Raw genomic sequence first — 115,343 nt, 5'->3', positions numbered from 1 at the left:
CTTGCCGTTTCTTTCGATATAATTGGAGCGCGTAGAACACCAGAACATAGCAAATGATCGCGACGATCGAACCGTTAGCGGCGCTGCCGACAAAAAATGCAATTCCTTTTTCTTTTATAAATTGCCAAAGCATCATAAAACCCATATGGCTCATTTGTTCGCTTACGTCCTGCCCAAATTTGTTTCCGACCAACAGATTGCCTACGCTCATATTAAGCACGAAAAACAGCGGCAAAATGAATTTACCCATCACGAACCCGATAAGCGAAGCAGCGAAATTGCCGCGAATTAACAAGTTAAGCGGATAAAGGAGCAAGAATGCTGAGCCAAGTGTTGGCAGCGTGATAAACTCGATGAAAATACCGAGCGAAAAGCTGCGGGCCACAATCGAAGGCGCTCCTTTGGAGCGAAGCAATTTTAAATATTGATATCTCATTTTCCGGTAAAGTTTTTTTAGCATAGAGATTCTCCGTTTCTTATGCAAAATGCTTAGCCGATCATTAGGGTATTATGTATTATTATAGCGAAAAAACACATGGAATGTTAGTATTTCTTTGATTTTTATAGTATCATTTATAATGTAAGAAGGCGTATATGTTGATAAATAAAGGAGGCGTGAGACATTGTCAATTTTTACTCCATTCACACAAAAAAATGTAACATTGCGTAATCGTATTGTTATGTCACCAATGTGCATGTATACGGCAGGTGATGACGGTAAAGCGACCGATTGGCATTATGTACATTACGGTACGCGTGCGGTCGGTGGGGTTGGCCTGGTGATGCTGGAGGCAACGGCGGTAGAGAGCAGAGGCCGCATTAGCCATCAGGATCTTGGAATTTGGAGTGATGAGCATATCAAACCGTTGCGCCGAATTGTACACTTCGTGAAGGCGCAGGGAGCAGCGGCTGCGATTCAATTGGCGCACGCCGGACGCAAAGCGCAGGTGAAAGATGCGATTGTGGCGCCGAGCGCAGTTCCGTTTGACGAGAATTCGCCTGTGCCGCAAGAACTGAGCGAAGAAGAAATTGAAAAAGTGTTAGACGCCTGGCGGCAGGCGGCCCGGCGCGCGCGTGAGGCGGGATTTGACATTGTGGAAATTCACGGCGCGCACGGTTATTTAATTAATGAATTTTTGTCACCGCTTGCCAACAAACGGACTGATCGTTATGGTGGAAGTTTGGAGGGACGTTTTCTTTTCTTGAAGCGGGTGATCGAAGCGGTAAAGCAGGAGTGGCCGGAGGAAAATCCGCTTTATTTGCGTATTTCGGCGGTTGATCACGTGGAGGGCGGATTAACGATTGAAGACAGTATCAAAATCGCCGGAATGGCTAAAGAAGCAGGTGTTGATCTGATCGATTGCTCGTCTGGCGCCATCCTACCTGTTGTACCAAAGAAAATTTTTCCGGGTTATCAAGTATCATACGCGGAAGCAATCCGTAAACAAGCCGGCATCGCGACAGGGTGCGTTGGATTGATCGATGATCCTTCGCTGGCTAATGAAATTATTGGCAACGAAAGGGCGGATCTTGTTTTTTTGGGACGTGTGCTCTTACGTAATCCGTATTGGGTATTGCAAGCCGCGAAACAACGGAACCGTGAATATGAAGGGCCGCGTCAGTACGAGCGAGGGTTTAAATAAATGAGCTGGGAAAAAACATTCCGGATAAAAGTCGGAATGTTTTTTTTGTAGGGTGGCACCTGCTTTTTTCTTCATGAAACTGCCGCGTTCCATTGTCCGTATAGAAGGGTAAGATAATGTATAGCAGCGAATCCAGAAAAGGAGTCGAGAGACGAATGAAGATAAACGAACAAATCCTTAATGCTGTAGTAGTGCCACGGCTTAATCAACTCCTGTCAAACATGTATATAAACTCGTTTCATTCGTATGAAGGATACGCAGTTGTAAATGCTCAGGTACGGACAAGAGGGGAGTGGCTTCCTGTCCTGTATACGCTTAAACTCGATGCGTTCCGTTTTGATCTATCCGGCCGGTATGTGTCATTTATTTATACAGAAGATGTACAAAGAGAAAAAGTATCACTTACGCAAAAGCTGTCGCACGAAACGGAAATGTTTCTGGCCAAGAACGTAACGGGTAAAACATTATTAATGAACGCGTTGGGAAACAAACGGGAGGTTCACGTTTCGGATAATCGGGTTACTATCCAACTGGCCCCATTGGTAAACATGTATCCGGTATTGCAGGATATTAAGGTGGACAAACTGATTTTTGAAGAAGGGGTGCTTCATCTGGAAATCACAGTACCGCCGGAACTTGCACCTGAGGCTTTGGAATTCGACTGGATGAAATCGATGGAAGAAGTGGAGCCATCTTCTGAGAGCGGAGAAACGGAAGTTCATACAGGTGGTGAATTGATCGTACTGAATCGTGAGCATGAACGATATTACGATCAGTTACGCGGAAGAATTGAAAAATATATGCGTGAAAAAATCGGGGATACCCGGGCGGAAAAAATCGCACCGTACTTGCTGCTTGCTCCAGATTTATTCGTTTTGCTTGCCCGGCTGGCCAAAGATAGACGCGTGCCGCTGCGCTCGAAATCGATCGCGTTGGCCGCGCTTGTGTACTTTATGTCACCGCTTGATATTATTCCGGAATTTATCGCTGGCCCCGGTGGTTTTATTGACGATATTATTTTCGCTGTTCTGGCGCTGAACAAAATGTTGGTAGATGTGGACGAAGAGATTATTCACGAACACTGGAACGGAGATAAAAACGTTGTCGGTATTATTCGTGATGTACTAAGCAAAGCCGATTCGCTCGTCGGCAAAAGCCGATTTGAAATGATAAAAAACGTGTTGAAAAAGCGAAAATAGAAGAAAGATATCATGGGACAGGAAACGGAGGATGGAAAGTGAGAATAAGGGAAGAAAAGGGGCTTACCTCCTTCCCTTATTGTTTTTATGCCAGAGCTTGTTTTGGGAACATCATTTCATGCTTCGCTCTCATTTTACCCCGACCGGTGTGGGAGCAAGTTCTCTTATCATCGCAATCTCATCGCAGCTTGGAAATTTTGAGCAATTAATGCAGTCTTTCCATACTTTGTGTGGCAGTGTTTCTTTTTTTACGACGTAAAACTTACACTTCTCAAAGAACTCCTGCTGATATGTCAATGACATGACACGACGGAGACCAAGTTCTCTCGCTTCATCTATGAGATGGTTCACCAATTTCTTTCCAAGACCTTTTCCTTTTGCTTTTTCTGAAATGGCGAGCGAGCGTACTTCAGCTAAATCTTCCCACAGAATGTGAAGACCGCCCACACCCACAACTTCACCTGGTTCGCCAACTTCCCCTATATCGTCAATGACAACGGAAAAGCAATGCAACGTTTCACAGAGTGATAGCTTTGAACGGGGCAGCATTAGCCCTTGCTGTGCGTACTCGTTAATTAAAGCCATCATCCCGTCAAGGTCTTGTATTTTTGCCTTTCGGATTAACATAGCTATCCCTCCATGAGAATATTGTGTATATGTAATTAAGAATATGTATAATTATCGAATTTATAATAATAAATATACACTCTTGTCTTTGATATGTCTAGGATGTAAATTGGATAAAATGTATTTTTATAAGAATGGACAAGGTGGTTTTGATATGGTGGCGCTTAACAGTGAAGAATCGTGGGAAAGAAATATTCTGGTCTTATAGAAACAAAACCGTAGGAAAAATGGGCAAAAGACTAAAATTACCGCCCATGCAGAGGTGGAACATGGTATGATAATACACGATAAGACATGTGCAAAGGGGTCTTAAAATGAGTGAGTTAGTATATACAGCAAGCAGCATGTTAAAAAAGGTATTCCGTAATGGAGAGCGCTCGCTTTCTAGGCAGGAATTAGAAAGTCGCCTGCAGAATACATACGGCATAAGCTTACAACGCACAGGCCAATCGCCGGGCGAAGTGATTGAGGAAGCGCTTGCTGAAGAAGCTTCGCCTTTTCATGTGGGAAGTTCTCACGCGGTGGTCGAGATGGATGCGCCGTTCCGCGATCATATCGCCGAAGAGCTGGTGCGTTATTTCCTTGAAAACAAAGGGCCTTTGACGGCAGAACAATGTTTAAAAAAGCTGCGCTGGCATAACATAATTTCCTACAGCTACGCTGAAAACAAGCTTCCTCTGTACAAAGACCCTCGGTTTGTCCGTTTTATCGGATCAGACTTGTGGTATTTGGCCCGCTGGGAGATAGCCAATGACCACATTTACCGTTTCCTTGTGGACAAACAGGTTAAACAACTGCCTTTGGCGCAACTGCTGCTAATGATGGAGCATGAATTGAATCTGTCGCGCCGCGAATACGTATTTGTACCGGAGGGAGACCCACGTTTTCACATAGTTGAAGGTTTGGTTATCGTCAGTTATGAAAGAGAAAGCGAGCCACAGCCTGAAGCGGAAGAAGTACAGGTGAATGTGCTGCAGGAGCAAGAACAAGAAGATGTCATTGTGAATGAGAATATTCAAAGGGAAGAGGAGGTTGCTGTAACAATGGCAAATGAATTGAAAACAGCAAGCGTATTTGAAGATGTATTGGTAAATGCCCAGGATTCGACTGAGAAGTTAGAACTCCGTATTAAAGAAATGGAGGAAGAAGTGCTTGAGCATTTCAAGAGCAACAACATGTCCGCCATTTCTCAACTTGTGGCGGAAAAAGAAAAATGTGAAGCGATTGTTGCTGCGCTTGAAAAAGTTATTGAAATCGTAAACAAATAATGAGAAATAAGGATGACCGTATCAATGGAAGCGATTGAAGAGCTTGACGGCCTGCATCGTCGCTTTGAGCGCTTACGCTTGGTGGTGGAGAGCAAGCGGATGCAGGTGAAGTGGATAGAAGAAGAAGTTCGGCTCTGCTTTCAGGAAAGTGACATGCAAGGAATTGCCGAACTGGCCCGCGAGCGGGAGCGGTTGCTCAAGTGGATTGAGATGATGGAGAAATTTATCATCAAGTGGGAGCGATACTGGCACGTTTATGAATCTGCGTCGGGCTGGTTGTCTCCGGGCCTGCATGCGCAAGAATAGGTAGGGCGCTGCTTTCGCCCTGCCGTTTTTTCTAAAACATTTTTTCTGTTTTTCCAAAAAATAATCTTGCGCATTAGAAGCCTTATATGATATTATAAATTCTGTCGCTGCTATATAAGAAGACACGAAATCATGTCCCAGTAGCTCAGCTGGATAGAGCAACGGCCTTCTAAGCCGTCGGTCGGGAGTTCGAATCTCTCCTGGGACGCCAGCAAGGAGCCATTAGCTCAGTTGGTAGAGCACCTGACTTTTAATCAGGGTGTCACTGGTTCGAGTCCAGTATGGCTCACCATTTTTATGCGGATGTGGCGGAATCGGCAGACGCGCTAGATTCAGGTTCTAGTGGTGGCAACACCGTGGGGGTTCAAGTCCCTTCATCCGCACCATTTTTTTTATAACATGTAACGAATGAATTGGTTTTTAATATATTGTTGATAAATGTATAACATAAGAAGTGCGGACAGTCGCTGTTCATGCTTTTGCATGGATAGAGGAAAGTCCAGGCTCGCCCGGGCTGAGAGGCTCGGAGTGTTTGTGCCTGCCGCAAGGCAGGGCAGTCGCGCAAGCGGCTGACGGCGGTGAAATCGGCTACGTTCCTTTTGGAATATGCCGAGAATAGCCTGAAAGTGCCACAGTGACGTAGCTCTACTGGAAACAGTAGGGGTGGAACGAGGTAAACCCCGCAAGCGAGCAACCCAAATTTTGGTAGGGGCACTATCCGAAGGGAAATGAACCGGAGGATAGACGGGACAGGAGTCTCGTAGATAGATGACTGTCGCTTCCATGTACCAGGCTGGCTGCCGTGATGAGTACGGGAAGTACAAAACCTGGCTTACAGCACTTCTTATAGCCGATATATGATCTTATAAGGAAACCGTTCCGTTATTTAGGAACGGTTTTTTCTACATTTGTTGTCAATTTGAAACCCAGGAGGCGGAAGAATGAATTTTACGATTACACCGGAAGCGGTACAGGCCTACAAAAAATATGCGGGATTTCGGGAAGGGGATTGCTACCGGTTGTATGTACGTACTGGTGGTCCTGGTGCGGGTGGACTGTTTTATGCTATCGAAAAAAGCTCGCAGAATGAAATGAAGGCAGGAGATGCTGTGTTTGAGGTGGGAGGTATTCGATTCTTTATCCGGGCAAGCGATGCTTGGTATTTCGAGGGAGGAACGTTATCGCATAATAAATATTTAGGAGAGTATGGATTTGAGTTTCACAATCCTTTGCTGGAATAGAGAAGAGGGGTGTGTATGAACCGGATATTGCAGTTTGATGAATGGACGGAAGCGGTCGGGGGGCTGTTTCATGAAATCGAACAAGCTCCACAACGCTTTGAAGCGCGTGCTGCTGAATTGTATGCCCAGCTGTCTCGGTGGAAAGAGCAAATGGATGAGGAGCAGCTTCGTCCGTGGGAAGCGATGTTGTACACATGCCTTGGGATTTTACAGTGGAATAGCCAGCCAGAAGGAAAAGGAGCGGAAAGCTGGTTGCGTCGGGCGGTTGATTTGGCACCAGAATTGGAAAAGGCATGGAAATACATGAAGCTTGTGCTGCTTGCCGAACTTGCTTCTCTGTTTGACGATATTTCCTTTTTTCCGCTGCGCCAGGTAGATCCGTCCGAGCGTCGTAAACAGAAAACACTTGAAGTTCTTCAGGGTATTGAGCGTCTTACCGGGGAAAAAATCAAGCTGGCCGAGCGGTGGATTGCAGAAGGGAAAGCAACGGAGAAACATCTTGCTGCAAAAGATATTGTATGGGAGGAAGCATCCGCCTGGCTGGCTGGACTGTCGGAATTGGTGCGCGAAGTGGAAGCGTGCGCTATGGCCTACCATCAGTCCATTAGTGGCTTGTATGCGCCCGAAGAGATGTTGCGGGAGTTTAACGAAGCGCTTGAGAGACTAAACGCTTATTTCGAAGACTGGAACACGGCGATGGTCGGCTATCGAAGGGAAGCGAAACAGTCGCCTTCCGCATTGGAACGTCTGGATGCGCTTGTCGGTATGAAAGATATCAAAAAGCGGATTCATGATTTGTATTATTTTTTGCTTTATTTAACAAAGCGCCGAGAGCTTGGATTCAAGATGCAGGACGAGATTGGACTGCACGCGATTCTCATGGGAAATCCAGGCACGGGCAAGACGACGATAGCCCGTCTTTTGGCAGAAATTTACCATGAACTTGGGCTTCTGGAACGCTCTTCCGTTATTGAGGTGGATCGTTCCCAGTTGGTGGGTTCTTATGTAGGGCATACGGAGCAGAAAGTAATGGAAGCGGTGCAGCGCGCGGTTGGCGGGGTGTTGTTTATTGATGAGGCGTATAGTTTAAAACGCGCAGGAAGCGCGGAAAACGATTTCGGACAGGTGGCGATCGATACCCTTGTCGCGGCGATGACCGGGGGGGAATATGCCGGTAAATTCGCTGTTATACTGGCCGGATATCCGGAAGAGATGAGAAATTTTCTGCTGGCTAATCCTGGTTTACGCAGCCGTTTTCCAGAAATTGGTCATTTTTACCTGCCCGACTTTACGATGGATGAACTGGTGGCTATTGGACAGATGGTGGCCCGCAATAATCAGTTTGTGCTAACGGAAAGTGCGGTTGCTGCTTTGAAAGAGCGGATTGAAGTGGAGCGTGTGGACGCTACGTTTGGCAACGCGCGTACAGTCAAAAATATCGTGCTTGACGCGATTACGGCAAAAGGACGTAAGCTGAAAGGCAAAGAAGAGCTGCCAGCTGATGAATTTACCATTTTATATGCGGAAGATTTTGCACGTCCGCTTCCGCAAGCGAAGCCGGCAACTGAACGCTTGCATGCTTTGGTCGGGTTGAAGGAAATTAAAGAAGAGATCAAGACATTGTTTGCGCTTTTATCCATTCAGCGGAAACGGAAAGAGCAAGGCTTACCCGTTACGCCGCTGCAGTTTCATGCCTTTTTTTCCGGCAATCCGGGTACCGGTAAAACGACGGTAGCAGAAATTTATGCTTCGATCTTGAAAGAAGCGGGCATATTGAAGCGAGGACATTTGGTTACGGTCGGAAGGGCAGATTTAGTAGCTGAATATGTAGGACAGACAGCCGTTAAAACGAGGCGAAAAATCACCGAAGCGCTGGGTGGCGTGCTATTCATTGACGAAGCTCACGCCTTGATCCCATCCGGCTCGAATGATTACAGTGCAGAAGCGATCGATACGCTGGTTGAAGAAATGACAAAACATAAAGAAAATCTTGTTGTTGTGCTGGCTGGATATCCCGGCTTTATCGAGCAGTTATTGGATACGAATCCAGGCCTGCGTTCCCGGTTCAAAAAGTATTTTCATTTTCCGGATTATTCATTACAAGAATTACTCGAAGTGGCAAGAACTTATGCCGCTGAACAGGGCTATCAGCTTTCGTTGGAAGCCATCAACCGTTTGCGTCGGTATTTCGAACAGCGAAGCGGAGAGCGAAGCGGCAATGCTCGGCTTGCGCGCGATGTTATTGAGGAGGCCATGCAGCGCCAGGCAAGGCGTTTGATGGATACGGGGCACACAGCATTTACGCGGGAAGAATTAATGCGATTGGAAGAAAGTGATATCCGCCCCTTCCCGTTTTTGTCATAAATATCTATGATAAGTATAGAAGAGCTACGGCAGAATAGGAGGAAACGGCATGATAATCCGGCGAAACGGATGGGTGCACCGTTTGTTGGTTGAGCTGGCCGGAAAAGCGCAAAAGGTAAAAGAAGAAAAAGACATGTTGCAGACGATTATTGATCATGCCTACGAAGGTGTGTTAATTGTCGACCCGAACGGATATATCTTAATGGCCAACGAAATTTACGCGAATTTTCTGGGCTGGAAGCTTAGCGATATGATTGGTAAGCATGTGACTGAAGTCATTGAAAATACGCGGATGCACATCGTGGGTCAGACTGGAAAGCCGGAAATTGCCCAAATTCAAAAAATTAATGGGCGCGAGATGATTGCCAGCCGCATCCCGGTGTTTAACCAGGGAAAAGTGGCAGCCGTTGTTGGAACGGTGATGTTCCAGGAAGTTGATGATTTATTTGCGCTTACCACTAAAGTAGAAAATCTGCGCAAAGAGTTGAATTATTACAAAGACGAGCTGGACAAGCGGTTGCAGGCGAAATACTCGTTTGATACGATTCTTGGCACAAGTGAAGAACTGGAAAAAGTAAAAATACTAGGGCGCCGTGTAGCCAAAAGTGATACAACTATTTTGCTTAAAGGGGAGAGCGGTACAGGCAAGGAATTGTTCGCCCATGCTATTCACCGGGAAAGCTACCGCAGCGCGGGGCCGCTTATTAAAGTGAACTGCGCCGCCATTCCGGATACGTTGCTTGAGTCGGAACTGTTCGGTTACAAAGGAGGTTCCTTTACAGGGGCGAAAAAATCCGGAAAGAAAGGGAAATTCGCCCTCGCGAAAGGCGGTACGATTTTTCTTGATGAAATTAGCGAAATGCCTTTAATGATGCAGGCGAAATTGTTGCGGGTACTTCAGGAAAAAGAAATTGAACCGATCGGCGCGGATAAGCCAGAATCAGTTGATGTGCGTATTATTGCTGCTACCAACAAAGATTTACTCACTCTTGTGGAGCAGGGAAAATTCCGCCATGATTTGTATTATCGCTTGAATGTTGTAATGCTTGAAATTCCGCCGTTGCGTGAACGAAGCGAGGATATTCCGCTGTTAATTGAATCGTTTTTGCAGCAGTTGGAGAAAGAGACAGGTATCCGTGCCAAAGGTGTAGAAGATGAGGCGATGCGTGCCTTGCTTGCTTACTCGTGGCCAGGTAACATTCGTGAACTTCGCAATGTGCTGGAGCGTGCTTTATACGTAAAAAACGGGGAAATGATTGCGTTGCAGGATTTGCCGCCGCTGCTGGCAACCAGCCCCCAGACAGAAAAGAAAATGGTAACATTAAAGCAAGCGGTGGAGAAAGCGGAAGCGGAGGTCATTCGCGAAACGATTCGTCGAACAAAAGGAGATAAGATTGCTGCAGCGCGGCAGCTTGGTATTAGCAAGTCCGGTTTATATGTCAAGCTGGCCCGGTACGGTTTAAACGAAGAAAGGTATCAATAATTGTTTGATACCTTTTTCTATTTTCTTGGAATTTTCGTCTATAATTTTGGAAAAGATGAAAGGGTTTTTATTTACAAATGATTTTGTTTTTTACATAAATAAGAAAAAATGAAGACTTTTCAAGCTCTATTTGTTATGCATAACGACCATCAAAAGTAACCAGAGTGTTTGGCACGATATTTGCTCCCTAAATCAGTAAGATTATTAAGAAAAAAAGAGAGGAGCGGGTATGGTACGTAGGTAGAAAGTAGAGCAAGAAAAGAATTGAAAGCGGTTCAATACATGGTATAGACAAAGGGAGGAAGCTGGATGGAAATTGTAGTTATTTTATTGGCGCTGTTTTTCCTGATGTTTGTCGCTTATCGTGGCTTTAGCGTCATTTTGTTTGCGCCCATTGCCGCACTGTTTGCGGTGCTTCTGACTGATCCAGGGTATGTGCTCCCATTTTTTTCAGGTGTATTCATGGACAAAATGGTCAGCTTCATTAAAAACTATTTTCCTGTATTCTTGTTGGGAGCGATCTTTGGTAAAGTCATTGAAATGTCCGGCTTCGCGAAATCGATTACGGGCGCGGTTATCAAAATGATCGGTCCGAGTCGGGCGATGCTGGCTATTGTATTGGTTGGCGCGATTCTTACGTATGGGGGCGTTTCCTTATTCGTTGTGGCGTTTGCTGTATATCCATTTGCAGCGGAATTGTTTCGAGCAGCTGATATTCCGAAACGCCTGATTCCAGGAACTATTGCACTTGGGGCGTTTACGTTCACAATGGATGCTTTTCCGGGAACGCCACAAATTCAGAATATTATTCCGACGACATTTTTCAAAACAGATACGTGGGCTGCTCCTTGGCTTGGTTTTATAGGTGGACTTTTTGTTTTCATTCTTGGTATGATTTACTTAGAATATAGGAGAAGAAAGGCAAAGGCAGCAGGAGAAGGGTATGGTACAGGTCACAAAAATGAGCCTGAGCTGGTTGCGGATGAGAAACTGCCGCATCCACTTATTGCTATCTTGCCGCTTGTTGTTGTCGGCGTATTTAACAAAATTTTCACAAATATGATTCCACAGTTCTACGGAAAGACGTTTGACTTTGCTGCCATCAATATTCCGAAAGTGGATCCGGTTGATATTTCTAAGGAGACAGCCATTTGGGCTGTTGAGGGCGCGCTTGTGCTCGGCATCTTGACGGTATTGGTTTTTTCATTCAACCGGATCAAAGAAAATTTCAACGCGGGAATTAACGCATCGATCGGTGGCGCGATGCTGGCGACGCTTAACACGGCTTCCGAGTACGGATTTGGCGGCATTATTTCGCTGCTTCCCGGATTTAAGGCTGTGAATGAGGCAATGGCGAATACGTTTACAAATCCGCTGGTCAACGAAGCTGTAACAACAACGACGCTCGCTGGTATCACCGGCTCCGCATCGGGCGGGATGAGCATCGCGCTGGCAGCTATGGGGGAGACCTATTTGGAACAGGCGCAGAAGATGGGCATCGACCCGGAAGTGTTGCATCGCGTAGCTTCCATGGCGTCTGGCGGCATGGATACGTTGCCGCATAACGGTGCTGTAATTACGCTGCTTGCGGTTACCGGGCTGACACATAAGCAATCCTATATTGATATTTTCGTGATGACTGTTATCAAGACAGTCGCTGTATTCTTTATTATCGCACTTTATTATATGTTTGGTATTGTTTAAAATTTCGCTTCATTGCAAGCGATTTCAATTCTATTCTCAGAGCAATGATTACTAATTTCGATGAGGAGTGAGTCGAGTGAGTGTCTACACATCCATTGAGGAAGCCTTAAGCGGAATTCAAGACGGCGCGACGATTATGGTGGGTGGCTTCGGCCTGGTAGGAATTCCAGAGAAGTTGATTCTCGGATTGCGCGACCTTGGCGTAAAGGATCTAACAATTATTTCGAACAACTGCGGCGTAGACGATTGGGGTCTGGGCGTGCTGTTACACAATAAACAAATCAAAAAAATGATTTCTTCTTATGTGGGAGAGAACAAAGAGTTTGAACGTCAGTTCCTTTCCGGTGAACTAGAAGTGGAATTGGTGCCCCAAGGGACATTGGCAGAACGCATTCGTGCGGGTGGCGCAGGTATCCCGGCATTCTATACGCCTGCCGGCGTAGGTACGCCGCTGGCGGAAGGACGTGAAGTGCGCGTATTTAACGGCAAAGAATATTTGCTGGAAACGGCGTTGACAGCTGATTTTGCCCTCGTGAAAGCGCAGAAGGGGGATACGATGGGCAACTTGATTTATAACAAAACTGCGCGCAATTTTAACCCGATGATGGCGGCGGCTGGTAAGATTACAATTGCTGAAGTAGAAGAACTTGTAGAGCCGGGCGAACTCGATCCGGATCACATTCATACGCCGAGCGTGTATGTACAGCGCATCATTCAATGTACAAATTATGAGAAACGAATCGAGCGCAGAACAGTGCGGGCATAATGGCTAGGGACAGTCATGCGGATCATAATGAGGAGGGGAATACAATGGCATTAACCAGAGAGCAAATTGCGATGCGAGCGGCGCAGGAGATTGAGGACGGTTTTTACGTGAATTTGGGAATAGGCATTCCGACGCTGGTGGCTAACTACATTCCGAAAGAAAAACGCGTAGTGTTACAATCGGAGAACGGTCTTCTCGGCATTGGGCCATATCCAACGGAGGACGAAGTAGATCCGGAAGTAATTAACGCCGGTAAAGAAACGATTACAATGATTCCAGGCGCGAGCATTTTTAGCAGTGCAGAATCGTTCGGAATGATTCGCGGCGGTCATATTGATTTAGCGATTCTTGGCGGCATGGAAGTATCGAAAAATGGCGATCTTGCCAATTGGATGATTCCAGGCAAAATGGTCAAAGGCATGGGCGGCGCGATGGATCTTGTGCACGGCGCGAAGCGCATTATCGTCATTATGGAACACGTTAACAAATACGGACAGCCGAAAATCCTGAATGAGTGCACGCTGCCGCTGACCGGAAAAGGCGTGGTAAACCGTATCATTACGGATCGGGCAGTCATCGATGTAACTGAAAAAGGGCTGGAATTGGTAGAAGTTGTTCCGGGATATACGGTACAGGATATTCAGGATTGTACGGAACCGGAATTAATAATTTCTCCAAAATTAGCAAGTCAGGCATAGTTGAATGATAGTAAGGAGATTTTGCTTTTATGACAAAATTGGTGAGGGATAAAGCGGTATTTATTACGGGAGCCGCAAGTGGCATCGGTCTGGAAATTGCGAAAGAGTTTGCCAAAGAAGGGGCAAAAGTAGCGATTAGCGATATAAATGCTGAAGCGGCTATAGCTGCTGCTTCCGAACTGGAAGCGCAAGGGTATACGGCCATCGGTATGGGATGCAACGTGGTGGAAGAGGAACAATTGAAAGCTGCGCTTGACGAAACGGTAGTGAAATTTGGATGTCTCGATGTATTAATTAATAACGCAGGATTGCAATATGTTTCCCCGATTGAGGAATTTCCAACCGAAAAATTCGAATGGCTGGTAAAAGTCATGCTGGTAGCGCCATTTATGGCGATTAAACACGCATTTCCAATTATGAAAAAGCAAAGATACGGTCGGATTATTAATATGGCTTCCGTTAACGGTCTCGTTGGCTTTGCTGGTAAAGCGGCGTATAACAGCGCAAAGCACGGTGTTATCGGGTTGACAAAAGTGGCGGCGCTGGAAGGCGCGGCGTATGGTATTACTGTTAACGCGATTTGCCCTGGGTACGTGGATACGCCACTTGTGCGCGATCAGTTGATCGACTTGGCAAGAACGCGCAATGTACCGCTAGAAAAAGTATTGGAAGAAGTGATTTACCCACTTGTGCCTCAGCGCAAGCTATTGTCTGTTAAGGAAATTGCGGACTATGCGCTGTTTATCGCAAGCGACAAAGCCGCCAGTGTCACCGGCCAGGCTATTGTTATTGACGGTGGTTATACAGCACAATAATTGGAAAAATTCCGGATGCTTATGCTCCGGAATTTTTTCTTATCCGATCGGACAGAAAAGGCTTGTGACTTACGCTTCTTCTCCCGATTCTTTACCGAAGAACAGCACGACGAGTACAGCGAGCATTGTCATGGTAAAGAACATGGTGAAAATGTACGGGAATCCGATGCCTATACTGATTAGCAATCCGACGAGATACGGAGCGATAATGCCGGCGATACGTCCGAAACCGGCTGCCCAGCCAGTACCGGTGGCACGGAAGGAAGTCGGGTACTGCTCAGCAGTATATGCGTAGGTTGCTCCCCAGGCACCGAGGTTGAAGAAGGACAGGCAAACGCCGGAAATAAGCAGTGTCCATACGTTAGGAGAGAGACCAAACGTAAGGGATGAGAGAGCGGCCAACACCATAAATGTTACGAGCGTAGCTTTTTTGCTCCACTTGTCAACAAAGTAGGCGGCGGTAAAGTAACCCGGAATTTGCACCAATGTCATGAGCAGTACATATTCAAAGCTTTTAATAAGAGTAAACCCTTTCATAACCATGATAGAAGGCATCCAGAGCAGCATGCCGTAGTAGGAAAACACGGAAGCGAACCAGAGAAGCCAGAGCACGAATGTTGTGCGGCGGTAGGAAGCGGACCAAAGCAGCTTAATTTTTTGCCCAATTGTTTGTTGATTCGTCTGTCTTGTAAAAGCGGGGGTTTCCGGAAGCGCCCGGCGTAAATAGAGTGCATATAGCGCGGGTAGAGCGCCTATGAACAGGGCGATACGCCAACCGTATTCCGGAATGACAAAGTAAGAGATAACAGCAGCTAAAAGCGCTCCACCTGCCCAGAAGCTTTGTAGCCAGACAACCCATTTTGCGCGATTTCGTTGTGGGGCAGATTCTAGCACGTACGTTGTAACAACGGGTAATTCCCCTCCTAGGCCAAAGCCAACGATAAAGCGAAATACCATAAAGATGATAAGGGAAGTGGCGAGCGCGTTGAGTCCGGTTGCGATGCTGTAAATTAATAGTGTAATAATAAAGAGCTGCTTGCGTCCATAACGGTCGGCCCACAAACCGGCCAGGGCTGCTCCTAACGCCATACCAATAAAGTTAATGGTACCAATAAATCCCATTTCAGTTGGTGCTAGGCCCCATTCTGCCTGTAGCGCAGCAAGAACAAAAGCTAGAATGCCGACGTCCATGGAGTCAAACAGCAGACCGACGCCGGAGACACTAAGCATTTTTAGCGCCCGGCGTTTTTTCTTTTTTTTGTGCATATCATTCACCCTTTCTTGTTATTTTAATGATACATTGGATCTTGGATGCTATATTGTATTCAAGCGCAGATGAATTGCTTATGTGAAAGAAACCGGTAAGAAAACTTTATTTTTGAAATAAAAAACAGGCGGATGGGTATCGCGCCTGTTTTGTGGTGATATGCTGTTATGCGATTTCAATCAGAGTATCTAGCTTGCAAATTTGGAGAATTCTTTTTACCGGAAGCGAACTATTAATCATTTTTACTTCATAATGAGAAAGCAGCGGATGAATCCAACTGATTAAGAAGCCGATTCCCGTACTGTCGATACATCGTACTTGGCGTAAATCGATAATAAGCTGATTCGGGTATTCTGGAAGCTCTACTTCTTTTACTTTTTCTTCCATTTGTCGTACAGTTTCAAAATGGATATCCTCTTGAAAAATAAATACCACTTGATTTTCCTGTACCTTATAATCAATCATTATTTTGTCCCCTTTATCTTTCTTTTTCATTATTTACTTTCTTTCAAAAATGAGGCCAGATGTTTTCTAAATTTTGTAAAATTTGAATTGTTTACTTAATTTTTATTTTTTGTTATGAGGTAATTTTTTAGATAAGGGTGACGGTACTCATTCCGTGTTCCACCTATGTTCCTTCGTAATGTCCTATTCCTGAATGTTGAATTTGCCATTTAACTGATTGCTAAGCAAGCTCAATTCTTCCGCCATCTTCGCCACCTGTTCAGAAGCGGTGGCAACTTCGCTAAATGTTTGCTGAAAATCGAGAATATATTGGCTTACATTCTGGATTTTTTCGCTGTTTGCGCGCACTTGAACGGAAGAATTATTCATAATCTCCATAATAGCGTTGTTCATCTCACGGAAACGGCTTGTTTGTTTTGTAATTTGTTCAAACGAGTCTTCAAAAGAATTTACATTGTTTTGCACCATAGAAATTTGTTCATGAATATGCTCAAGCGCTGCTTGCGTCTGCATGGCCAGATTCCGCACTTCTTTGGCAACAACAGTAAAGCCGCGCCCGTGTTCGCCAGCGCGCGCTGCTTCGATGCTCGCGTTAAGAGAAAGTACATTCGTTTTATTAGAGATCGCGTGAATAACTTGTACGATTTCGCCAATTTTATTGGCGCTTTCGATTAACTCTTTTGATTTCTCGCGCGTTTCGTCCATGATTGTTGCGATGCGGTCGATTTCTTTCAGCGCCGACGAAATTTCTGCTTTTCCTTCTTCTACATCTTTCACCATTTTTTGTGATCTTTCTTGAATGTCGCGCGTGCCTTCGAGCATTTGGGTGACATGCGCCTCTTTTTCGCAAATGGAAGCGCTGGTTTGTTCTGCGGTGGCGACAAGCATCTCCGATGATTCATTGAGGCGGTGTTGAATGTGCTCGATTTCGTTTAAGCGCATCATGGAAGCAGTATACGAATCGATATAGGTGGCAATAGCGATTTGCATATCAAGCGAACAAAGGCGCTGAAAGGAAACAAACGCTTCATACGCTTCTTCTACAGAGGGCATTTCTCTAAGAAGCACAGCAAGCACTTCGTTCTGTATAAGCGTGTAAGCACCAATATACCATTCTGGAAAGAGGTTAATGCGGTTGTGCACATTGCCAATAATTTTGCGGCGTATGATATACTCTTGGCCAATTTCGCCGGATACCATATCCATCAGGTAACGTTCCAACGTCTGGCGCAACTTATCTATGGAACTGTGATGATTAATAATCGTCATGAGGTCTGGAACTTGTGACAATTTCTCGTAAAAAGCATGTACAATGTCTTTTACATTTTTACTGAAAATAGGACGAATTGAAACAAGACGCTGCAAATCTTCCACAGTAAGCCCTACAAATTTGACTTTGGAAGCTTCTGTACTATTCATCAGTTCCTTGTAGTAGCGTGAGACGTCAACGGAAGGCGACGCTTTAGACGAAGGCGATTTTGTCCCTTTTAAAAATCCTAAAGCTTTTTTTTCGTTACCGGATAAATATTCAAACGGACGTCCTTTCATTTTTCTTCTCCTTTACACGTGATATATAAAATTCTAAATAAGTCAGCGGAAGAATAGTTAAAATCAATGAAGATTATACCATGACAGTAGGTTGTAAACTCATACTTTTATACTGAAAAAGTATAATAAATTTGTATATTTCTTAAAAACTGTTTTTTTTAATATCCATTATATGTAGGTCAAAAGGGTTGTTTTGTATGTAAATTGTTGAGGGGGAAGCAATTGCTACGACGCCAGCGTCATAGTAGGCACCAGCGTCGGTGGATTGGTGAGTTGTTCTTACTTTAATACAAGGTAGAACCCTAACATTGTCATAAAAGGAATAGTAGTAATGGAAGCCAATGTGGAGAATACGGTCATGGCTGCTCCGTATTCTTCATCGCGCGAATAACGTGCAAACAAAATAGATGCCAATGTAATCGAAGGCATTGTAGATTGCACGATAATAATCTGCGCCACTTCCTTCGGCAAAGAAAGAACATAGAGCAAAAGCGCGGTGATTACAGGAAAAATGCAGAGCTTCATCACAAGCGGCATGCTGATATGATGAAGGGTAACCGAGCTTTTTTTTCTAAGCATAGAAGGAATAAGCATCCCAATATATATCATGGCGAGCGGAGAAGCGAGACTAGCAAGCGTCTCCGTTAGTTTCATGACCCCGGAAGGCGGTGTAAATTGGAAGAATGCTACAAGCATGCCTGTAAAAATAGCCAACATCGGAATATTGATGAGCGCTTTTAATGCTTGGAAATTCAACTTTTTCTCCCTTTGCAGCATGATGACACCAAGCGTCCAGATTGTGAAATCGAGTCCGGCATCAAAGATAGCGGCCAAAAGCGCGCCTTTTGGTCCGAATAGCGCCGCACAGAGAGGGATGCCAATGAATCCAGTATTTCCGAGTCCGGATAAAAGCGCCATTTCTTTCGCCTTGTCGGGTGGGACACGCATGGCCTGTGCTGCCATCCAACCGAGGAACACACCTAGGCAGTTAATGATAATGGAACCGAGAAAAGTTAGCAAGACAAGTGAAAGGAAAAAACTGTCTATCTTTGTTTGAAAAACACCGTTTAAAATGATACATGGCATTGCCACATTAATAATGATAGCAATCAATAGTTGACGGCGTTCAGTGGTAAAGGGAATGCGGTTTGCCAATAAAGCTCCGATAAGGATCATAGCCGCCATAATTAGGATAGAAGATAAAACGGCTGAAATCTCCACCTTTCTCTCCCTCTTTCTTTCTATGTTTAAATATTTTGCCGAGAATATCATAATAAAAAGCGGCCTGTTCCGGCAATAGGAAGAGGCCACTTCCTGTTGGGTTATACGCTTTTCATACGTTCATAGAGTCCATCGTAGAAGCGCGCTTCAGAGCGGGTGATGTAAGCGCCAGCGCGGTACATCAATTCTAAATCCTGTGGTGAGGTATAACGGTTGAGTACGTTCTTGCATAATTGATAATGACGCGGTTCGTGGTGATCGGCGTGTACCGTCCAGAATGTTGTGTTCAGCTTATGTTCTTTGTTGTAATTCGGGTGTTCCAGGCCTTTGCCGATAAGTTTCATCACTTTGCCGGCGAACAGTTCGGAACCGAACCCAATGGCCGCCATCGCTTCCAGCGGAGTTGCATTGCGCAGAAAGTAGATGAATGTATCCACCGCTTCTTTCGCCGCCGGAGCAACCGGGTAGTCAGGCACGTATTTTTCATTGGTCGGCACATCAGGAGCTGCAGTAATAAGAAAAGAGTGATAGAGGCGGGAATGATAGGCTTTTGGATTGCCGCGTCCTCCTTCATCCCACAAGTTGTCGACAAGCGGTACCCACCAGTCGTCTTCAGGTTTCACCGCTGCTATCGCTGCGCCAAGAATGCGCGGGAAATTGCGGCTGTAATAGCTATATTGCAATGCGAATTCGCGCACTTGCGCCTGTGTCCATTGACCGGCCAGTAGCGTTTGCATGAATGTTCCCTGAATGATTTCTGCTTCAACGATGTCCCAAATTTTTTGTTCAATTTGCTCATAATTCTTAATCGCCATCAGACAAAACACTCCCTATATAATAATCCTTTGTTTTCAGCATTGTTCAGCAGTATATAAGTGTAACTACAGCCTTATGTATTTTACATCCTATGATTTTGTGAACATAAAAACTTACTTATTATACTCATAACTATTGCCAGAAAGTCAAGGTTGTTTTGTTTTGATTTGTCGTCTGAACGCGTGGTTGGCGAGTTTCGCTTTTATTGATAGTATTAAGAAGAAAACGAGTATAGTAAGCGTAGATTTTTAGCGTGAAATATAGTATGTCATATGTGGTGTATGAACAATGTTGTTTTTTATGGAACTCTTTTGACCAATGATGTTAAGGTGGTTGGCCTAGAAAAACCGGCGAAGATAAATTTTTCAGCTTTATCTGGCGTAGGAAAAAGAAAGGATGATGATGATGCAAAAAATAGCGGTTTTAACTAGTGGTGGAGATGCACCCGGCATGAACGCGGCCATCCGCGCCGTTGTGCGGCGCGGCATTTCATACGGGATGGAAGTGTACGGTATTTATCATGGCTACGCCGGACTGATGGAGGGACAGATCGAGCCGATGAACGTAGGTAGCGTCGGCGATATCATCCAGCGCGGCGGTACGATTCTTCACAGCAGCCGTAGCGAAAAATTTAAAACGGAGGAGGGACAGCAGGAAGCGATTGCGCAGCTTAAAGCGAAGGAAATCGAAGGGCTGGTTGTCATCGGTGGCGACGGTTCATTTCGTGGCGCACAAAATTTGGCTGATAAAGGGTTTCCAACGATTGGGATTCCTGGGACAATCGACAATGATATTCCCGGGACAGAGGTAACGCTCGGCTTCGATACTGCTGTGAACACTGTCATTGAAGCGATTGATAAAATTCGTGATACAGCCACTTCGCATGAGCGTATTTTTGTCGTCGAAGTTATGGGCCGGCACTGCGGCGATATCGCGCTTTGGGCAGGCTTAAGCGGCGGTGCGGAATCGATTTTAATACCAGAAGTTGATTTTGATATGAAAGAAGTGACTTATCGCTTGCTGGAAGGAAATAAGCGGGGGAAAAAGCATAGTATTATTATTGTAGCGGAAGGCGTGTGCCCGGCTGCGGAAATCGCTCAAATGATTAAGGAGGAAGCGGGGCTGGAAACGAGGGTTACGGTGCTTGGTCATGTGCAGCGCGGCGGTTCACCGACCGCTTTCGACCGTATGCTCGGCAGTCGTCTGGGAGCCAAAGCTGTTGATTTGCTGCGCGAGGGCCAGACCGGAAAAATGGTCGGAATTCAACGCAACCGGATTGCCGTGGTCGATTTTGCCGACGTATTTAGCGGGAAGCATAGCATTGACCTAGATATGTACGAACTCGGGAAATCACTTTCCATTTAATCTATTTTTATTGCTCTAGGAGATGCTCTCCGTGTAAAATAATGGTGTTTTGTTTAAGGAAGGAGAGCTTGAATGAAAAAGCGAGTTACATTCGATTATATACAAGCGGAGCAGTTTTTCACGGAGCGCGAATTGGAACAGATGGCTCCGCAGGTACGGAAGGCGCATGAGATGTTACATACGGGCGCTGGTCCCGGTGGCGAGTATACAGGATGGGTAGAGTGGCCACACGTGTATGACCGCGGTGAATACGGGAGATTGAAGCAGGTAAGCGCGAAGATTCGTGAAAAAGCGGATGCTTTTGTGGTAATCGGGGTCGGCGGCTCTTATCTTGGGGCACGCGCTGCGCTGGAAATGCTGAAGCCCGCGTTCTATAATCAGCTGCCTAGAGCGCAGCGCGGCGGCCCGGAGATTTATTTTGCGGGCCATCAGTTAAGCGCTTCATATACAGCACAATTGTTGCGACTTTTGCAGGATAAAGAAGTATATGTAAATGTTATTTCAAAATCGGGCACTACGTTGGAGCCGGCGCTCGCATTTCGCTTGTTTCGCGCTTTTTTGGAGAAGCGATACGGAAAGAAGGAGGCGCGAAACCGGATCATTGCAACGACGGACAAGGCAAGAGGAGCGCTGAAACAATTGGCTGATGAGGAAGGGTATGAAACGTTTGTTGTGCCCGACAGTATCGGTGGACGTTATTCCGTGCTGACGCCGGTGGGTCTTTTGCCGATGGCGGTGGCAGGACTTGATACTGACCAGATAATGGAAGGTGCCGCAGATGCAGTATCTTTGTGCAGCAAGTCTGATATTTACGCCAACCCGTCTTATCTGTACGCCGCGCTCCGTAACTTGCTTTATAATAAGGGGAAAACGATTGAACTTTTTGTCGGGTACGAGCCGTCTCTTCTTTATATGGCTGAGTGGTGGAAGCAGTTGTTCGGGGAAAGTGAAGGAAAGGGCGGCAAAGGACTGTTTCCGGCCAGCTTGAATTTTTCCACTGACCTTCATTCTCTCGGCCAGTATGTGCAAGATGGTCGGCGCGATTTATTCGCTACGACGCTTTGGATCGAAGGCACGCGCGAGCGGGTGGCCGTTCCGGAGATGGAAAATGATCTGGACGGATTGAATTATTTGGCTGGTGTCACATTGGACGAGATTAACGCGAAAGCATGCGCAGGCGCGATGTTAGCTCACACGGAAGGCGGGGTTCCGAATCTGAAGGTAGCTGTTCCAGAAGCAACACCTTATTATTTCGGACAATTGGTATATTTCTTTGAAAAAGCGTGCGGCATAAGCGGACATTTGCTTGGGGTTAATCCGTTTGATCAACCCGGTGTGGAAGCGTACAAGCGCAATATGTTTCGCCTGCTGGGAAAGCCGTCCGTAACATAGTAAATACTATACCGCCGCTCCGTTTCGGGGCGGCGGTATGGTTTGTGATGATAGAAGCTGTTTGCGCATAAATGTGTATCGTTTTACTAGAATAGAAAAAAAGAAAGGTTAACGTATGACGAAGCGAGAAAGATAGCGGCATGGATGGAATAAGCTTATCTTACGCAATGAAAGGAAATAAGTGGAGTATAATGGGAGAAACGGGAGCAACCCGCAATTTACCGAATGAGGAGAGGAAAAAATGAATTGGGAGCAAAAGGTTACCAAGTGGAGAACATATCCTGCGCTGGATGAAGAAATAAAACAAGAGCTGAACAAAATGCAAAACGACCGGAAGCAATTAGAGGACTGCTTTTATCGCACTCTTGAATTCGGAACAGGGGGCTTGCGCGGTGAAATCGGACCGGGTACGAATCGAATGAATATTTATACCGTACGCAAGGCGTCAGAAGGGCTTGCGCGCTATATGGAAGAGAAGGGAGAAGAAGCGAAGCGGCGCGGTGTGGTGATCGCGTATGATGTGCGCCGCAAATCGCGGGAATTCGCGTTCGAAGCGGCGCTGACATTGACCAGGCACGGCATTCAAACATACGTGTTCGATGATATCTGTCCTACGCCGGTATTGTCATTCGCGGTGCGCCATCTTGGAGCGTATGCCGGAATTGTCATTACAGCCAGTCACAATCCTCCGGAATATAATGGGTATAAAGTGTACGGCCCGGACGGTGGACAGTTGCCGCCTGTGACAGCGGATGCTGTGATTGCCAAAGTAAATGAAGTTGAAGACGAACTGGCAGTTGAGACAGCTGATGAGCAGGCGGCGAGAGCGGCGGGCTTGTTGCGTATCATAGGCGCGGAAATTGATGACGCATACATACGGAACGTTTGCGCGCTCAGCGTAAATCCTGAACTTATTAAACGGATGAAAGACAGGCTTAGCATTGTATTTACTCCGTTGCATGGCACTTCCAATAAGCTCGTGCGCCGCGGTCTTCGAGAACTTGGCTTTACGAATGTCACCGTCGTCAAAGAACAGGAAGCGCCGGATTCGGAGTTTTCCACAGTGGCTTCCCCGAATCCGGAGGAACATGCCGCGTTTGAAATCGCCATTCGCTACGGAAAACAGATAGACGCCGATATTTTGCTCGGAACAGATCCGGACGCGGATCGTGTTGGCGTTGCGGTGAAAAATACCCAAGGGGAATATGTCGTGCTCACTGGCAACCAGACGGGAGCGCTTCTCTTGCATTATCTGCTCAAACAAAAGTGTGACAGCGGCTCTCTGCCGAAAAATGGAGTCGTACTGAAAACGATCGTAACGTCGGAAATCGGGCGCGCCATTGCCGATTCGTTTGGCCTTCAGACCGTTGATACGCTGACAGGGTTCAAATTTATCGGAGAAAAAATCAAAGAGTTTGAAGAATCGGGCGACCATACATTTGTGTTTGGCTATGAAGAAAGTTACGGATATTTAGTAGGCGACTTCGTCCGTGACAAAGATGCGATACAAGCGTGCCTTCTAGCGGCGGAAGTGGCCGCATACTATAAATCGCGCGGGATGACCATGTATGAAGGTTTGCTTGAGCTGTTTGCAACGTATGGGTATTATCTCGAAGACCTAGCATCTATTACGCTGAAAGGAAAGGAAGGACTTGCAAAAATCAGGGCGATTCTGCAAGCGTTCAGGCAACAGCCTCCTGTAGAGCTGGCAGGGCAACAGGTTACTGTCATTGAAGATTATAGGGCGGGTTTGCGGACATTTGCCCGTGAAAAGCAGAGCGAGCGGCTGACGCTTCCTTCATCTGACGTTTTGAAATATATATTAGAAGACGGGTCATGGTTTTGCCTCCGCCCGTCCGGAACCGAACCGAAAATCAAGTTTTATTTTGGCGTAAAAAGAAACTCTATGCAAGAAAGCCGTCAATGGCTGGAACAACTAAAGGCGGAAGTGATGAAGAAAGTAAATAAAATTCTTGCATAAACAGGAGCTGAAGAAGTTCCGCATTCTGAGAGAGGGGAAGCCTCTCTTTTTTTCTTATCCCCTTACTTATCCTCTTCCTCTTCTTGCTTCATGAATTTCCAAAAACGTTGTAATTCTTCGCGTTTTTCTTTCGGTGCGCTCAAATAGTCCTTAAAAAATGTATTAATTTCAGGGTCATTGATGATAGCGGAAAAATGTTCGGCTTTATATGATAAAGGATTATTGGTACGCCCGAGTAAATAGTCTGTCGTCGTATCAAAGTAATCGGCCAATTTGCTAAGCGTTTCGTAATCAGGCTGCCTTCTGCCCGTTTCGTATGCCGTGTACGCAGGTCTGGTAATTCCCAGAAATTTAGCCATTTCCTCTTGGGTCTTCTTTTTTCTTTTTCGCATATGAAGTAAACGTTCCGCTAACATCATGATTCTCCCTTATCTTTATTTACTTATTCCTATTTTACTGTAACAATATGTTACGAATAAATATCAGTAACAAATCGCTCCATTACACGACCGAACCCCCTTGACTTGTAGCGTTTCGACACATATAATAAATGTCATGATGTGTCGAATTGTTACTTAGAAAGGAGGGGAACGGGTGAGAATATGGCTCCGGGAAAAACGGATCAGCAAAAAGATGACGCAGGAAGAAGTAGCGAAAGCAGCTAATATTCAACGCGCTTACTACACGATGATCGAGAATGGCACGAGGAACCCCAGCGTTGTTGTAGCCAAAAGAATCGGAGCGGTTTTGGGCGTTGATTGGACCTATTTTTTTAAACATAAAAGTAACGAAACGACACATTATAAAAAAACAGCATAAATAAGGAGGTGCTATATGTTTCCCACGGAAAAAATCCAATCGAGTAGTATGGAAACCATACTGTTCTACTGCGCCGTCTTGGGAATATTGCTGTTTATCGGCGTAGTGTTAAGAGTGAAAGTGAAGTTTTTTAAGAAGTTTTTTATTTCGGCTTCTCTTATTGCGGGAACATTAGGGTTGTTGTTAGGGCAGTATGGTCTGGGTGTTTTACCCGCCGAAATGACGGAAAGCTGGGGTGCTTTGCCCGGCGCACTAATTACAGTCGTTTTTGCTCCGATGTTAATGGGCGTATCCATTCCAAATCCAAAGAAAATGGGGAGACTTATCGTTCCACATCTTTTATTCGGTTATATGGGTGAATGCATACAGATAGCCTTACCCTTTATTATAACCGGTCTTGTACTGATTCCGGTATGGAATGTTAATGAAATGTTTGGGTCTATTGTAGAAATCGGCTGGTCGGGTGGACATGGAACGGCTGGAGGTATGGTTGACGTATATAATCGCCTGGACTGGTCTGATGGAGGACCATTAGGTTTAACATCGGCAACCGTAGGGCTATTGGTCGGGATTATCGTCGGTATGGTGATCATTAATTATGGTGTCCGTAAAGGGTACACGTCAGTGATTAAAAATGTTCAAGAGCTTAACGTAAACCAAAGCGAAGATATTTTACCGCGGGCAAAGCAACCGTCCGGCTCGGCGGTGACAATGAATAAAGACGTGGTGGAATCGTTAGCCTTCCACGGGTCGCTAATTTCAATCGCGATTTTGATCGGCTGGGTTTTACAGAAGTTGCTCGGCGGGCTCGTTCCGGGGCTGCCATTATTTCCGATGGCGATGGTCGGTGGTTTAGTGGTGCAATTGGTCATTTCTAAAACGAAATTTGCGGAAGCAATAGACACCGGATGTTTGCATCGAATTCAAGGGCTGGCTCTGGAGTTTCTGATTATGGCGGCGATTGCTTCGATTAAGATCCCTGTTGTTATTGAATATGCGTTTCCTCTGTCCATTCTCATGGTAGTGATGACACTCGTCATGGTCTGGTATTTCTTTTGGGCCGGACCACGATTGTTCGGTAAAGATTGGTTTGAACACGCGATTGTTAATTATGGATCGCTTACTGGTGTGACAGCGGTTGCTTTGATGTTGTTGCGCACGGTTGATCCTGAGATGAAAACCGAAGCGGGCACAGGTTATGCCCTAAGAGCGCCATTTATCAGCCCGATTATTGGGGGTGGTTTGCTTACCTCAATTCTGCCTGTGATGGCCCATAATTACGGGTCGCTAAACGTTGGTGTCGTTTTTTTGATACTATTGTTCGTGTTATACATTCTTGCCAGAAGGCTTGGTTTTTGGACAAGGACGACGTGAATGAAGGTTCGTTGCTGAGAGAGTGTGGTCTGTAATAAATCGAAGCAAAGGTAATATATACTAAAATTATAAAATACTAGGGAGAGGTGAACAACCTGTTGCTTATAGCAAGATAAATAAACTGAAAATTTCTTGTATTTTAAGTAGCAGGAATCTTTATGTCGAAATATGAGTTTCTTTATTTGTCTCAGAGTGATGTGGTTGCGTGCGGAGCTTTGGTTATGGATGATGTAATTAAAGATTTGGAGTATGTGTTTACACTTCATCATGCAAACGATTATATCTTACCTTCTAAAGTGGTGTTGCGCTGGGGAGATGCAGAAAGTGAAGGAACGCGGGGAAGGATTAATGCGATGCCTGGCTATGTTGGAGGAGGTGTGGATATTGCCGGGATCAAGTGGATTGGAAGCGCGCCGAAGAACCCTCATGAATACCGTTTGCCGCGAGCATCGGCTTTGATTGTATTAAATGACCCGGAAACGATGCTTCCTCTTGCCGTTATGGATGGTACGGTCATTAGCGCGATGCGTACGGGAGGCGTAACCGGAACGGCCGCCAAATATCTTGCCCGGCGCGATTCGAAGGTGGCGGGAATGATTGGGGCCGGCACCCAAAATAGAACACAATTAATGGCGCTTAAAGCTGCGTTACCCCAATTGTCCAAGGTGAAGGTATATGATTTGTCACTTGAGCGTGCGGAATCGTTTGCGGCAGAAGTGAGCGAAACGCTAAATGTGGAGGTTATCCCTGTTTCCAGCGGAGAAAGAGCGGTTGTTGGCGCTGATGTTGTCGTTACGGCAACGACGGCAAAAGAGCCTGTTATTAAGGCGGAATGGATCAGCGAAGGCTGCTTTTACTCTCATGTTGGAGGATATGAGGCGGAGTTTTCTGTCATTGAGAAAGCGGATAAAATCGTTGTAGATGATTGGGAAGAAATTAAACATAGAGGGGTACAAACGCTGGCGCTGATGCATGCAGAGAAACAATTCCATACCGAAAACATTTATGCTGAGCTAGGTGAAATTGTTGTAGGGCATAAGAAAGGCAGGGAAAATGCACAAGAGTTTATTTATTTTAACTCCGTCGGCATGGCGATTGACGATTTAGTTGTGGCGAAGCGAATTTATGAAAATGCGAAACAAAAAGGAGTAGGAACACCTTTAACATTGTGGGATAAACCAGTATTTGTATAATGTAAGATGAAGCAAATAAGAACATCTTCTATGATGCTTTCAGGTTGTTGACAAGGTATTAAGTCAACAGCCTTTTTTAATTTTTTTCTATTATGTATATAATGAAAAAGAATTTGAACGGAGCGGACGAGGGAGGTACAGGGGATGTCATCAAAAACATTGTGGCGGGTTTTTGTCGTTTTTGCGCTTTTTTCTACTCTGTTTTTAACCGTTGGATTTTATTTAGGGGTCAAGGATATTCTGTATCCGTCCGCGGTTTCGTGGAGTACGGATAAGGGCGCGGAAGAGAAGGCAGAGACGCAGTATGAAAGAAATGTGAAAATTGTTGCGCTGGGAGATTCGCTTACACGCGGCACTGGAGATCAAGCGGGGCTTGGCTATGTAGGAAATTTGCGTGTGAAGCTGTCAGAGGCGAACGGTAGAAATGTGTATGTACTAAATCATGGGGTGAACGGATACCGAACGGACGATCTGCTTAGTGACTTGCGGAATAAAGAAGACATACGGCGTACCATTAGGCAGGCGGACATTATTACGTTGTCTATCGGTGGCAACGATTTGTTCAACGTGCAGTCTGAAGAAGTGAACCCGGAAGCAAGCAGTGCCCGTATTCCAGGGGCTGTAGTGCGGTATGAAAAAATTGTGGAGATAATTACTTCACTAAATCCGAAAGCGAAAGTGCTATATATGGGTCTGTATAATGCGTTTGGCGATTTGCCAAACGCGAAGAAAAGCTATGACGTTGTACGGCGTTGGAACGAGGAAACGGCCCGCGTGTTATATCGATACCCGAATACGATTTTTGTTCCTACGGATGATTTGTTCCGTGTAGGCGGTACGAAATATTTATCAAGCGACCATTTCCATCCGAACCAAGCTGGATATCGTCGCATAGGTGAACGGATGGCGGAAGTTTTGAAATAGGAGGAAAGACGATGGAACGGGAAATTACGCTGGAACTTGAACACGTGGAAAAAGTAATTCGTGGTAAACGTATTATTAAGGGGATTTCATTTTGTGTTCATGCAGGTGAAGTGTTTGGCTTTCTTGGACCTAACGGCTCCGGAAAGACAACGACAATTCGGATGATGGTCGGACTTATTCGGCCAACCGCTGGCCGGATTAAGGTATGTGGTTACGATATTCAAAAGCAGCCTACAAAGGCATTGGCTAATGTCGGTTCCATCGTTGAAAATCCGGAGCTGTATCCGTACTTAACTGGAATGGAGAACTTAGAGCATTTCGCTCGCATGATTCCGGGTGTTACCAAGGAGAAGATTGACGATGTTGTACTGCGCGTCAATTTGAATGAACGCATCCATGACAAAGTAAAAGATTACTCACTTGGTATGCGGCAGCGTCTTGGCATTGCACAGGCTTTGCTTGGCGATCCGAAGCTGTTGATTTTGGATGAGCCTACCAATGGCCTTGATCCACAAGGAATAAAAGAGCTTAGGGACTTTATTCGTCAGCTGGCAAACGAAGGTTTGAGCGTTTTTGTCTCAAGTCATTTGTTAAGTGAAATCCAGCTGATGTGTGATCGGGTAGCGATTATCAATGAAGGCGAAATGATTCGGGTTGGGGAAGTAAATGAGTTACTTAAGCAGGATATGCGCCATATGGTGTGGTATGTCGAGCCGGAAGAGAAAGCGCGCCGTATACTCACTGCATTTTCACATGTCCGATTGCTTGACCGAGCGGATGAAGGAATGATAACGGAAATCGCTCCTGAGCATATTCCGCGCGTGATTGCCAGGCTTGTTGCCGGTGGAGTAGATATTTATGGCGTGGAATGGAAGAAGCTGAGTCTGGAAGACTTATTCCTCACTATGACAGGGGAAAAGTAGCATGTACAGTCTTGTGATGAATGAATCGATTAAAATGTTACGAAAAAAGAGACTTTGGGTTGTAGTGCTGATTCTGCTTGTGCTAGTGCCGATTTTTACATATGCGCAGCTTAGGGCTACGCTGAACAATCAAAAGCAACTTGGTACAACGGATTGGAAAGTGCAGGTGCGTCAGAGCATTAACGATACGACCAACCGGTTAAACAGCACGCGAATCCCAGAAGAATGGAAAAAATGGATGCGGATTCGCGTACAGCAGCTTCAATATTATCTCGACCATGATATTAACCCGACATCGCCCAACGGGGTCACGTTTACGCGCGACTTTATGAGCAATGCCGTTGCATTGTTTATTCCGCTTTTAATTGTTATCGTCTCTTCCGATATTGTTTCGGGGGAATATACGGGCGGAACAATTAAAGTATTGCTTACTAGGCCGGTGAAAAGGTGGAAAATTCTTACCAGCAAGCTAATTACCATTGTGTTGTTTGTTTCAGTCATTGTGGTGCTTACCGGGATTGTTGCTTACGCGATTTCAGGATGGGTATTCGGTTATAAAGGCTGGACATACCCTGTATTGACAGGGTTTCAAACCAAAGGGGAAGAGATTGAGACATCGGGTGTGCATGTGTTGCCGCAATGGCTTTACATGATTATGGAATATGGTTTGGCTTGGTATGCATGTCTTGCGGTGGCTTGTATTTCATTCATGGTGTCGGTGCTTGTGCGCAGTACGGCGGTCGGCATGGGGATTATGGTGTCGGCGCTCATTGCGGGCACGCTTCTTACCAATATGGCGTCGGCGTGGGAGTCAGCCAAATATTTTTTTATGGTCAATTTGCGGCTGACCGATTATCTTGCTGGCACGATTCCACCGATTCCTGGCCTGAGCCTGTCTTTTTCCGTTGTCAATCTTGCCGTGTGGAGCATTGGCTCTCTTATTATTGCGTACGTTGTCTTTATTCAGCGCGATGTTTTGTAAGAAAAACGAGGCCCGGATTGTTGCTCCGGTTTGCCTCGTTTTTGCCTGCAACAGTCATTCCGCTTTTTTGCCCGGTTCCGGTGACGGTGACGGGAGCGGAGCTATTTGATATCCTTTATTTTTCAGTAACTCAATAATTTTCGGCAGTAGTTTAACCGTTTGTTCTTTCTCATGCATGAGAATAATAGATCCTGGCTTCACTTCGCTTGCGATGTTGTTCATAATTAAATCCGGTCGTTTTCCGTATTTCCAATCCAGACTATCCACATTCCAATAGGTTAAAATTTGATTTGTTTCTTTTGATGCCAGCATCGTGTTTTGATCGACCGCGCCATACGGCGGGCGGAAATAAAAAATCGGGGCGCCTATTTTTTGAGAAATGTACTGTGTCGATTCGCGAATCATTTGTACTTGCTCATCTTTTGGCTTTTTACGCAGCGGTTGGTGATGCATCGTATGTGTACCGATAATATGACCATTAGCTATCATTTGCTTAGCTAACGCTATATGTTCGTCGGATTTCAAGTTCTCACCAATCCAGAAAAATGCGCCTTTCAGCTGATGTTCGTCTAAAATGTTGACAATGTCTTTCGTATATTTTCCTGGGCCATCATCGAATGTTAAATATACGGTGGGCCGCTTTTGCGAAATTTTGGCGATCATTTTTCCGACAGCTGGCATTGCTGGGGAAGTCGCCGCGTTAGCTGGGGATTTTTCTGGCTTAGCTGGATGCTGTTGTTTGGGTATCCTTGTTTCTTGAGGGGCTGACGGATTTGAGGATGTGTCTTTTTCCTTGTCCGGTTGTTGCCCTGTCTTCTCCTGTTCTTGTGCTGCTGGCGCTTTGCTGGACATCGAGTTTAAAAACGCGGTTGCCGATTTAACAGGTGAGCTGTCATTGAAAATCAAGTTGAGTTGTATAATGACACCGAATGACAATAAGGCAAGCCAAATTCTGTTTCTTCGTTTTCTCCTCCGGTCGTTCTCCACAACAATTCCCTTCTTTCTCTCTATAAAGCATAAACTTGGGCATAATGCCTATTTTACTATATAGACGGAAACAATGTATAGAAAGTTTCAGGAAAAATGAAGCTTTTCCAAGTCCGTGAGCTTGCTTTCGATCTTCACTATAAAATTATACATTAATAAACTTTTTTGGAAATAGGAAAAATCACTCAACCTGGCAACCTAGGCATAGCGGAATGCGCTGCGGAACTTTTCTCCTGAGAAAGAAATCGCTATAATGAAAGAAAATTATTTTTCGTTGCTGGCAATATATTAAGAGTGATGAAGAATATAAGAAATGACAACGGAGGGATTTATGTTATGATGTCGTATGACGAATATATGCGTTCGGTTATTCAGCCGATGCGCACAGAATTAACATCCGCAGGTTTTGAAGAATTACTGACACCGGAAGAGGTACAGGAGAAGTTCGAAGATATGAAAGGCACTGCTCTGGTGGTAGTGAATTCTGTGTGTGGATGCGCCGCAGGACTTGCGCGCCCGGCTGCCATTTATTCTGTACAGCACAGCGAGAAAAAGCCGGATTACCTTTACACGGTTTTCGCCGGCCAAGACAAAGAGGCAACTGCGAAAGCCAGAGAATATTTCACCGGTTATCCGCCTTCCTCTCCTTCTTTTGCCCTTATGAAAGACGGAAAGCTTGTTTATATGATGGAGCGCCATCAAATCGAAAACCGTCCTCTTGAAGTGATCGCAGCTGACTTAATGGGCGCGTTTGAAAAACATTGCGGGTAATTGGAATTTCTGAATCAGGAGCGTTGACTGACTTTTGTATTCGCTTTTTGCGAAGAAACTGTATTTGTGCGCCGCTTTGATCAAAGCGGCGCATGTAAAACATCAAAGGATGGAAACAGACTAAGGCCACTTTTTCGCTTTTGCTCATCATGCTGGTGGGAGAAAAGCCTAAGAGCGCAGACGAAGAATAGATGCAAAGCGGTCGTGTGATAAGCCTTTAAAAAACTATTGCATTCATAAAAAACTGATGATAAAATAAAGCTTGTCGCTGTTGATGAATATGGACAGGTGTCCGAGTTGGTCGAAGGAGCACGATTGGAAATCGTGTAGGCGGGGATAACTCGTCTCGTGGGTTCGAATCCCACCCTGTCCGCCATGCAATATGGAGAAGTACCCAAGAGGCTGTAAGGGGCTCCCCTGCTAAGGGAGTAGACGGGTCACACCGTGCGCGGGTTCGAATCCCGCCTTCTCCGCCATTTCACATTATTGCTATTGGGGCGGCGTAGCTCAGCTGGCTAGAGCGTACGGTTCATACCCGTGAGGTCGGGGGTTCGATCCCCTCCGCCGCTACCATATTACTTACTCTTGGTGAGTGCATTTGATGGTTTGAAATGTATGTTCCGGGAAGTGGCTCAGCTTGGTAGAGCGCCTCGTTCGGGACGAGGAGGTCGCAGGTTCAAATCCTGTCTTCCCGACCATTTTTCGTTTGGTGTCTGCATACATCGTGAATAGACAAGCCCTGATTCTTTTCTAAGGATTAGGGCTTTTTTTGTCGTATAAGTTGTATGAGAAGGTATGCATCGCTTTATTACTATAAAGCGATGCATACCTTCTCTTTATAAGTAAACGAGAAAACACTCGCGAGGCGCGTGCTACGCAGGGAGAGACAGACCGGCAACGTTTATTGATTCTCCTTAATATGTAAAAAATGCTTGTAGATGTAAAGTGTAAAGAGGATTTATATTGTCTTTCGATACATAACAATAAAGGGGGGGACAAACGTTTTTCTCCTTTTTTTAAATTGTAACTTGTTTCGATGAAGAAAATGGTGGATACTGGTATTGTAGGGTTTTTTGCCTAATTATTTTAGGAATGACTATATGAATGAGGGTGTTGCAATGCTTACCATCGTTGAATAGTAAAGGCTAAATGTAATTGCGAGAACCTTGAAAATACCGGGCTTTTCATGAAGTGCAATCAGTGGAGTTTTGCAACACCCTATTTGGAACAAATAGGAAAAAAGGAGAATATAGTATGGAAAAGAAATACTCCCCACGTGTAAAAAGAACAAGAGAGAAAATCTTGCAGTCCGCAGTGGAAGTCTTTTCACAAAAAGGGTTCCAAGCTTCAACGATTCGCGAAATTGCCCGTTTGGCTGGCGTAAATGATTTAACAGTATACCGTCACTTTGAAAGCAAAGAAAAATTGTTTAATGAAATGTTTCGACGCCACAGTTTGTTTACCGAAATTAGTGAGTATATCGTTCAGGGGATAAGTGATGACTTTGAGCGCGATATTCGTTTGATTATCAGGACATTTATTACGGTATTTAAAAAAGAATTGCCGTTGATTAAACTGTTGCTGAGCGAAGCGGAAAAAATGAAAGAATGCAGGAACTATACGTTTTTATTTACAAAAAATATTATCGAAGCGCTAACTTCCTTTTTCGAATATTATAAACTCGCTGGACAAATTCGTCGGGATGTTAACAGTCACGCGGTTGCTTCGGGGTTATACAGTATTTTGTTTGCCCGTGTATACGCTTTAATTTTATACGGGGAAGGGAAGCAGAACTCTGCCACGATTACAGAAGAAGAGCTTATGGAAGGTTGGGTCGATTTATTTGTTGCGGGAACGGTAAATTCCGAATATTCGTATGCTAAATAACGAACGAAAATATATGTTTTAAAAAAAACATTCGTTTTTTGTTGATTCTTTGCAGGCCAGGAGTTATAATCATGGAGGTCTCAATTAAACAATGTACATACCTCAAGGAGGCTTTCGATCATGAAATATGATGTAGTAATTGTAGGAGCGGGGCCTGCTGGTATTTTTACCGCGTACGAACTAACGAGAAAGAATCCTCATCTGGATGTTTTATTAATAGATAAAGGGCATGATATTTTTAAACGGCGCTGTCCGATTCTGGAGAAAAAAATTAAAAAATGTCCGCCACCAGCTGGAAAAAAAGAATTTAGCGGCTGTTTGCCGGCCTGTTCCATTACAAATGGGTTTGGTGGCGCCGGTGCATATTCTGACGGTAAATTTAATATTACGACTGAGTTCGGAGGCTGGATGACAGATTATTTGCCGCCTTCTCAAGTGCTTGAGCTTATCCGCTATGTGGACGAGATTAATCTAGAGCATGGCGCAACGCGCAACATTACGGATCCGACAACGCCGGCCGTGCGCGAAATTGAGCGCAAAGCAGCGGGTGTAGGATTGAAATTGCTTCGTGCCAATGTGCGTCATCTAGGAACTGAGCAGAATCTTGAAATTCTGGAAAGTATCTACCGCGAACTGGAAAAGAAAGTTCAGATGAAGTTTAAGACGGAAGTAGCCGATATTATTGTAGAAAAAACGGCCGTTGGAATGGAAATTCGCGGTGTAGAATGCCGTAATGGCGAAACATACTTGGCTGATAAAGTGGTTATTGTTCCGGGACGGGACGGTTCGGAATGGTTTGGCAATATGTTGAAACGCCAAGGGTTGCGTCTCTTAAATAACCAGGTCGACATTGGGGTACGCGTAGAAACAACGAATGTTGTCATGGAAGAAATCAACCATCATTTGTATGAAGGAAAATTTCTGTACAGATCTTCTACAGATCAGGTTATTCGCAGCTTTTGTTCTAACCCGAGTGGATATGTAGTAGTGGAAAATCACAGCGGCGTTATGGCAGCAAATGGTCACGCTTACAAAGATGAAAAGCTTGGATCGCCGAATACGAACTTTGCACTGCTTGTGTCCCATGTATTTACAGAGCCGTTTGACAAGCCGAATGAATATGCCAAGGAAATTTGCCGTCGTGCGAACGATTTGTCCAATGGCTCAGTTATTGTGCAGCGGTACGGAGATATTAAGCGTGGCCGTCGTACAACCGAGAAGCGCTTAAAGGAAGGATTTATCGAACCGACGCTTAAAGAAGCGGTACCGGGCGACTTGGGGTTAGTGCTGCCGTACAATACGATGAAGAGCCTGATTGAAATGGTAGAAGCGCTTGATCATGTTACGCCCGGGATTGCGAGCGACCATACGCTTTTCTACGGCGTGGAAGCGAAATTTTATTCCGCACGGCCGTATTTGAATGAAAACTTCGAGACAGAGATTAAAGGGTTGTACGCAGGCGGGGATGGCGCGGGTATTACGCGCGGCTTGGCTCAAGCCGGTGCCTGTGGCGTGCACATCGCGCGCGATATTTTAACCAAAAAAAAGACTATGTAATATTTCCTAACCCCCCGTGATTCTCTATATTTCGGGCGATGATGATGATTATGATATATAATGAAAGGGAGGACGGGATAAGGATTGAAAGGAAAACCGCTTGTACTTATTGTAGATGATGATGTGGATATTTGTTTTTTAATGGCGACGGCCATTCAGTCGGAACAAGTGGAAATTATAACAACGCATTCGGGGCAAGAGGCGCTGGAGCTATACGCTCAGCGTCACCCCGAACTCGTATTGCTGGATATTCAGTTGCCGGAAATGAACGGTATAGAAGTATTGAGCAAGATGAAGGAAATGGATGAAGATTGTCAGGTTATTATGGTTACCGCCTACGCTACGATTGAAACCGCCGTACAAGCTATGAAACTCGGCGCCTTGGATTATATATGCAAGCCCTTTAAGCTCCCACATTTGCGCGAAACGGTACAGAACGCAATTGATTTTATTATGAGCGTACCGGAGCATTTGCCGACGCTTGAAGAAGTTGAGCGCAGACATATTGAAAAAGTGCTTCACGAAGTGGAGGGCAACCGGCGTCTTGCGGCTGAGAAGCTGGATATTTCTCTTCGCACATTGTATTACAAGATTAAACAGTATAATATTCAGACCCATTAAAAATCCAGAATCGTATAACTCTGGATTTTTTTTCTGCAATTTTTGCACTACAGTCCGTTAAGGTGGGACGCTTACAATAGGAATATAGCCATGAAAAAGGGTGGGCTTTATGTTAAGAAAGTTGCTTTGTTTGCCGATTTTGGTGCTGTTCGTTGGCTGTTCATTGTTACCCCAAGCCGAAAACCCGGTCAATCCGTCCGTTGAAAAGCCGTTTAAAGTGGCGCTATTAGTGGAAGGAAAAATATATGACCAAGGATGGGATAACCAGGCTTATATGGGGTTAAAAGAAATCGAGCGCAAAATGCGCGCACAAATTCTTTGTGTTCAATATGTCAATACAGAAGAAAAACAGATAGCACAGGCGGAAAGTCTTGCTAAGCAGGGATATGAACTGATATTTGGAAACGGCCGGAGTTTCGAGGCCGTTTTTAATCGGCTTGCGCCTGCTTATCCGAATACCCGCTTTGTTTTTTTTAATGGTAAAGCGCTTGCGCTGAACGTCTTGGCTGTTAACTTTACTCCAGAATCGATGGGGTATTTCTCAGGGATGGTAGCGGGATTAATGACAAAAACAAAAAAAATTGGCTTGATTCCCGCTTACAGTTCCATGAAAGAAATCGAACCTTTTATCGCTGCGGTTAAACAACAAAACAGAGAAAATAGTGTTATGATGGAAGAAGTAGGAAGCTGGAGCGACGGTGCCAAAGCGATACAGATTGCTCGGCGCATGATAGATAAGGGCGCCGATATTCTCGTGCCAATGGGAGATGGGTTTAACATTGATGTCATAATGGAGGCGCATCGTGCCAAACGGTTTGCAATTGGATACATTTCTGATCAGTCGTTTGTATCCAAAGAAACCGTATTGACCAGCACGGTGCAGAATGTAACGTCCGTTTATCTGAAAATAGCGCGCCAGCATAAATCGGGACAATTACTTGGCAATTGTCTTACGCTTGATTTTGCGGACGGTTCGCAAGATTTGGCCGCATTCGGAGCGATGGTGCCGGAAGCAGTTCGAAAGAAAGTAAGGCAAAAGCTATATGAATATAAAACGGGCGTGTGGAATTTGCCTGTACAATACCATTCTTTGCGGTGCCGGTAGAAAGCGTGGGGTAGGCGATGGGACTGTTTCAAAAATGGAATAATCTTTCGATTCATCTGAAGTTTTTTAGCGTATTTCTGGTCATTGTGTTGTTCGCCGGATGCAGCATGCTCTTGTTAAATAACCAATTGTTACACGTTGTGCGTGACAACGATAAAATCATCAATCAATCTGTTCCTAATTTAACGACACAGCTTCAGGTTAAAAGCACGATTATGCAAAGAATTAATTATGTCATGCTATATATTACTACCGGGAATGAAGAATTCCACGAAAAGTTCGAAGAGGCAAGCGAACAGGCGCGGAAGATTGAAAATCAGTTGAAACAGATGGCGCTTCCTCATGAACGAGAGGCGATGGAACAGTTTATTATTCATAGCGAAAACTGGGAGAATATTTTGCGTGATAGGGTGATACCGGTTTATCAGCGGAATAATGCGAAAGATGCTATGGAAACATTGAATTCACAAGCTCATCCTATCGCTATTAAGCTTATGAATGAAGTAGAGAAGCTGTCACAGCAGAAAGTGCTGGAAATTAATCATGATAATCAAAAAATGCTGGATGATGCTTGGTTGTCAGTAAAGATTGGGTATGCAATTGCCAGCGTTACCTTGTTGCTGGCGCTATTATTCTCTTTCTATATGTCACGCAGCATGACCAACCCCATTCTAGCATTACTAAGCGGTGTGCGTAAAATGACGAACGGAAATTTCTCGGCTAGAGTACCGGCCGAGACTAAGGATGAGTGGGGAGAGTTGGGCAAAGCGTTTAACAGGATGAGCATCAGCATTGCCAATCTCGTGGAGGAATTGCGAGCGACGAACCTTAGACTACAGGAAGAATCGCGTCGTGCTCAGGAATCCACCCGTTTGAAATCGGAGTTTTTGGCAAATATGTCCCATGAGCTGCGGACACCTTTGACGGGCATTATTGGTTTTGCCGAATTGTTACATGAGGAGACGGAAGGAAAGTTGCTACCGTCGCAAAAAAGTTTTACGCAAAACATTATAAAAGCGGGCGAACACCTTTTGACGATGATTAATGATATTCTTGACTTATCAAAAATTGAAGCCGGAAAATACGAATTGGATTTGTCTTCGTTTGATATCGTTGAACTTGTTAAGAATACGTTAACGATGCTTCAGTCGAAAGTAAAAAAGAGAGGGATTTTGCTTCAGGTGGAAACGTCGTGCCCTTCTTTGAATATCGAGGCGGACGAACTAAGGATTCGCCAAGTACTGCTTAATCTTCTCAGCAATGCGATTAAGTTTAGCCCGGACCATAGCACGGTGCGGGTAAAAATAGAACGAACCTCCCAAACCGTAACGGTTCATGTGATTGATCAGGGGATTGGTATTGAGGAAGGTAAAATCGATAAAATTTTTGAACAGTTTTACCAAAACGATGGCCGCTTGGAACGCAAATATGAAGGCACGGGTCTAGGATTGACGCTTTCGCGGCAGCTTGTAGAGTTGCATGGCGGAACGATAGATGTGGAAAGCGAACCAGGGAAAGGAAGCGTTTTCTCCTTCCATCTTCCTTATCGGTCAGCACAAAAAGCTGATTGCGGGAAAAGGGAAGCGACAGCTGAAGCGGAACCACTGCTCATTTTGTATCCAGAAGATTTTTTGCCCTTTTTTCCTTGTTTTTACAAAAGAATCCAAGAATCCTCACTTTCTTTTTTGCCTTTTATGGTAGAATCAAAACAGAGAGCTGTTGAAGTTGTTCAACGCTATCCTGGAAAAAATGCGCTTGTTGTAGCTGTATCGTTTCATCCTGCATATGTCGAATTGCTTGAGGCGATACGTGAGCATACAGATAAAAAAATATTTACTTACATCAAGCATCCGCCCCGGTTGGTGGAACGTGGGCAGATTATGAGAGTGGCTGATGCGATTCTTTCTTCTCCAGAAGACATTCTTTCAGCTAGGTAATGATTCTTGAAAAGTAAAGGGGAAGTGCAAGATGGCACAACATATATTGCTTGTAGAGGATAATCCTTCTAATCGAGAATTGTTTGTGGAAATTTTGCAATTAAAGCCAGAATATACAGTGCATGTAGCTGAGAATGGCTTAAAGGCGTTGGAAATGCTAGAAGAATTCCATCCTGACTTAATTTTAATGGATATTCATATGCCGGGAATGGATGGACTAGCTGTAACGCGGGCGATTAAATCCATCCCCCAGCTTGCGTCTATCCCTATTGTCGCGCTTTCTGCCCTCGCGATGAAATCGGACATTAAATCCGCTTTGGAAGCGGGATGCGTAGGCTATATTACGAAGCCTGTCCGGATCCGCAGTTTTCTTGAGAAGATCGAGATGTATATGACCAAGGGAAAAAACGAAGAGTCGCCATCCGTTTCTTTGTCTTGTGAGGAGGAGTAGAAAAAAGCGGTGAAAAAGAAAATTTCGTTAGGTTTTGGCATGCTGTTTTTTTTGATCATTTTTCCTTTGGTAGGATGGCTGATTTATATGCTTATCGCCGCGCCGGAACGGATTTGTAGTACAGAGTTGAGAGTCAGCGTGCTGATTATTCTTTGGCTCATTGGCTTGCTTGGCGCTTTTATCGTTAAAATGTCGCGGCAAAATAAAATGCTGGAGGAAAATAACCGGCAATTAGCTGAGCTAGATCGTCTAAAAACGGAATTTTTAGCGAATGTATCCCACGAACTACGCACGCCACTTACGGTTATTATCGGATACTCAGAGCTTTTGGCCGAGCGTCTTTCCAAAGAAGAAGGGGACGCGACCAATTTAAAGTGTATTCAGACCGTTCACCGTAAATCAGAAGATTTGCTGCTCCTTATTAACGACTTAATCGATTTTTCACGCATTGAATCTGGAAAGTTGGAGATGAAAATATCTCGTGTTCAACTGGAAGAGATTGTGAATGAGACGGTTGAAGAATTTGCGACAAGCATAGTAAAAAAAGGGCACAAAGTAGAAGTGGTTCATAAAGACACTCCGCTTTGGCTTTATGCGGACAGAGGAAAAGTCAAACAAATTATTGCTAATTTGCTTCATAACGCCATTAAATACACGCCATCCGGTGGACATATTACCATCCGCACTTATACGTTAAAAGGATATTGCCGCCTAGAAGTAGAAGATAATGGTATAGGAATTTCCGAAGATCAGATTACCCAGATTTATCAGCCTTTCAAACAAGCAGACTCTTCCTACAACAAAAAATACGAAGGCTTTGGTTTAGGGCTTGCGATTACGAAAAGCTTGGTGCGCGGCCACCAAGGAAAAATTGAGGTGCGTAGCCAACTTGGTAAAGGTTCTTTGTTTATTGTTTCCCTACCCAGGGAAAAAACAATATAGGTTATGCATAGAGTAGTAGTGGGCGAAAAATTGGGAAGAAGAAAGGGTGATGAAGATGGCTAAATTATCGCAAGAGCAAATCGAATTGAATCTTTCCAAAATCTTTGGTTGGAACCTGGAAGGCGGCGCGTATATTGAACGAAACATTACGTTCGCGAATTTCCGTGAGGCGCTTGCGTTTGTCAATCGTGTAGGTGAGTTTGCTGAAGACGCAAATCATCATCCTGACATTGACATCCGCTATAACAAGGTCAAATTACGTCTCACCACGCACGACGAAAACGGGCTAACAGGCAAAGACTTTGCGCTTGCACAAAAAATCAATCAGCTCCTCGTATCACGACCGAAAGCGATTTAATTGTACGTAAAAGGTAATTAGAATCATTACAGAAGTAGTGTATTAAACACTACTTCTTTTTTTTGGTTAAAATTCCTTTAATTGTATTGTGTTTTTTCCTCCTTTTTATTTTATTTGGGGAACTATTCTTTTTGGTCCTTAAAGTTTTTGGTATAGTCAACAATTTACTATGTTAAGTAGCGAAAGTATATAGAGATGTACTGGCCACTTCCTGGCTCAACCATATACACAGTGCAACTAAATCTTGATTTAGAGACTTTGCTAGAAGAGATTATGGTTTAAAGATTAGGGAACCATTCATTCAGTTCACTTAACCGTATAGATAGATACCGATTCCTTTTTTATCTGATGTTATATATTCTAAGCGGGTGCGCATATATACAACTAATGAATGTACGAGCGGTTTAAAGGAGCTGAAGCAGGAGTGTGGGTACGCAACATTATCTGGTGTATCTTGCTGCTTGGTATTGTTATGCTTAGCATTTTGCTTTTTTTGTTTGTGATGACTCCCATAACGGATTATCAAGATACGGCTCCTGTGCAATCAATGGAATCGGATCATGGCGAAACGCAAGCGGCAAATGAGGGAAACAAGGCGGTGGAAGGAGAAGAGGGGGGAATCATTGAAACACCCGGACAGCAGGGTGAAGCACTCCATCAGTCCTCTCCTTCCAGTAAACAAAAAACGGAGGCGAATCCCAAACAAGGAAAGACGGTCGTATTGCCTATTCAGGAAGAAAAGCCTACACAAGAGCAGGGGCCGCCTGTGGAGAAAGCCGGCGGTGAACCGGCTGATGGCAGCATGTTGTATCAGATTGGACAGGGAATTGGTTATCTTGCGGTCATTGCTGCTTTGCTTCCATATACACTATTCGCTGTGTTAAGCCGCGGCGGCCGCACAGCATATCGCCGATCTGGCCGCGCGGGCGCTCATGGTTTGTCTTTTCTTTCACAGTTGGCGGTAGCGGTCGCTGCACTCCACGGTGCGATCATGCTAAGGCTGGTAGAGAATTGGAACCGGCATATGCTTGCAGGTGTGTGGCTATTTGTGCTTATCGTTCTTTTTTTTCTGTGTATAAGCATTTATAGCCTGGCTTCTTCGCTGAGAAAAAACAATCCGTTTTCCATACTTATGATTGGAATTTTACTATTGTTTATTATTCATACGATTGGCTAGTGCGGCCGATTGCGCAATTCCTTTTTGAGAATTTTTCCAGTCGCGTTTTTTGGTAACGAATCTACGATTTCTACAAAGCGCGGCATTTTGTAAGCCGCTAGGTGAGGTTTCAGGAAATCAAGCACCGTTCTGCGGTCCAGTGTTTCTCCTTCTTTCGGTACAACGAATGCTTTAACAACCTCGCCTTTTACCGAATCCGAAACGCCAATAACAGCAGCTTCCAGTACAGCGGGATGCTTGTACAATACTTCTTCAATTTCACGTGGATATACGTTCAGTCCGCGCGTAATAATGATATCTTTCTTGCGATCGACGATAAAAATATAACCCTCTTGGTCGATATAGCCGATGTCGCCGGTATGTAGCCAGCCGTCTACAATCGTTTCACTGGTCGCTTTCGGCATATGATAATACCCTTGCATGACATTTGGGCCGCGTACGATAATTTCTCCGCTTTCTCCAGCGCCAAGCTTATTTCCCTTTTCATCCACAATGCGTACTTCCACGCCCGGAAGTGGTTTGCCGATGGAGCCTGGTTTTTTCTCACCGTGCAACGGGTTTAAGCTTACTACTGGCGATGCCTCCGTGAGCCCATATCCTTCTACAAGCGGGATTTTATACTGGTGATTAAATAGGGTAAGCACTTCTACCGGCAGCGGCGAACCACCGGAGATGGCGAAGCGCAAGTCCGGAAATTCCACTTTACCTGATCGCATTGCCTGTGCCAACACAACGTACATTGCCGGTACGCCGCAGAATACGGTTACACGGTTTTGTAGTAAAGATTGTATAATTTCTTTAGGTTGGAACGCCTCATGGATGACAATGGTTGAACCCGCGTACAGCGGAAGTAGGACGGAAGTAGTGAATCCGAACGTGTGGAACATCGGAAGCACACACATAAAGACATCATTTGCGTTCAACTCCAGTAGGCGATTGCATGACGCGGTATTTGCCAGCAAGTTTTCATGGCTCAGCATTGCACCTTTCGGTTTTCCGGTTGTACCCGACGTGTATAGAAGGGTAGATATTGCTTTCGGGTTGACTTCCGTTGCTTCGTCTGGCGTAAGCGCGGCGATGGATGCAGATGTCTCGGCATTGATGACAAATACGCTATGCAGACCAAGCGCTGTTTTTAGTTGCTCGGGAGCTACTTTCAGCTTGGCTAAAATGTTTTCATGGACAAATATCGCTTTCGTATTGGCATTTCCGATAATATATGCAATTTCTTCCATTGTAAGCGTAAGATTAAGTGGTACAACAATCGCCCCAATGTGGGCAATCGCAAAATAGCTGTAGATAAACTCTGGAGTATTGTAGCAGCTAAGCGCTACCACGTCGCCCTTTTTTATGCCGTTTTGCCGCAAATAAGCAGCGTATTGCCGGATATTTTTGTCCAGCTTTTCATAGGTAATTTTTTTATCGTGGTAAATCAAGGCTGTATCGTTGGGCTTAGAATGAGTTAAATAAAAATTTCCGAGATGCAACCCTTTAATTTCATTGATTATCAAATGTTATTCCTCCTTTACCTTTATTCAGTATACATAGGGAACAATGAAGTGTAAAATAGCGTTTTTTCTAAAATTCCTTCTTTATTTATGATGGAAAAACCGGGTAAAATAGAATAAGTATGGAGTGATACGGAAGGGGATGTAGGATGGAAATTGCTTCATCGCAGTGGTTTATGGATGGAGTCATCTTGTCGATGGCTGAGAAAAAACCAAAAATCAAACAAAAGCTAGGAGAAGAAATGCTATCCGGACAATCCGGCACGTTTGCGGATATGCTGGCAGCTGCCGTAAAGGACGAAGCGGCTCTGCTTGCGATGAATCCGGATCGAGAAAGTATGGCACCGGATTTGATAGCGGCGATGATGGCAACGTCTTCACGGGCGACGACGAACATTGGACAATCCGTGGCCGGAGAAATTGCCGGACAGCGTGAAGAATTTACGCCTTTGCCAGCAGCGCTGACAGCACGGGCCGTGCCGATAAATCCATACGGGGGATCGGCAGGACGTGCGGAAATTGAAAGGGTGATTGTTGCGGCCGCTGAGCGGCATGGAGTGCCTGCGAAATTGCTTAGGGCTGTCATCCATCAAGAAAGTGGGTTCAATCCGAATGCGCGTTCCGGGGCAGGTGCGATGGGACTTATGCAGCTTATGCCCCGGACGGCTGCGGCGCTTGGCGTAAAAAATCCGTTTGATATTGAAGAAAACGTGAACGGCGGCGCTCGTTATTTAAAATCGCTGCTGGATCGCTACAACGGTAATATTGAATTGGCGCTTGCCGCTTATAATGCTGGTCCCGGTAATGTGAAGAAGTATGGTGGCATTCCGCCGTTTAAAGAAACGCAGAATTACGTACGCAAAATCACCGCCATGCTTGTATAGTTTGCGAAAAGCAGAAAGGCTCCTTACCGTTCTGTTTCAGAATCGGAAGGGGCCTTTTCTGCTTCAGCGATTTTTAGGCGTTCGGCAAGTTTTGGACTAAACGCCGGGATAAGATAATAACCGAGCGTGATGACTGCAGCTAATCCAACAAGAAACGCTGCAAAATTCATGTACGGTTTACCCCCTTTTCCATAGACGTTTGGTGTTACTGCGGTTTGTCCCATAGCCTGCCCTGGTTTCGTAAAAATATTCATTATAGGGAAGCAAGGTGGTTTGTCGTCTCGTCATCCGGTGAATTCACCATATGATGCGCCACTTGAATCAAACGCTGGTACATATATTCCCGGGCGGGACCTTCCATTCCGATTTCATCCATTGCCTCTTTCATCAATGCAAGCCAGCGTTCCGCACGCTTCGGGGTAATCTGGAACCGCATATGGCGTGCCCGCATCATCGGATGGCCATATACGTTGCTATAGAGCGGTTCTCCGCCTAAAAATTGTGTAAGAAACATGAATTGTTTCTGTGTAGTTAGCGTCAAGTCTTCAGGAAAGATCGGACGCAACAAAGGGTCTTTGGCTACCCGCAGGTAAAAAGCATTTACCAGTTTGCGAATCGTTTCTTCGCCCCCGATGGCTTCGTAAGGAGTTTGTGATATCATCGTTTATTAATCCCTCCAGATGCTCATGCTTTTTTCATTATACATTATTTTATCTGGAACGATAGAAAAAAGCGGTGCTAGATACGATAGCTAAAAAAAGCGCCCCTGTGGCAAGACAGGGGCAAAATAGAGGAGTGGTTATAGCAACAAGATTCCGATTGGCTACGGTTTACGGCTAGCATGACCTACACCCGCTATGACAGTGCCAATAGGAGATTACACATATATTATGCCACAGATTGCATGTGAATCTTGTCATAATTTGGTATTAAATTCCAAAGGAAATGATTCTATTTTTGTCGAATTTGTCAAAAAAGAGGAAAAATAAGAATTTCTATTTTCTTATGGTACATTTATTTCGTATTACAATGGCGAAAATCAGCGGGAAAGGGGAAAGAGACATGGAGAAACAAGCTTTTGCCAAAGCGCTCGTTTCGCTGTCCGATACGGTCGCGCGCCTGTTATTCGCTTTGATGGACAAAAGCAATGTATTAGAACTTTTGTCTGGCAAATTAAGCTTAACGATAGAAAGAGAAGCGGCCAGAGCCAGCGGATGGTCGCGCAACGAATTGCTCCTAAAGCTGTTAATTCGTTTAAATCAGGCCGTGCATAATGAAAAATTATCATACATAACGAAAGAGGATTTTGTGCAAAATACAAATTTTATTGTGCAGCAAGCGATTGAGGAACTTTCGAAATCGGACAAGGAGTTCCAAGGAGAGACATTGCTTGATTTGCTTGTGTACGAAGGCGAAAAGATCGAAACGATTCGGCGCGAAGGGGAAGGAATCCAGGAGACGCTGTGCCCGGACGCGCAGAGTATCGCCATATATGTCCAGCGCCTGCTTGAACCGACGGGCAAAACGTTGCCTGCGTTTTCTGCCCAGCGTTTGCGTGAGAAGTTGCTGCCGTTTGCGCTCTATGTCGTGTTTCTTTGGAACGAGCAATTGACTTCGGAAGAAACAGAGGCTAGGATTCAGAGCTTCTTGCGTTACTGGCAGGAAAAGAAAGGAATTTATGACCACCTTCAGAAAAAAATGAGCGAGCATACGTATGCGATTGAGTTGGAAGAACGTTTGCTGGAACAGAAGACAAGTAATATGAAAGTGCTGCAGCGTCAGCTGGATCAGATCGCTGAAGAAAGAGAAAATATTAAGGCGGCGCTAATGAATCGTATACCGCATGATATTCAAAAATTTGAAGGGATTTTCGGCGGGAAAGCAAAAGTTGTTTGGAACCGGATGGTAGAGCTTGCGGAACGGAGAGAAGAAGAAAAGGATGATGCCCAAGAGGAGGAAGGCTTGCTGCGCAGCCTATGGCACCGAATTGATACGAGCATTAGCGACGCGCAGATGGAACGGGAAACGAAACGGCTTGCGGCGAAACTGGTTGAAGAGATGGTCGCCATGAAGAAGGATATTATTCGGCTTCCGGTTTATTACATGGATCGTATTAAACAAATTCATGATTGCGACGGCAAGATTCAGGAAATTCGGCGCTGGCGTTATCAATTGGAGCAGGAAGTAGAAAAGCACAGAGAAAAAATCCAGCATCATAAAGTGCATCGTTCTACGCTGGAGCAACAAATGAAGCAGTGGGAGAAAGAGCTTTTTCTATAAAAACCGAAGCGGACATGCTTCGGTTTTTTTTGTGACATAAAACCGCAATGGACAAGAATAACATGTACAAGAAGGGAAAAGAGCGGAGGGGGATTGAGTTGAAAAAGAAAATCGGAAAATATTTGATTTTGTATATGTTCATTCTTACCGTTTTTTATCTTGGATTTATGAAATATCAACAGCATGTGGCAGCAAGTTATTTAACGGAATTCCAGGCGTTGCACGGCGAAGAAGTGATTGAACAGATAAGCACTATATATAAAGATATTCTGGAGTATCAGGCAAGGTATAAGTTAACCCCTCAGGTCAGCGCTCAATTGGCACAGAATTTGTTAGTGACAGGAAAGAAGTTGAAGGATGTAGACCAGAAGCTAAAGCAGAAATATCCGCATAGACATGTTGACTTCTCATACTTGTACCAAGATTTATTTCTTGTTGTTAAGCAATTGCAAGATAAAGCGAACGACACGAAACTGGGCATTATGGTTGTGCATGCTGTTGAAGGGTTGGGGAATGTGAAAGTGCAAATATACAGTTGTAAAAAGTAAAATCCCAGCGGTTTTTTCCGCTGGGTGATTGTTATAGAAATAGCGCCACAATTTTATAGAAAATGCCGGCAAGCAGCGCGGAAATTGGCAAAGTAATAATCCACGTGATAACGATCCGTCGAGCTACCCCCCACTTTACACCTTTGACCCTTTTGGCGGCACCTACGCCCATAATAGCCGAAGAAATTACATGGGTCGTGCTAACGGGTAAATGGAGCGCAGTGAATCCAAAGATAATAAGTGCCGAAGATAAATCTGCCGCAGCCCCATTGACCGGTTGCAATTTCATAATTTTTCCGCCGACTGTTTTGATAATTTTCCAGCCGCCAATTGATGTGCCCAGCCCCATAGCGAGTGCAGCGCTAAACCGCACCCACTCCGGGATATCGGTCGTACTCTGAAATCCCCCGGCAATTAACGCTAGCGTAATAATCCCCATCGCTTTCTGTGCATCATTTGTGCCGTGCGAGTATGATTGTAGGGCAGCGGTAAAGATTTGAAAGGTTCGGAATCCCCGGTTCGTTTTGCCAAGATTGAAATTTTTAAATATGATCGCAAACAGAGACATGATGATAAAACCGACTGCTAACGCGATAAATGGCGAAATGACAAGGGATTCAATAATTTTGATAAAACCGCTATAGTTCAGGGCATCAAAACCGGCAGCCGCAATGGCTGCGCCTGCAATAGAACCAATGAGGGCGTGCGAAGAGCTGCTCGGAATTCCATACCACCATGTAATCAGGTTCCAGGCAATCGCCGCCATCAAAGCTGCCAGTACAACGGCAGAACCGTTTTCCAGCGTAAAAGGGTCTACAATTCCTTTTGTTACCGTTTTGGCGACCCCGGTGAATGTAAGCGCGCCAACGAAGTTCATCGTAGCCGCAAGAATAATTGCCACGCGTGGGGAGAGCGCACGTGTCGATACCGAAGTCGCGATTGCATTGGCCGTGTCATGAAATCCGTTAATAAAGTCGAACGCCAACGCGAGACAAACGATCGCAATGATAAGTACCAGTGTTGTATCCATAAAAAAGAGCCTCTCCTTACGCGTTTCGCATGATGATCGTTTCGAGGGTATCGGCTACGTCTTCACAGCTGTCTGAAATGCTTTCAAAGATTTCATACAGCTCTTTATATTGCATAATTTTAATCGGGTCTTTTTCTTTGATAAACAGTTCTTTAATACAGACACGGAGCAATTCGTCGCACTGAGATTCCAAATCGTTGATTTTAATCGCGTGCGGACGGATATCCATCAATTTCTTTTTGTTCAGTAATTTGGTGGATTTAGCTACTTCCTCCGTACTTTCGAGAATTTTTTTGGTAAATTCGATCATGTAGTCATCGGCTTGTGTGATGTTATACATCTCAAAACGTGAAGCACATTGTTCCATGCCATCCAGAATGTCGTCCATCGCGTTCGCTAATTCGAGGATATCTTCTCTTTCCAGCGGGGTAATAAACGTCTTGTTGAGTGCTACAATAATTTCATGAATGTACTTGTCGCCTTTTGTTTCATATTCTTTCATCTTAGTGGCGAATTCTTTTAAATCTTCTTCGTTTTTAATTTTAAAATCAACGAAGTATTTCGCGGAGTCTCTGACATTGTCTGCGATTGTGGAAAGCATCTCCAGGAAAACATCTCGTTTTGCCGAGAAAATCATGCAACAATACCTCCAAAAATTTTTTCATACAAAGTTCATTTTAGCAAATCACGTTGGACATTGAAATCTTAATTAAAAATTTACCGAAAGACAACGTGGATCTTATAAAATTTACATAAACTTTACAAAGTAAAATATGCTTCTGCTTAGATAATAGTTTTTTTTATCAAAAATAACATGGAGATTGTCTTGTTTTTTTGCAGGGATTGCTGCATGCTATATTGAAAAGCAGGCACAATAGGAGGAGAAGAGAAAAAATGGAAACCATCGGCTTTATCGGAGCCGGGAGGCTAGGCACCGCTTTCGGCATTTATTTGGCGCGGCGCGGCAGGAGGGTCGCCGGCTATTATAGCCGCACATACGCGCATGCGCAAAAAGCTTCCGCATTTGTTAGCGAGACATGCCAGGCATTCCAAACAGTGCGTGACCTATTGGAACGCAGCGATTGGATCGCCATTACAACGAATGACGGAGCTATTGAACGTGTAACGGAAGAGATCGTCGATAGCGGAATACATATTGCAGGAAAGTTGATTTTTCATATGAGTGGAGCCGGTACTTCTGAATTATTGGCGCCGCTTACGGCCAAAGGCGCGCTAGTTGCTTCATTGCATCCTCTGCAAACGTTTGCTGATGGAGAATCGGGTGCACGAGCGATGGAGGAGGCAATGTTTAGCATAGAGGGTGAGGCGGCCGCAGTGGAAATGCTGAGCGCCTGGCTGGATGAATTGGGTCGCCGGTATTTTGTGATTGATGCCCGACAGAAGCCGCTGTATCATGCAGCTGCCAGCATCGCTTCCAATGGTCTGGTCGGTGTTATTGATTATGCATTGGAATTAATGAAGCTGGTCGGAATTGAGGAGGAACAGGCATTGCCAGCTCTTGTTCCTCTTATCAAAACGACGGTGCAAAATGTGGCTGAAAAAGGGACAGTTAGGGCACTGACAGGGCCGGTGGCGCGCGGAGATGTGGCAACGGTCGCGACGCATATCACGGCGATTCAAGGGTGCGCTTCTCATTTTGTGCCCGGTTATCGAGCGCTCGGACAGATGACGCTTTCCACAGCTAGGCGCGCGCAATTAAAAGATCAAGAAAAAATCACCGAATTGACGCGTTTATTTGAATAATTTATTTTTAGAGTTGCGCGGTAGATAGTTATAGAGAGAATGCTTAGTTAAGGTAGAAAAGGTGACATAAAATGATGATGCAACGCTTTTGGTTTGTTTTATTTATCGCGCTCCTCGTTTCGTATGAAATTGGCTTTAACAGCTTATTTATTATTTTGCTTTTTCTTCCCCTTACGGTAACGGAGCGTGACATGGAGCGGATACGATGTGCAAACCGCCATCAATGGCTTACGAACACACTTATTCTGCTGCTCATTGTTGGAATGGGCATTATTTCTACATTAATTTTCCAGGCCAATGAACCGTTGCATGCCTGGGCGCAGAAACAGCCGTTTTATTTTGACGCAAATGCATTCATGGCCTCTATTCCCTACAATGACGGATCATTTTTTTGGTTTCGGGAACCAACGGTACATGATCCATTGTATGACGTGTACGTTATTGGGTTTATCGCCGTATATCTTGTATACGCGGTGTATGCGTACATAACGGTGAATCGCCAAACCCTTGTTCGTCTTTTGTTCGTAAACTGGTTCGTGCACGGAATGATCGCCTTGCCGTTTTATTTATTTTTTAACGTGCATGAGGTGTGGTCGATCATGGGACATAACTGGGGTCACGTTCCTTATTCCGTGAAAAACTGTTTTCCGAGTCTGCATACGTCGGTCGCATTCTCTTGCTTGCTTTTGGCTTTGCGTGAGAACAGACGGTTTGCGACTCTGTGGAGCATTTATAGCGTGCTTATTATTTTTACGACGCTGTATTTGCGCATTCATTGGGTATTCGACGTGCTGGGTGGGCTTGTACTTGGCTGGGCGTTGTATCTTGTAGCCGAGCGGCTTGCACCGTTTATTATTGCGCGTTTGGAAGCAAGGGAAATGTTGCGGGCTTCACGCGCGGTAACGCGCGCCATTCCGATTCACGGAGAAAGCAAAGCTATACAGCGGATCAATCGTTAATAAAGAGGGGGCATAAGCCCTCTTTTTTTCTTTTAGATTGTCCCCGTCTGGTAAAGATGCGCGGAATTATAAAGTAGAAAGGCCGACGGGCCGAAGGGAAGGAGGGAGCAAAATGGCAGTAAAAGAAAACGTAAAGGCTATGCAGATGGTATTGTTGTTTGAAGACGGAATGGATGCCAAAGGAGACATGAAAGTAACGAAAAAAACGTATAAGAATTTGGCGCTGACCGTTAGCCAGGAAGACATCTGGGAGGTAGCCAATGCTTTAGGAGCGCTTCAAACTCTGCCACTTGTTGGTGTCTATCAGATCGTAGAGCGCGAATTGATAGAAGCGTAAATCTGGATGTCTAAAAAGGTGAAGGAGGAAGACAAAATGAAAACGCTGGAATTGACGTTCACGATGAGCGGTGGCGGCACCATGCGGATTATAATTCCTAATCCGAAACTGCCGGTAGATTCGGTGGAAGTGGCCCGGGTGATGGACCTTATTGTGGATAAACAGATGTTTGTAACAAAAGCGGGCCATGTGGTCGGAAAGAAAGCTGCACGTTTGCTTGATCAGACCGTATCCTCTATCGTGGTGTAGGAGAAAAAGTGGTGAATGAGTGGGTAGCGTTTATTTCCAATGTCGGATTTCCGGTGACAATTACGCTTTATTTGCTTGTTCGCATTGAAGCAAAATTGGAGCAACTCGCATCCTCCATCACGCAACTGACGCAGACGCTTTACTCAATAAAGGAATAGGTGAAACAAAAGCGGCCCTTCCTCGCAAGCGGCGGGGCCGTTTCTCATGTAGACAAGTCATATTTATCTGGAACGGACGTATATATGACAGAAACGTTACGATTTTCATCACAAATTATGATAAATAAAAGTGTTATAATGTTGGTAAAGCGTTTTCATAAAGGAGGATTAAAATAGATGAAAGAAATAACGGATGCGGCTAGCCATCCGAAACTATATGAAATTCGTTTATTGATTTGTGTGGCGCAAGCAGATGGATACATGGATGAAGAAGAAAAGGAAAGAATTTTTCAGCAAGTAAACCTGGATACATTTACTGTGCGTGAGCGCCAGATCTTCCATGATGATTTGGAAAACCCGAAAGATCCGAAAGCGTTAGCATTAGAGGTAAGTCCTTATCTTACTACACTGGAGAAAATGATGTTGATTCGCAAAATGTTTAAGTTGGCGTCGCTGGACAAGGAAATTGTGTCGGAAGAAATTGCTCTTATCTACTCGATAGGGCAGGCGCTTGGTCTTGCCCTGGATAAAATCAAAGAAATCGAACAGTGGGTAAGGGAAGGGATTGCTTGGATGGCGCGTTGGGAAAACATTGTGACAAACCGTTAAGGAACTTTCGTTGCAAAATATATTTGTTGTGCTATTCATATGATGAGCATTAATAATAGAAGGAAAACGCATACATTTGTCGAACTTTTACTGCAAAAGTGTATGGAAAACGATAGGAAAAGTGAGGGCAAATGCATGAATAATGAAGGAGCGGCAAAATCGAAAGTACTGATGGAAAAAGAGGGACACCTTGCATTTGTAACACTGAATCGTCCCGATGAATTGAATTGCTTTGATTATGAAACGCTCACGCAACTTGAGCAAACTCTTGATCAGATCCGCTTTGACAGGGACATCCGTGCCGTCATTTTCACTGGGGCTGGAGAGCGTTCGTTCAGCACGGGTGCGGATCTGAAAGAAAGACGGACAATGAGCGAAGCGCAGGTACGCCAGTTTATCCATAAAATTCGCTTCGTGTTCGATATGGTAGAAGAGCTTCCCCAGCCGACCATCGCCGCGATTAACGGCTTTTGTTTCGGCGGCGGCTTTGAAATGGCGCTAGCCTGCGATTTTCGTTATGCGGTCGACTCAGCGAAGCTTGGCATGACAGAAGTAAGTTGGGCGATTATTCCGGGCGCAGGCGGGACGCAGCGCCTGCCCCGCCTTATCGGAAAAGGCAAAGCAAAAGAACTGATTTTGACAGCGCGTAAAATCGATGCGGCAACAGCTGAATCGCTCGGCATTCTTAACGGAGTGACAACGCGTGAGGGACTTATTCCTAAATGCCGGGAACTGGCGGAAGAAATAATGCAGAATGGGCCGCTCGCCGTTATTCAGGCGAAATATGCTATCAACTACGGGACGGAAGTTGATTTGAAAACCGGCTTGAAAATTGAAACGAAAGCTTATGAAACGATTATTCCGACTAAAGATCGCGTGGAAGCGCTCAATGCTTTCAGCGAAAAGCGCAAGCCGCAGTTCAGAGGAGAATAGTGAGAGGATGAGAAGACAAAAAACAGACTATAGCGAGGTATCAATCTCGTTATGGTTTGTTTTCTATCAGGCGTGTTGATTAGTCAATTTTAGCAGCATTTAGTTTGACACCCTGCTGTAAAAGCAGGGTGCGTATATTATTTAGTCACAGTAATAATTTTGTTGTAGTGGCCTGGTCGCGCATAGTCCGGTTCGCAGAGAATGACTATGCTTTTGTCATCTTCATATACTGAACTCACTTCCATTGTCCCGATGCTTTGCGTATTAATATCGAGGTAGAAATGCAAGCATTGGTGTTTATTTCCCATAATTTCGGCTGATACTTTTTTTAGAATTCCTTTCATTTCTTTCTTCTCTTGGTTTGTTTCCACTGTTACAGTCACTTTTTTCCCTATCAAAGCGGACAAGCATTTTTTAGCATCAGTTTGTAGTTCTTCCAGTGACTTTGCTTTATTTTCCCTCTTCAATACACTCCTGAAAAAGCTGACCATAATTCCTCTCCTTAACTTTGCCTACGAGGTTAGCTGACGGGTTCGGACACAAGGCAATGCCCTACACCAGAGGTGATTCACCCCTATTATATGGGTCCCCCGCTCCTTTCGGATTCGGCGATTGAATCATGATTGGATTATAATAAAGCACAGGCACGATTGTTGTCAATTAGATTTTTAGCGTGCACGGATTACGTGCTTTTGATGCTTTTCGTGTCGTTTTTTTCCCAGTAAAATAGTGTAGGAAAAAAAGAAAAGCGTGTCGAATACGTTGAGGAAAAGGCAACAGGAGGATGAAGCATGGTCAGACAATTCCTGCGCAAAGTATTTGCAGGACGAAAGCAGAAAGAACACGAAAGTGAGTGCGTGGATGCGGAACGGACGGGCGAGATACCTTGGGAAGAGCTAGCGGAGGAAAGTGCTTCTCTACCTAATTCGGGGGAAAATGAACATGGTTCAAACAGAGCGTTGGAACGACGTGATGAGCCGCAAATATATGTTATTACCCGGGAAAAAATTGAGCATCACAGTTATAAACAAATCGCTCGTATAGTGGAAGACATTTTAGGACAAATTGAGCTGGGGTTACGTCGAGAAGGTCGGCTGCAACTGCGTCTCTCTCCAGAACTGATGGCAGAAGCGGATGAATTTTTAGGCAAACGCATCGGAAAATACATTGAAGGGGCGGAGAGAGAAACCTATGATGCGACCGCATTTTTTGATTGGACAGATGAGGAGACGGCACAGATTTACCGGACGTTCGTGCTTCCTTCTCACCCGGAAAAACAGCGAACGTTTATGCAGAGCCGATTTGTGATGATTTATGATACGTGCGAGGCGCTTGGATGGGATGCTCGTGAACGGGCTACAGCGTTTGCCGAAGCCATTGGCTGGGAATTGGACGAAGCGGATTGGCGCCGTTTTGAAGAATGGTTGAAGATGATGTCGGAACGTATTGCGATGGAAGAAAAGCAGGCGGAGATAGGGGGGGAACCGGAGCGCGCAGAAGAGGAAGAAGAGCTGGCAGAAGATAATGAGTTCGCCCATATTACGCCCATCCAAATTTCGCGCGAAGAGGTTGAGCAGGAGGATATTTCAAAACTGGTTACTTTTTTTGACGAAGTGTTGCAAGACAAAGAACGGATTCGCCAGAAAAAGGCAGGACTTGTGTTTTCATTTTACGGTTTTTCCGGCGAACTGGAAGATGTTATGCAGAATGAAGCGGTGAACGCCTGGGCAAGTCGCCTTGTTGAACAATATCCGTACGTGTTTTATTTTCTTAATGACGAATACGTGCCGATGACGCGATTCGTTACTTCTATGGTGGTGACTTCGAGCGTTAACGGGGATGAAATTGTATTTAACGAGGAAGAACTGGAAAAGTTTATCGCATTTATCCGTGAGGCGCTTGCTCGTTTGGCGGAATGGACGGGAGAGAACCCGAATCTCATCATTCAGGAGTTTGAACAGAAATTGTTTTGGACATAGGAATGTCGCTTTTGGAACGAAGGTGCATCTTTCACAGAAAGGCAACGTAAGAGCGGAAAGAAGAGGTGAATGTTTTATCTCGATTTTGGCGAATGAATAGCGACGGGGAAAATATAAAGTGTAAGGAAGAGATAAAGATGGAGGAAAACAGAAAGCTGGAACTAAAAAAAGAAGTGCATCAGCGAGTCGTCCGAAATTTAAGCCGCTCGCTTTCAGAAGAATGGCAAGTTATAGGTGATATAGAGCGGCTGGAGACTATAACGCTGCGCCACTCCGAAAAGCAGGGCGGTGAACTAGAAATTAGGCTCACCCCGCTATTTACGAAAGTGGAGCAGCATGAATCAGAAAAAGAACAATGGATTGAGGATTTTGTGGCTAAAGTGGTTGTAACGGCCAGCGAAGCCGTGAAGGAGCATGCGCTACACGGCAATGAGACGCGGATTTATCCGGTTATTCGCCATCCTTCTTTTGTGAAAGCGGAGAAAAATAAAGAGGTGGTATGGCGCGAACATACAGCTGAAACTGTGCTGTTGTATGCGCTCGATTTGGAAACGAGCTATTTTTTGATTACTCGGGATATGGTCGCGGAGGCGAAGATAACAAAAGATAGATTGCACGAATTAGCGCTCGCTAACCTTGCGCGGCTTGAAAGTACGCCGAAGCAGGATCGTATTGGTAATAATGTATTTTACTTTTTTACAGGTGAGGATAGTTACAGCGCTAGCCGTGTGCTAAATCCGGATTTGCTATCTTGGATGGAGCAGAAAGTAAAAGGGAAAATGGGTGTGGCGCTGCCGCATCAGGACGTCCTTATTATTGCGGATTTGGCCGACGCCAAGGGAGCGTATATACTGGCGCAGATAGCGGTCGATTTTTCCATGCGTGGGGATGTGCCGATTTCACCGATTCCGTTCATGTACGAGAATGGGGAATTGGAACCGTATATGGTCATGCGGCATCCGAAATCGCGCCATAAATATCCGAGCTTGGGCGGTAAGAGAAAACGGCCACCAGAGCGGTAAGAATCCAAGCTTTTTTATGATACAGGAAAGGATATGTTACTTTACAGTGATAAAGAAACATATCCTTTTTCTCTACGAGGAAACACTATTTGTTGAATTTTGTCGACAAAATAAATAGATAAAATATTCTGCTTTTTTTAAAAAAATATATTTATTTTGCTAACGTTTTCATATATAGTAGGAGGTGGAGTTACATTCCAAAAAAGTATAAGGAGGCATTTGTTCATGCAGTTAGCTTCCCCATCTTTACACCCGAATGTTGAAAAATTCCTCAAAGAGCCGAAAAAAATGCTTATTAATGGTCAATGGGTCGAATCGGCAAGCGGCAAAACATTCGAAACGGTCAATCCGGCAACAAAAGAAGTGCTATGCCAGGTGGCCGAGGGAGACGCTGAGGATATTAACAGAGCTGTTAAAGCGGCAAGAGAGGCTCTGAATGGCTCATGGAGCAAGATGACTCCGTCACAGCGGGGACAATTGTTGTATCGGCTGGCTGATTTGATTGAACAAAATGCGGAAGAATTAGCACAACTTGAAACGCTGGATAACGGAAAACCAATCCGCGAAACGCTGAACGCGGACGTACCGCTAACAGTTGACCATTTCCGCTATTATGCGGGGTGGGCAACCAAAATTTATGGACAGACGATTCCAGTATCCGTACCGAATTACTTTAACTATACAAAACGGGAGCCCGTAGGCGTAGTCGGGCAAATTATTCCATGGAACTTCCCGTTGCTGATGGCGGCATGGAAACTTGGAGCAGCGCTGGCCTGCGGTAATACAGTCGTACTGAAACCTGCAGAGCAGACGCCTTTGACCGCACTTCGTCTCGGGGAGTTGATTATGGAAGCTGGCTTCCCGGAAGGGGTCGTAAATATCGTGCCTGGCTTCGGCGAAACAGCAGGTCAGCCTCTGGTCGAACATCCTGATGTGGATAAGATCGCGTTCACCGGCTCAACAGAAGTAGGACGCCTGATTATGCAGAAAGCAGCGGGCACCCTGAAGAAAATTTCGCTTGAACTTGGCGGCAAGTCGCCGAACATTATTCTGCCGGACGCAGATATGTCGCGGGCGATTCCAGGTGCGCTAACAGGTATTTTCTTTAACCAAGGTCAGGTATGCTGTGCCGGTTCGCGTCTATTCGTTCACAAGAAAGTATACGATAACGTGTTAAGTGATATGGTATCGCATGCCCAGAAAATTAAAGTCGGCAATGGTTTATCCCCGGACACGGAGATGGGGCCGCTGGTGTCTGCTGAACAATTTAACCGTGTCATTGATTATATTGATATCGGACAGAGAGAAGGCGCACGCATGATAACTGCTGTGCGGGAAGAAGAAGCGTTGAAGCAGGGATATTTTGTGCAGCCGACCGTTTTCTCTGATGTGACGGACGATATGACAATTGCCCAGGAAGAAATCTTTGGTCCGGTATTGGCCGCGTTGCCGTTTGAAGACATAGATGATTTGGTTGAACGCGCGAATCGTACGATATATGGCCTTGCAGCGGGCGTATGGACACAGAATATTACCAACGCTCATAAACTGGCCGACAGAATCAAGGCAGGTACCATTTGGGTGAACTGCTACAATGTATTTGACGCCGCATCGCCGTTTGGCGGTTACAAGCAAAGTGGCATCGGACGTGAGATGGGAAGTTATGCGCTTGAACTTTACACCCAGGTCAAGAGCGTATGGGTCAACTTGCGTGGATAATATTTTAATGCAACTAAAACTCCTCGTAAAAATTACGGGGAGTTTTTCGTGTGTGCCCGGCATGAGTGTCATCTCTAGAGTTTAAGTCCCGAATGGCGAAGGTAGTAGTAGCCATTAGCTTATGGCAAGGGTGTCGACCGTGAGGTTAAATCTGAAGGAAGCCGGCGGCAACTCTTCGGCCTGAGGAACACGAATCTCATATGAGGCCAGCGTTCGTTGGATGAGCCTGCATGACAAGGTAAAGTTCGTATTGCTAAAGGCGAGCGAAGGTAAATGAGATAGCCGCAAAATAAGAAGCGATTCGACAACCTATTCCCCTGTACAGATGAAAGGAAAACAGAGAAAATAAAAGTAAAATTTTGTGCGGGGGGAAACGGGAAGGTGAAAAGGAACTTGGGAATCGTGCACTTTAGCAGGTACTTTTTGGTTCTTGCGATGTTGCTAGTGATGGTACGCATCTTCTTTTTCGCGCCATATGTAGTGGAAGGGGTCTCCATGTATCCGACTCTGGGAGACAATGAGCGTATCGTAGTTAATAAATGGATATATTATGTGCGAAACCCAAGATATGGCGATGTCATTGTTTTGCATGCGAATGATGAAGAAGATTATATTAAGCGCATTATCGGTGTCCCAGGCGATGAACTGGAATTAAAAAATGGTGTTTTGTACCGTAACGGCAAGATAGTGGATGAGCCGTACATTAACGAAGTTACGTTAGGGGAGTTTGACAAAATTAAAGTGCCGCCTAATTCGTACTTCGTGATGGGTGATAACCGGAACCGTAGTATGGATAGCAGAGAGATCGGTTTTATTTCTCGCAGCAAGGTGGTAGGAAAAGCGGAGTTTATTTTTTATCCGTTTCAAAACGTGAAATGGATAGAGTAGAAGAATGGTTTACACTGAAGTGTTTGTTAATGGTAAACACTGAAAAACTGGCGAAGCGTACCCGCCCGCGAGTTTTTCAGTGCTTTAATTTATGCTTTCGCGTATAGATGCTTCTTCATTTGTGTCCACTTCACTTTGAAAACCAATTTGCTTTTTGCTCCATATCCCATCATCCAAAACCCGTATGTTTCGTACATAAAGCTGGAAAAATGCATCTTTTGCCAGAATAGCAAATTTTCTGGTGCACTTTCAAGAATGATAACCCAGTGACGTTCTTTCGCATATTCTTTCATAATTCTAACCAGGTTAGCGCCGATATTTTTGCCGCGGTGTTTATGAGGAATGCGAATCATTCCGAGAAACATCGCTTCGTTTTTGTTATCAAAGAACAGATCAAGCATTATATTGTCAGCCGTCATGCCAGCATCCCGCATTTCCTCGTCAGTACGGTAGAGGTAGCGATATTCCCCTTTTTTTTCTGGATGATAGGGGATGCCGTGCGTTTCGAAAACACGTTGGAACTCCTCAAAAATATTCATGACTATTCCTTCCCATTTACGTTTTTGCTGATCCGAGTGTATTTTACATGATATTCCTACACCAATATACATGGATTTTATACGCATCGCACACGTTGTTTCTAAACAATTTGTGAAAAATGAAGATGCCCGGAGCAGTAAGGAGCTTTCTGGTTATTTTCTGCCTTTTCGTGATTTTTCCAGGTTGAAAGAGTAAAATGAATAAAAAAGAACATTTCATGTGGAGGATTCACAATGTATAAAATAGTAGTGACAAATGATGACGGGATTCATGCCCTTGGTATTCATAAATTGGTAAAGTCGCTGGAAGGACTTGCTGAAATTATCGTGGTGGCTCCTGATACAGAACGAAGCGCAGAAGGTCACCGTATTACTGTGCGGGAAGGATTGACCGTTAAACAGGTTGACTTCCATGGTATGAACGATGTTAAAGCATGGGCGGTAAATGGTACGCCGGCCGATTGCGTAAAAATGGCCCTTAATGTCATTTTAAAGGGACGTCCTGATCTGGTTATTTCTGGAATAAATGCTGGGGTTAATCTTGGAAAAGATATTTATTATTCCGGTACAGTAAGCGCAGCGCGTGAGGCGGTGATTTACGAAATTCCGGCGATCGCTGTTTCATATGATAACCATTTCCATAAAGATGATTTCGGAGAAGTGGAAAAACTTGTGCGTCCCGTTTGGGAAGAGATAAAAATTCATGACATCCCGGTCGATGTGCTGATCAATATGAACATTCCACATGTGAAAGCAGACGAATTGAAGGGTGTGGTTGTCACAGGACTTGACATTCACCACTATCGCGATCGCATTGATGAAAGGCCGGGTGCATTCGGTGTGCCGGAATACTGGCTGGATCGCGAATATAGTGAACTGAAGAAAATCAAAAACAATGATTACCATATGATCAAAAACAAATACATTACGATGACGCCAATTCATATCGATTCTACAGACTATAAATTTATAAAAAAAATGGAAAAGTGGAAAGTTATTAAGAAAAATTTGCTTGCGGAAGAATAGGGGAGGGCGCGGATGTGAGCGAAGCGTGGCAACGGTTAAAACCTGATATCCCTTTGCCGGAAGAACGGGTTTCGCCGGGGGAAGAAACGATGGGAGAGGTATTAAACCGCCTGGCGTTTCAGGATGTATACCATATGGTCGAAGAAGACGGAAAGCAATACTTTCCCCGATTGAATGCTAGGGGAGATGTAGAGATTGTGATTGTTTATGATGATATTGACGCGTTCGGCGAGCAAGCGGAGGCAAAGGTTTATCTGGATTTCACGCGTTATAAACAGAACTGGATCGCGGTGCTTTGGGTAGTGACTGACCCGGAAGAGCCACTCGGCTACCCGCTCCTGTTTGATGCGGTGGATGACACGATGCGGTATATGGCGGTTCGCTTTCTTGAACAGAACGCTGTTTGGGTTCATTACACAGCCCAGGCCGACTCCGGTCTTATTCACCTTTATTCAGAGGCGATTTCGTTTCCTGTGACCGAAAAGGAGAAAGCGACTACATTGTTGCTTGAAGCTTATCACTACGATCCAGGTGAAGAAGAGGATGAGGGGATGCCAGAGAAAACGGCACCAGGCCGAGAGCTTTCCTTTGAGAGACTTAGTGAAAAAGGTTTTTCGTTTTATTTTGATTATCGCTTAATGGAGAACCGTTTCGGGGAAGAGGGTGCACGGGAGCAAGCAATGGGGGCGATGTACCGGGCGCTTTGGATGATGCGGCGTCACCCGAACCCGCAGGCGCGCGAAGCTGAGATTTTGCTGTGGGTCGGTGAGAAAGTGGGAAAAAATAGAGCAGGAGAAGAAACCCGCCTGCTCGTCGTGACCATGACGCCGCAATTACTTGATGTATATCAGATCGTTAATCTGAGCGAACTGGAAGCAAACCCGTTAGCTACGATGCTAATGTCGCTTACAGAATATCAGAAATTGGAAGAGGAATACCCGCTTCAGCAGGGGTATATCCCGATTGCTGGATATGAAAACGGAACACTCTTGCATATCGAATGGGATGAGCGTTCGTTTAAACGGTTAGCTGATGCGTATGCAGGAGAATGGCCTGGTCATCAAACAAACCCTTATCAAACTATAGCGGACGCATAAAACTATCACGTTTTACTGTTTGGTTTGCAAAATATATGCTAAAATAAAAATAGAGCGGAAGGAAGTGAAACTAATGGGAAGTTCTATCGTATAGGAGAAGTAGCGGCACAAGCGCAGGTAAGCAAGCGCACGATCGATTATTACACGAATCTTGGACTTTTGAGTGCGGAGCGATCGGAAGCGAATTACCGCCTGTATCCTGAGGAGACGATCGATCGCCTGCGATTGATTGAGTGCTTAAAACGCCAGAAGCTAACGCTTGAAGAAATTAGGGAACGGATCGTTCAGTGGCAGGATGGCGAAATGACGAAAGATGTGGTAGATGTCGTACAAAGCGTGCAGGAAATCCAGGGCGAGATGCGAAACTTGGAACAACGCGTGCGGGAATTAACGCTACATCTTAGGACAATGGATGAGAGGCAGGCGCGTCTGGTCGCCAAACAACTCTCGCTACAGGGAAGTTCGCTTTTGCATACCCTTATGTTGCTTCTCGGCGACGCACCGTTTTAAGAAATCTTAAATCATACTGTTATAATGAATCAAGGAGGAGTTGCAACCGTGGTATTTACATGGATTACGCCGTTGATTTTGGCCGCTTTCGCGCTAACTATCTGGGCACAATTTAAAGTAAAAGGGAACTTCAATCAATTCGCCCAAGTAACGGCGCGGTCTGGGTTGAGCGGAGCGGAAGTGGCGCGCCGTATTCTGGATGATAATGGGTTGCATCATGTGCCGGTCGAACCAGTGCCTGGAACACTGACTGACCATTTTGACCCGATATCTAATGTGGTGCGTTTGTCAGAGCCGGTTTATTACGGAAATTCCATTGCATCCATTTCCGTTGCGGCGCACGAAGTTGGGCATGCGATTCAGCACAAGGAAGGATACAGTATGCTGGTATTGCGCCACCGCATGTTCCCGGTCGTGAATATTACCTCCGGAATTGCGCCGTTTTTGTTGCTTGCCGGGATTTTCTTTAAAATGACGAATCTTTTGCTTATTGGGATTATTTTCTTCGCTGCGGCAGTGGCCTTTCAGGTCGTAACGTTGCCGGTCGAATTTAATGCGAGTGCGCGCGCCAAGCGCCTGATGCTTGCTGAAGGGTTTGTTGCAGAGAGCGAAAAGCGTGGCGTCGATAAAGTGTTGGGCGCAGCCGCGCTGACGTATGTAGCTTCCACGCTGGTAGCCGTGCTGCAATTGCTCGAATACATTTGGATTTTTTCATCTAATGACAGAGACTAAGATGGACGGGCTGCGTGCGGTGCTCGCGGCCCGTTTATAAATTATCTATCATGTGGTATAAATAAACTATATGGGTAGATGTGCGTTTTTTGATTTTTTGAAGCGATAAGGAGGTGTATCTGTCATTCTTGCGAGTGACAGAGACTAGTTGAGTACTGATCCATTGTCTACCTTGCTTTACATTGCTGCCGTTTTCTTTTTGGTTTTTTTAAACGGTTTCTTTGTGGCAGCGGAGTTTGCACTTGTGAAGGTGCGAAGTACAAGAATTAGCCAGCTTATTATGGAAGGAAACAAGCGCGCCGGCTTGGCTAAAAAATTGATCGACAATCTGGATGCTTATCTTTCCGCGACCCAGCTTGGCATTACGCTCGCTTCACTCGGATTGGGATGGATCGGAGAACCCGCCATCGCCCAATTGCTCGGGCCGGTGATGCACGCGTTGCATGTGCCAGAACCGCTTGTTCATACGCTCTCTTTTGTGATTGCTTTTTCCATTATTACGTTTTTGCACATTGTCCTTGGAGAACTGGCGCCTAAATCCATGGCAATCCAAAAGTCGGAGTCGACGACACTATGGACAGCCGGGCCTTTGGTTTTATTTTATAAAGTTATGTACCCGTTTATTTGGGCTTTAAACAAAGCCGCATTTTTCTTCCTTAAATTCATAGGTATTCAGCCAACAACGGATCACGCTTCTGCGCATACGGAGGAAGAAATCCGAATTTTAATGCAACAAAGCCATAAGAGTGGTCTGATTGACCAGACCGAATTGACATTGGTAGACAATGTTTTTGAATTCGCGGAGCGCAATGCCCGGGAGATTATGATTCCACGTACGGATATGGTATGCGTGTTTCGGGACGATCCGTTTGAGAAAACATTAAAGACTGTCATGGAAGAAATGCATACGCGTTATCCGGTAGCGGCGGAAGATAAAGACAATATTATCGGGTTTGTCCATATTAAGGATATATATCGTCTTTACATGAGTGACAGGCAGAATGATTTGAGCACCATTATTCGTCCAGTGGAGCGCGTGCCTGAATCGATCCATATTAGCGATTTGCTGAAGCAGATGCAGCGCAACCGTTCGCAGATGGCGATCGTTATTGATGAGTACGGCGGAACAGCGGGGCTTGTGACCGTAGAAGATATTCTCGAAGAAATCGTAGGAGAAATTCAGGACGAGTTTGATGAGGAACGCCCGCATATCGAACAAAAAGGGGATACCTCCTATTCAGTTGACGGACGCTTATTAATTGAGGAAGTTAATGACCGCTTTGGTCTGGACATTGATTCGGATGACTATGATACCATCGGGGGCTGGGTGTTTTCCCAGGTGGAGTTTCCGCCACAAGTGGGGCAGACTGTATACGCTCACGGTTATGAGTTCAAAGTGACCGAGGTAGACCACCTGCGCATTGTCCGCCTATCGCTGCGTAGGCTAGAGAAAGACGAGAAAGAGGAGCTTGCGGGAGCGGCGGATGCAAAGGGTGAAAGAATGGTGTATGAGTAATAATAAGTAAAAGGCCGCGAGTCCGCGGCCTTTTACTTATGCTTTGGAAGGAATTTGGCTTTTGGCTTTCTTTTTGGAAGAGAAGCAGAAGAAATTCCAAGAGAAGCCTTTTTTCTTTTTGGTCTGCTGTTTTTGTACAGCACCGAGCATCTGGATTTCAAAGTTTATTTTGCGTATTTCAAGGCGGAGACTTTCCTGTTTTTTCTCCATTTCTTCCATTTTGCGTAGAATTTCTTTGTAATATTGTGTAAGCATCAAATCGGCCGGAGGGGTTTCTTCTTTCGGTTGGTAGGAAACGGATGCTTCGTATGCTTGCATAAATTCTTGCATGGTTTCCAATAGTTGTTGACTAAGATGGCGTTCCAGTTCATTCATCCGTTCAAACAGGCAACGTGTTGTATTGTCTTCAGGGGGACTCATTGGTTCGGTTTCTTCTTGGAATTTGTAGTTAATATCCAGGTTCTTTTTTTCGGGAAGAATTTTTTCCAGCAATAGCACTTCTTCTACTTCCTTTAGCGTTTGCACTCCAGAGTCTTTCACGCGCTTGATTTCAACAAGTAGATTAAATGCCTGCTCGCTTAAAAGAAAGTGTCCTTGGCTATTCTTTTGCAATACCATATATGAGCTGAATGTATCGATCCAGTTGCGGACAGTCCGAACGTTTACATCCAGTTTTTCCGCTACATCTTTTGACGCCATCCACATGCTATTGCTTTGCATTTTTTCCAACCTCCTCATTGGCTCGTGCTTTAAATTAAGAATACGGCATAAATAAAAAAGTTCCTACCCGCTCGACAAAGGTTATCAAAAGAAGTGTTCTTTCGCTTTTTTCGACATAAAAGCATAAAATGTACTAAGCGAGGGAAGCTATCTGTATACATTGAAGCTGAAAGGATGGATGGGGGAATATGGCTTTCATGCGAAGCAAACAGCAGATCGAGGAAATTCCATTGTACGAAATGAAGGTGTGGAGCTGTGATAATGATGAATGCAATGGTTGGATGCGGCAGGATTTTTCATTTTCCGAACAGCCGACCTGTCCTCTCTGTCAGTCGCGCATGACTCAGGAGACACGGATGTTGCCGGAGTTAGCTCACTATATTAATTCTTAGTAATATGTGACCCCTATAACGTCGAGTTACAGCGTGCTGGAAAAGAAATGCGGGAACACAGAACGAGAGTACGGATATGAAAAGCTAAGCGGATATTAGGGGGAAGGAAACCTTGTGAACGGATGGTACTCCGCATCACAAGGTTTTTTGTCGGTTGCAACAAAAAATAACCTGTAGTACGCTACCATTATAGGTATATTGAAATAAGGAGAGAGAGAAATGGATTGGCTACCTGTAGTACTGCTTGTACTTTTAGTTATCTTTATTATTATGCGTATGCTACCTCCGCGCGGTGTCAAAAGCGTCTCGGCCGATGAGTTGCAGGAAGTGCTTAAGCAACCAAAGGGCAAGCAGATCATCGACGTACGGGAACCGAACGAATACCGACGCGGCCATATTCAAGGCGCGCGTAACATTCCGCTTGGCCAGGTAAGATCCGCGGTCAGTGGTATTCCGAAGGACAAAGAGACGTATCTTATTTGCGAGAGCGGATTCCGTAGCGCGCAGGCAGCCCGCATTTTGAAAAAAGAAGGATTTAAAAATTTATACAACGTATCCGGCGGTATGAAACGCTGGAAGGGTAAAGTTGTAAGCAAATAACAGGAAAGAGAAGGAGGACGCCAGAGAGCGATTTTCCTTCTCTTTTTTTTGTATGGAACCTTTTCAACTCTTCCATACTAGAAAGTGAAGGAGATGATCGGTATTATGCTGTCGTACCTAAGAGGAAACAATCGCATAGTGAGAGGAAAGGTCAGATGCGGGCATGTGACGAAGCAGGTCGTGTCTGCACTTTGCCCTGGAGATATCGCCATCATTTCCCATACTAACATTGATGAATTAGCGGCCCGTGAACTGATTGAGCGCGGAGTGGGAGCGGTAGTGAACTGTGCTGTATCGTTTACCGGGGATTACGAAGCGCAGGGGGCGAGAGTATTGCTCGAACATTGCATTCCACTATACGATTGCCCGTCGCATCCTGACTTACTTACGCAATTGTCGAACGGTGAGAACGTTATTATTAACGGTCATTATTTGTTCCGCGAACGGGATCAATCGATGGTAACCCGTCTTGCTCCGGTTACGCCGGAACAATGGGAAGCTTTGCGTCACAACGCCGAAAAAAATATGCCTGAACAGCTTAAACGTTTTGTAGAGAATACGTTGCGCTATGCCGAGCAAGAAAAAAAACGCTTGTTTACTCCGCTTGTTTCGCTTCCCCTCCGTACGTCTATTGCTGGCCGGCCCGCACTTATTGTTTCGCGCGGCAAATATTATAAAGAAGATTTGCATGCGCTTAGCAATTATATTGTGGCACGTAGGCCGGCATTAATCGGTGTAGATGGCGGCGGGGACGCCTTACTTGAACAGGGGTGGTGTCCCGATATTATTATGGGCGATATGGACAGTGTAAGTGACAAGGCGCTGCGCGTGGCTCAGGATATTGTTGTTCATGGATATATGGATGGCAGTGCGCCGGGAGCGGAAAGAGTAAAACAACTTGGTCTTGCCTATCATGTGCTTCCAGCACCAGGCACGAGCGAGGATATGGCATTGTTGTACGCATATGACAACGGAGCTGATTTGCTGATCAGTGTGGGAGCACATTCGGCGATGGGAGATTTTTTAGAGAAAGGAAGGCAAGGGATGGCAAGCACATTGCTGGTACGCATGAAAGTGGGAGGACGGCTTGTCGATGCGAAAGGGTTACACCATTTATACCCGAAAAGCGGAAGGATGCGCCTGCCGCTTTTGCATTATTTAAAAACATGGGTGTAGGTGAAACGATGAAGCATGATACTTCGATAATTATACCGGCTTATAATGAGGCAGCCTGGATTAGAGAAACATTGCGCTCGCTTCGGGCCCATCCGTTGCTTCGCGAATGCCAGTTAATTGTGGTGGATGATGGAAGTACGGACGATACCGCTTTGCTGGCCGCCAGCTGGGCGGATCGTGTGGTGAGACTGCTTCAAAATGAAGGAAAAGGCAGTGCGCTTCGGCGTGGAATAGAAGTGGCGGAAGGCCAGCATTTTTTATTTGTGGATGCCGATCTTGGAAGTACGGCCCGGGAAATGATCCGATTGTTGGAGTTTTTGCAAAGCGAGAAGGTCGATATGGTGATCGCTTCCCCTTTGCACATTTTAAAAGGGGGATTCGGCTGGACAAAGCGTATGGCACGGCGGAAAATTTACCGGCTGACCGGCGCGCGGATCGAAGCGCCTTTGTCCGGCCAGCGGGCGCTGACACGCCGCGCGGTTGACGCGGTACGCAACTGGAATTGCGGGTTTGGCATCGAAGCGGTGATGACGCTCGATATTCTTAAAGCAGGTCTTCTTGTCTGCGAATTGCCGCTTTCATTTCGGCATCGGGAATATGGCCGCACGCTTGCTGGCTTTTGGCACCGTGGTCGGCAATACGCAGCCATTCAAAAAGCGATGACGGCCCGGGAGGTACGCTAAGGTGCTGGCTCTTGCGTTTTGGGCAGGAAGCGGGTGGCTTATCGGATGGTGGGGGATGAGAGCGATAGACTATATATTTTGCCGTTTCGGTTGGCTTGCGGCCAATTACCGTGGGGAGATGATTCCGCTTGGTTATGGACTCGTATTTTCAATGGCCCTTCTTGTCTACATCATTATTTGCGCGACTGTTGCGCAAAATGGGAGCAACGGGCAGGAGTTGCTGCTTGCCTGCGGTTTGAGCCTGGTGGTTTCTCTTGCAGGTTGGTTGGATGACCGGATAGGTCGGTATGACGTAAAAGGCATACGTGGGCATTTTAGGGCGCTTTGGTGTGAAAGACGCATCACGACCGGCGCTGCTAAAGCTGGGATGATCATGAGTTGTTCGCTCGGGATATCCTTTTTATCCGCTTCTTCTTTTGGGGAAAGGGTGGTGAATGCATTGTTGCTTGCGCTTGCGGCCAACTTTATCAATTTGCTTGATGTGCGTCCGGGGCGCGCGCTGAAAGGATTCTGGTTGATTATGCTGCTTTGTTTGGCGGCCGGCACTGTGCCGGAATCGGTGCTTCCTTTATTCGCTTATACATTGATGATTTCGTTTGCAGTGGCTCCGTACGATTTTTCAGGACGGGCGATGCTTGGGGATACGGGAGCCAATCTACTTGGCTTTTTGGGCGGAATTTTTTGCGTTTATGCCTGGAGTTTATCCGTTAAATGCATAGTTGTAACGCTGCTGCTCGGGCTTCATTTCTATGCAGAGGGGGCTTCCCTGACGGTTGCAATTGAAAAGAACCGCATTCTGCGCTGCCTGGATCAGTGGGGGCGGGTGAGGTGAAACAGAGGAACGAAATGCCGGAAGAAAAGGCAGATTGGTAGAAAAACTGCTACGGCTGCTCCTTTTTGCGAAACCGCGGTTGTACCAGATTTTTTTTGCGATCCGTATGTAAAATAAAGCCGCCAATAAATGCGATTCCCAGCACGAACAATACGAAACCTAGCATGAATTTTCCGATGAGAAAGGTATGGATAGCAGGGTCGAAGTACAAATACAGCGTATCTCGCATCATTTTAAAACCGTAGGCAGCAACCGCGCCCGGAATAATATAAACAATAAAAACGGCGACAAATCGTAAAAACATCGTACATACCTGCCTTTTTTCATTTTACGTCCTCATCTTAACCGTTTCTTCCTTGTTTGTCCACTATTGCCGTCATAGCCATACTCTGGTTAAATAAAAAGGGGCCTGCAATTTTTTTCATAGGAAAGGGGGATGTGAATGAAAGTCGTTATTGTGGGAGGTAGCCGGGACGGAATGGCATTGCTCAATGTGCTGCATCGGATGGATAGTATTGAGGTTGTCGGTGTCGTTGATATTGATGAAGGGTCTCCGGGGTTTTTGCGTGCAAAAGAGCTTTCTATTCCTGTGAGCACGCGGATTGAGTCGTTTTTCGAGCGCGGAGTGGATGTGATACTAGAAGCGACCGGCGATGAAACAATGTACCGGAAACTACAGATGATAAAGCCGGGGGATGCGGTGATTATTCCGGGAAGATTAGCTTCTGTCATCATTCGCTTGGTAGAAGAGAAGACGGCATTGGTTCGCGTGCTGCATGAGAAGCAACGGGAAATCGATACGGTGTTAAATTCGACATATGATGGCCTGGTTGCTGTTAACAAAGAAGGGCTGATTTTCATTTATAACCGTGCGGCGGAACGGATTCTCGGCATAAAAAAAGAAGATGCGCTCGGCAAATGGGCGGAGGATGTCATTCCGAATTTAAGATTACATACTGTACTTCGCACCTGTATACAGGAATTAAACCAAGAACAGGCGCTGGACGAAAGCAGACGCATTGTAATGAATCGCGTTCCGATTTTGGACCGGGACGGGCGTGTTCATGGAGCGGTGGCAGTGTTCCGAGATATTACGAAAGTGGCGACCCTGACAAATGAGATTATTACGCTGAAAGATATGCAGAGTTTACTTATGGCGATTATTCAATCGTCGGATGATGCCATTTCCGTAGTGGATACGCACGGAAATGGATTGATGATTAATCCAGCGTACACACGCCTAACCGGGCTGACGGAAGCGGACGTGATTGGCAAACCGGCCGATGTTGATATTTCAGAAGGCGAAAGCATGCATATGCAAGTGCTGAGGACGGGAAAACCGGTACGCGGCGTCCCGCTTAAAGTCGGTCCAAAAAAGCGGGATGTCGTGGTAAATGTCGCGCCTGTCGTCGTCGACGGCGTACTGAAAGGCAGTGTCGGCATTATTCATGATGTGTCGGAGATCAAGAAGCTGACGGAGGAGTTGGAGCGGGTCAAACGGCTTGTACGTAAACTGGAAGCGAGCTATACATTTGATGACATCATCGGAACGAGCGAAGAAATACTGCATGCCATCGAGCAGGGGCGGAAGGCAGCACGCACGCCTGCGACCGTGTTATTGCGGGGAGAATCTGGCACAGGCAAGGAACTGTTTGCTCATGCGATTCATAATGAAAGCGATCGGAAGTACAATCAGTTTATCCGTGTCAACTGTGCATCCATTCCGGATACGTTGCTTGAATCGGAACTGTTCGGCTATGAGGAAGGCGCGTTTACCGGAGCGAAACGCGGCGGAAAGAAAGGTCTGTTTGAAGAGGCGAGCGGCGGCACCATTTTCCTTGACGAAATCGGCGAATTATCGATGAGCACACAGGCAAAGTTGTTGCGTGTGTTGCAAGAAAAAGAAATTGTACGCATCGGCGGCACGAAAGCCATTCCGGTAGATGTGCGTGTGATTGCTGCTACCCACGTTAATCTAGAGCGTGCGATTCAGGCGGGTGCGTTCCGCGAAGATTTGTATTACCGCATTAATGTATTGCCGATCGTGATTCCGCCACTTCGGTATCGAATGTGCGATATGGAGGAACTGGTTGAGCATCTTATTCATAAATATAATCAAGAGTATGGGCGGAACGTGCAGGGGGCGGCGCCGGAAACGCTGGAACGCTTAAAGCGGTATACGTGGCCCGGGAATGTCCGGGAGCTTGAAAACGTGATTAGCCGTTCCATTATCAATATGAAGTTTCAGGAGACGCTTATACAGCCGCACCATCTGCCGGAATTGTCAGCAGCCGGGCAGGCCTATACGCGGACAGAGGCGGGAGAAAGCGGGAAGCTGGAAGCGGTGGCGGATACGCGAACGTTAAATGAACGGCTGGAAGAGGTGGCAAAAGCGATAATTGCAGAAGCGCTGACACGCAACAATGGAAATAAAACAGCGACAGCCAAGCAACTTGGATTGTCGATTCGCAATTTGTATTATAAAATCGAAAAATACGGATTATGAGAAAAATATTGCCTGCATTTTTTTTCACATTATGAATTTTTTTGCAAGTGGAAGAGTGTAAAAATGTAATATTGCCAGGATATTTTTCGGAAGCGTTTACAAAGGAGGTTTTGGCATATTTTTTGCGAAACGCGATAAATGGAAAGGTAACAGGAGTTGTACTTTGCTATCTATTTCATTTCTTATTATCAAAGAACGTGTAGGTGATATGTTTACTTACCTATGCTTAGGAGGCATGAGTTTATATGAAAATCTTTGAGTATATGGAGAAATATGATTATGAACAACTGGTTTTCTGTCAGGATCAGAACTCCGGTTTAAAAGCGATTATCGCGATACATGATACAACGCTTGGTCCCGCCTTGGGAGGCACGCGCATGTGGATGTATGACACGGAAGAAGATGCGATCGAAGACGCGCTGCGGCTTGCGCGCGGGATGACGTACAAAGCGGCCGGTGCGGGCTTGAATCTGGGTGGTGGCAAAGCAGTCATTATTGGCGATCCGCGCAAGGATAAGAGTGAAGAAATGTTCCGCGCGTTTGGACGCTACATTCAGGGGCTGGGTGGCCGTTATATTACGGCGGAGGATGTGGGGACGACAGTGGCCGATATGGATATTATCCATATGGAAACTGACTATGTAACCGGTGTGTCGCCTGCGTTTGGCAGCAGCGGTAATCCTTCGCCTGTAACCGCATATGGCGTATACCGCGGCATGAAAGCGGCCGCCCGTGAAGCGTTTGGCACGGACGACTTAAGCGGGAAAACAATCGCTGTGCAGGGCGTGGGGAATGTGGCGTACAACTTATGCCGCCATTTGCACGAAGAAGGGGCAAACTTAATTGTCACAGACATTAATAAAGAAAATGTGCAACGTGCGGTCGAAGAATTCGGCGCAAAAGCGGTGGATCCGAACGACATTTACAGCCAGGAATGCGATATTTTCTCCCCGTGTGCGCTGGGTGCCATCATTAATGATCACACCATTCCGCAGCTCAAAGCAAAAGTTATTGCTGGTTCGGCCAACAACCAACTGAAAGAAGAATGCCACGGCGACATGCTGCAAGAACTGGGTATCGTGTATGCTCCCGATTACATTATTAATGCCGGAGGACTCATTAACGTGGCGGATGAGCTGCAAGGCTATAATCGCGAGCGTGCGCTGAAAAAAGTGGAAATGATTTATGATAATATTTTAAGGGTATTTGAAATCTCGAAGCGGGATAACATTCCCACGTATAAAGCGGCTGATCGGATGTGTGAAGAGCGCATCACGCGTTTGCAGCACTCGCGTAGCATGTTCCTGCAGAATGGCAAACATGAACTGTCTCGTATCCATCATAAATCATAATGAATGAGCGGGGGTGGCTTTATGTCGAATGAATATGACGTGGTTGTGCTTGGCGGAGGCACGGGCGGTTATGTAGCCGCTATCCGCGCTTCCCAGTTAGGCATGAAAGTGGCGGTAGTTGAGAAGGATAAGCTAGGCGGAACGTGCCTGCACCGCGGATGTATTCCGAGCAAAGCGCTGTTGCGAAGCGCCGAAGTATACCATACCCTAAAAAACGGCGCTTACTATGGCGTGGAAGTGAGCGATATCGGCATCAATTTCCTGCGGATGCAGGAGCGGAAACAGGAAATTGTTGACCAGCTGCACAAAGGCGTACAACATTTAATGAAGAAGGGAAAAATTGACGTATATGAAGGTACGGGCCGCATTATGGGTCCCTCTATTTTTTCGCCGCAAGCAGGAGCGATCAATGTGGAGTATACGAACGGTGAAGCGGAAATTCTTGTGCCCAAATTCGTCTTGATCGCCACCGGTTCTCGCCCTCGCACATTGCCTGGGCTTACGATTGACAAAGAGGCGGTGATCACGAGCGATGAAGCGCTGGAGCTTAAGGAACTTCCCAGGTCGGTGCTGATTATCGGCGGCGGTGTCATCGGAATTGAATGGGCGTCGTTGTTCAACGATTTAGGAGTAGATGTTGAAATTGTTGAATACGCAGATCGGATTTTGCCGTTTGAGGACGAAGACATCAGCAAGGAAATCGCGCGTCTGTTCAAAAAACGTAAAATCAAAGTACATACTGGAGCAAAAGTTCTACCCGAGACGCTCTCGCGCGGCGAAGGGAACGTTACAATTAAAGCGGAGCAAAACGGCAAAGAGCTTGCGTTTACGGCGGAGAAAATTCTTGTTTCCGTCGGGCGTCAGGCCAACGTGGAAGACATTGGCATGAATAATGTGGACGCGCGAATCGAGAACGGTGTGATTAAAGTGAATGAAATGTATCAGACGAACGAGCCGCATATTTATGCTATTGGAGATGTAATCGGAGGCTTGCAGCTTGCACACGTCGCTTCACACGAGGGAATTGTCGCCGTCGAGCATATGGCAGGTCTGCGCCCCCGGCCGATTGATTACACAATGGTGCCGAAATGCACATACAGCCGCCCGGAAGTGGCGAGTGTCGGTCTGACAGAGACGGAAGCAAGGGCCAAAGGATACAGTGTCAAGATCGGAAAGTTCAGCTTTCGCGCGATTGGCAAAGCGCTCGTATACGGCGAATATGACGGGTTCGTGAAATTCATTGCTGATGAGAAGACGAACGATGTGCTCGGTATTCATATGATCGGCCCGCACGTAACCGATCTGATCGCCGAAGGAGCGCTTGCACGCGTGTTGGACGCGACGCCGTGGGAGATTGCGCATACCATCCATCCGCATCCGACGCTATCCGAAATTATGGGAGAAGCAGCGCTTGCGGTCGACGGAAAAGCCATTCATTCTTAGTATGTACATTATCTATTCAAATATATAAGGAGGCGAGCCGCAATGGTGGAAAATCGTCATCAGGCAGCAGGCTTAACCGACGAACAAGTTATGGATATGTATTATTACATGCTTTTGGCCCGCAAAATTGATGAGCGGATGTGGCTTTTAAATCGCGCGGGAAAAATTCCGTTCGTAATTTCTTGCCAGGGGCAGGAGGCGGCCCAGGTCGGTGCGGCGTTCGCGTTTGACCGGAAAAAAGATTACGCCTGCCCGTATTACAGGGATATGGGCGTCGTACTCGTATTCGGTATGACGGCAAAAGACATGATGCTATCCGCGTTTGCGAAAGCGGAAGATCCGAACAGCGGCGGACGTCAAATGCCAGGCCATTTCGGCAGCCGCAAGCATAACATTCTGACCGGATCTAGTCCGGTAACAACCCAGGTGCCTCACGCAGTCGGCATTGCGCTTGCGGGACGGATGGACAACAAAAATCCGGTTGTCTATACATCGTTTGGTGAAGGGTCAAGCAACCAGGGTGATTTCCATGAAGGGGCAAACTTTGCCGGTGTGCATAAACTTCCGGTCATTTTCTTCTGCGAGAACAATAAGTACGCGATTTCCGTGCCGGTTACGAAGCAGCTCGGCTGCAAAAGCGTGGCTGAGCGCGCACAGGGCTATGGGTTCCCGGGCGTATCCATCGACGGTAACGATCCGATTGAGGTGTACAAAGCGGTAAAAGAAGCTGTGGATCGCGCCCGCCGCGGCGAAGGGCCGACGTTGATCGAGGCGGTGACGTATCGGCTTGTGCCACATTCGAGCGATGACGATGATCGCTCATACCGTTCGCGCGAAGAGGTAGAAGAAGCGAAGAAGAAAGATCCGCTTCTTCGTTTTGCCTCTTATTTGCGCGAAGTCGGAGTATTGATAGAAGAAAAAGAGCAAGAAATCAACGAGCGTGTGACCCGCGAGGTGGACGAAGCGACCGAATATGCCGAAAACGCGCCGTATCCGGAGCCGGAATCCGCACTGCGGCACGTATACGCGGAATAAGGGGGTAGACGGAATGGCAGTTATTTCTTATATTGATGCGGTAACCCAGGCGCTAAGGGAAGAAATGCAGCGTGATAAGCGCGTATTTGTATTAGGAGAAGACGTAGGCGTGCGTGGAGGCGTTTTCCGCGCGACGAACGGTTTGTATGAAGAATTTGGTGAAGAGCGTGTGATTGACACGCCGCTGGCTGAATCAGCGATCGCCGGCGTGGCGATCGGCGCGGCCGCTTATGGTATGCGTCCGGTGGCGGAAATGCAGTTTGCTGATTTCATTATGCCGGCAGTGAACCAGATTGTAAGCGAAGCCGCGAAAATGCGCTACCGCTCAAACAATGACTGGCATTGCCCGCTCGTTATCCGCGCCCCTTACGGCGGCGGTGTGCATGGCGCGCTGTACCATTCTCAGAGCGTAGAAGCGATGTTCAACAGTGTTCCGGGTTTGAAAATAGTGGCCCCTTCGACTCCGTATGATGTAAAAGGGTTACTAAAAGCAGCGATTCGTGATGATGATCCGGTTCTCTTTTTTGAACATAAACGTTGTTATCGACTGATTAAGGGCGAAGTGCCGGACACGGACTACACGGTACCGATCGGCAAAGCCGATGTGAAGCGCGAAGGAGAGGACCTTACGGTTATCAGCTACGGCCTTACGTTGCACTTCGCTTTACAGGCAGCGGAAAAGCTGGCCGAGGAAGGAATCAGTGCGCATATTCTTGACCTGCGCACGCTTTATCCGCTCGATAAGGAGAGCATCGTAGAGGCGGCGCGTAAAACCGGAAAAGTGCTTATCATTCATGAAGATAATAAGGAAGGCGGCATTGGTGGGGAAGTGGCGGCAATTATTGCCGAAGAATGCTTGTTCGACTTGGACGCGCCGATTAAGCGCCTAGCTGGTCCGGATATTCCGGCGATGCCATACAGCCCGCCGCTGGAGAAATTCTTCATGCTCAATCCAGAGAAAGTGATGGTCGCAATGCGCGATTTGGCCGAGTTTTAACATAGTAAATGTATAGTATAGAAGCAAAAAGGAGGCAGTACGCGTTATGGCAACCGAAGTGCTTATGCCCCAGCTAGGCGAGTCTGTCACGGAAGGTACGATCAGCAAATGGCTGGTAAAACCGGGAGATAAGGTGAAAAAATACGAACCGTTGTGTGAAGTGACGACAGATAAAGTGAACGCTGAAGTTCCGTCAACGGTGGAAGGGGTCGTCAAAGAGCTGGTGGCGAACGAAGGCGACACGCTTGCCGTCGGAAAATTAATTTGTTATATCGAAACGGAAGATAAAGAACCTATCGCAACCCAGATGGCTGACATCCCGGAGTTTGAAGCGCCGAAGCAATCGGCTTCTGCCGGTTCCGCTTCCGGTGTGAGCATGGCAGCAGCAAAAGCGGCTGGCAAACGTTTTTCACCGGCAGTGATGCGTCTTGCCCAAGAACATAGCATTGATTTAAGCCAGATTGAGGGTACAGGAAGAGAGGGACGGATTACGCGCAAGGATGTGCTAGCCGTGATTGAGAGAAAAGGCACAACACAGGAAAAGCAGCCGGAAGCGGCGCGGGAGAGCGCTTCGCAGGCAGAGCAGTTATCCGTGCAGCAACAGCTAACAGAACGGCAGCCTAAGACCGCGCCGTCCCCGACTGTACGCCCTGCCGTAAGCACGTCAGAAGTGGCGGTTTATCCGGGCGATACGGAAATTTCGGTTACAAGCGTGCGCAAAACAATCGCGAATCGTATGGTCCAGAGCAAACATGAGATGCCGCATGCCTGGACGATGGTTGAAGTCGATATGACCAACCTCGTCAAATTGCGCAACAGCCTAAAGGCTGAGTTCAAGGCCAAAGAAGGGTTCAACCTTACGTTTCTGCCCTTTTTTATCAAAGCGGTTGTGGAATCCATTAAGGAATTCCCGATCATGAATTCCGTCTGGGCGGGCGACAAAATCATCATGCGCAAAAATATTAATATTTCTATCGCTGTAGCGACCGATGATGCATTGTTCGTTCCGGTCATTAAAGACGCTGATCAGAAAAGCATTTACGGATTGGCGCGTGCGGTAGACGAACTGGCCGCAAAGACGCGCCAGGGTAAGCTAACGGTGGACGACATGTCAGGAGGCACGTTTACTGTCAACAATACAGGTTCGTTTGGCTCCGTGCTTTCCGCGCCGATTATTAACTATCCGCAGGCTGCGATCATCAGCATGGAATCGATTGTCAAGCGTCCGGTTGTCATCGACGATATGATCGCCATTCGTGACATAGCGAATGTGTGCCTATCGCTTGACCACCGCGTGCTCGATGGTCTGGTGTGCGGACGCTTTTTGCAAAGCGTCAAACAAAAGCTTGAAGCGTATGGTTCGCATACAAGCATATATTAAGTGGATGCTAAGATGGAGAACCGGGAGCCCCGGTCTCCTTTTTTCGTATACAAAATTTTGCCGAAGGAGGGCAGGAATTTACGAAAAAAAGAAGAATATGTAGAAAGATTGGAACAATTCCTTTGTTTCAAAATAGAAAAAGAAAGAGAAACAATATGGAGTGTTCTATGAGGAGGGAAAACCATGGGTAAAAACAAAGCAAAGAAAGCGCTTCAGGCGTGGGAAGAAAAAGTAAAAGAACGCCTCGCCAAAGTACCGGAGCGCAAGGAGAAGTTCGAAACTTCATCAGGCATTGAAGTGGAACGGGTTTATTTGCCGGAAGAACTCACCGACGAATATATGGAAAAGGTAGGCTTGCCTGGCGAATATCCATACACGCGCGGCGTACAGCCGACGATGTACCGCGGACGTTTTTGGACGATGCGCCAGTACGCCGGTTTCGGCTCCGCGGAAGAAACGAACAAACGCTTTAAATATTTGCTTGAGCAGGGTCAGACTGGCCTGAGCTGCGCCTTTGACCTTCCGACGCAAATCGGCTACGATTCTGACGATCCGATGTCGACAGGCGAAGTCGGAAAAGTGGGCGTGGCCATTGATTCGCTTGAAGATATGGAAATTCTGCTGGATGGCATTCCGCTTGACAGGGTGAGCACCTCCATGACAATTAACGCTCCAGCGGCGGTGCTGCTCGCGATGTACATCGCCGTAGCTGAGAAGCAGGGCGTGCCCTCTGAGAAGCTATCCGGCACGATTCAGAACGATATTTTAAAAGAATATATCGCGCGTGGTACATACATTTTCCCACCAAAACCGTCCATGCGCCTTATCACTGACATTTTCGCATATTGTGCAAAGCATGTGCCGAAATGGAATACGATTAGCATTAGCGGTTATCATATCCGCGAAGCGGGCTCAACCGCAGTGCAAGAGGTCGCCTTTACGCTGGCGGACGCTATTGCATACGTTGAAGCCGCACTGGAAGCAGGACTTGATATTGACGAATTTGCGCCACAATTGTCTTTCTTTTTTAACGGTCATAACCATTTCTTTGAAGAAATCGCGAAATTCCGCGCGGCTCGCCGCATTTGGGCCCGCCTCATGAAAGAAAAGTATGGTGCAAAAAATCCGAAATCCTGGCAATTTCGTGTTCATACGCAAACGGGCGGTTCCACGCTGACCGCGCAACAGCCTGACAACAATATCGTGCGCGTGACCATTCAGGCGCTGGCGGCCGTTCTTGGTGGTACGCAGAGCCTGCATACTAATTCGCGCGATGAGGCGCTGGCGCTGCCGACGGAAGAATCAGCCCGCATCGCGTTGCGCACACAGCAAATTATTGCGTATGAAACGGGTGTGACCGACACGGTGGACCCGCTGGCAGGTTCGTATTATGTAGAAAGCTTGACTGATCAGATTGAGGCTCAGGTGCTCGATTACCTGAAAAAAATTGAGGATATGGGCGGTGCGGTAGCCGCGGTTGAGCAGGGATACATGCAGCGTGAAATTCATGAGAAAGCGTACGAATTCCAGAAGAAAGTCGAGTCCGGCGAAGAGGTCGTTGTCGGGGTGAATCGCTTCCGCATTGAAGACGAGAAGCAGCCGGAGCTTTTACGGGTTGATCCGAACCTTGGTAAAATTCAGCGTGAGAAGCTTGAAAAATTGCGGATGCGTCGCGATAACGATAGGGTGAAGCAGACGCTGGAAGCGCTGCGTAAGGGTGCACAAGGCACGGATAATCTAATGCCGCTCATTTTGGATGCTGTCCGCGCGTATGCGACGATTGGCGAAATCTGTGGCGTGCTTCGTGAAGAATTTGGCGAATACCGTCCAGTTTAAGGGGGAGGATGAGAGAGATGGAGAGAAAAATACGCGTATTAGTAGCGAAACCGGGACTTGACGGCCATGACAGGGGCGCGCTCGTTATCGCACAAGCGTTGCGTGACGAAGGAATGGAAGTGGTGTATACCGGCCTGCGCCAGACCCCGGCGCAAATTGTAGCGAGCGCGATTCAGGAGGACGTAGACGTGATCGGTCTTTCCTGCCTGTCCGGCGCACACAATGAACTGTTCCCGGAAGTTGTTCGCTTGCTGAAAGAACAGGGGGCAGATGATATTATTGTAATTGGCGGCGGCGTCATACCGGATGAAGATATTCCATTTTTGGAAAGCCAGGGTATCGCCAAGGTGTTTACGCCGGGAACGAATACGAAAGATACAGCCGATTTTATTCGCCATAAAGTGATGGAAAGGAATGGCGGGAGCGAACCATTGATGAACGCTCCTGAAAAGATCGAACATATCGGGATCGCGGTGAAAAACCTCGATGAATCTGTAAAATTTTATACCCAGATGCTCGGATTAAAGCTGGTTGGATTTGAAACGGTGGAGAGCGAGAAAGTACGGGTCGCTTTCCTTGAGATCGGCGAAACGTATATTGAATTGCTTGAACCGACAAGCGAAGAAAGCGCAATTGCCAAATTTATCGCCAAAAAAGGCGAAGGTATCCACCATATTGCGTTCAAGGTCGACAATCAGCAAGAGCGTCTGAACAAGCTGAAAGAAGCAGGTGTGCAGCTTATCAGTGATACACCGAAGCTAGGGGCGCACAACAATATGGTCGCGTTTTTGCATCCGAAAGCGACGCACGGCGTGCTGCTGGAGCTTTGCCAGAAAGCGGAGAGCGCAGAACCTGCTGGACATGAGGATAAACATTAAAATATAAAGAAAGGAAAAACGCGGAACATAGGGGATGTTTTGTGTGCGGACGCGGTGCGAAAGAGCCAGCGTCCGCTTGTCCTGAATCCCGGCCGTTATAGAAAAGAAGCGAGATAACGGCACGGATTTGTTTCCGCGGAGCGTCAAGGATAGGAGGGCTATACTAACATATGAGCACCATGTATGAAAAAATTGATGAAATGTATGAGCGGCGCCGTAAGGTCGAATTGGGTGGCGGAGACAAAAAAATCGACGCGCAGCACGACCGCGGTAAATTGACGGCACGCGAACGCCTTGATTTGCTGCTGGATGAAGATTCGTTTGTAGAACTTAACCCGTTTATTGAGCACCGGGCGACCAACTTCGGCATGGATAAGATCGAAGGACCAGGTGAAGGGGTCGTTACCGGCTACGGCAAAATCAATGGCCGCCTCGTATTTGTATTTTCCCAAGATTTTACCGTGTTCGGCGGCGCGCTTGGAGAGATGCATGCCCTGAAAATCGCGCGGATTATGGATCTGGCGGCAAAGACAGGAGCTCCTGTCATCGGTTTGAACGATTCGGGCGGTGCCCGCATTCAGGAAGGTGTAGAATCGCTGGACGGCTACGGCCATATTTTCTATCGCAATTCGATTTATTCTGGCGTCATTCCACAAATTTCCGTTATTATGGGGCCATGTGCCGGCGGGGCGGTATATTCCCCGGCGATTACAGATTTTGTCTGCATGGTCGAAAAAACAAGCCAGATGTTTATCACCGGTCCGAAAGTAATCGAAGCGGTGACCGGCGAAAAAATTTCGTCTGAAGATTTAGGAGGGGCGAAGGTACACGCCTCTGTCAGCGGCAATGCGCATTTCACTGCTCCGTCCGAGCCGGAGATGCTGGAGCAGGTGCGCCGCCTGTTGAGTTTTTTGCCGCAAAATAACAAAGAACAACCGCCTTTCGTACCTCCTAAGGAGAAGGATGACGGCTGGGATGACGACCTGGCGGAAATTGTGCCGATCGCGCCGACCAAGGTGTATGATGTACGCAAAGTCATTTATAAGATTGTTGACGGCGGCGACTTCATGGAGGTTCAGCCGGATTTTGCGAAAAACGTTGTGATTGGATTTGGCCGCATCGACGGATATAGCGTCGGTATCGTGGCAAACCAGCCGAAATTTATGGCGGGCGGGCTTGATATTAATTCATCCGACAAATTGTCGCGTTTCGTTCGCTTCTGCGATTCGTTTAATATTCCGCTTATTACGTTTGAGGATGTATCCGGCTTCTTTCCGGGCGTTAATCAGGAACACGGCGGCATTATTCGGCATGGCGCCAAAATTTTGTACGCATATTCCGAGGCGACGGTACCGAAGATTACCGTCATTTTGCGCAAGGCGTTCGGCGGTGCGTACGTGGCTCTGAATTCAAAAGCGATCGGCGCGGATATTGTATATGCGTGGCCGAATGCGGAAATCGCGGTGATGGGCGCGGAAGGTGCAGCCAACATTATTTTTGCGAAGGAGATCGAGAACAGCGAGAATCCGACCGCGACGAGGCAGGCAAAAATCCAAGAATACCGCGAACGTTTTGCCAACCCTTATGTTGCTGCCAGCCGCGGTATGGTCGATGATGTTATTGACCCGCGCGAGACGCGTAAAAAGTTGCACGAAGCGCTGGAAATGTTGCGCAACAAGAAAGAGGAACGACCGGCGAAAAAGCACGGCAATATTCCATTATAATTTCCATTATAATAGCGAAAACCGGGGATTTCCCCGGTTTTTTTACTAGTCCAACAGCCTAAGCGCTGCGTGCACAAACATTTTACCCTGTTTTCCAAAGCGTCTTCATCAATCTTATGGGATGTACCGCCAACAAATCTTATAACAGAAATGACAAAGCTACCAAGCGGATTCATGTTTCTTGAAACGATATACTGCTAAAGAGGAAGGGCACATCATTTATTGAATTTCATCAAAAGTTGGTAAAGAATAAGAATGTATAAAATATATAGAGAATAGGTGGGAACAGGACGATGATTCAGCAAGATCGAATGGTTGCAGAGTTTATGGAACTTGTCCGCGTCGATAGCGAAACGAAGCACGAACGCATCATCTGCGATGTACTGAAAGAGAAGTTTACCGCGCTCGGTCTTGAAGTGAGCGAAGATGACGCGGCGGAAAAAACGGAACATGCAGCCGGAAATTTAGTCGCGACATTGAAGGGAACGATTAAAGACTGCCCGGTTATTTATTTTACGTCTCATATGGATACGGTTGTGCCGGGCAAAGGCATTCGGCCGAGCATACGGGACGGCTACATCGTCTCCGATGGAACAACCATTCTCGGCAGCGACGACAAGGCTGGCATCGCGGCGATGCTGGAGGCAATCCGTGTGCTGAAAGAGCAAAACAGGCCGCACGGCACGGTGCAATTTTTGATTACGGTCGGTGAAGAATCTGGCCTTATGGGAGCGAAAGTGTTTGATCCTTCGTTGCTTCAGGCTGAATACGGATTTGCGCTCGACAGTGATGGCAAAGTGGGAGATATTATTATCGCTGCGCCGTATCAGGCGAGAATCTCAGCTACTATCCGGGGCCGCTCCGCTCATGCCGGAGTGAATCCAGAAGCGGGTATCAGCGCGATTCAGGTGGCGAGTAAAGCGATCTCCCGCATGCCGCTTGGCCGTATCGATGAAGAGACAACAGCGAATATTGGCAGCTTCCAAGGTAGCGGCCCGACTAACATTGTTTGCGATCAGGTCGAAATCATGGCCGAGGCACGTAGCCTGGTGGAAGAAAAACTGAACGCGCAGACGGAAAAGATGAAGCGCGCATTTGAGGAAGCGGCGGCGGAATTTAGAGCTACAGCTGAAGTTGCGATTGCGCTTGCATATCCTGGATTTGCATTCAAGGAGGACGATCCGGTCGTGCAGCAAGCAATCGCCGGAGTAAAAGCGATCGGGCGTGAGCCGCGGCTTCTTGCGAGCGGCGGTGGCAGTGACGCCAATATTCTGTCCGGCCATGGCATTCCGACGGTCAATCTTGCCATCGGCTATGAAGACATCCATACAACAAACGAAAAAATTCCAGTGGAGGAGCTGGTGAAAGCGGCTGAACTTGTCGTGGCGCTTTGCGAACAAGCGGTAAAGCGATAAGAATAAGATATTATCCTATCTACTTTTTTGTCCTTTCCTGCTCTCTACATGCATATTCTTCCTGTAGAAAAGGAGGGATTGCATGATTGCATGGTCATACGGCACGGTCATGCGGATCGTGCGGGACGAGGAAGCGTTACAGGAGCTTGAGGTTCGACTTGTGAATGAAGAGGTGGCGTTGGCGCTTAACTATCCTGAGCTGACGGGGCGCGCAAGCCCAGAAGAGTGTGTCATTGTCAATACGACCGCTGTGGAACTTGGATTGGACAGCGGCGGCAAACACTTTGTCACAGCGAGACTAAGCCCGGAGGGGACGCCGTTATCAGGCAGAGGAGAGGTTCGGCGCGAAGGGCACATCGTGAAAATGCGCTATACCCCTTTTCAGCATACCGTACAATCAGTAGAAGAGAAGGAAAGCGAATACCACGAAATTTTCCAGAAGGTAGAGGGTAAAACATTAGGGAGGATTCCGGTCGTTATCGGCGAGGTTCATAGCATGCTCCCGGCGTTTGTGCTTTCGCTATGGCATTTGTGGCGCCGGGCGGGAGAAAGTAAAATGCCGCGTGTCTGCTATATCATGAGCGAAGGAGGAGCGCTGCCGCTCGCGCTCAGCGACCATGTTCGTTATTTGCAGTCTGCCAGCATGTTAACTGGTACGCTCACATACGGTCATGCTTTCGGGGGACAGACAGAATGCGTAAACTTGTACACAGCGCTTTTGGCGGCCAAATATGTATGGAAAGCAGATGTTATTGTCGTGGCACCAGGGCCGGGTGTGGCTGGCACAGGGACGAAATTCGGATTTAGCGGAATGGAACAGATTACGATTATTGAAGCGGCTCATAAGCTGGGCGGACTTCCTGTGCTAATTCCAAGAGTTAGTTTCGCTGACGGGCGCGAGCGTCATACAGGTATTAGTCATCATACGCTTACGGTGCTTCGTTTTGTTCCGGAAGTACCGCTTGTGCTGAATGTTGAACATCACCCAAAACTAATTGGACAATTGCAAGATCAATCCGTACGGCATACGATCGTATTTCATGAACCGAAAGATATGGAAATATGGCGGAATATAACTGAATCGTATCCTGTTCCGCTCGTGTCTATGGGCCGTACGATAGAAGATGATCCTGCATTTTTTGCCCATATGTATTATGCTGCACGCTTCATATGGATGAGGTGCTTGAAACGGGAAGAGATGAAAAAAATGGATTTGTTCTCCTGAATATGCTTCAATAGAGGGGAAGATCATACCGGAAAGGATGAACACAGAAGTTATGATGGAAAAAACCGTAGCAAGCCAAACCATTTATGATGGAAAAATTATCAAAGTAAAAGTCGATGACGTGCAGTTGCCGAACGGAAAAACCGCCAAGCGCGAAATCGTTAATCACCCGGGGGCGGTCGCGGTGATGGTGATAACCGATGACAATAGAATGGTGATGGTGCGTCAGTTTCGGAAGCCGCTGGAGCGGATGCTTGTGGAAATCCCGGCCGGAAAGTTGGAGCCGGGAGAAAATCCAGAAGCGTGCGCGCGCCGGGAATTGCAGGAGGAAACGGGATATACGTGCGCCTCGCTCCGCCATGTGGCTTCTTTTTATACCTCGCCGGGCTTTGCTGACGAAATTGTTCATCTGTACCGCGCGGAAGGGGCAAAACCGGGGACGGCACAGCCGGATGAGGACGAGTTTGTAGAAGTAATGTACGTCACGCCTGAGGAAGCGCAGCGGTTGATCGCTAGCGGCGACATTCGCGACGCGAAGACCATTCTTGCTGTCTATGCTTGGCAGTTGAATGCAAAATGACAGCGTATATGAACGAGTGTTTCGCTGACCTGCACATTCATATCGGCCGCACGATGCGGGATCGCCCGGTGAAAATTACGGCTTCGCGCAGCTTGACGCTTACGGCTATCGTGGAGGAGGCTGTAAAACGGAAAGGAATGCATATGATCGGCGTCATCGATTGCCATTCTCCAGAGGTACAGGAAGAAATCGACACTCATATCAGAGTGGGCCGTATGCAGGAATTGCCGGGTGGCGGTTATGTGTACCGGATACCGGAAGGGGAAGTCACGCTGATTGCCGGCGTGGAAGTGGAGCTTAAAGTCGGAGCTGGGCTGGCGCATTTTCTTGTTTATTTGCCGGATCGCGCCGCGTTTGCTGCGTTTCGTGGTTGGTATCACACCAAAGTAAAAAATATTCACTTGAGCACTCAACGTGTGTATGCGGACCTGGATGAGCTCGTGACGCACGTGGATTCGCTGGGCGGTATTGTAATCCCGGCGCACGCCTTTACGCCACATAAGAGCGTATACGGGGCCTGTGTTGATCGGCTGTCATCCGTTATCGATGTGAATCGATTTGCTGCGATTGAGCTAGGTTTAAGTTCCGACTCGAATTTGGCAGATGGCATACAGGAGCTTAGCAGTCTTACATTTGTGACAAATTCGGACGCTCATTCCGTAGGGAAAATCGCTCGCGAATACCAGGACTTGCGCGTTCAGCGCCCGGATTTTTCCGAGTTGTGTCTGGCGCTCAGGCGACGGGATGGAAGAGGTGTGCGCACAAATTATGGTTTGCATCCGCAGTTGGGGAAATACTACCGCACGCGCTGTACGAACTGCGAAGAATTGATTGCGCAATCCGATGCGCTGCGCTGCCCGCATTGCGGCAAGGAAGGAAAAAAGGTCATTACGCGAGGCGTATACGAACGCTTTTTGCAGATCTCAACACAGGCGGCCGGTACGCATCCAGCGCACCGGCCGCCGTACCGCTACCATATTCCGCTGGAGTTCGTCCCGGGCCTTGGCCCAGGACGCATGCAAAGGTTGCTGAACGCTTTTGGAACAGAAATGCGAATTTTACACCATGCAACGGTGGAGCAACTGGCTAACGTCGTGGGTACGGCTGTCGCGGAGAACATTGACCGCAGCCGACGCGGCGAAGTGATGTTTCTGGAAGGTGGCGCCGGGATTTACGGAAAAATCGCGCTTGAGTAATACGTCTCCCCTGTCTTTCATATATATCGTGATAAGAGACGGACAGGGGGGATTCCCATTGGTAAGGAGTAAAATTGGACAAACATTACAGCAGAATGTGCGAGAGAATTCATCGCTCTATTTGTTTACCATTGTGCTGTTCATTATGGGGGTTGGCTTTGGCGCCGTCGTCGTCAATTCGCTCGGCATGACGCAAAAGCAGGAGTTGTTCATGTATGTCAGCCAGTTTTTCCATGAGCTCACAAACGATGATATTACCGACCCGCTGCGCAGCTTTCAAAGTTCGCTCGGCCATTACCTGAAGTATATAGGTTTTATGTGGATTCTCGGACTTTCTATTATCGGTCTTCCGCTCATTCTCATAATGGTGTTTCTAAAGGGTGTCGTAGTCGGGTTTACGGTCGGTTTTTTGGTGAACCAGTTGCAGTGGAAGGGGCTATATTTCGCCGCGGTTTCTGTGTTGCCGCAAAACCTGCTGGTCATTCCGGCGATGATTATTGTAGCGACGGCAGGTATTTCGTTTTCTCTGCATCTTATCCAATCGCGTTTTATGAAGAAAGGCGGTGCATTGTATCCCCGCTTTTTTGTATACAGCGCGCTGATCTTAATTATGGGTGGTGTGATGACGGTGGCAGCCGGGTTTGAGGCGTTTGTTTCTCCTGCGCTGATGAAGCATGCGAGCGCGATGCTTTTAAAATTTATAATAATTATTATTTAAGAAGAGTTTTATTTGACTCCCTATTTACGCTCCACTATAATGAGAATGTAGGAAGCTGCTCGGGGAGGTCTTTGTATTATGGAAATAGAAGAAAGAATTGATAAAATTAGACAGCAATTGCATGCCCATAGCTACAAGCTGACACCGCAGCGCGAAGCGACGCTTCGTGTTCTATTGGAAAATGAAGAAGATCATTTATCCGCAGAAGATGTTTATTTGCTCGTCAAGGAGAAAGCCCCTGAAATCGGTCTGGCTACCGTATATCGTACACTTGAATTGATGAGTGATTTGCATATTTTGCAAAAGATTAATTTCGGCGACGGGGTAGCCCGTTATGAGTTTCGTAATGAAAATGCCGAGCACCATCACCATCATTTGATTTGTGTCATGTGCGGCATCGTAGATGAGATACATGAAGACCTTCTGGGCGAAGTTGAGCAAGCGGTTAGCGATAAATTTAAATTCCATATTCTTGATCATCGTTTGTCTTTCCACGGCATTTGCCATCGTTGCATTGACAAAGTGGATAAGAATGAACTTGCGAATGTAAGAAGCAATATTCCAGGCTGAAAAAGCAGTGGTACCTTTCCGGGCCCTGCTTTTTTTCGTAGTGAAGGAGAATGATCCGCAAAAGTAAAAAAGCATGCTGTTCCGCCCGGACAGCATGCTTTTTATGAAGTTTACTCAGTTTTTTTGTCTTTCGGCACGGCTGTTTTCGGATCGTATGGCTTATCCGTAGGGCCAAGGCCAATGTATTTGTCATATGCTTCATAAATGGCACGGGCGATGCGACCAGCGGATTGAGAGCCATAGCCCCCTTCTGGAACGATAACAGCAACAGCCAGTTTCGGATCCTCAACCGGAGCAAAGGAAACAAAGACCCCATTATTTATTTCTTTATACTTGCGCCAGTTTACCTTCTTCGTAAAATCTGTTGAATCAGGCACATAAATATCTTGTTGCGATGTTCCTGTTTTTGCTGCTACGCGATAAGGAAACCCGGCAAATGCGCTGGTCGCGGTACCGCCTTGGGTAACCATTGCCATGCCTTGATGTATTGTACGCCAATTAATATCCGATTCTTTTATTACATTTAGCACTTCTGTTTTATACGGACGAACAACATTTCCTTTAGCATCCACAATGCGATCCACCAGTTGCGGGCGCAAGCGCACGCCTTTATTCGCAATCGTGGCAACGTATTGTGCCAGCTGCATAGCCGTATAGCGGCCCTGCTGGCCGAAGGAAGCCTGCACCATCGCAGCGAGAGGGCCATAGCGCTTATTCATGACGAGGAAATCTTCGTTGCCGGCCGATTCTCCCGGCAAATCGACGCCTGTTTTCACGCCGAGACCGAAGGCGTGATAGTACTTCTGATAGACGGTAACGGAATTTTTTCCATGCTTTTCGCTCATAAGCTTACCAATGCGCGCCATATACGTGTTGGCTGATTTTTGAATCGCCGTTCTGGGCGTCAGCATGCCATAATTATGACCGCTGTCGTTGCGTACGACGTCGGAAGCGCCACCATAGTGGTACGCACCTGGGTCAGCCCAATAATCATACGGTGTAATTAAGCCTTCCGACAATCCCATTAGCACGGTGAGCGGCTTCACGACAGAACCGGCCGGTACGATGGAAGCTGGATGTTTATAGTTCTCCATCTCCGCAGCTTTTCCGGTTTTGGGGCGCACATCATACGGTGCGCTGCGGATTGTCCCGTTTGTAAAGGAATACTTATTTTGTTCGTATGTTTCTTTGTCAGGGCCGGATGTCCAAATGTTCGGGTCGTATTCCGGGTAGCTGACCATCGCAACAATTTTACCTGTCTTTACTTCCATAGCCACCGCGTACGCTGTTTTTGCGTAGGAGGCGTTACGACCTGTGGCCCGCAGTTTGGGCAGGAAACTCTTAATGAAGTCGCGCGTTTCAAGTTGCACGCGCTGGTCAATTGTTAGATACAAATTGTTGCCGCGCTTTGGCGGAACTTCCTTGATCTGTTTTAGGATGTTTTGATGGGCATCCACCTGATACAGACGGTAACCATTCTCGCCGCGCAGTTCTTCTTCATAGCTGCGCTCAATTCCGTCATAACCGACCGTTTGGTTCGGCAAATAATCGTCCTTTCGTTGTCGATAGTATTCGATGCCCTGATTATCCGCAACGTTAAACGGGCGCACATATCCGATGGTTTGCACGGCCACCTGTTTCGGATCGTATTCGCGGATCGGTTTCGTGATGACGGCTACACCATCCAATTCATTGCGGTGCTCTGATAGGTAGGCGATTTCTTTTTGGGATAGGTCGTGTTTCAAGTCTTTTTCCAAAAATTTTTGGGTCATGCGCGGGGATTTGACGACATTTCCGTTTTTATACTCGTATCCGACATCCATTTTTTTGAGCAAATCCTCTTTAGTCGTGCCTTCCAGAATTTTTTCCAGCTTGGTGGCTAGCTGGATGTAATAATCCTTGTCCATATATTCTTTTTCCTGGAAGACGGCAGTAAAGGAGCCACGACTATGCACGATTAGGTTGCCGTGCCGGTCGTATATGTTGCCGCGCATCGCCGGAATTGGCACTTTCTTGTCCGATTTGGACACCGCTTCTGCCTGATACTCCTCCCCTTTTACAACCTGCACGTAGGCCAGTCGGAAAATGATAAGGGCGAATATGAGGAACACGAGCAAAAGCAGCAGGTTCAAACGGTTGAACACTTGCTTGAGCCGGCTATTTTCTTTTTCTTCTTGATTGTACATCGGTTTGACCACACCTTGCCGATAATTGTTAATCACAAAAATAAATTGTATCATGCAAAACATAAATTGAAAACGAGCGAAAGGTATAAAATTGCTTGGAAATGAATAGGATGGGATAAAAACGTGTGCGGAAGGAGAAAGGTGCATGTTTATTCCGTATAATAGAATCGCGGAAATGCTGCGTTTGCTTGCCATTTTTGTATTTTGTACATTTATATTTTATTGTATTATCTCTTACCTAAACGATGCGATTAGGCCGGCGCAGCCGTACAAAGAACCGCAGGGGAAAGCGGTGAAAGTTATGAACGATGTTCCTTCTTTGAAAAAAACGTATCAAGAAATGAAGCAGCGATTGTTTGCGTTTTATTGGTACGGTGAATAAATTTTTGTTATCGGGCAGGAAACAAGGAACCCTTGTGGAATAAAATAATAAAGGACATGCTTATCTAACAGATAGAGGAGATCGGATGTTAAGGAGATTCGCAAATGAATGAATTAATCACCCAATTTATCCATTACTTAACAGTGGAAAGAGGGTTAGCAAAAAACACGCTTGAATCGTATCGCAGAGATTTGATAAGCTATTGTGCGTATTTAGAACGAGAGGGATTCAAGGACATAAGCGAAACAAGCCGCACGCAGATTATGGGCTATCTGCTCTATCTTCAAGAACAGGGACGGGCGACGGCGACGCTGTCGCGCAACCTTGCTTCCATCCGCGCATTTTACCAGTTCTTATTGCGGGAAAAGTTTATTGATAAAGATCCAAGCGTTAATCTTGAATCACCAAAAATTGAAAAAAAGCTTCCGCAGGTGCTTTCGGTGGCGGAAGTGGAAATGTTGCTGAACGGACCGGACACCCGCTTTCCGTCCGGCATGCGGGACAAAGCGATGCTAGAGCTTTTGTACGCGACCGGCATTCGCGTATCTGAGCTCGTATCGCTTAATTTATCAGACGTGAATCTGAATATGGGTTTTATTAAATGTTTTGGAAAAGGTTCAAAGGAGCGCATAATTCCGCTTGGACGTTTGGCTATTGTGAACGTACAGACGTACCTTGAACGCGGCCGCCCGTTTTTAAAGAAACGAGGACAGGAAGAAGCGTTATTTTTGAATCATCATGGCCGCCGCTTGTCGCGTCAAGGATTCTGGAAAATTATCAAGAAATACGCCCAGCTGGCGAACAGTCACAAAGAAATTACCCCGCATACGTTACGTCACTCGTTCGCGACACATCTGCTTGAGAATGGGGCGGATTTGCGCTCTGTGCAGGAGATGCTCGGACACGCCGATATCTCAACTACGCAAATTTATACGCATGTTACGCGTTCACGGTTGAAGGAAGTGTACGCAAAAGCCCATCCTCGGGCATAAAACAGGGTACTTCGGGGAAAAGTGTGAAGTGCCTTCCTTATTTTACGCATGATTTTCATGCACTGGCTAAGAGGCTTGTCCCGCTGAATTGAAACGAGGAGGAGACAGCTGTATGAAGCGATTTAAACGCGTATTTCTTATCGTGCTTGATAGCGTCGGCATCGGCGAATTGCCAGATGCGAAAGACTATAACGACGAAGGGGCGCATACGCTCGGTCATATCGCCGAAAGAATGAACGGCTTGAACGTGCCGAATCTGTCGCGCCTTGGACTCGGACATATCGAGAAGTTGGAAGGCGTTTCTGCGGATGCTCCGCCTGAGGCCGCTTTCGGTAAAATGAAAGAAATTTCGATAGGGAAAGATACAACAACCGGTCACTGGGAAATTATGGGTCTTCGCATTGAGACACCGTTCAAAACGTGGCCGAACGGGTTCCCTGATAGTCTAATCAAGCCGTTCTCTGAGCGGATTGGCCGCGGCGTGCTCGGAAACAAACCGGCTTCCGGTACGGAAATTATTGCTGAATTGGGCGAAGAACATATGAGAACCGGTGACGTTATTGTTTATACTTCGGCGGACAGCGTGTTCCAGGTGGCAGCCCACGAAGAAATTGTGCCGCTTGAAGAGCTGTATGAAATTTGCAAGGTTGCGCGTGAACTTACGCTTGATGATGAACATTCCGTCGTGCGTGTGATTGCCCGTCCGTTTGTTGGTGAACCGGGCCACTTTACCCGCACGGCGAATCGTCGTGATTTCTCTGTATCGCCGCCGGGCAAAACGGTGATGAATGAGTTGCAGGAAGCAGGATTTACTTCCATCGCCATTGGTAAAATCTCTGATATCTACGCGGGCGAAGGCATAACGGAAGCGCTGAAAACAAAATCGAATATGGACGGTGTCGATAAACTGCTGGAAACGATGCGAAAAGATTTTACCGGACTTTCGTTCGTAAATCTCGTAGACTTTGATGCTATGTACGGGCATCGTCGTGATCCGATTGGCTATGGCAAAGCGCTTGAGGAATTTGATCGCCGTCTTCCAGAAATTCTGGGTGCGCTCGGCGAAGATGACCTGCTCATCATTACGGCGGATCACGGAAACGATCCGATTCATCACGGAACGGATCATACGCGAGAATACGTGCCGTTGCTTGTGTATTACATAGGCATGAAAGGCGGCCAACCGCTTGGCGTGCGCGAAACGTTCGCCGACGTCGGCGCAACCATCGCCGACAACTTTCAGGTGACAAAGCCCAGCATTGGTACGAGCTTTTTGCGACAGATTACTGAATAAAGAGGATAAGGGAGGCAGAGGGGATGTCGCTTACAGCAAACATTGCAGAAGTGAAAGCTTATATTGAAAGCATAACGGATATCAAACCGGAGATTGGCTTAATTCTTGGCTCTGGTCTTGGCGTACTGGCCGATGAAATTGAAAATCCGGCTGTTATTCCATATAAGGAGATTCCGCATTTTCCTGTATCTACGGTAGAAGGACATAAAGGCCAGCTTGTCATCGGCACACTGAAAGGAAAGAACGTTGTGGCGATGCAGGGACGCTTTCACTATTACGAAGGGTATGGACTGGACGCAGTAACGTTTCCCGTACGTGTCATGAGAGCGATCGGGGTGGACAGGATGATCGTGACCAACGCGGCTGGAGGCGTAAACGAAAGTTATGCGCCGGGCGACTTGATGTTGATTAAAGACCATATTAATTTTACGGGGCGCAATCCGCTTATTGGGCCGAACGATGAAAAGTTGGGGGTACGTTTCCCGGATATGTCGACCGCATATTGCCCTGACTTGCGCGCACTTGCACACAAGGTAGCTAATGCGCACGGAATTAAGGTGCAGGAAGGTGTGTATGTGGGCCTATTGGGACCGAGCTATGAAACGCCGGCGGAAATCCGCATGCTGCGCATTCTGGGCGGGGATGCGGTCGGTATGTCTACGGTTCCGGAGGTTATTGTAGCGCGTCATGCAGGCATTCGCGTGCTCGGCATTTCTTGCATCAGCAACATGGCCGCAGGCATTTTGCCGCAGCCGCTGTCACACGAAGAAGTAATGGAAACAACAGAAAAAGTTAAAAGCGCATTTTTAACGCTAGTAAAAGCAATCATAAAAGAGATATAGGGCATGTAATCAAAAAGTCTGGAGCAAAAGATACGCTGTTTGTTTCAGGCTTTTTATTATAAGTATAAGAGGAGGTTTTTTCATGAGAGATTATGTTGCCAACTTGAAAGACGCAGCAGAATACATTCAAAGCCACATTTCTGTGAAACCAGAAATCGGTTTGATTCTCGGTTCCGGTCTTGGCGTGTTGGCGGATGAGATAGAAGATACGGTGTGCCTCAGTTATCATAAAATTCCGCATTTTCCTGTATCTACGGTAGAAGGACATAAAGGCCAGCTTGTCATCGGCACGCTGGAAGGAAAGAACGTTGTGGCGATGCAGGGACGTTTTCACTACTATGAGGGCTACAGCATGAAACAGGTTACCTTTCCGGTTTATGTAATGAAGTTGCTCGGCGTCCATTCGGTTGTTATTACAAACGCATGCGGCGGCATGAACCGCACTTTTGCGCCGGGCGACTTAATGATTATTGAAGACCATATTAATTTTACGGGTGCTCATCCGCTTATTGGCCCGAATATAGAAGAGTTTGGCCCGCGTTTCCCGGATATGTCGGAAGCGTATGCGAAAGAATACATTCATCTCGCACAGGAAACGGCCAAAGAGCTGGGAATTTCCATACAGCGAGGGGTATATGTTGGAATTAGCGGGCCGTCGTATATGACGCCAGCAGAATTGACAATACTGGCTCGATCAGGTGGAGATGCGGTCGGCATGTCCACCGTTCCAGAAGTCATTGTGGCGCGCCACGCTAGTTTAAAGGTGCTGGGAATTTCCTGTGTAACCGATATGGCGATCGGTGAAGAACTGGAACCTTTGACACATGAGCAAGTAGTGGAAGTAGCGAACCGTACCCGTCCAAAGCTTATTTCTCTCCTTAAAGCTGTACTTCCAAAATTGAACGGATAATAGGAAAAACGTATAAATTCATAAATAATTTTACGAATTTAATAAAAATATTATTTACATTAATTGTATATCGTTTTATATTTATATTATGTATTAAGAAAATTGATTTACGAAAAACATAGATTTTTGGCGAAATTATGCCGCAATCGTAAGTTGAATTTTCTGAATAATTATTTCTTTTAGGAAAGGAGGGGGGGTGGTGAGAAAGTTGGATTTGCTCGATTTCCAGATTCTTAAAATTATTCAGGAAGATGCTCGGAAATCATATACGGAGATGGGACATTTGCTTGGAGTAAGCGAAGGCACGGTTCGTTCGCGTATCAACCGGATGATTGAAGATAAAATTTTTCATTTTATCGTACATACTGACCCTATAAAAGTCGGTTTAAATGTGCAGGCTATCATCGGTATGTCCACCAGGCTCGGCTACCAGGAGAAAGTTGCCGAAGAGCTGGGAAAACTGCGGGCGGTGCGTTTTATTGGCGCGTTTTCCGGGCGCAATGATTTAATCATTCAGGCGTATTTTCGCTCGAATGAAGATCTGGTTACATTTGTGAACAAAGATTTAGCCAATGTTGAAGGGATTGTTTCGGCCGAAGTTTCAATTGAACTGAAGCAATATAAAGATTCATTTTCGTATGTGACGTTGGATGGGTTAGAGGACAACGCGGGCTAATGAATGGCCGTGTGGAAACGTCCTTTATAGGAAACATGATTTGAAACTAAGGGGGTTGATGACTGTGAAGAAAAGTTTCTCGATTTTCTTAAGTTTTGTTCTCTTATTTATGTTAGCGCTTACAGGTTGTGGCGGCGGAGACAAATCGGCCGGAGGCGAAAAGGCGGGAGAAAAAATCCTTCGCGTCAATAACTCTACTGAGCCTGGCTCCCTGCATCCTGCGAGAGCGCAAGGTACGCATGATAGTTGGCCGATGCGTCATTTATTTGTTGGTCTGACGATGAAAGAAGAGGGCGGGAAAATTGTGCCGGCGATGGCCGAGAAGTGGGATATAAGCCCAGATAAGAAAAAATACACTTTCCATCTGCGTGACGGACTTAAATGGTCCAACGGTGATCCGCTGACAGCCCATGACTTTGAATACGCGTGGAAATATGTGCTGAACCCTTCTACACCTTCGGATTATGCTTGGATTTTATATTACATCGACGGAGCCCAGCAGTACAATGAGTCGAAAGAAAAGGATCCACAAAAATTGAAAGCGCTTGAAGACAAAGTGGGTGTAAAAGCGCTTGACGACAAAACGCTTGAAGTCAAACTGAAAAATCCGACCCCGTTCTTTGAAGAACTCGTATCTTTCTATACGTATTTTCCAATCGATAAAAAGGTGCAGGAACAAAATCCGAATTGGGCAAACGATGCTAAAACATTCGTTTCCAACGGACCGTTCAAATTGGTCGAATGGCAGCATAAAAGTCATTTGAAAATGGCGAAAAATGAAAATTATTTTGAGAAAGACCGCATTAAATTAGATGGCATACATTGGACGATGGTAGAAGATGAAAATACGGCATGGCAGTCTTTCCGCTCCGGCGATTACGATTTGCTTTATCCGCTGCCGAGCGATGTGATTGGACAGCTTAAGTCTAGCAATTCGCCTGAGTTTAAATCGGCGATTCAATTCGCTACGTATTTTTACCGTTTCAATACGACAAAGAAACCGTTCAATAACAAAAAGGTACGTTTGGCCTTAACGCTGGCGATTGACCGCAATACCATTACACAAAATGTCACGCAAGGCGGGGAGAAGCCTGCGTTTGGTTATGTCGGACCGGGTGCGAAAGAACCGAGCGGCAAAGAGTTTCAAGAAGTGAGCGGCAATTTCTTTAAAGAAGATGTAGCGCTGGCGAAGCGCCTGCTGGCGGAAGGTCTTAAGGAAGAAGGCATGACCAGCATGCCGAAATTTACGATTTTGTATAACACGCTTGATGCACACAAACGTATCGCGGAAGCGATTCAGGAAATGTGGCGCAAAAATCTTGGACTTAAAGTCAGACTAGAAAACGTGGAATTCCAGGTGAAAATCGATCGTGAGCATAAGCTTGATTACGATGTAAGCCGGTCCGGCTGGATCGCCGACTATACAGATCCGATGACCATGCTGGAAATGTTCACTTCCTATAGCAAACAAAATGACACGGGCTGGAAAAACAAAGAATATGATGCGCTGATTGATCAGGCTCAGAAAGCGGCTGACCAGGCAAAACGCATGGAACTCATGCATAAAGCGGAAAAAATTTTGATGGATGAGATGCCGATTATGCCCATTTACTTCTATGCGATGCCGTATGCGGTGAAAGAAAATGTAACCGGCGTTTATACGGTGCCGGATGAGTATCCGGTCATGAAATATGCGGACAAAAAGTAGTGCGCATAAATCAGGGGGTACCCGGCTTCTGGGTATCTCCTATTTCCTAAACATGAAGGAATGGAGGGGATAAGGTGTTACGATATACTTTGCAACGCTTGGGGTGGGCTCTCGTAACGCTGTGGGTGGTGATTACGCTAACGTTTGGTTTAATGCATGTAATTCCAGGTGACCCATTTGCAAAAGAAGGAAACATGCCGCCCGGTGTATACGAAAATTTACGAGCTTACTACAATCTGGATAAACCGTTAATTGTTCAGTACGGATTATATTTAAAATCGTTGTTACAACTTGATTTTGGTCCATCATTAAAATCGAGTGCGATCACAGTCAACGATTATATTGCGCAAGGATTTCCCATTTCGTTTTATCTTGGTTTACAGGCGCTGGCGATCGGGGTTACGCTTGGCTTAATTTTTGGGGTCATTGCCGCTTTATATCACAATAAATGGCCTGATTATTTGTCGATGATTCTTGCCATCGTCGGACTTTCTGTGCCGAGCTTTTTTTTGGCAACGGTTTTCATTAACTATATTGCTGTAGAAATGAACATTTTTCCGCCATCCGGCTGGGGAACATGGCAACATACCGTTTTGCCTTCGCTGGCGTTGGCGGCGATGCCGATGGCATTTATTGCGCGTCTTATGCGTTCCAGCATGCTGGAAGTGTTAGGGCAGGATTATATTAAGACGGCAAAATCAAAAGGTTTGACACGCAATATTGTTATTATTAAACATACGTTACGAAATGCAATTTTACCGGTTGTTACCGTGCTTGGTATTATCACAGCGAATCTTGTAACAGGAAGTTTTGTGGTTGAGCATATTTTCGGTATCCCCGGAATGGGCGAAATGTTTGTGAAAGGTATTTTTAATCGTGACTATCCGGTGATTTTAGGTTCTACCGTTTTTTATAGCGCCATTCTTATTTTTTTGATTTTCGTTGTGGATGTACTTTACACGTGGATTGATCCACGCATTAAGGTTGCAGGGGGGAGTAAGTAATGCAGCATGAATCGCAATTGACCGCTGATATGTTCCGACCTGTAACAGATCACTTTAAAGATGCGGAAAAAATCGAGCGCCCCAGCGTCTCCTATTGGGCGGATGTATGGCGCCGTTTGAAGATGAATAAATTGGCGATGATCGGTCTTTTGATGATTATCGCGCTTGTCATTATGGCCATTATCGGACCGATGATTAGCGGTTATACGTATTATAAACAAGATTTTAGTATAAAAAACATGCGACCAAGTGCCGAGCATTGGTTCGGTACCGATTCTTCCGGGCGTGACATTTTTACCCGAGTCTGGTACGGTGCGCGTATTTCTTTGTTTATCGGTGTCATGGCGGCTTTTATCGATTTTGTGATCGGTGTACTGTATGGCGGTATTTCCGGTCTGAAAGGCGGGCGCATCGACAATATTATGATGCGAATTGCTGAAGTGTTGTATGGTATACCGTATTTATTAATGGTTATCCTGCTTATGGTTGTTATGGGGCAGGGATTGTGGACGATCATTATTGCGATGACAATCACAGGGTGGATTCCGATGGCCCGCCTTGTGCGCGGACAGGTATTGCAGCTCAAAGAGCAGGAATATGTTCAGGCAGCGATGGTTCTCGGCGCTGATACGAAGTGGATTTTGCGCAAGCATATGATTCCGAATATGATGGGGCCGATTCTTGTAAATGTGACCCTGACGGTTCCAACTGCGATCTTTGCCGAAGCGACGCTCAGCTTTCTCGGTCTTGGCATTCCAGCGCCGCAGGCCAGCTGGGGTACGATGGTGAATGATGCGCTCGTAAGTTTGCTTGTCGGAAACGTCTATCAGCTGTTCATTCCGGGCTTCTTTATTTCGCTCACGATGTTCGCCTTTAACGTGTTAGGCGACGGTTTGCGTGATGCGCTTGACCCGAGAATGCGCAAATAACGTAAGCAAAGGGTGAAAAACCTATGGAAAATATACTTGAAGTGCGTGACCTGCATGTTTCGTTCCATACGTATGCGGGCGAAGTGAAAGCTGTGCGCGGCGTAACCTTTCATGTAAAAAAAGCCGAAACGGTCGGTATCGTAGGCGAGTCTGGCTGCGGAAAAAGCGTAACCGCTCAGTCGATTATGAAGCTTCTGCCGCATCCTCCGGTCAAGTATAAGAAAGGAAGCATTTTATTTAATGGAGAGGACTTGCTGAAAAAAAGTGAAAAAGAAATGCAAAAAGTGCGGGGAAACGATATTGGGATGATTTTTCAGGATCCGATGACGTCCTTAAACCCGACGATGAAGATCGGGCAACAAATTACGGAAAGCCTGATCAAACACCAGGGAATGTCGGCTGGAGAAGCGCACAAGCAAGCGATCGAATTATTAAAGATGGTCGGCATTCCACAGCCGGATAAGCGAGTGAACCAATATCCGCATGAATTTTCCGGTGGGATGCGGCAGCGCGCCATGATTGCTATTGCGCTGGCCTGCCGGCCGAAACTGCTGATCGCTGATGAACCGACGACAGCGCTGGACGTAACGATTCAGGCGCAGATTTTAGAGTTGATGAAAAAGCTTCAGGCCAAAACGAAAACATCGATCATTTTAATTACGCACGATCTCGGAGTGGTGGCCGATATGTGTGATCGTGTTGTCGTCATGTACGCAGGTGAGATTGTGGAGACAGGAATGGTCGATCAAATCTTTTATGAACCGCAACACCCGTATACAAAAGGGCTCTTGCAGTCGGTGCCACGCCTTGATATGAAAAAAGACGAGCCGCTCAACCCTATTATCGGTACGCCGCCGGACCTTTTGCGTCCGCCTGCCGGTTGCCCGTTCTTTGCTCGTTGTGCCTATGCAATGGAAGTATGCCGTAACCATAAGCCCGCGCTTGAAGAAATGGACAGTAATCATCAAGCAGCTTGTTGGTTGCACCATCCATTGGCCAGACAGGTGAACCGGAAGGAGGGATTTGCGCAATGAGTACGGTTGTAACAGAAACTTCGGTACAAAACGATAAAAAGCAGGAGATTCTGCTGGAAGTGCGCAATCTGCAAAAATACTTCAATGTCGGAGGCGGTGTAGTAAAGGCCGTCAGCGACGTAACGTTTGATGTAAAACGCGGTGAAACGCTCGGCGTTGTAGGAGAATCCGGGTGTGGAAAATCGACGATGGGCCGCACCATTCTTCGTCTGTATGAAGCAACCGGAGGCGAGGTGCTGTTCGAAGGAAAAGATGTGCACCGAGCGAATCCGCGGGAGTTGAAAAAGCTGCGCCGTGATATGCAGATGATTTTCCAGGACCCGTATGCGTCTTTAAATCCGCGGATGACGGTGGCCGATATTATTGGCGAAGCGCTTGATCTGCATAGATTGGCGACCGGAGCGAAGCGCAGGGAACGCATTCAGGAATTGCTTCATCTGGTCGGATTGAAGCCTGACCATATGAACCGGTTCCCGCATGAGTTTTCCGGCGGTCAGCGTCAGCGGATTGGTATCGCCCGCGCGCTCGCGGTAGAGCCGAAGTTTATTGTCTGTGACGAGCCGATTTCTGCGCTGGACGTATCTATCCAGGCGCAGGTCGTGAATTTGCTGGGCGAATTGCAAGACAAAATGGGGCTGACATATTTGTTCATCGCCCATGATCTGTCGATGGTAAAGCATATTAGCGATCGGGTGGCAGTCATGTATCTGGGCAAAATCGCTGAACTCGCCGAAGGCGAGACGCTGTATGCGAATCCTTTGCATCCGTATACACAAGCGCTGCTATCTGCGATTCCGATTCCGGACCCGGAAGTGGAGCGCAAACGCCAGCGTATCGTATTGAAAGGTGATGTACCGAGCCCGATGAATCCGCCGAGCGGGTGCCATTTCCGTACCCGTTGTCCGCATGCCATGGAAGCATGCGCCAAAGTTGAGCCTGTTTGGCGGGAAGCGGAACCCGGACACTTCGTCGCTTGCCATCTTTACGATAGAAATGTGATGGGGGCCAGTGTAAGGAAAATGAATCATTTGAAGCATTAAATCATTGCCAGGAAATGCGCGCGTATTTGTGAAGTGTGCGGCCGTATATGTTTACGTTGCACAGAAGAATGCAGAGCTTTTGCCATGGCGTAAGTTTTGAAGGATAGGATCGAAACATTAAAGACGATGTATATCGATAAAAAAGCAGGGTGAGTGATGTGCGATCATCCTGCTTTTTTATGTTCAATGGAGGTATATAATGTCAAACTTCATGGCGAAAATAGATACTATTATGATTGGAGGGGACAAGTTTGATGAAGAAGCTGCCTATTGTATTGCTTTGCATATTTCTGATAATGTCACTGTTCAGCGGGCCTGTATCCGCAGAAGAAAAGACAAAGCAAACTACTGACCAGCAGCAAGGCGTAGACCTTACACCGAATGCGGTTTCGGCCGTGTTGATGGATCGTGACACAGGGGCGGTTCTGTACGAGAAAAACGGACATAAACCCCTACCGCCCGCCAGTATCACGAAAGTTATGACGATGCTCCTCATCATGGAAGCGCTTGATCGCGGCGAGATTAAGCTGACGGATAAAGTGCGGACAAGCGATTATGCGGCTTCTATGGGAGGTTCGCAAATCTTCCTTGAGCCGGGCGAGGAAATGACCGTGGATGAAATGCTGAAGGGTATTGCGCTCGCTTCTGGCAACGATGCGTCCGTCGCGATGGCGGAACATCTCGCCGGCACGGAACAAGCATTCGTTGAGAAAATGAACAAGCGCGCGAAAGAACTGGGCATGGACGACACATTATTTAAAAACTCCAATGGATTGCCGGTGGAGGGACATGTCTCTTCCGCCCACGATATTGCGCTCATGTCACGTGAACTCTTAAAGCATGAAAAAATTACAAAATATACGGGCCTTTATCAGGACTATTTGCGCAAGGACACGAAAAAGCCGTTCTGGCTGGTAAACACGAACAGGCTTGTCCGCTTCTATCCCGGCGCGGATGGCTTGAAAACCGGCTACACGTCTGAGGCAAAGTATTGTTTAACCGCGACTGCAAAGCGCGGCAATATGCGCGTAATCGCGGTAGTGATGGGCGCACCTGATTCCAAAACACGCAACCAGGAAATTGCCGCGATGATGGACTATGCGTTTAACCAGTATGACAGCCAGCCGCTTTACAAGGAAAACCAGGTGGTGAAAACCGTGCCGGTTGAAAAAGGCATGCAAGAAACGGTCGACATTATTGTGCCGTATCATTTTAGTATGCTGGTGAAAAAAGGGGAAAAAGCTTCTCAGTATGAAAAAGTGATTGCCATTCAATCGGAGTTGAAAGCGCCGATTAAAAAAGGGGTAAAAATCGGTGAGATAGTAATTAAAAAAGACGGCAAAACCGTCAGCACCGTTGATCTGGTTGCCGCAAGCAACGTGGAAAAAGCCGGATGGTGGAAGTTGTTTAAACGAGCGGCCCGCAAAATGTTCGGCGGATAACAGGTGCGAAAAATCGGGAAAAAGGAGAAAAATGCCACATTTCCCCGGTTTTTTTCTAGTTTTGTCGGGTGGCAGGAATCGTGACCGGCTTCGTAGAATCTCCCAGTATCACTTAAGCGAAGGAGTGGCTCTGCGTGAGTTTACGAGTTGATATGGAAACAGTTCATGGTGTTTTGATCGTCCGACTGGAAGGAGAGCTGGATCACCATACAGCGGATATGTTGCGAACAAACATCGAGAAGAAACTCGCGGAAGAACCTGTCCAGCATATTTTATTAAGCCTTGCTCATTTGCATTTTATGGATAGTTCCGGCTTGGGCGTTATTCTCGGGCGTTACAAGAAGATTTCTGCCCGTGGCGGGGATATGGTCATTTGTTCGATCAATCCGGTCATTTACCGTCTGTTTGAACTATCTGGTTTGTTCAAGATTCTAAAAATCAAGGAGTCTGAACAGGAAGCGCTCCTTGTGCTGGGGGTGGCGTAAATGGAAAACAAAACCGGTCACAATTTCATGCGATTAGAATTTGCGGCACGTAGCGAGAATGAAGGATTTGCTAGAATCGCGGTCGCTTCGTTTTTATCCAGGCTTGATATTACGCTGGAAGAAATGGAGGAAATCAAAACGGTCGTATCCGAGGCGGTTACAAATGCCATTATTCACGGATACGAAGGTGACGAGAACGGAACCGTGATGATTATGACGACGTATACGCCATCTTTCATTGAAATTATTGTGGAAGACCACGGCATTGGCATCGCTAACCTGGAAGAGGCACGGCAGCCGCTTTTTACGACAAAGCCGGAACTGGAACGTTCTGGAATGGGCTTTACAATTATGGAAAACTTTATGGATCAAATGGAAGTTGAAACGGAAATTAACCGGGGTACACGCATTCGGTTGGTGAAGAACCTGATAAAAAACGAAGCGCTATGTAATTAGGAGACATGCCGATGGAGACCAATGTAAGGAATGCCAATCACGCTTATCTATCCGACAAGGAAGTAAAAGAATTACTTGCGCAAAGTCAGGCGGGAGATACGACAGCACGAGATACATTGGTGAACTGCAACATTCGTCTGGTATGGTCGGTCGTTCAGCGCTTTTTGAACCGTGGTTATGAAGCGGACGATTTGTTTCAAATCGGTTGCATCGGCCTGCTAAAAGCGATTGATAAGTTTGATTTGACGTTTGACGTGAAGTTTTCAACATATGCAGTGCCAATGATTATTGGCGAAATTCAGCGGTTTTTGCGCGATGATGGTACGGTGAAAGTGAGCCGTTCGCTGAAAGAAATTGCCCATAAAGTCCGGCGGGTCAAGGATGAGCTGTCGAAAGATCTTGGGCGTCTGCCCACGGTAAAAGAAATCGCGGAAGTGCTTGGGATTACGCCGGAAGAAGTGATTTATGCGCAGGAAGCAAACCGGGCCCCGTCTTCCATTCATGAGACCGTATTTGAAAACGACGGCGACCCGATTACGCTTATGGATCAAATTTCGGACAGAGACGAAGACAAGTGGTTTGACAAAATTGCTTTAAAAGAAGCGATCGGCAAGCTTTCTGAGCGGGAGCGGCTTATTGTATATCTTAGGTATTATAAAGATCAGACGCAGTCCGAAGTCGCGGAACGGCTCGGAATTTCCCAGGTGCAGGTGTCGCGTTTGGAAAAGAAAATCCTCCGCATTATGAAGGAACAAATTGAAAAGTAAAAGCAAACGGCGCGAAGGAAGTGCAATTTCCTTCGCGCTTATTCGTTTTTTATGCATTTTTTTTCCTTGTTAATTTCAATCGAGCTGTACAAGAAGCAAGACGGAGCACGCAGCGGTCTTCATCAGCATAGCCTTCTTTCGTCAGACAAATACTATTTGGTGTAAGGAGGGATGGTGCATGGCCGATCCAGTCCGCGTGTATGTGAAATTAAAAGGAAAAGTGCAGCTTCCGCCAGGGGCAGTCGTTCGTGTGAAAGATGTAGCGGAATTGGTGACAAACAGCCCTGCTGAAACAGCGATTCGAGAGCAGGTGCTTCATGTACTGAAGCCCGGGGACGGGAACCGCTATGTTGTCGATATGATTCAAATCATTGAAACGCTTCAGCGCGCATATCCCGAATTGTTCGTGCATAACATCGGAGCGGAACAAATGATCATCGAAGTCCAATTGCCGAAGAAAAAAATTAGCCTGCTGCTTGTTGCATTTGTCTGGATTGTGCTTTTTATCGGCTCAGGACTTGCGATTATGAACTTTCATACTGATGTCAGCATGCCGGAAGTGCACCAGCGCATTTATGAACTGGTCACCGGGAAAAAGAATCCGCATCCGCTCATTATTCAAATCCCGTATTCGCTCGGTGTCGGTGCAGGCATGATTTTATTTTTCAACCATATTTTTCGTAAAAAGTTTAATGAAGAACCGAGTCCGCTTGAATTGGAAATGTTTTTGTATGAGCAAAATGTGGACGAGTATGTATTAGCGCATGAAGCGCCCGGAGCAAAGAAAAAATGATCATTTCTTTGTTTCTGGCTCTTGTGGGTTTAAGCGGAGGGCTGATTGTTGGCGGAGGCATTGTCGCTCTCATTACGGTGCTTGACTTAATTCCTCGTTTTGTCCAGATTACAAAAACCGATCAGTATCTTTTACATTTTCAATGGGCTGTCGTTTTTGGTGCATTTTTCTTCACAGTGTTTGACTTTTTTTCTGCTCCTTTGTATTTGCCTGTTTTCCTGCTGGGTATTGTTGGTGCGTTTATGGGGATTTTTGTCGGATTTCTTGGGGCCGCACTGACGGAAGTGCTGAATGTTATTCCCATTTTATCGAAGCGCATGCAGGTATATGACTATCTTCATTGGTTTATCATAGCGCTGGCGTTCGGCAAGATCGTCGGCTCTTTATTTCACTGGATGATTTATTTGAAATGACGTGAAAGGAGTATGAAACGTTTATGGCTTCTTCTGTAAAAAAGTGGAATCAAAACAGACTTATGAAAGCGCAACAAGCCTATAGCGAACGCGCAGCTAAATACAAGCCGAAACCACCCTATTTAGCAAACTGTGTAAAGGCGTTTTGGGTCGGTGGCGCAATTTGTGCGTTTGGCCAGCTAGTATCCAACTTTTATATTCGTTTTTTTAATTTCACTAAAGAAACGGCGGGCGACCCGACAGTGGCAACGCTTATTTTTATCTCTGTATTGCTTACTGGATTTGGCGTATATGATAAGCTCGGGCAGTATGCAGGAGCGGGATCGGCTGTGCCTGTCACCGGATTTGCCAATTCGATGTCATCGGCGGCGATCGAACATCGTGCGGAAGGATGGGTGCTTGGTGTCGGCGGAAACATGTTTAAACTGGCGGGGGGAGTTATCGTATACGGAGTCGTAGCCGCGCTTGTCGTTTCGCTGATCAAATGGCTCATTATCAAAGTGTAAGGATGTGAAAGGATGAAAGCAAGGCATCGATGTGGAAGCCAGACGTGGCGTTTTGTGAACGACATCCGTATACTGGGCAGCGCTGTTTCCGTCGGACCGCTCGAGGGGGAAGGACCGCTTGCGGCGGAATTCGACCATATCCATTCTGATATGTATGCAGGACAGGCTTCATGGGAAAAAGCGGAGCAGTTTATGATGTACGAGGCGGTGCAGACGGCGATTAAAAAGAGCGATTTGCTGGAAAGCGAGATTGATATTATTCTGGCAGGAGATTTACTGAACCAGACGATTTCCTCCAATTTTATGGCAAGTCAGTTAAATATTCCGCTTATCGGAATGTTCGGTGCTTGTTCGACTTCGATGGAAACGCTTTCGGTCGGTTCGGCGCTGGTGGATGCCGGATACGCATCGTACATTGTCGCTACCTGTAGCAGCCATAATTGTACGGCGGAAAAACAATTCCGTTATCCGACAGAATACGGCGGACAAAAACCGGAATATGCTCAATGCACGGTAACCGGAGCGGGAGCGGCGGTTGTCGGATGCGGCCGAAGCGGCCCGCGCATCACGTATGCAACCATCGGAAAGGTAGTAGATATGGGAATCAAAGATCCGTTTGATATGGGGAGCGCGATGGCACCGGCTGCGGTCGATACGCTTTCTACGCATTTCCGTGATACGGATCGGATGCCATCCGATTATGATTTGATTGTTACTGGCGATTTGGGCAAAGTCGGATACGCGATTTTAAAGGATGAAATGAAAGACCTTTCATATGACATGACCCCGGTGTATAACGACTGTGGCTTAATGATTTACAGTCCGGACCAACAGGTATTTTCCGGTGGAAGCGGCTGTGCGTCCAGTGCCGTGGTTACTTACAGTTATATTTTGAATCGGCTAAGAGAAGGAAGCATTAAGCGGGTGCTGATTTGCGCGACCGGCGCGCTGTTCAGTCCGGTCAGTTATCAGCAGGGTGAAAGCATTCCATGTATCGCGCATGCCGTGGCGCTTGAAGCGGAGGAGGTATAACAGCATGGGACAGGTGATGATCGCTTTTTTTGTCGGAGGATTGATTTGTGTCATAGGTCAGCTTTTATTGGATATAGCCAGGTTGACGCCCGCCCATGTGATGAGTATTCTTGTCGCCACCGGTGCGGTGTTGGATGGGCTTGGGTTATACGATCCGCTCATTGAATTTGCGGGTGCCGGAGCCACTGTGCCGATTACGAGCTTTGGGCACGCTTTATATCATGGTGCATGGCAGAAAGCGGAACAGACCGGGATTATCGGTCTGATTGCCGGAATTTTTGAAGTTCCGAGTGCTGGCATTTCGGCTGCCATCGCGTTCAGTTTTTTTGCTGCGCTTATTTTTAAGCCGAAAGGATAGGCCATGCAGCGCAGAAAACGGAGAATCATTATTATTACGGATGGGGATTTTGTGGCTCGCAGTACAGTAGAAGAAGTGGCGCGGCGAATCGGTGGCCGCTGCATCTCCCGTTCGGCTGGAAACCCGACGCCATTGAACGGTCCGCAGATCGTTTCCTTGATCAAAAAGGCCAAACATGATCCGGTACTGGTTATGTTTGACGACAACGGTGATGTTCACATGGGAAAAGGGGAAGAAGCGTTGTATTATGTATCTACCCACCCTGATATTGAGGTGCTGGGCGCTATCGCCGTTGCATCGCGAACGAAAGGCGCACTTGGTGTAAAAGTAGATATTTGCATAGATAGATACGGCCGAAAAGTCAGGCGTCCGGTAAATAAAAATGGGTTTGTGGAAGCCGGAAGTGAAGCATATATTATAGGTGATACAGTAGATGTTTTGAACATGTTGCAGATCCCGGTTATCGTCGGAATCGGAGATATCGGCAAAATGAAAGGACGTGATGAGACATGCGTGGGTTGCCCAGTGACACTGGCAGCGGTCAAATTTATTTTGCAGAAGAGCGGTTATTTCCCTAAATATTCGCGAAAATTGCGAAAGAAGTAAAATGTCTAGTTGTCATACTTTCGCAAGGTATGGTACTGTATAAGATATTTATAGGGTATAAAATGAGGAGGAAGCCGAGTGTTTTTACATGGAACGAGCAGAGTAAACGGGAGAGGGCATTTGGAAATCGGCGGCTGCGACACGACGGAACTGGCCCACACATACGGTACGCCACTTTATATATATGATGAGGCGCTCATAAGGGAGAAGTGCCGCGCTTATGTTAAAGCGTTCGAGGAAAGTGGATTCCGCTTTCAGGTAGCGTACGCCAGCAAAGCGTTTATGTGTATAGCGATGTGCCAGTTGATCGCCGAGGAAAATATGTCGCTGGATGTTGTATCAAGCGGCGAGTTATATACGGCGCTTAAGGCAGGATTTCCGGCAGAACGCATTCATTTCCACGGCAATAATAAAACGGAAGATGAGTTAAAGATGGCGCTTGACGCCGGTATCGGCTGCTTTGTCGTCGACAACTTTTTCGAGCTTGAGCTTTTGCATGACTTGGCGCAAAAAGAGGAACGAATTGTGTCGATTCTGCTTCGTCTAACGCCGGGAATTGAAGCGCACACGCACGAGTACATTTCCACCGGTCAGGATGATTCGAAGTTCGGTTTTGGCGTCGCCAGTGGACAGGCGCTGCAAGCGGTGAAGCGCGCGCTCGATAAGCCTTTCTACAAGCTGCTTGGCATTCACTCCCATATCGGTTCGCAAATTTTCGAGACGACCGGCTTTATCGGGGCGATTGAAGTGCTGGGCGAATTTCTGGAACAGGTACGCACTGAGACGAAATACGAGATCGAGGTTCTGAATCTGGGCGGAGGTTTTGGCATCCGCTATACGGCAGAAGACGATCCGCTGCCGGTAAGTAAATACGTACAGGTTATTACGGAAGAAGTGCGCCGTCAGTTTACGGCGCGCAATTATCCATTGCCGGAGATCTGGATTGAGCCGGGCCGAAGCATCGTGGGCGAAGCTGGCACCACACTTTATACGGTCGGAGCGATTAAGGATATCCCTGGCATCCGTAAATACGTGGCGATTGACGGCGGTATGTCTGATAACATTCGTCCTGCATTATATCAAGCAAAATACGAGGCAATGCTTGCGAATCGCGCAGATGAGCCGGCTGCCGAGGTTGTTTCGATCGCTGGGAAATGCTGTGAGAGCGGCGATATGTTAATTTGGGATTATGCACTTCCAAAGGCGGAGCCCGGCGACTTGCTCGCTGTTTCTTGTACGGGCGCGTACGGATATTCCATGGCGAATAATTATAACCGAATTCGCCGCCCTGCTGTCGTGTTTGTCAAAGACGGGCGCGCCGATGTGGCGGTGAAAAGAGAATCGTATGAAGACCTTGTGAGAAATGACCGCGTTATCGTATGCGCGTTAAGTCAGTCGGTGTAAACGATAAAGAAAGGAGCGAACGATTGGTTCGCTCCTTTATGTATACATGCCCTATGACTCGATGCCAGCGGCGATATGAGCAGCGATTTCTTGCAGATCGCTAGGTGTATACTGGGCGTTGTTCTCCTGTAATGTTGGATGGAATCCGTCTTCTTTGCCATAGCGCGGCAGGATGTGCAGATGGTAATGGAATACTGTTTGTCCCGCTACTTTACCGCTGTTATTGAGCAGGTTCACCCCTTCTATGTTAAACTGCTTTTTCATGGCGTTTGCGATCTTCGGCACGCATGCGAATAGATTGGAAGCGATGTCCGGTGTTAATTCGAAAATGTCTTGCTTGTGGGTTTTCGGAATAACAAGCGTATGGCCTTTCGTTGCCTGGCTGATGTCAAGAAACGCGACGACATGTTCATTTTCGTATACTTTGGCTGACGGGATTTCCCCTTTGATGATTTTGCAGAAAATGCAGGTATTGTTCAGTGCCATCGTATCATCCTTTCCATTTTCTTTTTATTCTATCATTATCACCTTCTCTGATTAAGCGGAAATGTACATAAAATTTTTAAATGCTATATAGCATTATATTGATGCAAATTAGCATTAAAAATAAATACAAAGTTATAAATAATACATAGGTTATAATTATTCAGTATATTAAAATAGATTTGAATGCGAAATTGCATTAATATTCTCTCCCTTCTTTTATAAGAATTCCTCAGAAATAAAGTTTTTAATTTTGGCATAGTATTTGCTATTTAGAAAATGTGCAGGGAAGAAAAATGAGAAGGGAGACGAGGAAGCAGGTGAGGGTTTTGGAAACGTATGCTGCACCGGATATTGACAAGCTGTGGATGCAGATGCCGTACGGCATGCTTGCCCTGTCTCCAGATGGATTTATTATTCATTGGAAGGGCAAGATGGAGAATTGGTTTATCTTTAAAGAAACGGACGTAGTACGCAAGCATCTGTCTGATGTCTTACCTCTTGTTTTTTCTTCCTATGAATCGTTTTGCCGGGTTGGACAGGACTTTTGGGAGACGCAGATTAAAACTCCTTCTTTTTCTTTGCGCGGGGAATGGAAGCGGTGTTACGAAGGTGGTATTCATACGGCGGATTTTCTTGTCCTGCGGCGCGATGATCAGTACTTTGAGCTGGAAAATATCTTTGATACGTCGTTTGATGAGATTTTGGTGACGGACGGAGAAGGAAGAATTTTGCGCGCTGGGCCGAAAAGTGAGCAGTTGTACGGAAGGCCCATTGGTGAATTACTGGGAAAAAAAACGACGGAACTTGCCGCAGAAGGCGTATTTACGCCGAGCATTACGCCGGAAATTATCAGAAAGCGGACAAAAGTGTCCGGCGTTCAGGTGACGGTAAATGGAAAAAAGCTGCACGTAATCGGAAACCCGGTATTCAACCCGGACGGCAGCCTCCATCGAATTATCTTTAACTCACGAGAGTACGAAGAAGTCGAGATGCTGCGCCAGCGTCTGGAAACGACGGAAAGCTTGCTGGATGCTTACCGTCTTGAATTGGAGAAGCTGAAGCAAAGCAAAGATGAACCTCAGGACGACATGGTGGTGCTTTCGCCGGAAATGCAGCAAATTTACCAGCTGGCCGAACGGGTGGCTCACGTTGACTCCACCATTTTAATTATGGGGGAATCTGGAGTTGGGAAAGGGATGATTGCGCAACGTGTGCATCGGGCGAGTCACCGCCGTACGAAAAACTTTGTCCATATCAACTGTGGGGCCATCCCGGACACATTGATTGAATCGGAATTGTTTGGATACGAAAAAGGGGCGTTTACCGGAGCGAATACGTCGAAAAAAGGTGTGCTGGAAATCGCGGACGGCGGTACCGTGTTTCTTGACGAAATCGGCGAAATTCCGTTAAGCGTGCAGGTGAAACTTTTGCAATTCTTGCAGGATAATACGTTCCGTCGGCTTGGCGGAAATCAGTTGCTAACGGTAAATACGCGTATTATTGCTGCGACCAATCAAGATTTACACAAGCTGATTGCAGAAGGTCGTTTTCGTGAAGATTTGTTTTACCGTTTGCACGTTATTCCGATCTCAGTTCCTCCGCTTCGCCAGCGTAAAGAAGAAATTCCAGCTCTTATTCAACACTTTATCGCTCGTTTTACAAAAAAATACGGGTTGTACAAGCAGTTCCATGAAGACACAATCGAGATTTTGAGCGCTTATGACTGGCCCGGCAATGTGCGAGAACTGGAAAATATGGTGGAACGCTTGATTGTAACAAGCGAAGGGACAGAAGTATTACCACACCATTTGCCGGCGAGTCTTTGGGAAGACAGCAAGAATTACCAGGAGGCCTGGGCAATAAAAATAAAAGGATTATGTCCACTGAAGCAAGCCGTCGAAGAAGTGGAAAAGCAATTGATTTCTATGGCCTACCAAAAATACGAAAATACGTACCGTTGTGCTGAGGCGCTAAAAGTCAACCAATCTACGATTGTGCGAAAGATGAACAAATATTTAGGAAAAGGAAAGGAAGAGAACAGATGACGACAAACGCACAAACATCACAAGGTCCAAAATCTGCAAAATTACATGCTCGCCGTCAAGAGGCGGTTCCTGTAGGTCCGTATCATGTAACTCCGCTATATATACAATCGGCGCAAGGAGCCATCGTTACTGATGTAGATGGCAATGAATTGATTGATTTTGCTGGTGGTATCGGTATGCAGAATATTGGTCACTGTCATCCGAAAGTGGTAAAAGCCATTCAAGAGCAGGCGGCGGCTTCTATTCATAGCTGTTTTCATGTTATGCCGTACGAAAGCTATATTGAGCTTGCAGAAAAATTGAACGAAAAAACGCCGGGCGATTTTAAAAAGAAAACCATGTTTGCGAACAGCGGCGCGGAAGCGGTGGAGAACGCTGTGAAAATCGCCCGGAAAGCGACCGGTCGCAGCGCTGTTGTTTCGTTTGAACGCGGCTACCATGGCCGTACCTTAATGACCATGTCTTTAACAAGCAAAGTAAATCCGTATAAACATGGCTTCGGACCGTTTGCCCCGGAAACATATAAATTGCCTTACCCTTATTATTATCGTGCACCGCAAGGAATGTTGCCAGAGGAACTGGACGAGCAAGTTTTACATCATTTTGAACAATTCTTCCTCGGTGAAGTGGGAGCAGATCATATCGCTGCTATTATCATGGAGCCAGTACAGGGCGAAGGTGGATTCATTGTTCCTTCCACTACTTTTGTACAGGGCGTACGCCGCATTTGTGACAAGTACGGCATTCTTATGATTGCGGATGAAATCCAAACCGGTTTTGCCCGTACAGGGAAATTGTTTGCGATGGAAAACTACGGGGTAGCGGCGGACATTACTACAATGTCCAAATCCATTGCAGCAGGTATGCCGCTTAGTGCCATTACAGGACGCGCTGAATTGATGGATGCACCTGGAGCTGGACAGCTTGGTGGCACATTCGCTGGAAGCCCAGTGGCATGTGCGGCAGGCCTTGCGGTGCTTGATGTTATTGAAGAAGAGAATTTGGTAGAACGTGCGCAAGTCATCGGCGATCGCATGATGAATGCCTTCCGCAGTTGGCAGGAGAAATACGATCTTATCGGAGATGTACGTGGGCTTGGTGCAATGGTTGCGCTTGAATTAGTAAGGGATCGCGTAACGAAAGAGCCGGCGAAAGAAGAGACAGGCAAAATCGTGACAGAATGCTGGAACAACGGCTTAATCGGTTTAAGTGCGGGTATCTTCGGCAATGTGCTTCGTTTCTTGCCACCGCTTGTGATTACAGATGAACACTTAGAAAAAGGGTTGCACATTTTAGAACAAGCGATTGCAAAAGCTTCTAAATAAGTAAATATGGGCGGATACCATTACATTTCATGTTGGTCAATTTTAGTGGTATTCCGCTCCTATTTAGCACTTTCTCAGGACAAAAATAAACAAATTTGTAAAGGCGGTGGAGCTTTTGGAACAGCAGGCACTACACAAAGATCTGAAAAAACGGCATATAACAATGATTTCTATCGGTGGAGTTATCGGCGCTGGCTTATTTGTAGGGAGCGGCGCCATCATTACCTCGGCAGGCCCCGGTGCTCTTCTATCCTATATAATTGGAGGCTTGATCGTAGTTCTTGTTATGCGTATGCTTGGAGAGATGGCTGTTTTGAATCCTGATAGCGGTTCTTTTGCTACGTATGCACATCAAGCGCTTGGGCCATGGGCCGGATATATGATTGGCTGGTTATACTGGTTTAACTGGGTGATCATTGTCGCAATTGAAGCCACGTTAGTAGGGGCTATGATTCATCAATGGCTCCCTTCCATACCTGCGTGGATAGGAAGTCTAGCTTTGACTGTTTTGATGACGCTTACCAATATCTATTCAGTCAAAACATATGGAGAATTTGAATACTGGTTAGCTTTTATTAAAGTAGTTGCTATTATTGCGTTTTTATGCCTGGGAACAGCGATGATCTTTGGTTTCGTACCGGGCATTGAATCACCGGGTCTTTCTAACCTTACCGGAAACGGTGGATTTTTCCCGAACGGATTTCTCCCGGTTCTTCTCAGCGTTGTCTTTATTACATTCTCCTTAGTGGGAAGTGAGGTCGCAGCCATTGCGGCGGGGGAATCGGAAAACCCGGAAAAGAACGTTATGAAAGCCATAAACAGTGTGGTTTGGCGCATTCTTGTGTTCTTTATTGGTTCAGTCGCTGTGCTGGTTACTGTTCTGCCGTGGAATGCTAAAGACTTGCTCAAAACTCCATATGCGAGTGTATTTGATATGGCGGGCCTGCCAGCTGCGGCTCAAATTATGAATATCGTTGTTTTCATCTCTTTGCTTTCTGTCTTGAATTCAGGGCTTTATACAAGCTCACGTATGCTGTATTCTCTTGCGCAAAAAGGAGAGGCGCACCGTATATTTTTACAGGTAAATAAGAGAGGGGTACCGGTTTGGGCGGTACTGGCAAGCACATGCTTTGCTTATATTTGTGCAATATTCAAATTTGTGTCCCCTGATAAATTGTTTGCTTTTTTGGCAAATAGCTCGGGTGGCGTTTCGATGCTTGTGTATATATTTATCGCTCTTTCACATATACGTATGCGGAGAAAGATCGAAAAAGAAAATCCGGGAGCCCTTAAGGTAAAAATGTGGTTGTTTCCCTACTTAACCTATGCGACTATTATCATCTTGTTAGGTATTTTTGTTGCACAAGCTTTTATTGAGGACATGTGTTTGCAATTCTATCTTACTTCACTTATCGCAGTTCTTGTTATTGCTTCCTATTTTGTATTTTATCGTAAGAAGCAACCGTCTTCGGGCTTCGAAGAAAGGCAAATCGAAAAAGTGATATAATCAAAAGACACTGACAAATGCAATTTTGTTAACTTAGGATTTCGTTTACATTTAACGCAGGCAGAAGATCGAAAAAGGAAGCACAAGGTAAAAATTTGCAATTTTTAAAATAGGTGTTTTAAAATAGGTGGTGGACAATAACATGCGTTATTTAAACTATATCAACGGTGAATGGAAAAAACCTGTGAGCGGCGAATATATCGAAAATCGTAACCCGCACAACTGGGAAGAAGTGCTAGGCGAGTTTCCGATGAGCGCAGCGGAAGATGTGTATGAAGCGGTCCAAGCAGCGAAAAAAGCGTTTGCGGTATGGAAAAAGCTTTCTTTTCAGCAGCGTGCATCCTACTTGCTAAAGGCGGCTGAATATTTAAAGGCAAATTTGGAAGAAGTAGGCCGCGATCTAACGCTAGAAGAAGGGAAAACGCTGGTGGAGGGAATCGGAGAAACACAGCGGGCCATCAGCATTCTCGAATACTATGCGGCGGAAGGACGGCAGCCGGTCGGTGAAGTGGTTCCTTCGGCGAACGCGGAAACGTTTCTTTATACGACCCGTGTGCCAGTGGGGCCGATCGGTCTGATTACGCCGTGGAACTTCCCGATTGCCATTCCTGTGTGGAAAATGGCTCCGGCGCTTATCTATGGCAATACCGTGGTCATTAAACCTGCCGAAATTACGCCGAAATCTGTGTACCATGTAATGAAAGCGTTTGAAGCAGCGGGCCTTCCTGCGGGTGTTGTTAACTGCGTGTTTGGCAGCGGTTCGGTTGTCGGGTCAGAGATCGTTGAACATCCGGATATTAAAGCAGTGTCTTTCACCGGCTCAAATACGGTTGGCCTGCGCATTCAAGAGCGCGCAACTGCAAAAGGAAAAAAAGTGCAGCTGGAGATGGGCGGTAAAAACCCGCTTATCGTGCTGGCTGACGCCGATCTGAACAAAGCGGTGAATATCGCTATTAGCGGCGCGTTCCGTTCCACAGGACAAAAGTGTACGGCCACAA

Annotated in this window: 116 protein-coding genes, 7 tRNA genes, 1 other RNA gene and 1 riboswitch (2 of these 125 running past the window's edge); of the genes, 104 read left to right on the top strand and 20 right to left on the bottom strand. The window is 46.3% G+C overall.

The annotated features are described in order from the left end of the window. On the bottom strand, window positions 1-436 hold the 5' portion of the coding sequence (locus tag ACH33_RS13420; protein WP_236781890.1) for a DUF2062 domain-containing protein. Its footprint begins 41 nt before the window's first position; 436 of the gene's 477 nt are visible here — the first part of the coding sequence; its start codon is at window positions 434-436; its stop codon lies off the left edge, out of view. Window positions 437-623: 187 nt separating this feature from the next. Between ACH33_RS13420 and namA the strand changes: the two genes are divergently transcribed. Further along, window positions 624-1,643: an NADPH dehydrogenase NamA gene (namA, locus tag ACH33_RS13415; protein WP_057899482.1), complete on the top strand. Its 1,020-nt coding sequence runs from the start codon at window positions 624-626 to the stop codon at window positions 1,641-1,643. 155 nt (window positions 1,644-1,798) lie between these two features. Next, window positions 1,799-2,842, top strand: a complete 1,044-nt coding sequence (locus tag ACH33_RS20150; RefSeq protein WP_236781889.1) for a YkvA family protein — start codon at window positions 1,799-1,801, stop codon at window positions 2,840-2,842. Between the two features lie 129 nt (window positions 2,843-2,971). Here ACH33_RS20150 and ACH33_RS13405 read toward each other — a convergent pair whose 3' ends face one another. Then, the gene (locus ACH33_RS13405) at window positions 2,972-3,469 is read right to left on the bottom strand and encodes an N-acetyltransferase (RefSeq protein ID WP_057899481.1); all 498 of its coding nucleotides are present in this window, start codon (window positions 3,467-3,469) and stop codon (window positions 2,972-2,974) included. Between the two features lie 314 nt (window positions 3,470-3,783). On the opposite strand from ACH33_RS13405, the gene ACH33_RS13400 reads away from it, so the two are divergent. The 13 genes from ACH33_RS13400 to ACH33_RS13340 all read left to right on the top strand — a co-directional run bounded on the left by ACH33_RS13400 (window position 3,784) and on the right by ACH33_RS13340 (window position 14,114). Further along, window positions 3,784-4,737 carry a hypothetical protein gene (locus ACH33_RS13400; protein ID WP_057899480.1) on the top strand — a complete coding sequence of 318 codons (954 nt, stop codon included), beginning with the start codon at window positions 3,784-3,786 and terminating at the stop codon, window positions 4,735-4,737. A gap of 12 nt (window positions 4,738-4,749) precedes the next feature. Continuing rightward, on the top strand, window positions 4,750-5,043 hold the full coding sequence (locus ACH33_RS13395; RefSeq protein ID WP_139184922.1) for a hypothetical protein: 294 nt from the start codon (window positions 4,750-4,752) through the stop codon (window positions 5,041-5,043). Window positions 5,044-5,177: 134 nt separating this feature from the next. Beyond that, window positions 5,178-5,254, top strand: a tRNA-Arg gene (locus ACH33_RS13390). 5 nt (window positions 5,255-5,259) lie between these two features. Then, window positions 5,260-5,335: transfer RNA gene (locus ACH33_RS13385), tRNA-Lys, on the top strand. A 7-nt stretch (window positions 5,336-5,342) separates the two neighbouring features. Further along, window positions 5,343-5,429 (top strand) — tRNA-Leu (locus ACH33_RS13380). A gap of 66 nt (window positions 5,430-5,495) precedes the next feature. Further along, window positions 5,496-5,883, top strand: an RNA gene (rnpB, locus tag ACH33_RS13375) — RNase P RNA component class B. Window positions 5,884-5,984: 101 nt separating this feature from the next. Further along, on the top strand, window positions 5,985-6,284 hold the full coding sequence (locus ACH33_RS13370; protein WP_057899478.1) for an iron-sulfur cluster biosynthesis family protein: 300 nt from the start codon (window positions 5,985-5,987) through the stop codon (window positions 6,282-6,284). A 15-nt stretch (window positions 6,285-6,299) separates the two neighbouring features. Continuing rightward, a complete protein-coding gene (locus ACH33_RS13365) occupies window positions 6,300-8,648 on the top strand; it encodes an AAA family ATPase (RefSeq protein WP_057899477.1) in 2,349 nt (782 codons plus the stop codon). 49 nt (window positions 8,649-8,697) lie between these two features. After that, window positions 8,698-10,131 carry a sigma-54 interaction domain-containing protein gene (locus ACH33_RS13360; RefSeq protein ID WP_082706062.1) on the top strand — a complete coding sequence of 478 codons (1,434 nt, stop codon included), beginning with the start codon at window positions 8,698-8,700 and terminating at the stop codon, window positions 10,129-10,131. 309 nt (window positions 10,132-10,440) lie between these two features. Continuing rightward, complete coding sequence (locus ACH33_RS13355; RefSeq protein ID WP_057899476.1) at window positions 10,441-11,835, top strand: GntP family permease; 1,395 nt, start codon at window positions 10,441-10,443, stop codon at window positions 11,833-11,835. A 76-nt stretch (window positions 11,836-11,911) separates the two neighbouring features. Further along, window positions 11,912-12,601: a CoA transferase subunit A gene (locus ACH33_RS13350; RefSeq protein WP_057899475.1), complete on the top strand. Its 690-nt coding sequence runs from the start codon at window positions 11,912-11,914 to the stop codon at window positions 12,599-12,601. 44 nt (window positions 12,602-12,645) lie between these two features. Continuing rightward, window positions 12,646-13,299, top strand: coding sequence for a CoA transferase subunit B (locus ACH33_RS13345; RefSeq protein WP_057899474.1), 654 nt, complete (start codon window positions 12,646-12,648; stop codon window positions 13,297-13,299). A 38-nt stretch (window positions 13,300-13,337) separates the two neighbouring features. Beyond that, entirely contained in the window at window positions 13,338-14,114 is a 777-nt protein-coding gene (locus tag ACH33_RS13340) for a 3-hydroxybutyrate dehydrogenase (RefSeq protein WP_057900384.1), read from the top strand. A gap of 69 nt (window positions 14,115-14,183) precedes the next feature. Here the strand turns inward: ACH33_RS13340 and ACH33_RS13335 are convergent, their stop codons facing one another. From ACH33_RS13335 to ACH33_RS13315, 5 genes are all read right to left on the bottom strand, one after another. Then, window positions 14,184-15,380, bottom strand: a complete 1,197-nt coding sequence (locus ACH33_RS13335; RefSeq protein ID WP_057899473.1) for an MFS transporter — start codon at window positions 15,378-15,380, stop codon at window positions 14,184-14,186. A 166-nt stretch (window positions 15,381-15,546) separates the two neighbouring features. Continuing rightward, the gene (locus ACH33_RS13330) at window positions 15,547-15,846 is read right to left on the bottom strand and encodes an STAS domain-containing protein (RefSeq protein ID WP_162265039.1); all 300 of its coding nucleotides are present in this window, start codon (window positions 15,844-15,846) and stop codon (window positions 15,547-15,549) included. 183 nt (window positions 15,847-16,029) lie between these two features. Then, the gene (locus tag ACH33_RS13325) at window positions 16,030-17,394 is read right to left on the bottom strand and encodes a globin-coupled sensor protein (protein ID WP_057899471.1); all 1,365 of its coding nucleotides are present in this window, start codon (window positions 17,392-17,394) and stop codon (window positions 16,030-16,032) included. 279 nt (window positions 17,395-17,673) lie between these two features. Continuing rightward, window positions 17,674-18,666 carry an AEC family transporter gene (locus ACH33_RS13320; RefSeq protein WP_257721573.1) on the bottom strand — a complete coding sequence of 331 codons (993 nt, stop codon included), beginning with the start codon at window positions 18,664-18,666 and terminating at the stop codon, window positions 17,674-17,676. Window positions 18,667-18,716: 50 nt separating this feature from the next. Next, complete coding sequence (locus ACH33_RS13315) at window positions 18,717-19,430, bottom strand: iron-containing redox enzyme family protein (protein WP_057899469.1); 714 nt, start codon at window positions 19,428-19,430, stop codon at window positions 18,717-18,719. Window positions 19,431-19,712: 282 nt separating this feature from the next. Here ACH33_RS13315 and ACH33_RS19430 point away from each other — a divergent pair, with 282 nt between their 5' ends. The 4 genes from ACH33_RS19430 to ACH33_RS13300 all read left to right on the top strand — a co-directional run bounded on the left by ACH33_RS19430 (window position 19,713) and on the right by ACH33_RS13300 (window position 24,169). Beyond that, entirely contained in the window at window positions 19,713-19,862 is a 150-nt protein-coding gene (locus tag ACH33_RS19430; RefSeq protein WP_156424078.1) for a hypothetical protein, read from the top strand. Next, entirely contained in the window at window positions 19,837-20,796 is a 960-nt protein-coding gene (gene pfkA, locus ACH33_RS13310; protein WP_057900383.1) for a 6-phosphofructokinase, read from the top strand. The genes ACH33_RS19430 and pfkA overlap by 26 nt, the downstream gene beginning before the upstream one ends. A gap of 72 nt (window positions 20,797-20,868) precedes the next feature. After that, on the top strand, window positions 20,869-22,188 hold the full coding sequence (locus tag ACH33_RS13305) for a glucose-6-phosphate isomerase (RefSeq protein ID WP_057899468.1): 1,320 nt from the start codon (window positions 20,869-20,871) through the stop codon (window positions 22,186-22,188). A 241-nt stretch (window positions 22,189-22,429) separates the two neighbouring features. Further along, on the top strand, window positions 22,430-24,169 hold the full coding sequence (locus ACH33_RS13300) for a phospho-sugar mutase (RefSeq protein WP_057899467.1): 1,740 nt from the start codon (window positions 22,430-22,432) through the stop codon (window positions 24,167-24,169). Between the two features lie 62 nt (window positions 24,170-24,231). Here ACH33_RS13300 and ACH33_RS13295 read toward each other — a convergent pair whose 3' ends face one another. Then, the gene (locus tag ACH33_RS13295) at window positions 24,232-24,585 is read right to left on the bottom strand and encodes a helix-turn-helix domain-containing protein (RefSeq protein ID WP_082706061.1); all 354 of its coding nucleotides are present in this window, start codon (window positions 24,583-24,585) and stop codon (window positions 24,232-24,234) included. Window positions 24,586-24,763: 178 nt separating this feature from the next. Between ACH33_RS13295 and ACH33_RS13290 the strand changes: the two genes are divergently transcribed. The 6 genes from ACH33_RS13290 (at window position 24,764) to ACH33_RS13265 (ending at window position 30,384) form a co-directional block, all read left to right on the top strand. Continuing rightward, entirely contained in the window at window positions 24,764-24,988 is a 225-nt protein-coding gene (locus ACH33_RS13290) for a helix-turn-helix domain-containing protein (RefSeq protein WP_057899465.1), read from the top strand. A gap of 15 nt (window positions 24,989-25,003) precedes the next feature. Beyond that, window positions 25,004-26,362 carry a sodium/glutamate symporter gene (locus ACH33_RS13285; protein WP_057899464.1) on the top strand — a complete coding sequence of 453 codons (1,359 nt, stop codon included), beginning with the start codon at window positions 25,004-25,006 and terminating at the stop codon, window positions 26,360-26,362. 158 nt (window positions 26,363-26,520) lie between these two features. Beyond that, a complete protein-coding gene (locus ACH33_RS13280) occupies window positions 26,521-27,555 on the top strand; it encodes an ornithine cyclodeaminase (protein WP_057899463.1) in 1,035 nt (344 codons plus the stop codon). A 144-nt stretch (window positions 27,556-27,699) separates the two neighbouring features. Then, the gene (locus ACH33_RS13275) at window positions 27,700-28,479 is read left to right on the top strand and encodes a GDSL-type esterase/lipase family protein (protein ID WP_057899462.1); all 780 of its coding nucleotides are present in this window, start codon (window positions 27,700-27,702) and stop codon (window positions 28,477-28,479) included. Window positions 28,480-28,490: 11 nt separating this feature from the next. Then, complete coding sequence (locus ACH33_RS13270) at window positions 28,491-29,402, top strand: ABC transporter ATP-binding protein (RefSeq protein ID WP_057899461.1); 912 nt, start codon at window positions 28,491-28,493, stop codon at window positions 29,400-29,402. A gap of 1 nt (window position 29,403) precedes the next feature. Beyond that, complete coding sequence (locus ACH33_RS13265) at window positions 29,404-30,384, top strand: ABC transporter permease (protein ID WP_057899460.1); 981 nt, start codon at window positions 29,404-29,406, stop codon at window positions 30,382-30,384. 54 nt (window positions 30,385-30,438) lie between these two features. Here the strand turns inward: ACH33_RS13265 and ACH33_RS13260 are convergent, their stop codons facing one another. Beyond that, window positions 30,439-31,371: a polysaccharide deacetylase family protein gene (locus ACH33_RS13260; protein ID WP_139184905.1), complete on the bottom strand. Its 933-nt coding sequence runs from the start codon at window positions 31,369-31,371 to the stop codon at window positions 30,439-30,441. 336 nt (window positions 31,372-31,707) lie between these two features. On the opposite strand from ACH33_RS13260, the gene ACH33_RS13255 reads away from it, so the two are divergent. The 14 genes from ACH33_RS13255 (at window position 31,708) to ACH33_RS13190 (ending at window position 42,177) form a co-directional block, all read left to right on the top strand. Then, window positions 31,708-32,142 carry a BrxA/BrxB family bacilliredoxin gene (locus ACH33_RS13255; protein WP_057899458.1) on the top strand — a complete coding sequence of 145 codons (435 nt, stop codon included), beginning with the start codon at window positions 31,708-31,710 and terminating at the stop codon, window positions 32,140-32,142. A gap of 282 nt (window positions 32,143-32,424) precedes the next feature. After that, window positions 32,425-32,518 (top strand) — tRNA-Ser (locus ACH33_RS13250). Window positions 32,519-32,526: 8 nt separating this feature from the next. Further along, window positions 32,527-32,618 (top strand) — tRNA-Ser (locus ACH33_RS13245). 20 nt (window positions 32,619-32,638) lie between these two features. Further along, a tRNA-Met gene (locus ACH33_RS13240) sits at window positions 32,639-32,715 on the top strand. 48 nt (window positions 32,716-32,763) lie between these two features. Continuing rightward, a tRNA-Pro gene (locus ACH33_RS13235) sits at window positions 32,764-32,840 on the top strand. A 556-nt stretch (window positions 32,841-33,396) separates the two neighbouring features. Beyond that, on the top strand, window positions 33,397-34,029 hold the full coding sequence (locus ACH33_RS13230; protein WP_057899457.1) for a TetR/AcrR family transcriptional regulator: 633 nt from the start codon (window positions 33,397-33,399) through the stop codon (window positions 34,027-34,029). 120 nt (window positions 34,030-34,149) lie between these two features. Then, window positions 34,150-35,586, top strand: a complete 1,437-nt coding sequence (locus ACH33_RS13225) for an NAD(P)/FAD-dependent oxidoreductase (RefSeq protein ID WP_057899456.1) — start codon at window positions 34,150-34,152, stop codon at window positions 35,584-35,586. Window positions 35,587-35,670: 84 nt separating this feature from the next. Continuing rightward, window positions 35,671-36,207 carry a response regulator gene (locus ACH33_RS13220; RefSeq protein ID WP_057899455.1) on the top strand — a complete coding sequence of 179 codons (537 nt, stop codon included), beginning with the start codon at window positions 35,671-35,673 and terminating at the stop codon, window positions 36,205-36,207. Window positions 36,208-36,316: 109 nt separating this feature from the next. Then, entirely contained in the window at window positions 36,317-37,312 is a 996-nt protein-coding gene (locus ACH33_RS13215; protein ID WP_057899454.1) for a BMP family ABC transporter substrate-binding protein, read from the top strand. Between the two features lie 17 nt (window positions 37,313-37,329). Continuing rightward, entirely contained in the window at window positions 37,330-39,249 is a 1,920-nt protein-coding gene (locus tag ACH33_RS13210) for a HAMP domain-containing sensor histidine kinase (protein WP_057899453.1), read from the top strand. Window positions 39,250-39,280: 31 nt separating this feature from the next. After that, window positions 39,281-39,700, top strand: a complete 420-nt coding sequence (locus tag ACH33_RS13205; protein ID WP_057899452.1) for a response regulator — start codon at window positions 39,281-39,283, stop codon at window positions 39,698-39,700. Between the two features lie 9 nt (window positions 39,701-39,709). Continuing rightward, window positions 39,710-40,642, top strand: coding sequence for a sensor histidine kinase (locus ACH33_RS13200; RefSeq protein ID WP_057899451.1), 933 nt, complete (start codon window positions 39,710-39,712; stop codon window positions 40,640-40,642). A 55-nt stretch (window positions 40,643-40,697) separates the two neighbouring features. Beyond that, window positions 40,698-41,000, top strand: coding sequence for a 4a-hydroxytetrahydrobiopterin dehydratase (locus ACH33_RS13195; protein ID WP_057900382.1), 303 nt, complete (start codon window positions 40,698-40,700; stop codon window positions 40,998-41,000). Between the two features lie 391 nt (window positions 41,001-41,391). After that, entirely contained in the window at window positions 41,392-42,177 is a 786-nt protein-coding gene (locus ACH33_RS13190) for a hypothetical protein (RefSeq protein ID WP_139184904.1), read from the top strand. Here ACH33_RS13190 and ACH33_RS13185 read toward each other — a convergent pair. Beyond that, window positions 42,174-43,688 (bottom strand): long-chain-fatty-acid--CoA ligase, encoded by a 1,515-nt coding sequence (locus tag ACH33_RS13185; protein ID WP_204244837.1) that lies wholly within the window; start codon window positions 43,686-43,688, stop codon window positions 42,174-42,176. The genes ACH33_RS13190 and ACH33_RS13185 overlap by 4 nt on opposite strands. 146 nt (window positions 43,689-43,834) lie before the next feature. On the opposite strand from ACH33_RS13185, the gene ACH33_RS20460 reads away from it, so the two are divergent. Beyond that, window positions 43,835-44,569, top strand: a complete 735-nt coding sequence (locus tag ACH33_RS20460) for a lytic transglycosylase domain-containing protein (RefSeq protein ID WP_057899449.1) — start codon at window positions 43,835-43,837, stop codon at window positions 44,567-44,569. Window positions 44,570-44,592: 23 nt separating this feature from the next. Here the strand turns inward: ACH33_RS20460 and ACH33_RS19425 are convergent, their stop codons facing one another. Beyond that, window positions 44,593-44,739, bottom strand: coding sequence for a hypothetical protein (locus ACH33_RS19425; RefSeq protein WP_156424077.1), 147 nt, complete (start codon window positions 44,737-44,739; stop codon window positions 44,593-44,595). A gap of 83 nt (window positions 44,740-44,822) precedes the next feature. Then, the gene (locus tag ACH33_RS13175; RefSeq protein WP_057899447.1) at window positions 44,823-45,230 is read right to left on the bottom strand and encodes a globin domain-containing protein; all 408 of its coding nucleotides are present in this window, start codon (window positions 45,228-45,230) and stop codon (window positions 44,823-44,825) included. 344 nt (window positions 45,231-45,574) lie between these two features. Here ACH33_RS13175 and ACH33_RS13170 point away from each other — a divergent pair, with 344 nt between their 5' ends. Together ACH33_RS13170 and ACH33_RS13165 are read left to right on the top strand one after the other, a co-directional pair. Then, window positions 45,575-46,849 (top strand): hypothetical protein, encoded by a 1,275-nt coding sequence (locus ACH33_RS13170; RefSeq protein ID WP_057899446.1) that lies wholly within the window; start codon window positions 45,575-45,577, stop codon window positions 46,847-46,849. A gap of 47 nt (window positions 46,850-46,896) precedes the next feature. After that, window positions 46,897-47,397, top strand: coding sequence for a hypothetical protein (locus tag ACH33_RS13165; RefSeq protein ID WP_162265038.1), 501 nt, complete (start codon window positions 46,897-46,899; stop codon window positions 47,395-47,397). A gap of 31 nt (window positions 47,398-47,428) precedes the next feature. Here ACH33_RS13165 and ACH33_RS13160 read toward each other — a convergent pair whose 3' ends face one another. After that, on the bottom strand, window positions 47,429-48,427 hold the full coding sequence (locus ACH33_RS13160; protein ID WP_057899444.1) for an inorganic phosphate transporter: 999 nt from the start codon (window positions 48,425-48,427) through the stop codon (window positions 47,429-47,431). Between the two features lie 16 nt (window positions 48,428-48,443). After that, window positions 48,444-49,064: a DUF47 domain-containing protein gene (locus ACH33_RS13155; protein ID WP_057899443.1), complete on the bottom strand. Its 621-nt coding sequence runs from the start codon at window positions 49,062-49,064 to the stop codon at window positions 48,444-48,446. 257 nt (window positions 49,065-49,321) lie between these two features. On the opposite strand from ACH33_RS13155, the gene ACH33_RS13150 reads away from it, so the two are divergent. The 7 genes from ACH33_RS13150 to ACH33_RS13125 all read left to right on the top strand — a co-directional run bounded on the left by ACH33_RS13150 (window position 49,322) and on the right by ACH33_RS13125 (window position 53,436). Further along, a complete protein-coding gene (locus ACH33_RS13150) occupies window positions 49,322-50,191 on the top strand; it encodes a Rossmann-like and DUF2520 domain-containing protein (RefSeq protein ID WP_057899442.1) in 870 nt (289 codons plus the stop codon). Between the two features lie 71 nt (window positions 50,192-50,262). Beyond that, window positions 50,263-51,150, top strand: coding sequence for a phosphatase PAP2 family protein (locus ACH33_RS13145; protein WP_057899441.1), 888 nt, complete (start codon window positions 50,263-50,265; stop codon window positions 51,148-51,150). Window positions 51,151-51,262: 112 nt separating this feature from the next. Further along, window positions 51,263-51,487, top strand: a complete 225-nt coding sequence (locus tag ACH33_RS13140) for a DUF1659 domain-containing protein (protein ID WP_057899440.1) — start codon at window positions 51,263-51,265, stop codon at window positions 51,485-51,487. A 36-nt stretch (window positions 51,488-51,523) separates the two neighbouring features. After that, on the top strand, window positions 51,524-51,736 hold the full coding sequence (locus ACH33_RS13135) for a DUF2922 domain-containing protein (protein ID WP_057899439.1): 213 nt from the start codon (window positions 51,524-51,526) through the stop codon (window positions 51,734-51,736). Window positions 51,737-51,747: 11 nt separating this feature from the next. Next, on the top strand, window positions 51,748-51,894 hold the full coding sequence (locus ACH33_RS18800) for a YvrJ family protein (protein ID WP_091259984.1): 147 nt from the start codon (window positions 51,748-51,750) through the stop codon (window positions 51,892-51,894). 177 nt (window positions 51,895-52,071) lie between these two features. Continuing rightward, window positions 52,072-52,503 carry a DUF533 domain-containing protein gene (locus ACH33_RS13130; RefSeq protein WP_057899438.1) on the top strand — a complete coding sequence of 144 codons (432 nt, stop codon included), beginning with the start codon at window positions 52,072-52,074 and terminating at the stop codon, window positions 52,501-52,503. Window positions 52,504-52,638: 135 nt separating this feature from the next. Beyond that, a complete protein-coding gene (locus ACH33_RS13125; protein ID WP_057899437.1) occupies window positions 52,639-53,436 on the top strand; it encodes an enoyl-CoA hydratase-related protein in 798 nt (265 codons plus the stop codon). Window positions 53,437-53,573: 137 nt separating this feature from the next. Here the strand turns inward: ACH33_RS13125 and ACH33_RS13120 are convergent, their stop codons facing one another. Further along, window positions 53,574-53,927 carry a hypothetical protein gene (locus tag ACH33_RS13120; RefSeq protein WP_057899436.1) on the bottom strand — a complete coding sequence of 118 codons (354 nt, stop codon included), beginning with the start codon at window positions 53,925-53,927 and terminating at the stop codon, window positions 53,574-53,576. Between the two features lie 3 nt (window positions 53,928-53,930). Beyond that, window positions 53,931-54,057: riboswitch (cyclic di-AMP (ydaO/yuaA leader) on the bottom strand. A 170-nt stretch (window positions 54,058-54,227) separates the two neighbouring features. Here ACH33_RS13120 and ACH33_RS13115 point away from each other — a divergent pair. The 4 genes from ACH33_RS13115 (at window position 54,228) to lepB (ending at window position 59,044) form a co-directional block, all read left to right on the top strand. After that, window positions 54,228-55,415, top strand: a complete 1,188-nt coding sequence (locus ACH33_RS13115; protein ID WP_057899435.1) for a hypothetical protein — start codon at window positions 54,228-54,230, stop codon at window positions 55,413-55,415. 137 nt (window positions 55,416-55,552) lie between these two features. Then, the gene (locus tag ACH33_RS13110; RefSeq protein ID WP_057899434.1) at window positions 55,553-56,437 is read left to right on the top strand and encodes a DUF1444 family protein; all 885 of its coding nucleotides are present in this window, start codon (window positions 55,553-55,555) and stop codon (window positions 56,435-56,437) included. Between the two features lie 225 nt (window positions 56,438-56,662). Beyond that, entirely contained in the window at window positions 56,663-58,156 is a 1,494-nt protein-coding gene (locus tag ACH33_RS13105; protein ID WP_057899433.1) for an aldehyde dehydrogenase family protein, read from the top strand. A 381-nt stretch (window positions 58,157-58,537) separates the two neighbouring features. Then, window positions 58,538-59,044: a signal peptidase I gene (gene lepB / locus ACH33_RS13100; protein WP_156424076.1), complete on the top strand. Its 507-nt coding sequence runs from the start codon at window positions 58,538-58,540 to the stop codon at window positions 59,042-59,044. A gap of 89 nt (window positions 59,045-59,133) precedes the next feature. On the opposite strand, the gene ACH33_RS13095 is transcribed toward lepB, so the two are convergent. Continuing rightward, window positions 59,134-59,583 carry an N-acetyltransferase gene (locus ACH33_RS13095; protein WP_057899431.1) on the bottom strand — a complete coding sequence of 150 codons (450 nt, stop codon included), beginning with the start codon at window positions 59,581-59,583 and terminating at the stop codon, window positions 59,134-59,136. 234 nt (window positions 59,584-59,817) lie between these two features. Between ACH33_RS13095 and surE the strand changes: the two genes are divergently transcribed. The 5 genes from surE to ACH33_RS13070 all read left to right on the top strand — a co-directional run bounded on the left by surE (window position 59,818) and on the right by ACH33_RS13070 (window position 64,464). Continuing rightward, the gene (gene surE / locus ACH33_RS13090; RefSeq protein ID WP_057899430.1) at window positions 59,818-60,609 is read left to right on the top strand and encodes a 5'/3'-nucleotidase SurE; all 792 of its coding nucleotides are present in this window, start codon (window positions 59,818-59,820) and stop codon (window positions 60,607-60,609) included. 14 nt (window positions 60,610-60,623) lie between these two features. Beyond that, entirely contained in the window at window positions 60,624-61,706 is a 1,083-nt protein-coding gene (locus ACH33_RS13085) for a hypothetical protein (RefSeq protein WP_057899429.1), read from the top strand. A gap of 90 nt (window positions 61,707-61,796) precedes the next feature. Then, window positions 61,797-62,216, top strand: a complete 420-nt coding sequence (locus tag ACH33_RS13080; RefSeq protein WP_057899428.1) for a MerR family transcriptional regulator — start codon at window positions 61,797-61,799, stop codon at window positions 62,214-62,216. A gap of 24 nt (window positions 62,217-62,240) precedes the next feature. After that, a complete protein-coding gene (locus ACH33_RS13075; RefSeq protein ID WP_057899427.1) occupies window positions 62,241-62,948 on the top strand; it encodes a zinc metallopeptidase in 708 nt (235 codons plus the stop codon). A gap of 148 nt (window positions 62,949-63,096) precedes the next feature. Continuing rightward, the gene (locus tag ACH33_RS13070) at window positions 63,097-64,464 is read left to right on the top strand and encodes a hemolysin family protein (protein WP_057899426.1); all 1,368 of its coding nucleotides are present in this window, start codon (window positions 63,097-63,099) and stop codon (window positions 64,462-64,464) included. A gap of 36 nt (window positions 64,465-64,500) precedes the next feature. On the opposite strand, the gene ACH33_RS13065 is transcribed toward ACH33_RS13070, so the two are convergent. Continuing rightward, window positions 64,501-65,184, bottom strand: a complete 684-nt coding sequence (locus tag ACH33_RS13065; protein ID WP_057899425.1) for a MerR family transcriptional regulator — start codon at window positions 65,182-65,184, stop codon at window positions 64,501-64,503. 197 nt (window positions 65,185-65,381) lie between these two features. Between ACH33_RS13065 and ACH33_RS13060 the strand changes: the two genes are divergently transcribed. The 5 genes from ACH33_RS13060 to ACH33_RS13040 all read left to right on the top strand — a co-directional run bounded on the left by ACH33_RS13060 (window position 65,382) and on the right by ACH33_RS13040 (window position 68,867). Then, window positions 65,382-65,576 carry a cold-shock protein gene (locus tag ACH33_RS13060; protein WP_322787644.1) on the top strand — a complete coding sequence of 65 codons (195 nt, stop codon included), beginning with the start codon at window positions 65,382-65,384 and terminating at the stop codon, window positions 65,574-65,576. Between the two features lie 219 nt (window positions 65,577-65,795). Then, window positions 65,796-66,176 carry a rhodanese-like domain-containing protein gene (locus ACH33_RS13055; RefSeq protein WP_057899423.1) on the top strand — a complete coding sequence of 127 codons (381 nt, stop codon included), beginning with the start codon at window positions 65,796-65,798 and terminating at the stop codon, window positions 66,174-66,176. A 93-nt stretch (window positions 66,177-66,269) separates the two neighbouring features. Continuing rightward, entirely contained in the window at window positions 66,270-67,352 is a 1,083-nt protein-coding gene (gene steA / locus ACH33_RS13050) for a putative cytokinetic ring protein SteA (protein ID WP_335338942.1), read from the top strand. Next, entirely contained in the window at window positions 67,343-68,035 is a 693-nt protein-coding gene (locus ACH33_RS13045) for a glycosyltransferase family 2 protein (protein ID WP_236781886.1), read from the top strand. The genes steA and ACH33_RS13045 overlap by 10 nt, the downstream gene beginning before the upstream one ends. A gap of 1 nt (window position 68,036) precedes the next feature. Next, window positions 68,037-68,867: a hypothetical protein gene (locus ACH33_RS13040; protein WP_057899421.1), complete on the top strand. Its 831-nt coding sequence runs from the start codon at window positions 68,037-68,039 to the stop codon at window positions 68,865-68,867. Between the two features lie 49 nt (window positions 68,868-68,916). On the opposite strand, the gene ACH33_RS13035 is transcribed toward ACH33_RS13040, so the two are convergent. Then, window positions 68,917-69,171: a DUF2627 domain-containing protein gene (locus tag ACH33_RS13035; protein ID WP_057899420.1), complete on the bottom strand. Its 255-nt coding sequence runs from the start codon at window positions 69,169-69,171 to the stop codon at window positions 68,917-68,919. A 138-nt stretch (window positions 69,172-69,309) separates the two neighbouring features. Here ACH33_RS13035 and ACH33_RS13030 point away from each other — a divergent pair, with 138 nt between their 5' ends. The 15 genes from ACH33_RS13030 to fur all read left to right on the top strand — a co-directional run bounded on the left by ACH33_RS13030 (window position 69,310) and on the right by fur (window position 87,723). Further along, window positions 69,310-71,373, top strand: a complete 2,064-nt coding sequence (locus ACH33_RS13030) for a sigma-54 interaction domain-containing protein (protein ID WP_057899419.1) — start codon at window positions 69,310-69,312, stop codon at window positions 71,371-71,373. A gap of 245 nt (window positions 71,374-71,618) precedes the next feature. Further along, a complete protein-coding gene (bcd, locus tag ACH33_RS13025; protein WP_057899418.1) occupies window positions 71,619-72,725 on the top strand; it encodes a branched-chain amino acid dehydrogenase in 1,107 nt (368 codons plus the stop codon). Between the two features lie 21 nt (window positions 72,726-72,746). Next, window positions 72,747-74,168, top strand: coding sequence for a dihydrolipoyl dehydrogenase (lpdA, locus tag ACH33_RS13020; RefSeq protein ID WP_057899417.1), 1,422 nt, complete (start codon window positions 72,747-72,749; stop codon window positions 74,166-74,168). A 42-nt stretch (window positions 74,169-74,210) separates the two neighbouring features. Further along, complete coding sequence (locus tag ACH33_RS13015) at window positions 74,211-75,203, top strand: thiamine pyrophosphate-dependent dehydrogenase E1 component subunit alpha (protein WP_057899416.1); 993 nt, start codon at window positions 74,211-74,213, stop codon at window positions 75,201-75,203. 13 nt (window positions 75,204-75,216) lie between these two features. Continuing rightward, on the top strand, window positions 75,217-76,200 hold the full coding sequence (locus ACH33_RS13010; RefSeq protein ID WP_057899415.1) for an alpha-ketoacid dehydrogenase subunit beta: 984 nt from the start codon (window positions 75,217-75,219) through the stop codon (window positions 76,198-76,200). A 46-nt stretch (window positions 76,201-76,246) separates the two neighbouring features. After that, on the top strand, window positions 76,247-77,581 hold the full coding sequence (locus ACH33_RS13005; protein WP_057899414.1) for a dihydrolipoamide acetyltransferase family protein: 1,335 nt from the start codon (window positions 76,247-76,249) through the stop codon (window positions 77,579-77,581). 183 nt (window positions 77,582-77,764) lie between these two features. Further along, a complete protein-coding gene (locus ACH33_RS13000) occupies window positions 77,765-79,417 on the top strand; it encodes an acyl-CoA mutase large subunit family protein (RefSeq protein ID WP_057899413.1) in 1,653 nt (550 codons plus the stop codon). A gap of 17 nt (window positions 79,418-79,434) precedes the next feature. Further along, a complete protein-coding gene (gene mce / locus ACH33_RS12995; protein WP_057899412.1) occupies window positions 79,435-80,295 on the top strand; it encodes a methylmalonyl-CoA epimerase in 861 nt (286 codons plus the stop codon). A gap of 170 nt (window positions 80,296-80,465) precedes the next feature. Further along, entirely contained in the window at window positions 80,466-82,019 is a 1,554-nt protein-coding gene (locus ACH33_RS12990; protein ID WP_057899411.1) for an acyl-CoA carboxylase subunit beta, read from the top strand. 293 nt (window positions 82,020-82,312) lie between these two features. After that, the gene (locus ACH33_RS12985) at window positions 82,313-83,434 is read left to right on the top strand and encodes a M20/M25/M40 family metallo-hydrolase (protein ID WP_057899410.1); all 1,122 of its coding nucleotides are present in this window, start codon (window positions 82,313-82,315) and stop codon (window positions 83,432-83,434) included. Window positions 83,435-83,516: 82 nt separating this feature from the next. Next, a complete protein-coding gene (locus tag ACH33_RS12980) occupies window positions 83,517-84,659 on the top strand; it encodes a DUF3866 family protein (protein WP_057899409.1) in 1,143 nt (380 codons plus the stop codon). 52 nt (window positions 84,660-84,711) lie between these two features. Then, complete coding sequence (locus ACH33_RS12975) at window positions 84,712-85,239, top strand: NUDIX hydrolase (protein WP_269465341.1); 528 nt, start codon at window positions 84,712-84,714, stop codon at window positions 85,237-85,239. Window positions 85,240-85,247: 8 nt separating this feature from the next. Further along, complete coding sequence (locus tag ACH33_RS12970; RefSeq protein WP_057900379.1) at window positions 85,248-86,435, top strand: endonuclease Q family protein; 1,188 nt, start codon at window positions 85,248-85,250, stop codon at window positions 86,433-86,435. Window positions 86,436-86,493: 58 nt separating this feature from the next. Then, entirely contained in the window at window positions 86,494-87,153 is a 660-nt protein-coding gene (gene spoIIM, locus ACH33_RS12965; protein WP_057899407.1) for a stage II sporulation protein M, read from the top strand. 84 nt (window positions 87,154-87,237) lie between these two features. Then, window positions 87,238-87,723: a ferric iron uptake transcriptional regulator gene (gene fur, locus ACH33_RS12960; protein WP_156424131.1), complete on the top strand. Its 486-nt coding sequence runs from the start codon at window positions 87,238-87,240 to the stop codon at window positions 87,721-87,723. 110 nt (window positions 87,724-87,833) lie between these two features. Here fur and ACH33_RS12955 read toward each other — a convergent pair whose 3' ends face one another. After that, window positions 87,834-89,945 carry a peptidoglycan D,D-transpeptidase FtsI family protein gene (locus ACH33_RS12955; protein WP_236781885.1) on the bottom strand — a complete coding sequence of 704 codons (2,112 nt, stop codon included), beginning with the start codon at window positions 89,943-89,945 and terminating at the stop codon, window positions 87,834-87,836. Between the two features lie 109 nt (window positions 89,946-90,054). Between ACH33_RS12955 and ACH33_RS12950 the strand changes: the two genes are divergently transcribed. The 22 genes from ACH33_RS12950 (at window position 90,055) to lysA (ending at window position 108,982) form a co-directional block, all read left to right on the top strand. Further along, complete coding sequence (locus ACH33_RS12950; RefSeq protein WP_057899405.1) at window positions 90,055-90,291, top strand: DUF4227 family protein; 237 nt, start codon at window positions 90,055-90,057, stop codon at window positions 90,289-90,291. Window positions 90,292-90,395: 104 nt separating this feature from the next. Then, window positions 90,396-91,283 (top strand): site-specific tyrosine recombinase XerD, encoded by an 888-nt coding sequence (gene xerD, locus ACH33_RS12945; RefSeq protein ID WP_057899404.1) that lies wholly within the window; start codon window positions 90,396-90,398, stop codon window positions 91,281-91,283. 112 nt (window positions 91,284-91,395) lie between these two features. Beyond that, window positions 91,396-92,577: a phosphopentomutase gene (gene deoB, locus ACH33_RS12940; RefSeq protein ID WP_057899403.1), complete on the top strand. Its 1,182-nt coding sequence runs from the start codon at window positions 91,396-91,398 to the stop codon at window positions 92,575-92,577. Between the two features lie 23 nt (window positions 92,578-92,600). Further along, window positions 92,601-93,419 carry a purine-nucleoside phosphorylase gene (locus ACH33_RS12935; protein ID WP_057899402.1) on the top strand — a complete coding sequence of 273 codons (819 nt, stop codon included), beginning with the start codon at window positions 92,601-92,603 and terminating at the stop codon, window positions 93,417-93,419. Between the two features lie 82 nt (window positions 93,420-93,501). Beyond that, window positions 93,502-94,329 carry a purine-nucleoside phosphorylase gene (locus ACH33_RS12930; RefSeq protein WP_057899401.1) on the top strand — a complete coding sequence of 276 codons (828 nt, stop codon included), beginning with the start codon at window positions 93,502-93,504 and terminating at the stop codon, window positions 94,327-94,329. Between the two features lie 199 nt (window positions 94,330-94,528). Then, entirely contained in the window at window positions 94,529-95,005 is a 477-nt protein-coding gene (locus ACH33_RS12925; protein WP_057899400.1) for an Lrp/AsnC family transcriptional regulator, read from the top strand. Window positions 95,006-95,063: 58 nt separating this feature from the next. Continuing rightward, window positions 95,064-96,713 carry a peptide ABC transporter substrate-binding protein gene (locus tag ACH33_RS12920; RefSeq protein ID WP_082706056.1) on the top strand — a complete coding sequence of 550 codons (1,650 nt, stop codon included), beginning with the start codon at window positions 95,064-95,066 and terminating at the stop codon, window positions 96,711-96,713. Window positions 96,714-96,787: 74 nt separating this feature from the next. Next, window positions 96,788-97,717: an ABC transporter permease gene (locus ACH33_RS12915; protein WP_057899398.1), complete on the top strand. Its 930-nt coding sequence runs from the start codon at window positions 96,788-96,790 to the stop codon at window positions 97,715-97,717. After that, window positions 97,717-98,646: an ABC transporter permease gene (locus ACH33_RS12910; protein WP_057899397.1), complete on the top strand. Its 930-nt coding sequence runs from the start codon at window positions 97,717-97,719 to the stop codon at window positions 98,644-98,646. Before ACH33_RS12915 ends, ACH33_RS12910 begins: the two co-directional genes overlap by 1 nt. Before the next feature lie 23 nt (window positions 98,647-98,669). Then, entirely contained in the window at window positions 98,670-99,680 is a 1,011-nt protein-coding gene (locus ACH33_RS12905; RefSeq protein ID WP_057899396.1) for an ABC transporter ATP-binding protein, read from the top strand. After that, window positions 99,677-100,720 (top strand): ABC transporter ATP-binding protein, encoded by a 1,044-nt coding sequence (locus ACH33_RS12900; RefSeq protein ID WP_057899395.1) that lies wholly within the window; start codon window positions 99,677-99,679, stop codon window positions 100,718-100,720. The genes ACH33_RS12905 and ACH33_RS12900 overlap by 4 nt, the downstream gene beginning before the upstream one ends. A gap of 254 nt (window positions 100,721-100,974) precedes the next feature. Then, window positions 100,975-102,162 carry a D-alanyl-D-alanine carboxypeptidase family protein gene (locus tag ACH33_RS12895; RefSeq protein ID WP_057899394.1) on the top strand — a complete coding sequence of 396 codons (1,188 nt, stop codon included), beginning with the start codon at window positions 100,975-100,977 and terminating at the stop codon, window positions 102,160-102,162. Between the two features lie 134 nt (window positions 102,163-102,296). Next, window positions 102,297-102,647 (top strand): anti-sigma F factor antagonist, encoded by a 351-nt coding sequence (gene spoIIAA, locus ACH33_RS12890; RefSeq protein WP_057899393.1) that lies wholly within the window; start codon window positions 102,297-102,299, stop codon window positions 102,645-102,647. After that, window positions 102,648-103,103, top strand: coding sequence for an anti-sigma F factor (gene spoIIAB, locus ACH33_RS12885; RefSeq protein WP_057899392.1), 456 nt, complete (start codon window positions 102,648-102,650; stop codon window positions 103,101-103,103). An 11-nt stretch (window positions 103,104-103,114) separates the two neighbouring features. Further along, window positions 103,115-103,870, top strand: coding sequence for an RNA polymerase sporulation sigma factor SigF (sigF, locus tag ACH33_RS12880; RefSeq protein WP_057899391.1), 756 nt, complete (start codon window positions 103,115-103,117; stop codon window positions 103,868-103,870). 178 nt (window positions 103,871-104,048) lie between these two features. After that, on the top strand, window positions 104,049-104,663 hold the full coding sequence (locus ACH33_RS12875) for a stage V sporulation protein AA (RefSeq protein ID WP_057899390.1): 615 nt from the start codon (window positions 104,049-104,051) through the stop codon (window positions 104,661-104,663). Beyond that, on the top strand, window positions 104,660-105,076 hold the full coding sequence (locus ACH33_RS12870; protein WP_057899389.1) for a stage V sporulation protein AB: 417 nt from the start codon (window positions 104,660-104,662) through the stop codon (window positions 105,074-105,076). The genes ACH33_RS12875 and ACH33_RS12870 overlap by 4 nt, the downstream gene beginning before the upstream one ends. A gap of 23 nt (window positions 105,077-105,099) precedes the next feature. Next, window positions 105,100-105,582 carry a stage V sporulation protein AC gene (gene spoVAC, locus ACH33_RS12865; RefSeq protein WP_057899388.1) on the top strand — a complete coding sequence of 161 codons (483 nt, stop codon included), beginning with the start codon at window positions 105,100-105,102 and terminating at the stop codon, window positions 105,580-105,582. A 12-nt stretch (window positions 105,583-105,594) separates the two neighbouring features. Continuing rightward, a complete protein-coding gene (gene spoVAD, locus ACH33_RS12860) occupies window positions 105,595-106,614 on the top strand; it encodes a stage V sporulation protein AD (RefSeq protein WP_057899387.1) in 1,020 nt (339 codons plus the stop codon). Window positions 106,615-106,618: 4 nt separating this feature from the next. After that, window positions 106,619-106,972, top strand: a complete 354-nt coding sequence (gene spoVAE / locus ACH33_RS12855) for a stage V sporulation protein AE (RefSeq protein WP_408863291.1) — start codon at window positions 106,619-106,621, stop codon at window positions 106,970-106,972. A gap of 3 nt (window positions 106,973-106,975) precedes the next feature. Further along, on the top strand, window positions 106,976-107,578 hold the full coding sequence (locus ACH33_RS12850) for a stage V sporulation protein SpoVABEA (RefSeq protein WP_057899386.1): 603 nt from the start codon (window positions 106,976-106,978) through the stop codon (window positions 107,576-107,578). A 78-nt stretch (window positions 107,579-107,656) separates the two neighbouring features. Then, window positions 107,657-108,982, top strand: coding sequence for a diaminopimelate decarboxylase (lysA, locus tag ACH33_RS12845; RefSeq protein ID WP_057899385.1), 1,326 nt, complete (start codon window positions 107,657-107,659; stop codon window positions 108,980-108,982). A gap of 51 nt (window positions 108,983-109,033) precedes the next feature. Here the strand turns inward: lysA and ACH33_RS12840 are convergent, their stop codons facing one another. Then, complete coding sequence (locus ACH33_RS12840) at window positions 109,034-109,468, bottom strand: HIT family protein (RefSeq protein WP_057899384.1); 435 nt, start codon at window positions 109,466-109,468, stop codon at window positions 109,034-109,036. Window positions 109,469-109,785: 317 nt separating this feature from the next. Here ACH33_RS12840 and ACH33_RS12835 point away from each other — a divergent pair, with 317 nt between their 5' ends. The 4 genes from ACH33_RS12835 to ACH33_RS12820 all read left to right on the top strand — a co-directional run. Then, window positions 109,786-111,513 (top strand): sigma 54-interacting transcriptional regulator, encoded by a 1,728-nt coding sequence (locus ACH33_RS12835; protein ID WP_062731159.1) that lies wholly within the window; start codon window positions 109,786-109,788, stop codon window positions 111,511-111,513. Then, on the top strand, window positions 111,510-112,838 hold the full coding sequence (gene gabT, locus ACH33_RS12830; protein ID WP_057899382.1) for a 4-aminobutyrate--2-oxoglutarate transaminase: 1,329 nt from the start codon (window positions 111,510-111,512) through the stop codon (window positions 112,836-112,838). Before ACH33_RS12835 ends, gabT begins: the two co-directional genes overlap by 4 nt. Before the next feature lie 163 nt (window positions 112,839-113,001). Further along, window positions 113,002-114,345, top strand: a complete 1,344-nt coding sequence (locus ACH33_RS12825) for an amino acid permease (RefSeq protein ID WP_082706196.1) — start codon at window positions 113,002-113,004, stop codon at window positions 114,343-114,345. Window positions 114,346-114,487: 142 nt separating this feature from the next. Beyond that, window positions 114,488-115,343: the 5' portion of an aldehyde dehydrogenase family protein gene (locus tag ACH33_RS12820; protein WP_057899380.1), read on the top strand. It continues 590 nt past the right edge of the window; only the first 856 of its 1,446 coding nucleotides appear in the window; the start codon lies at window positions 114,488-114,490; its stop codon lies off the right edge, out of view.

The organism is Aneurinibacillus sp. XH2 (genome assembly GCF_001439585.2).
GTDB classification, from domain to species: domain Bacteria; phylum Bacillota; class Bacilli; order Aneurinibacillales; family Aneurinibacillaceae; genus Aneurinibacillus; species Aneurinibacillus thermoaerophilus.
This window is presented reverse-complemented; position numbering and strand designations above follow the sequence as displayed.

Bases quoted from the DNA above. Each gene is read 5' to 3' on its own strand.
- ACH33_RS20150 (WP_236781889.1), top strand. From the start codon at position 1,799: ATGAAGATAAACGAACAAATCCTTAATGCTGTAGTAGTGCCACGGCTT.
- ACH33_RS13405 (WP_057899481.1), bottom strand. From the start codon at position 3,469: ATGTTAATCCGAAAGGCAAAAATACAAGACCTTGACGGGATGATGGCT.
- ACH33_RS13400 (WP_057899480.1), top strand. From the start codon at position 3,784: ATGAGTGAGTTAGTATATACAGCAAGCAGCATGTTAAAAAAGGTATTC.
- ACH33_RS13395 (WP_139184922.1), top strand. From the start codon at position 4,750: ATGACCGTATCAATGGAAGCGATTGAAGAGCTTGACGGCCTGCATCGT.
- ACH33_RS13370 (WP_057899478.1), top strand. From the start codon at position 5,985: ATGAATTTTACGATTACACCGGAAGCGGTACAGGCCTACAAAAAATAT.
- ACH33_RS13365 (WP_057899477.1), top strand. From the start codon at position 6,300: ATGAACCGGATATTGCAGTTTGATGAATGGACGGAAGCGGTCGGGGGG.
- ACH33_RS13360 (WP_082706062.1), top strand. From the start codon at position 8,698: ATGATAATCCGGCGAAACGGATGGGTGCACCGTTTGTTGGTTGAGCTG.
- ACH33_RS13355 (WP_057899476.1), top strand. From the start codon at position 10,441: ATGGAAATTGTAGTTATTTTATTGGCGCTGTTTTTCCTGATGTTTGTC.
- ACH33_RS13345 (WP_057899474.1), top strand. From the start codon at position 12,646: ATGGCATTAACCAGAGAGCAAATTGCGATGCGAGCGGCGCAGGAGATT.
- ACH33_RS13335 (WP_057899473.1), bottom strand. From the start codon at position 15,380: ATGCACAAAAAAAAGAAAAAACGCCGGGCGCTAAAAATGCTTAGTGTC.
- ACH33_RS13330 (WP_162265039.1), bottom strand. From the start codon at position 15,846: ATGATTGATTATAAGGTACAGGAAAATCAAGTGGTATTTATTTTTCAA.
- ACH33_RS13325 (WP_057899471.1), bottom strand. From the start codon at position 17,394: ATGAAAGGACGTCCGTTTGAATATTTATCCGGTAACGAAAAAAAAGCT.
- ACH33_RS13320 (WP_257721573.1), bottom strand. From the start codon at position 18,666: ATGATATTCTCGGCAAAATATTTAAACATAGAAAGAAAGAGGGAGAGA.
- ACH33_RS13315 (WP_057899469.1), bottom strand. From the start codon at position 19,430: ATGGCGATTAAGAATTATGAGCAAATTGAACAAAAAATTTGGGACATC.
- ACH33_RS19430 (WP_156424078.1), top strand. From the start codon at position 19,713: ATGAACAATGTTGTTTTTTATGGAACTCTTTTGACCAATGATGTTAAG.
- pfkA (WP_057900383.1), top strand. From the start codon at position 19,837: ATGCAAAAAATAGCGGTTTTAACTAGTGGTGGAGATGCACCCGGCATG.
- ACH33_RS13305 (WP_057899468.1), top strand. From the start codon at position 20,869: ATGAAAAAGCGAGTTACATTCGATTATATACAAGCGGAGCAGTTTTTC.
- ACH33_RS13300 (WP_057899467.1), top strand. From the start codon at position 22,430: ATGAATTGGGAGCAAAAGGTTACCAAGTGGAGAACATATCCTGCGCTG.
- ACH33_RS13295 (WP_082706061.1), bottom strand. From the start codon at position 24,585: ATGTTAGCGGAACGTTTACTTCATATGCGAAAAAGAAAAAAGAAGACC.
- ACH33_RS13285 (WP_057899464.1), top strand. From the start codon at position 25,004: ATGTTTCCCACGGAAAAAATCCAATCGAGTAGTATGGAAACCATACTG.
- ACH33_RS13280 (WP_057899463.1), top strand. From the start codon at position 26,521: ATGTCGAAATATGAGTTTCTTTATTTGTCTCAGAGTGATGTGGTTGCG.
- ACH33_RS13275 (WP_057899462.1), top strand. From the start codon at position 27,700: ATGTCATCAAAAACATTGTGGCGGGTTTTTGTCGTTTTTGCGCTTTTT.
- ACH33_RS13270 (WP_057899461.1), top strand. From the start codon at position 28,491: ATGGAACGGGAAATTACGCTGGAACTTGAACACGTGGAAAAAGTAATT.
- ACH33_RS13265 (WP_057899460.1), top strand. From the start codon at position 29,404: ATGTACAGTCTTGTGATGAATGAATCGATTAAAATGTTACGAAAAAAG.
- ACH33_RS13255 (WP_057899458.1), top strand. From the start codon at position 31,708: ATGATGTCGTATGACGAATATATGCGTTCGGTTATTCAGCCGATGCGC.
- ACH33_RS13230 (WP_057899457.1), top strand. From the start codon at position 33,397: ATGGAAAAGAAATACTCCCCACGTGTAAAAAGAACAAGAGAGAAAATC.
- ACH33_RS13225 (WP_057899456.1), top strand. From the start codon at position 34,150: ATGAAATATGATGTAGTAATTGTAGGAGCGGGGCCTGCTGGTATTTTT.
- ACH33_RS13215 (WP_057899454.1), top strand. From the start codon at position 36,317: ATGTTAAGAAAGTTGCTTTGTTTGCCGATTTTGGTGCTGTTCGTTGGC.
- ACH33_RS13210 (WP_057899453.1), top strand. From the start codon at position 37,330: ATGGGACTGTTTCAAAAATGGAATAATCTTTCGATTCATCTGAAGTTT.
- ACH33_RS13205 (WP_057899452.1), top strand. From the start codon at position 39,281: ATGGCACAACATATATTGCTTGTAGAGGATAATCCTTCTAATCGAGAA.
- ACH33_RS13195 (WP_057900382.1), top strand. From the start codon at position 40,698: ATGGCTAAATTATCGCAAGAGCAAATCGAATTGAATCTTTCCAAAATC.
- ACH33_RS13190 (WP_139184904.1), top strand. From the start codon at position 41,392: ATGTACGAGCGGTTTAAAGGAGCTGAAGCAGGAGTGTGGGTACGCAAC.
- ACH33_RS20460 (WP_057899449.1), top strand. From the start codon at position 43,835: ATGGAAATTGCTTCATCGCAGTGGTTTATGGATGGAGTCATCTTGTCG.
- ACH33_RS19425 (WP_156424077.1), bottom strand. From the start codon at position 44,739: ATGAATTTTGCAGCGTTTCTTGTTGGATTAGCTGCAGTCATCACGCTC.
- ACH33_RS13175 (WP_057899447.1), bottom strand. From the start codon at position 45,230: ATGATATCACAAACTCCTTACGAAGCCATCGGGGGCGAAGAAACGATT.
- ACH33_RS13170 (WP_057899446.1), top strand. From the start codon at position 45,575: ATGGTACATTTATTTCGTATTACAATGGCGAAAATCAGCGGGAAAGGG.
- ACH33_RS13165 (WP_162265038.1), top strand. From the start codon at position 46,897: ATGGACAAGAATAACATGTACAAGAAGGGAAAAGAGCGGAGGGGGATT.
- ACH33_RS13160 (WP_057899444.1), bottom strand. From the start codon at position 48,427: ATGGATACAACACTGGTACTTATCATTGCGATCGTTTGTCTCGCGTTG.
- ACH33_RS13155 (WP_057899443.1), bottom strand. From the start codon at position 49,064: ATGATTTTCTCGGCAAAACGAGATGTTTTCCTGGAGATGCTTTCCACA.
- ACH33_RS13150 (WP_057899442.1), top strand. From the start codon at position 49,322: ATGGAAACCATCGGCTTTATCGGAGCCGGGAGGCTAGGCACCGCTTTC.
- ACH33_RS13145 (WP_057899441.1), top strand. From the start codon at position 50,263: ATGATGATGCAACGCTTTTGGTTTGTTTTATTTATCGCGCTCCTCGTT.
- ACH33_RS13140 (WP_057899440.1), top strand. From the start codon at position 51,263: ATGGCAGTAAAAGAAAACGTAAAGGCTATGCAGATGGTATTGTTGTTT.
- ACH33_RS13135 (WP_057899439.1), top strand. From the start codon at position 51,524: ATGAAAACGCTGGAATTGACGTTCACGATGAGCGGTGGCGGCACCATG.
- ACH33_RS13130 (WP_057899438.1), top strand. From the start codon at position 52,072: ATGAAAGAAATAACGGATGCGGCTAGCCATCCGAAACTATATGAAATT.
- ACH33_RS13125 (WP_057899437.1), top strand. From the start codon at position 52,639: ATGAATAATGAAGGAGCGGCAAAATCGAAAGTACTGATGGAAAAAGAG.
- ACH33_RS13120 (WP_057899436.1), bottom strand. From the start codon at position 53,927: ATGGTCAGCTTTTTCAGGAGTGTATTGAAGAGGGAAAATAAAGCAAAG.
- ACH33_RS13115 (WP_057899435.1), top strand. From the start codon at position 54,228: ATGGTCAGACAATTCCTGCGCAAAGTATTTGCAGGACGAAAGCAGAAA.
- ACH33_RS13110 (WP_057899434.1), top strand. From the start codon at position 55,553: ATGGAGGAAAACAGAAAGCTGGAACTAAAAAAAGAAGTGCATCAGCGA.
- ACH33_RS13105 (WP_057899433.1), top strand. From the start codon at position 56,663: ATGCAGTTAGCTTCCCCATCTTTACACCCGAATGTTGAAAAATTCCTC.
- ACH33_RS13095 (WP_057899431.1), bottom strand. From the start codon at position 59,583: ATGAATATTTTTGAGGAGTTCCAACGTGTTTTCGAAACGCACGGCATC.
- surE (WP_057899430.1), top strand. From the start codon at position 59,818: ATGTATAAAATAGTAGTGACAAATGATGACGGGATTCATGCCCTTGGT.
- ACH33_RS13075 (WP_057899427.1), top strand. From the start codon at position 62,241: ATGAATCAAGGAGGAGTTGCAACCGTGGTATTTACATGGATTACGCCG.
- ACH33_RS13065 (WP_057899425.1), bottom strand. From the start codon at position 65,184: ATGCAAAGCAATAGCATGTGGATGGCGTCAAAAGATGTAGCGGAAAAA.
- ACH33_RS13060 (WP_322787644.1), top strand. From the start codon at position 65,382: ATGCGAAGCAAACAGCAGATCGAGGAAATTCCATTGTACGAAATGAAG.
- ACH33_RS13055 (WP_057899423.1), top strand. From the start codon at position 65,796: ATGGATTGGCTACCTGTAGTACTGCTTGTACTTTTAGTTATCTTTATT.
- steA (WP_335338942.1), top strand. From the start codon at position 66,270: ATGATCGGTATTATGCTGTCGTACCTAAGAGGAAACAATCGCATAGTG.
- ACH33_RS13045 (WP_236781886.1), top strand. From the start codon at position 67,343: ATGGGTGTAGGTGAAACGATGAAGCATGATACTTCGATAATTATACCG.
- ACH33_RS13035 (WP_057899420.1), bottom strand. From the start codon at position 69,171: ATGTTTTTACGATTTGTCGCCGTTTTTATTGTTTATATTATTCCGGGC.
- ACH33_RS13030 (WP_057899419.1), top strand. From the start codon at position 69,310: ATGAAAGTCGTTATTGTGGGAGGTAGCCGGGACGGAATGGCATTGCTC.
- bcd (WP_057899418.1), top strand. From the start codon at position 71,619: ATGAAAATCTTTGAGTATATGGAGAAATATGATTATGAACAACTGGTT.
- lpdA (WP_057899417.1), top strand. From the start codon at position 72,747: ATGTCGAATGAATATGACGTGGTTGTGCTTGGCGGAGGCACGGGCGGT.
- ACH33_RS13015 (WP_057899416.1), top strand. From the start codon at position 74,211: ATGGTGGAAAATCGTCATCAGGCAGCAGGCTTAACCGACGAACAAGTT.
- ACH33_RS13010 (WP_057899415.1), top strand. From the start codon at position 75,217: ATGGCAGTTATTTCTTATATTGATGCGGTAACCCAGGCGCTAAGGGAA.
- ACH33_RS13005 (WP_057899414.1), top strand. From the start codon at position 76,247: ATGGCAACCGAAGTGCTTATGCCCCAGCTAGGCGAGTCTGTCACGGAA.
- ACH33_RS13000 (WP_057899413.1), top strand. From the start codon at position 77,765: ATGGGTAAAAACAAAGCAAAGAAAGCGCTTCAGGCGTGGGAAGAAAAA.
- mce (WP_057899412.1), top strand. From the start codon at position 79,435: ATGGAGAGAAAAATACGCGTATTAGTAGCGAAACCGGGACTTGACGGC.
- ACH33_RS12990 (WP_057899411.1), top strand. From the start codon at position 80,466: ATGAGCACCATGTATGAAAAAATTGATGAAATGTATGAGCGGCGCCGT.
- ACH33_RS12985 (WP_057899410.1), top strand. From the start codon at position 82,313: ATGATTCAGCAAGATCGAATGGTTGCAGAGTTTATGGAACTTGTCCGC.
- ACH33_RS12980 (WP_057899409.1), top strand. From the start codon at position 83,517: ATGATTGCATGGTCATACGGCACGGTCATGCGGATCGTGCGGGACGAG.
- ACH33_RS12975 (WP_269465341.1), top strand. From the start codon at position 84,712: ATGATGGAAAAAACCGTAGCAAGCCAAACCATTTATGATGGAAAAATT.
- ACH33_RS12970 (WP_057900379.1), top strand. From the start codon at position 85,248: ATGAACGAGTGTTTCGCTGACCTGCACATTCATATCGGCCGCACGATG.
- ACH33_RS12950 (WP_057899405.1), top strand. From the start codon at position 90,055: ATGTTTATTCCGTATAATAGAATCGCGGAAATGCTGCGTTTGCTTGCC.
- xerD (WP_057899404.1), top strand. From the start codon at position 90,396: ATGAATGAATTAATCACCCAATTTATCCATTACTTAACAGTGGAAAGA.
- deoB (WP_057899403.1), top strand. From the start codon at position 91,396: ATGAAGCGATTTAAACGCGTATTTCTTATCGTGCTTGATAGCGTCGGC.
- ACH33_RS12935 (WP_057899402.1), top strand. From the start codon at position 92,601: ATGTCGCTTACAGCAAACATTGCAGAAGTGAAAGCTTATATTGAAAGC.
- ACH33_RS12930 (WP_057899401.1), top strand. From the start codon at position 93,502: ATGAGAGATTATGTTGCCAACTTGAAAGACGCAGCAGAATACATTCAA.
- ACH33_RS12920 (WP_082706056.1), top strand. From the start codon at position 95,064: ATGACTGTGAAGAAAAGTTTCTCGATTTTCTTAAGTTTTGTTCTCTTA.
- ACH33_RS12910 (WP_057899397.1), top strand. From the start codon at position 97,717: ATGCAGCATGAATCGCAATTGACCGCTGATATGTTCCGACCTGTAACA.
- ACH33_RS12905 (WP_057899396.1), top strand. From the start codon at position 98,670: ATGGAAAATATACTTGAAGTGCGTGACCTGCATGTTTCGTTCCATACG.
- ACH33_RS12900 (WP_057899395.1), top strand. From the start codon at position 99,677: ATGAGTACGGTTGTAACAGAAACTTCGGTACAAAACGATAAAAAGCAG.
- ACH33_RS12895 (WP_057899394.1), top strand. From the start codon at position 100,975: ATGAAGAAGCTGCCTATTGTATTGCTTTGCATATTTCTGATAATGTCA.
- spoIIAB (WP_057899392.1), top strand. From the start codon at position 102,648: ATGGAAAACAAAACCGGTCACAATTTCATGCGATTAGAATTTGCGGCA.
- sigF (WP_057899391.1), top strand. From the start codon at position 103,115: ATGGAGACCAATGTAAGGAATGCCAATCACGCTTATCTATCCGACAAG.
- ACH33_RS12875 (WP_057899390.1), top strand. From the start codon at position 104,049: ATGGCCGATCCAGTCCGCGTGTATGTGAAATTAAAAGGAAAAGTGCAG.
- ACH33_RS12870 (WP_057899389.1), top strand. From the start codon at position 104,660: ATGATCATTTCTTTGTTTCTGGCTCTTGTGGGTTTAAGCGGAGGGCTG.
- spoVAC (WP_057899388.1), top strand. From the start codon at position 105,100: ATGGCTTCTTCTGTAAAAAAGTGGAATCAAAACAGACTTATGAAAGCG.
- spoVAD (WP_057899387.1), top strand. From the start codon at position 105,595: ATGAAAGCAAGGCATCGATGTGGAAGCCAGACGTGGCGTTTTGTGAAC.
- spoVAE (WP_408863291.1), top strand. From the start codon at position 106,619: ATGGGACAGGTGATGATCGCTTTTTTTGTCGGAGGATTGATTTGTGTC.
- ACH33_RS12850 (WP_057899386.1), top strand. From the start codon at position 106,976: ATGCAGCGCAGAAAACGGAGAATCATTATTATTACGGATGGGGATTTT.
- ACH33_RS12840 (WP_057899384.1), bottom strand. From the start codon at position 109,468: ATGGCACTGAACAATACCTGCATTTTCTGCAAAATCATCAAAGGGGAA.
- gabT (WP_057899382.1), top strand. From the start codon at position 111,510: ATGACGACAAACGCACAAACATCACAAGGTCCAAAATCTGCAAAATTA.
- ACH33_RS12825 (WP_082706196.1), top strand. From the start codon at position 113,002: ATGATTTCTATCGGTGGAGTTATCGGCGCTGGCTTATTTGTAGGGAGC.